General features: G+C 69.9%; 103 protein-coding genes and 1 pseudogene (2 of these 104 cut by a window edge). 34 read left to right on the forward strand and 70 right to left on the reverse strand.

What is annotated here, in order from left to right:
- On the forward strand, positions 1-448 hold the 3' portion of the coding sequence (locus tag DMC61_RS06425; RefSeq protein ID WP_125687596.1) for a GNAT family N-acetyltransferase. Its footprint begins 80 nt before the window's first position; 448 of the gene's 528 nt are visible here — the last part of the coding sequence; its start codon lies beyond the left edge, outside the window; its stop codon occupies positions 446-448.
- Between the two features lie 427 nt (positions 449-875).
- On the forward strand, positions 876-1,745 hold the full coding sequence (locus DMC61_RS06430; RefSeq protein WP_199749917.1) for an integrase core domain-containing protein: 870 nt from the start codon (positions 876-878) through the stop codon (positions 1,743-1,745).
- Positions 1,746-1,844: 99 nt separating this feature from the next.
- Here DMC61_RS06430 and DMC61_RS06435 read toward each other — a convergent pair whose 3' ends face one another.
- The 4 genes from DMC61_RS06435 to DMC61_RS06450 all read right to left on the reverse strand — a co-directional run bounded on the left by DMC61_RS06435 (position 1,845) and on the right by DMC61_RS06450 (position 7,612).
- Positions 1,845-2,414, reverse strand: a complete 570-nt coding sequence (locus DMC61_RS06435; protein WP_016333156.1) for an FKBP-type peptidyl-prolyl cis-trans isomerase — start codon at positions 2,412-2,414, stop codon at positions 1,845-1,847.
- Positions 2,415-2,424: 10 nt separating this feature from the next.
- Positions 2,425-4,680: a UvrD-helicase domain-containing protein gene (locus DMC61_RS06440; protein ID WP_125688109.1), complete on the reverse strand. Its 2,256-nt coding sequence runs from the start codon at positions 4,678-4,680 to the stop codon at positions 2,425-2,427.
- A gap of 70 nt (positions 4,681-4,750) precedes the next feature.
- Positions 4,751-5,932, reverse strand: a complete 1,182-nt coding sequence (locus DMC61_RS06445; protein WP_233594720.1) for an MFS transporter — start codon at positions 5,930-5,932, stop codon at positions 4,751-4,753.
- Between the two features lie 699 nt (positions 5,933-6,631).
- Positions 6,632-7,612, reverse strand: coding sequence for a heme o synthase (locus DMC61_RS06450; RefSeq protein WP_016333153.1), 981 nt, complete (start codon positions 7,610-7,612; stop codon positions 6,632-6,634).
- A 298-nt stretch (positions 7,613-7,910) separates the two neighbouring features.
- On the opposite strand from DMC61_RS06450, the gene tkt reads away from it, so the two are divergent.
- From tkt to DMC61_RS06485, 7 genes are all read left to right on the forward strand, one after another.
- Entirely contained in the window at positions 7,911-10,013 is a 2,103-nt protein-coding gene (gene tkt / locus DMC61_RS06455) for a transketolase (RefSeq protein ID WP_125687598.1), read from the forward strand.
- Between the two features lie 10 nt (positions 10,014-10,023).
- Entirely contained in the window at positions 10,024-11,136 is a 1,113-nt protein-coding gene (gene tal, locus DMC61_RS06460) for a transaldolase (protein ID WP_063270996.1), read from the forward strand.
- Between the two features lie 8 nt (positions 11,137-11,144).
- Positions 11,145-12,764 carry a glucose-6-phosphate isomerase gene (locus DMC61_RS06465; protein WP_125687600.1) on the forward strand — a complete coding sequence of 540 codons (1,620 nt, stop codon included), beginning with the start codon at positions 11,145-11,147 and terminating at the stop codon, positions 12,762-12,764.
- Positions 12,761-14,290 carry a glucose-6-phosphate dehydrogenase gene (gene zwf, locus DMC61_RS06470; protein ID WP_063270998.1) on the forward strand — a complete coding sequence of 510 codons (1,530 nt, stop codon included), beginning with the start codon at positions 12,761-12,763 and terminating at the stop codon, positions 14,288-14,290. Before DMC61_RS06465 ends, zwf begins: the two co-directional genes overlap by 4 nt.
- Positions 14,287-15,288: a glucose-6-phosphate dehydrogenase assembly protein OpcA gene (gene opcA / locus DMC61_RS06475; protein ID WP_016333148.1), complete on the forward strand. Its 1,002-nt coding sequence runs from the start codon at positions 14,287-14,289 to the stop codon at positions 15,286-15,288. Before zwf ends, opcA begins: the two co-directional genes overlap by 4 nt.
- Positions 15,285-16,040, forward strand: a complete 756-nt coding sequence (pgl, locus tag DMC61_RS06480) for a 6-phosphogluconolactonase (RefSeq protein ID WP_125687602.1) — start codon at positions 15,285-15,287, stop codon at positions 16,038-16,040. Before opcA ends, pgl begins: the two co-directional genes overlap by 4 nt.
- A 512-nt stretch (positions 16,041-16,552) precedes the next feature.
- Positions 16,553-17,755, forward strand: coding sequence for a sensor histidine kinase (locus DMC61_RS06485; protein ID WP_016333146.1), 1,203 nt, complete (start codon positions 16,553-16,555; stop codon positions 17,753-17,755).
- A 7-nt stretch (positions 17,756-17,762) separates the two neighbouring features.
- Here DMC61_RS06485 and DMC61_RS06490 read toward each other — a convergent pair whose 3' ends face one another.
- The 7 genes from DMC61_RS06490 to DMC61_RS06520 form a co-directional block, all read right to left on the reverse strand.
- A complete protein-coding gene (locus DMC61_RS06490) occupies positions 17,763-18,104 on the reverse strand; it encodes an RNA polymerase-binding protein RbpA (protein WP_034311760.1) in 342 nt (113 codons plus the stop codon).
- A gap of 65 nt (positions 18,105-18,169) precedes the next feature.
- Positions 18,170-18,400 carry a preprotein translocase subunit SecG gene (gene secG / locus DMC61_RS06495; RefSeq protein WP_016333144.1) on the reverse strand — a complete coding sequence of 77 codons (231 nt, stop codon included), beginning with the start codon at positions 18,398-18,400 and terminating at the stop codon, positions 18,170-18,172.
- Between the two features lie 140 nt (positions 18,401-18,540).
- Entirely contained in the window at positions 18,541-19,326 is a 786-nt protein-coding gene (gene tpiA, locus DMC61_RS06500; RefSeq protein WP_125687604.1) for a triose-phosphate isomerase, read from the reverse strand.
- Positions 19,326-20,567 (reverse strand): phosphoglycerate kinase, encoded by a 1,242-nt coding sequence (gene pgk / locus DMC61_RS06505; protein WP_305021958.1) that lies wholly within the window; start codon positions 20,565-20,567, stop codon positions 19,326-19,328. The genes tpiA and pgk overlap by 1 nt, the downstream gene beginning before the upstream one ends.
- Before the next feature lie 9 nt (positions 20,568-20,576).
- Positions 20,577-21,581, reverse strand: coding sequence for a type I glyceraldehyde-3-phosphate dehydrogenase (gene gap, locus DMC61_RS06510; RefSeq protein WP_016333141.1), 1,005 nt, complete (start codon positions 21,579-21,581; stop codon positions 20,577-20,579).
- 184 nt (positions 21,582-21,765) lie between these two features.
- Positions 21,766-22,947, reverse strand: a complete 1,182-nt coding sequence (locus DMC61_RS06515; protein ID WP_125687608.1) for a winged helix DNA-binding domain-containing protein — start codon at positions 22,945-22,947, stop codon at positions 21,766-21,768.
- 259 nt (positions 22,948-23,206) lie between these two features.
- Positions 23,207-23,629: a nitroreductase family deazaflavin-dependent oxidoreductase gene (locus tag DMC61_RS06520; protein ID WP_125687610.1), complete on the reverse strand. Its 423-nt coding sequence runs from the start codon at positions 23,627-23,629 to the stop codon at positions 23,207-23,209.
- An 87-nt stretch (positions 23,630-23,716) separates the two neighbouring features.
- Here DMC61_RS06520 and DMC61_RS06525 point away from each other — a divergent pair, with 87 nt between their 5' ends.
- The gene (locus DMC61_RS06525) at positions 23,717-24,655 is read left to right on the forward strand and encodes an AraC family transcriptional regulator (protein WP_125687612.1); all 939 of its coding nucleotides are present in this window, start codon (positions 23,717-23,719) and stop codon (positions 24,653-24,655) included.
- Positions 24,656-24,795: 140 nt separating this feature from the next.
- On the opposite strand, the gene DMC61_RS06530 is transcribed toward DMC61_RS06525, so the two are convergent.
- The 3 genes from DMC61_RS06530 to DMC61_RS06540 are packed head-to-tail and all read right to left on the reverse strand — an operon-like array spanning position 24,796 to position 31,515.
- Entirely contained in the window at positions 24,796-29,262 is a 4,467-nt protein-coding gene (locus DMC61_RS06530) for a hypothetical protein (RefSeq protein ID WP_125687614.1), read from the reverse strand.
- Positions 29,263-29,272: 10 nt separating this feature from the next.
- The gene (locus tag DMC61_RS06535; protein ID WP_046199931.1) at positions 29,273-30,013 is read right to left on the reverse strand and encodes a hypothetical protein; all 741 of its coding nucleotides are present in this window, start codon (positions 30,011-30,013) and stop codon (positions 29,273-29,275) included.
- Between the two features lie 47 nt (positions 30,014-30,060).
- Positions 30,061-31,515: a hypothetical protein gene (locus DMC61_RS06540; RefSeq protein ID WP_125688113.1), complete on the reverse strand. Its 1,455-nt coding sequence runs from the start codon at positions 31,513-31,515 to the stop codon at positions 30,061-30,063.
- Positions 31,516-31,624: 109 nt separating this feature from the next.
- On the opposite strand from DMC61_RS06540, the gene DMC61_RS06545 reads away from it, so the two are divergent.
- Positions 31,625-32,062 (forward strand): PPOX class F420-dependent oxidoreductase, encoded by a 438-nt coding sequence (locus tag DMC61_RS06545; protein ID WP_125687616.1) that lies wholly within the window; start codon positions 31,625-31,627, stop codon positions 32,060-32,062.
- A 310-nt stretch (positions 32,063-32,372) separates the two neighbouring features.
- A complete protein-coding gene (locus DMC61_RS06550) occupies positions 32,373-34,877 on the forward strand; it encodes a PQQ-dependent sugar dehydrogenase (protein WP_125688115.1) in 2,505 nt (834 codons plus the stop codon).
- Between the two features lie 108 nt (positions 34,878-34,985).
- Here the strand turns inward: DMC61_RS06550 and DMC61_RS06555 are convergent, their stop codons facing one another.
- On the reverse strand, positions 34,986-35,597 hold the full coding sequence (locus DMC61_RS06555) for a TetR/AcrR family transcriptional regulator (RefSeq protein WP_228688349.1): 612 nt from the start codon (positions 35,595-35,597) through the stop codon (positions 34,986-34,988).
- 85 nt (positions 35,598-35,682) lie between these two features.
- Here DMC61_RS06555 and DMC61_RS06560 point away from each other — a divergent pair, with 85 nt between their 5' ends.
- Positions 35,683-36,561, forward strand: coding sequence for a sterol desaturase family protein (locus DMC61_RS06560; RefSeq protein ID WP_125687618.1), 879 nt, complete (start codon positions 35,683-35,685; stop codon positions 36,559-36,561).
- Here the strand turns inward: DMC61_RS06560 and DMC61_RS06565 are convergent.
- Positions 36,535-37,539 carry a glucosyl-3-phosphoglycerate synthase gene (locus DMC61_RS06565; protein WP_125687620.1) on the reverse strand — a complete coding sequence of 335 codons (1,005 nt, stop codon included), beginning with the start codon at positions 37,537-37,539 and terminating at the stop codon, positions 36,535-36,537. The two genes, DMC61_RS06560 and DMC61_RS06565, sit on opposite strands and share 27 nt — an antisense overlap.
- Positions 37,540-37,624: 85 nt before the next feature.
- Positions 37,625-38,548 carry a hypothetical protein gene (locus DMC61_RS06570; RefSeq protein WP_125687622.1) on the reverse strand — a complete coding sequence of 308 codons (924 nt, stop codon included), beginning with the start codon at positions 38,546-38,548 and terminating at the stop codon, positions 37,625-37,627.
- 80 nt (positions 38,549-38,628) lie between these two features.
- On the opposite strand from DMC61_RS06570, the gene DMC61_RS06575 reads away from it, so the two are divergent.
- Positions 38,629-41,091: an FHA domain-containing protein gene (locus tag DMC61_RS06575; RefSeq protein ID WP_125687625.1), complete on the forward strand. Its 2,463-nt coding sequence runs from the start codon at positions 38,629-38,631 to the stop codon at positions 41,089-41,091.
- A gap of 111 nt (positions 41,092-41,202) precedes the next feature.
- On the opposite strand, the gene whiA is transcribed toward DMC61_RS06575, so the two are convergent.
- The 4 genes from whiA to uvrC are packed head-to-tail and all read right to left on the reverse strand — an operon-like array spanning position 41,203 to position 46,031.
- A complete protein-coding gene (gene whiA / locus DMC61_RS06580; protein WP_005152315.1) occupies positions 41,203-42,192 on the reverse strand; it encodes a DNA-binding protein WhiA in 990 nt (329 codons plus the stop codon).
- Positions 42,183-43,184 (reverse strand): uridine diphosphate-N-acetylglucosamine-binding protein YvcK, encoded by a 1,002-nt coding sequence (gene yvcK, locus DMC61_RS06585; protein ID WP_125687628.1) that lies wholly within the window; start codon positions 43,182-43,184, stop codon positions 42,183-42,185. Before yvcK ends, whiA begins: the two co-directional genes overlap by 10 nt.
- Positions 43,171-44,028, reverse strand: coding sequence for an RNase adapter RapZ (gene rapZ, locus DMC61_RS06590; protein ID WP_034311885.1), 858 nt, complete (start codon positions 44,026-44,028; stop codon positions 43,171-43,173). The genes yvcK and rapZ overlap by 14 nt, the downstream gene beginning before the upstream one ends.
- Before the next feature lie 50 nt (positions 44,029-44,078).
- Positions 44,079-46,031, reverse strand: a complete 1,953-nt coding sequence (gene uvrC, locus DMC61_RS06595) for an excinuclease ABC subunit UvrC (RefSeq protein WP_125687630.1) — start codon at positions 46,029-46,031, stop codon at positions 44,079-44,081.
- Positions 46,032-46,280: 249 nt separating this feature from the next.
- Between uvrC and DMC61_RS06600 the strand changes: the two genes are divergently transcribed.
- Together DMC61_RS06600 and DMC61_RS06605 are read left to right on the forward strand one after the other, a co-directional pair.
- Positions 46,281-47,018 (forward strand): trypsin-like serine protease, encoded by a 738-nt coding sequence (locus DMC61_RS06600; RefSeq protein ID WP_125687632.1) that lies wholly within the window; start codon positions 46,281-46,283, stop codon positions 47,016-47,018.
- Between the two features lie 94 nt (positions 47,019-47,112).
- Positions 47,113-47,892, forward strand: coding sequence for an exodeoxyribonuclease III (locus DMC61_RS06605; protein ID WP_125687634.1), 780 nt, complete (start codon positions 47,113-47,115; stop codon positions 47,890-47,892).
- A gap of 334 nt (positions 47,893-48,226) precedes the next feature.
- On the opposite strand, the gene DMC61_RS06610 is transcribed toward DMC61_RS06605, so the two are convergent.
- The 5 genes from DMC61_RS06610 to rpe all read right to left on the reverse strand — a co-directional run bounded on the left by DMC61_RS06610 (position 48,227) and on the right by rpe (position 51,926).
- Complete coding sequence (locus tag DMC61_RS06610; RefSeq protein ID WP_125687636.1) at positions 48,227-48,670, reverse strand: PH domain-containing protein; 444 nt, start codon at positions 48,668-48,670, stop codon at positions 48,227-48,229.
- Between the two features lie 17 nt (positions 48,671-48,687).
- Positions 48,688-49,194, reverse strand: coding sequence for a 6,7-dimethyl-8-ribityllumazine synthase (gene ribH / locus DMC61_RS06615; RefSeq protein ID WP_016333121.1), 507 nt, complete (start codon positions 49,192-49,194; stop codon positions 48,688-48,690).
- Positions 49,191-50,465, reverse strand: coding sequence for a bifunctional 3,4-dihydroxy-2-butanone-4-phosphate synthase/GTP cyclohydrolase II (locus DMC61_RS06620; protein ID WP_016333120.1), 1,275 nt, complete (start codon positions 50,463-50,465; stop codon positions 49,191-49,193). The genes ribH and DMC61_RS06620 overlap by 4 nt, the downstream gene beginning before the upstream one ends.
- A gap of 56 nt (positions 50,466-50,521) precedes the next feature.
- On the reverse strand, positions 50,522-51,145 hold the full coding sequence (locus DMC61_RS06625) for a riboflavin synthase (protein WP_016333119.1): 624 nt from the start codon (positions 51,143-51,145) through the stop codon (positions 50,522-50,524).
- A gap of 112 nt (positions 51,146-51,257) precedes the next feature.
- Positions 51,258-51,926, reverse strand: coding sequence for a ribulose-phosphate 3-epimerase (gene rpe / locus DMC61_RS06630; protein WP_125688117.1), 669 nt, complete (start codon positions 51,924-51,926; stop codon positions 51,258-51,260).
- 145 nt (positions 51,927-52,071) lie between these two features.
- Here rpe and DMC61_RS06635 point away from each other — a divergent pair, with 145 nt between their 5' ends.
- The 3 genes from DMC61_RS06635 (at position 52,072) to DMC61_RS06645 (ending at position 55,170) form a co-directional block, all read left to right on the forward strand.
- Positions 52,072-53,307: a sensor histidine kinase gene (locus DMC61_RS06635; RefSeq protein ID WP_125687638.1), complete on the forward strand. Its 1,236-nt coding sequence runs from the start codon at positions 52,072-52,074 to the stop codon at positions 53,305-53,307.
- On the forward strand, positions 53,304-53,963 hold the full coding sequence (locus DMC61_RS06640) for a response regulator transcription factor (protein ID WP_016333116.1): 660 nt from the start codon (positions 53,304-53,306) through the stop codon (positions 53,961-53,963). The genes DMC61_RS06635 and DMC61_RS06640 overlap by 4 nt, the downstream gene beginning before the upstream one ends.
- A gap of 82 nt (positions 53,964-54,045) precedes the next feature.
- Positions 54,046-55,170 (forward strand): serine hydrolase, encoded by a 1,125-nt coding sequence (locus DMC61_RS06645; RefSeq protein WP_125687640.1) that lies wholly within the window; start codon positions 54,046-54,048, stop codon positions 55,168-55,170.
- On the opposite strand, the gene DMC61_RS06650 is transcribed toward DMC61_RS06645, so the two are convergent.
- The 4 genes from DMC61_RS06650 to ggt form a co-directional block, all read right to left on the reverse strand.
- Positions 55,167-55,673 (reverse strand): flavoprotein, encoded by a 507-nt coding sequence (locus DMC61_RS06650; protein WP_125687642.1) that lies wholly within the window; start codon positions 55,671-55,673, stop codon positions 55,167-55,169. The two genes, DMC61_RS06645 and DMC61_RS06650, sit on opposite strands and share 4 nt — an antisense overlap.
- A complete protein-coding gene (locus DMC61_RS06655) occupies positions 55,670-57,106 on the reverse strand; it encodes an RsmB/NOP family class I SAM-dependent RNA methyltransferase (protein WP_125687644.1) in 1,437 nt (478 codons plus the stop codon). The genes DMC61_RS06650 and DMC61_RS06655 overlap by 4 nt, the downstream gene beginning before the upstream one ends.
- Positions 57,103-58,029 carry a methionyl-tRNA formyltransferase gene (gene fmt, locus DMC61_RS06660; RefSeq protein WP_125687646.1) on the reverse strand — a complete coding sequence of 309 codons (927 nt, stop codon included), beginning with the start codon at positions 58,027-58,029 and terminating at the stop codon, positions 57,103-57,105. Before fmt ends, DMC61_RS06655 begins: the two co-directional genes overlap by 4 nt.
- A gap of 207 nt (positions 58,030-58,236) precedes the next feature.
- Positions 58,237-60,048: a gamma-glutamyltransferase gene (ggt, locus tag DMC61_RS06665; protein ID WP_125687648.1), complete on the reverse strand. Its 1,812-nt coding sequence runs from the start codon at positions 60,046-60,048 to the stop codon at positions 58,237-58,239.
- A gap of 97 nt (positions 60,049-60,145) precedes the next feature.
- Here ggt and DMC61_RS06670 point away from each other — a divergent pair, with 97 nt between their 5' ends.
- A complete protein-coding gene (locus DMC61_RS06670; protein ID WP_370456389.1) occupies positions 60,146-61,525 on the forward strand; it encodes a hypothetical protein in 1,380 nt (459 codons plus the stop codon).
- 74 nt (positions 61,526-61,599) lie between these two features.
- On the opposite strand, the gene DMC61_RS06675 is transcribed toward DMC61_RS06670, so the two are convergent.
- From DMC61_RS06675 to pyrR, 13 genes are all read right to left on the reverse strand, one after another.
- Complete coding sequence (locus DMC61_RS06675) at positions 61,600-63,690, reverse strand: primosomal protein N' (RefSeq protein WP_125687650.1); 2,091 nt, start codon at positions 63,688-63,690, stop codon at positions 61,600-61,602.
- 409 nt (positions 63,691-64,099) lie between these two features.
- A complete protein-coding gene (metK, locus tag DMC61_RS06680; protein ID WP_199749933.1) occupies positions 64,100-65,302 on the reverse strand; it encodes a methionine adenosyltransferase in 1,203 nt (400 codons plus the stop codon).
- Positions 65,303-65,398: 96 nt separating this feature from the next.
- Complete coding sequence (coaBC, locus tag DMC61_RS06685) at positions 65,399-66,619, reverse strand: bifunctional phosphopantothenoylcysteine decarboxylase/phosphopantothenate--cysteine ligase CoaBC (RefSeq protein WP_199749919.1); 1,221 nt, start codon at positions 66,617-66,619, stop codon at positions 65,399-65,401.
- The gene (gene rpoZ / locus DMC61_RS06690) at positions 66,612-66,881 is read right to left on the reverse strand and encodes a DNA-directed RNA polymerase subunit omega (protein ID WP_005152353.1); all 270 of its coding nucleotides are present in this window, start codon (positions 66,879-66,881) and stop codon (positions 66,612-66,614) included. Before rpoZ ends, coaBC begins: the two co-directional genes overlap by 8 nt.
- 23 nt (positions 66,882-66,904) lie before the next feature.
- Positions 66,905-67,534 (reverse strand): guanylate kinase, encoded by a 630-nt coding sequence (gmk, locus tag DMC61_RS06695; RefSeq protein ID WP_125687652.1) that lies wholly within the window; start codon positions 67,532-67,534, stop codon positions 66,905-66,907.
- Positions 67,531-67,848 carry an integration host factor, actinobacterial type gene (gene mihF, locus DMC61_RS06700; RefSeq protein ID WP_003096398.1) on the reverse strand — a complete coding sequence of 106 codons (318 nt, stop codon included), beginning with the start codon at positions 67,846-67,848 and terminating at the stop codon, positions 67,531-67,533. The genes gmk and mihF overlap by 4 nt, the downstream gene beginning before the upstream one ends.
- A 107-nt stretch (positions 67,849-67,955) precedes the next feature.
- A complete protein-coding gene (gene pyrF, locus DMC61_RS06705; protein WP_125687654.1) occupies positions 67,956-68,795 on the reverse strand; it encodes an orotidine-5'-phosphate decarboxylase in 840 nt (279 codons plus the stop codon).
- Complete coding sequence (carB, locus tag DMC61_RS06710) at positions 68,792-72,106, reverse strand: carbamoyl-phosphate synthase large subunit (RefSeq protein WP_016333104.1); 3,315 nt, start codon at positions 72,104-72,106, stop codon at positions 68,792-68,794. The genes pyrF and carB overlap by 4 nt, the downstream gene beginning before the upstream one ends.
- Positions 72,106-73,239: a glutamine-hydrolyzing carbamoyl-phosphate synthase small subunit gene (gene carA, locus DMC61_RS06715; RefSeq protein ID WP_125687656.1), complete on the reverse strand. Its 1,134-nt coding sequence runs from the start codon at positions 73,237-73,239 to the stop codon at positions 72,106-72,108. The genes carB and carA overlap by 1 nt, the downstream gene beginning before the upstream one ends.
- Positions 73,239-73,748 (reverse strand): transporter, encoded by a 510-nt coding sequence (locus DMC61_RS06720; protein ID WP_125687658.1) that lies wholly within the window; start codon positions 73,746-73,748, stop codon positions 73,239-73,241. Before DMC61_RS06720 ends, carA begins: the two co-directional genes overlap by 1 nt.
- Complete coding sequence (locus DMC61_RS06725; RefSeq protein ID WP_125687660.1) at positions 73,745-75,037, reverse strand: dihydroorotase; 1,293 nt, start codon at positions 75,035-75,037, stop codon at positions 73,745-73,747. The genes DMC61_RS06720 and DMC61_RS06725 overlap by 4 nt, the downstream gene beginning before the upstream one ends.
- Entirely contained in the window at positions 75,034-75,966 is a 933-nt protein-coding gene (locus DMC61_RS06730; RefSeq protein WP_034311667.1) for an aspartate carbamoyltransferase catalytic subunit, read from the reverse strand. Before DMC61_RS06730 ends, DMC61_RS06725 begins: the two co-directional genes overlap by 4 nt.
- On the reverse strand, positions 75,963-76,559 hold the full coding sequence (pyrR, locus tag DMC61_RS06735) for a bifunctional pyr operon transcriptional regulator/uracil phosphoribosyltransferase PyrR (protein ID WP_016333099.1): 597 nt from the start codon (positions 76,557-76,559) through the stop codon (positions 75,963-75,965). The genes DMC61_RS06730 and pyrR overlap by 4 nt, the downstream gene beginning before the upstream one ends.
- 260 nt (positions 76,560-76,819) lie before the next feature.
- Between pyrR and DMC61_RS06740 the strand changes: the two genes are divergently transcribed.
- Positions 76,820-77,308 (forward strand): transcriptional regulator, encoded by a 489-nt coding sequence (locus tag DMC61_RS06740; RefSeq protein ID WP_003096372.1) that lies wholly within the window; start codon positions 76,820-76,822, stop codon positions 77,306-77,308.
- A 109-nt stretch (positions 77,309-77,417) separates the two neighbouring features.
- On the opposite strand, the gene nusB is transcribed toward DMC61_RS06740, so the two are convergent.
- The 3 genes from nusB to DMC61_RS06755 are packed head-to-tail and all read right to left on the reverse strand — an operon-like array spanning position 77,418 to position 79,575.
- Positions 77,418-77,882: a transcription antitermination factor NusB gene (nusB, locus tag DMC61_RS06745; protein WP_016333098.1), complete on the reverse strand. Its 465-nt coding sequence runs from the start codon at positions 77,880-77,882 to the stop codon at positions 77,418-77,420.
- The gene (gene efp, locus DMC61_RS06750; RefSeq protein ID WP_016333097.1) at positions 77,882-78,445 is read right to left on the reverse strand and encodes an elongation factor P; all 564 of its coding nucleotides are present in this window, start codon (positions 78,443-78,445) and stop codon (positions 77,882-77,884) included. The genes nusB and efp overlap by 1 nt, the downstream gene beginning before the upstream one ends.
- Before the next feature lie 38 nt (positions 78,446-78,483).
- Positions 78,484-79,575: a Xaa-Pro peptidase family protein gene (locus DMC61_RS06755; RefSeq protein WP_016333096.1), complete on the reverse strand. Its 1,092-nt coding sequence runs from the start codon at positions 79,573-79,575 to the stop codon at positions 78,484-78,486.
- Positions 79,576-80,004: 429 nt separating this feature from the next.
- On the opposite strand from DMC61_RS06755, the gene DMC61_RS06760 reads away from it, so the two are divergent.
- On the forward strand, positions 80,005-80,424 hold the full coding sequence (locus DMC61_RS06760) for a B-4DMT family transporter (RefSeq protein ID WP_037343941.1): 420 nt from the start codon (positions 80,005-80,007) through the stop codon (positions 80,422-80,424).
- On the opposite strand, the gene DMC61_RS06765 is transcribed toward DMC61_RS06760, so the two are convergent.
- The 11 genes from DMC61_RS06765 to DMC61_RS06815 all read right to left on the reverse strand — a co-directional run bounded on the left by DMC61_RS06765 (position 80,379) and on the right by DMC61_RS06815 (position 88,918).
- A complete protein-coding gene (locus DMC61_RS06765) occupies positions 80,379-81,863 on the reverse strand; it encodes a beta-xylosidase (RefSeq protein ID WP_125688127.1) in 1,485 nt (494 codons plus the stop codon). The two genes, DMC61_RS06760 and DMC61_RS06765, sit on opposite strands and share 46 nt — an antisense overlap.
- A gap of 60 nt (positions 81,864-81,923) precedes the next feature.
- Positions 81,924-82,850, reverse strand: a complete 927-nt coding sequence (locus tag DMC61_RS06770; RefSeq protein WP_125687662.1) for a GNAT family N-acetyltransferase — start codon at positions 82,848-82,850, stop codon at positions 81,924-81,926.
- Positions 82,847-83,278, reverse strand: a complete 432-nt coding sequence (aroQ, locus tag DMC61_RS06775; protein ID WP_125687664.1) for a type II 3-dehydroquinate dehydratase — start codon at positions 83,276-83,278, stop codon at positions 82,847-82,849. Before aroQ ends, DMC61_RS06770 begins: the two co-directional genes overlap by 4 nt.
- Positions 83,275-84,384, reverse strand: coding sequence for a 3-dehydroquinate synthase (aroB, locus tag DMC61_RS06780; RefSeq protein ID WP_125687666.1), 1,110 nt, complete (start codon positions 84,382-84,384; stop codon positions 83,275-83,277). Before aroB ends, aroQ begins: the two co-directional genes overlap by 4 nt.
- An 8-nt stretch (positions 84,385-84,392) precedes the next feature.
- Positions 84,393-84,797, reverse strand: coding sequence for a hypothetical protein (locus tag DMC61_RS06785; protein ID WP_125687668.1), 405 nt, complete (start codon positions 84,795-84,797; stop codon positions 84,393-84,395).
- Positions 84,794-85,318, reverse strand: coding sequence for a shikimate kinase (locus DMC61_RS06790; protein ID WP_083715671.1), 525 nt, complete (start codon positions 85,316-85,318; stop codon positions 84,794-84,796). Before DMC61_RS06790 ends, DMC61_RS06785 begins: the two co-directional genes overlap by 4 nt.
- Positions 85,315-86,502, reverse strand: coding sequence for a chorismate synthase (gene aroC, locus DMC61_RS06795; protein ID WP_016333088.1), 1,188 nt, complete (start codon positions 86,500-86,502; stop codon positions 85,315-85,317). The genes DMC61_RS06790 and aroC overlap by 4 nt, the downstream gene beginning before the upstream one ends.
- A 47-nt stretch (positions 86,503-86,549) precedes the next feature.
- The gene (locus DMC61_RS06800) at positions 86,550-87,161 is read right to left on the reverse strand and encodes an A24 family peptidase (RefSeq protein ID WP_125687670.1); all 612 of its coding nucleotides are present in this window, start codon (positions 87,159-87,161) and stop codon (positions 86,550-86,552) included.
- 253 nt (positions 87,162-87,414) lie between these two features.
- Entirely contained in the window at positions 87,415-88,044 is a 630-nt protein-coding gene (locus tag DMC61_RS06805) for an anti-sigma factor (protein WP_125687672.1), read from the reverse strand.
- Entirely contained in the window at positions 88,041-88,553 is a 513-nt protein-coding gene (locus DMC61_RS06810) for a sigma-70 family RNA polymerase sigma factor (RefSeq protein WP_125687674.1), read from the reverse strand. Before DMC61_RS06810 ends, DMC61_RS06805 begins: the two co-directional genes overlap by 4 nt.
- Entirely contained in the window at positions 88,550-88,918 is a 369-nt protein-coding gene (locus tag DMC61_RS06815) for a hypothetical protein (protein WP_125687676.1), read from the reverse strand. Before DMC61_RS06815 ends, DMC61_RS06810 begins: the two co-directional genes overlap by 4 nt.
- 132 nt (positions 88,919-89,050) lie before the next feature.
- Between DMC61_RS06815 and DMC61_RS06820 the strand changes: the two genes are divergently transcribed.
- Positions 89,051-89,491, forward strand: coding sequence for a ubiquinol-cytochrome c reductase iron-sulfur subunit (locus tag DMC61_RS06820; RefSeq protein WP_043848728.1), 441 nt, complete (start codon positions 89,051-89,053; stop codon positions 89,489-89,491).
- A gap of 63 nt (positions 89,492-89,554) precedes the next feature.
- On the opposite strand, the gene DMC61_RS06825 is transcribed toward DMC61_RS06820, so the two are convergent.
- Together DMC61_RS06825 and DMC61_RS06830 are read right to left on the reverse strand one after the other, a co-directional pair.
- Positions 89,555-90,010, reverse strand: coding sequence for a PTS glucose transporter subunit IIA (locus DMC61_RS06825; protein WP_016333082.1), 456 nt, complete (start codon positions 90,008-90,010; stop codon positions 89,555-89,557).
- A pseudogene (locus DMC61_RS06830) lies at positions 90,007-90,252 on the reverse strand (glucose PTS transporter subunit EIIB); the annotation flags it as partial. The pseudogene DMC61_RS06830 and the gene DMC61_RS06825, both read right to left, overlap by 4 nt.
- Before the next feature lie 225 nt (positions 90,253-90,477).
- Between DMC61_RS06830 and DMC61_RS06835 the strand changes: the two are divergent.
- From DMC61_RS06835 to DMC61_RS06850, 4 genes are read left to right on the forward strand one after another with little or no spacing between them, the layout of a single operon-like run.
- The gene (locus DMC61_RS06835; protein WP_038515621.1) at positions 90,478-91,266 is read left to right on the forward strand and encodes a GntR family transcriptional regulator; all 789 of its coding nucleotides are present in this window, start codon (positions 90,478-90,480) and stop codon (positions 91,264-91,266) included.
- The gene (locus tag DMC61_RS06840; RefSeq protein ID WP_016333079.1) at positions 91,263-92,519 is read left to right on the forward strand and encodes a PTS transporter subunit EIIC; all 1,257 of its coding nucleotides are present in this window, start codon (positions 91,263-91,265) and stop codon (positions 92,517-92,519) included. Before DMC61_RS06835 ends, DMC61_RS06840 begins: the two co-directional genes overlap by 4 nt.
- A gap of 40 nt (positions 92,520-92,559) precedes the next feature.
- On the forward strand, positions 92,560-92,826 hold the full coding sequence (locus DMC61_RS06845; protein ID WP_007031200.1) for an HPr family phosphocarrier protein: 267 nt from the start codon (positions 92,560-92,562) through the stop codon (positions 92,824-92,826).
- A 60-nt stretch (positions 92,827-92,886) separates the two neighbouring features.
- Positions 92,887-93,711: a serine hydrolase gene (locus tag DMC61_RS06850; protein WP_125687678.1), complete on the forward strand. Its 825-nt coding sequence runs from the start codon at positions 92,887-92,889 to the stop codon at positions 93,709-93,711.
- Here DMC61_RS06850 and DMC61_RS06855 read toward each other — a convergent pair.
- Positions 93,701-94,642 carry a D-2-hydroxyacid dehydrogenase family protein gene (locus tag DMC61_RS06855; RefSeq protein WP_125687680.1) on the reverse strand — a complete coding sequence of 314 codons (942 nt, stop codon included), beginning with the start codon at positions 94,640-94,642 and terminating at the stop codon, positions 93,701-93,703. The two genes, DMC61_RS06850 and DMC61_RS06855, sit on opposite strands and share 11 nt — an antisense overlap.
- Before the next feature lie 92 nt (positions 94,643-94,734).
- Here DMC61_RS06855 and DMC61_RS06860 point away from each other — a divergent pair, with 92 nt between their 5' ends.
- Positions 94,735-95,364, forward strand: coding sequence for a maleylpyruvate isomerase family mycothiol-dependent enzyme (locus DMC61_RS06860; protein ID WP_125687682.1), 630 nt, complete (start codon positions 94,735-94,737; stop codon positions 95,362-95,364).
- Between the two features lie 3 nt (positions 95,365-95,367).
- Here DMC61_RS06860 and DMC61_RS06865 read toward each other — a convergent pair whose 3' ends face one another.
- A complete protein-coding gene (locus DMC61_RS06865) occupies positions 95,368-96,567 on the reverse strand; it encodes an endonuclease/exonuclease/phosphatase family protein (protein ID WP_125687684.1) in 1,200 nt (399 codons plus the stop codon).
- A gap of 139 nt (positions 96,568-96,706) precedes the next feature.
- Here DMC61_RS06865 and DMC61_RS06870 point away from each other — a divergent pair, with 139 nt between their 5' ends.
- Both DMC61_RS06870 and DMC61_RS06875 read left to right on the forward strand, forming a co-directional pair.
- Positions 96,707-97,129 (forward strand): hypothetical protein, encoded by a 423-nt coding sequence (locus DMC61_RS06870; RefSeq protein WP_125687686.1) that lies wholly within the window; start codon positions 96,707-96,709, stop codon positions 97,127-97,129.
- A gap of 17 nt (positions 97,130-97,146) precedes the next feature.
- Positions 97,147-97,815, forward strand: coding sequence for a TetR/AcrR family transcriptional regulator (locus DMC61_RS06875; RefSeq protein ID WP_043848726.1), 669 nt, complete (start codon positions 97,147-97,149; stop codon positions 97,813-97,815).
- Positions 97,816-97,881: 66 nt separating this feature from the next.
- On the opposite strand, the gene DMC61_RS06880 is transcribed toward DMC61_RS06875, so the two are convergent.
- The 9 genes from DMC61_RS06880 to DMC61_RS06920 all read right to left on the reverse strand — a co-directional run bounded on the left by DMC61_RS06880 (position 97,882) and on the right by DMC61_RS06920 (position 108,569).
- On the reverse strand, positions 97,882-99,135 hold the full coding sequence (locus tag DMC61_RS06880) for a GrpB family protein (RefSeq protein WP_125687688.1): 1,254 nt from the start codon (positions 99,133-99,135) through the stop codon (positions 97,882-97,884).
- 195 nt (positions 99,136-99,330) lie between these two features.
- Positions 99,331-100,188, reverse strand: coding sequence for a shikimate dehydrogenase (locus tag DMC61_RS06885; RefSeq protein WP_199749921.1), 858 nt, complete (start codon positions 100,186-100,188; stop codon positions 99,331-99,333).
- A complete protein-coding gene (mltG, locus tag DMC61_RS06890) occupies positions 100,175-101,620 on the reverse strand; it encodes an endolytic transglycosylase MltG (RefSeq protein ID WP_125687690.1) in 1,446 nt (481 codons plus the stop codon). Before mltG ends, DMC61_RS06885 begins: the two co-directional genes overlap by 14 nt.
- A 347-nt stretch (positions 101,621-101,967) precedes the next feature.
- Positions 101,968-102,396: a Holliday junction resolvase RuvX gene (gene ruvX, locus DMC61_RS06895; protein ID WP_370456390.1), complete on the reverse strand. Its 429-nt coding sequence runs from the start codon at positions 102,394-102,396 to the stop codon at positions 101,968-101,970.
- Between the two features lie 67 nt (positions 102,397-102,463).
- Positions 102,464-105,127 carry an alanine--tRNA ligase gene (gene alaS, locus DMC61_RS06900; protein ID WP_125687694.1) on the reverse strand — a complete coding sequence of 888 codons (2,664 nt, stop codon included), beginning with the start codon at positions 105,125-105,127 and terminating at the stop codon, positions 102,464-102,466.
- A 91-nt stretch (positions 105,128-105,218) separates the two neighbouring features.
- Entirely contained in the window at positions 105,219-105,527 is a 309-nt protein-coding gene (locus tag DMC61_RS06905; RefSeq protein WP_016333063.1) for a hypothetical protein, read from the reverse strand.
- Positions 105,524-105,922: a DUF948 domain-containing protein gene (locus DMC61_RS06910; protein WP_007031187.1), complete on the reverse strand. Its 399-nt coding sequence runs from the start codon at positions 105,920-105,922 to the stop codon at positions 105,524-105,526. The genes DMC61_RS06905 and DMC61_RS06910 overlap by 4 nt, the downstream gene beginning before the upstream one ends.
- An 84-nt stretch (positions 105,923-106,006) precedes the next feature.
- Positions 106,007-108,106, reverse strand: a complete 2,100-nt coding sequence (locus DMC61_RS06915) for a bifunctional polysaccharide deacetylase/glycosyltransferase family 2 protein (protein ID WP_233594721.1) — start codon at positions 108,104-108,106, stop codon at positions 106,007-106,009.
- A 34-nt stretch (positions 108,107-108,140) separates the two neighbouring features.
- Positions 108,141-108,569, reverse strand: a complete 429-nt coding sequence (locus tag DMC61_RS06920; protein WP_125687698.1) for a hypothetical protein — start codon at positions 108,567-108,569, stop codon at positions 108,141-108,143.
- A 214-nt stretch (positions 108,570-108,783) separates the two neighbouring features.
- Here DMC61_RS06920 and DMC61_RS06925 point away from each other — a divergent pair, with 214 nt between their 5' ends.
- The 4 genes from DMC61_RS06925 to DMC61_RS06940 form a co-directional block, all read left to right on the forward strand.
- On the forward strand, positions 108,784-110,862 hold the full coding sequence (locus DMC61_RS06925) for a phosphocholine-specific phospholipase C (protein WP_125687700.1): 2,079 nt from the start codon (positions 108,784-108,786) through the stop codon (positions 110,860-110,862).
- A gap of 95 nt (positions 110,863-110,957) precedes the next feature.
- The gene (locus DMC61_RS06930) at positions 110,958-111,620 is read left to right on the forward strand and encodes a VOC family protein (RefSeq protein WP_125687702.1); all 663 of its coding nucleotides are present in this window, start codon (positions 110,958-110,960) and stop codon (positions 111,618-111,620) included.
- Between the two features lie 16 nt (positions 111,621-111,636).
- Entirely contained in the window at positions 111,637-112,710 is a 1,074-nt protein-coding gene (locus tag DMC61_RS06935; RefSeq protein ID WP_233594733.1) for a hypothetical protein, read from the forward strand.
- Between the two features lie 125 nt (positions 112,711-112,835).
- Positions 112,836-115,007, forward strand: partial view of a glycosyl hydrolase family 18 protein gene (locus tag DMC61_RS06940; RefSeq protein WP_125687704.1) — the 5' portion only. It continues 207 nt past the right edge of the window; 2,172 of the gene's 2,379 nt are visible here — the first part of the coding sequence; its start codon is at positions 112,836-112,838; the stop codon falls past the right edge of the window.

Raw genomic sequence — 115,007 nt, forward strand, 5'->3', positions numbered from 1 at the left:
GTTCATGCCCGGGTTGTTCGACAACCCCGCGGTCGCGCGGTTCACGCCGCTGCCCTCCCCGTTCGACGAGGTGGCGGCGAAGGCGCACTACGAGAAGTACGTCGCTCGCCGTACCGAGGGCACGGGGCTGCGGCTGGCCATCACGGCCGACGGCGGCGAGCCGCTCGGCGAGGTGGTGCTGTTCCTGAAGGACGATGGGGCCGAGCTCGGGTACGCCGTCGGGCCCGCCCACCGCGGGCAGGACCTGGCGGCGCGGTCGCTGCGCGTGCTCACCGCGCACGCGCTGGACCTCGGGCTCGGACCACTTCAGTTGAAGATCGACTCCGAGAACGCCGCCAGCGCGGCCGTCGCCCGCCGCGTCGGTTACACCCTGACCGACCTGCCTCCGGAGACGAAGGTCGAGAAGGGTTTGGAGATCAGCCTGCTCACCTGGGAGTACGCCGGCTGACTCGTGAGTGGTAAGGACGGTTCTAACCGTTCTTCAGTCTCATGAGAGTTGTCGCACTGTGTGTCTCACTTGATGTGTCGCTTGATCGCGCTTTGACTTTGTGTCGTGGCGAGGAAGCAGGCGATGATGAGGCTCATGGACGCGATGCTGATCGTGGATCCGGAGATCGAGAATGTGGCCGAGTGGTGCCGGTTGAATGGTGTGAATCCACGCACGTTTTACCGGCACCGCGCCCGGATCCTGGCCGAGGGCGAGTGGCGGCCCCGGTCACGGCGGCCGCACTCGAGCCCGGCTGCGACGCCCGGGCCGGTGGTCGAGCTGATCCTGCGGTTGCGGGAGGAGCTGGCTCCGGACAACGGCGCGGACAACATTCGGGCGGAGCTGGAAACACTGGTGAACAGCCCCGGCTGGCCGGGCGGGGACGCGGGTGCCGGCTCGGGCCACGATCAACCGGATCCTGGACCGCAACGGCCTGCTGGAGAAGAACCCGAAGAAGCGTCCACGTTCGTCGTGGCGCCGGTTCGCTTACGCCCGGCCGCGGGACTGCTATCAGATCGACGGCACCGAGCACACCCTCGCCGACGGCAGCGTGGTGGTGGCCATCGACGTGCTCGACGACTGTTCCCGGGTCTGGGTCGCCAGCCATGTCGCGCCCGCGGAGACCCCTGCCGCCGCCCTGGCCGCGATCACCGCCGCCATCACCGGCTGGGGCCCGCCCGGGCTGATCCTGGCCGACAACGGCACCGCCTGGGCCCATCCGCATCGTTCCCGCGACAAGACCCTGACCAGCATTTTCTCCCGAACCGTGTCCGCCGCCCACGGCAGCCGGGTAATCCATTCCAGCCCGTATCACCCACAGACCTGCGGCAAGGTCGAACGCCTGCACGGCACCGCCGCCCGGCTGCTCAACCACCGCTGGCCCGACCCGGCCGCCACCATCGCCGAGCTGCAAACCCGCCTGGACCAGGTCCGCGAGCACTACAACACCCGCCGCCGGCACTCCGCCCTCAACACCACCCCGGCCCTGGCCTGGACCCACGCGGCCAGCCACGGCGGACCAGGCGATCTGCCCCGCCAGGACGACGCCACCGTCCACAAGATCAAGGTCATGCCCAACGGCACCGTCGCCCTCGCCGACTACCGCATCAGCGTCGGCCGCGAACACGCCGGCACCACCGTCACCCTGCTCCGCCACGGCGAGCGGGTCACCGCCTACACCACCAACGGCGACCCGCTCGGACACATAACCCTGGACGAAACCAAGAAATACCAAGGAAAAATCGCCCAGGCAGCCTGACCAACACACCTACACCATGACACAACTACCGAGACACACCCTTGACACATCTCCCGAGACATGACAACGGTTCTAACCGTCCTTACCACTCACGAGGACTCAGCCCTTGTCGGTCGGGACGCTCACCGCGTCGGTCACGAACACCAGCGTCTCGTTCGGCTCGATACCGTTCCCGCCCTGGCCGTAGCCGAGGTCCGGCGGGATGATCAGCAGCCGCCGCGCGCCCTGCTTGATCCCTTCGAGACCCTGGTCCCAGCCCTTGATGACCATGCCGGCGCCGAGCGTCAGCTCGAACGGCTCGCCGCGGTCGAACGAGCTGTCCAGCTTCTGCTTGTTGGACCAGGTGACCAGCGAATAGTTCATCTTCAGGTTCGCGCCCGCCTTGGCGCCCTCGCCGGTGCCGGGCTCGAGGTCCTTGGTGATGAGCTTCTTCGGCGGATCGCAGTCGTCCGGGATGGTGATGGTCGGCGCCTCGCCGAACTTCCCGGTGGTCTTCACGTCCTCGGCCGTGCATTCCTTGCCCTTCGGGGCGGCCGGAGCCGACGACGCCTGCGACGCGGGGGCCGCGCCGGAGGTCTGGGCCGAACCTGCGGTGTTCTGTTTCTCGCCACAGGCCGCCAGGGCGAGGACGCCCGCGCCGATGACCACGATCTTGCCGAATGTGCGCATGCGGCCGACCTTAGCCAAGACCCTCCAGCGCCGGAACAAGGTCACCGGTCTGCACTACGCCCATCCGACGGGTCGCCCTGGTCAGGGCCACATAAAGATCGTTGAGCCCGCGCGGCGACTCGGCGACGACCTCGTCCGGGGCGACCAGCAGGACCGAATCGAACTCCAGCCCCTTCGCCCGCTCGACCGGCATCACCGACACCCGGTCCCCCGATTCGCCGAGCGTTTCCGAAAGCGATGGGACCAAGGACGTCGGGCACAGCACCGCGACCGTCCCACCGTCCACAGCGGACAGTTCGGCGTCGACGAGACCGGGCAGTTCCGCGGTGAGCTCCGCCGGGTCCACCGCGCGCAGCCAAGGCTCGAAACCCGTCTCCCGCACCGAAACCGGCGCCTCCAGCTCCGGGTTGACGTCGGCGAGCACCCGGGACGCGACGGCCATGATCTCCGCCGGGGTCCGGTAGTTCACGGTCAGTTCTTCGAGCCGCCAGCGGTCGGCGACGTACGGCGAAAGCGCCTCTCCCCACGACTTCGCCCCACCGGCCGCGCCGGTCTGGGCGACGTCGCCGACCAGCGTCATCGACCGGTTCGGCGACCGGCGCATCAGCAGCCGCCAGTCCATCGCGGTCAGTTCCTGCGCCTCGTCGACGATCACGTGCCCGAAGGTCCACGTCCGGTCCTGGGCGGCCCGCTGCGCCGCGGTCATCTCGCTGCGGCGCTGCTGGCGTTCGGCGAACAGTTCGGCGTCGAGGACGTCGCCCACCCGCAGCAGTTCCTCGTCGACGATCTCTTCGTCCTGTTCGAGGATGTCGAGCACGCCTTCCGCGTAGGCGCGGTCCTCCCGCTCGCGGCGGGCGGCCTCGGCGCGGGCTTCGGTGTCGTCCTCGCCGAGCAGCTCGGCGAGCTCGTCGAGCAACGGGACGTCCGACGGGCCCCACTTCGCGTCCGTCGGGCTGTAGAGATGCTCACGATCGGTGTCCGACAAGGCTTTCCCGGCCGCGCTACGCAACCGTTCGCGGTCGGCGAACAGCTCGTCGAGCACGATCTCCGGGGTGAGTTTCGGCCACAGCCCGTTGATCGCGGCGGCCACGTTCCGGTCCGCGGCGACCTCGGCCCGGATGTCCTGGACGTCGCGCGCGTCGAGCAGGTCCTCCCCCAGTTTGCGGGCGGCCTGCCTGGTCAGCGCGTCGAGGAGGTCCGAGACGAAGATCCGCCGGGCGAGGTTGTGCGGACGGCGCGACCGCCGGGCCCGCGTCCGCGCCTCGGTGCAGGTCTTGCGGTCGAGCATGAGGATCTCGCGCTCGAACTCGATCTCCAGCACCGGTTCCGGTACCCGCTGACGGTCGCGAACCGCGTTGGCGAGCACGTCGGCCATCACCGGACGGCCCTTGATCTCGGCGGCCTCGCGGGTGACCGGCCCGGCGGCGTCCAGGCCGGGGTACAGCTGCCCGATCGTGGCCAGCAGCACCCCGGTCTCGCCCAGCGACGGCAGGACCTGCCCGATGTAGCGCAGGAACGTGCTGTTCGGCCCGACCACCAGCACGCCACGCGTGGTCAGCTGCTGGCGATGGGTGTAGAGCAGGTACGCCGCGCGGTGCAGCGCGACGGCGGTCTTGCCGGTGCCCGGCCCGCCCTGGACCACCAGGACGCCGTTCGGCGACGCGCGGATGATGCGGTCCTGCTCGGCCTGGATGGTGGCGACGATGTCGCTCATCTCGCCGGTGCGGCGGCGCTCCAGCGCGGCCAGCAACGCCGCCTCGCCCGCGAGCCCGAGGTCCTGGCCCTGGTCGGCGGCGGAGAGGTCGAGGATCTCGTCGTCGACGCCGACGACCTTCCGGCTCAGCGACCGGATGTGACGGCGCCGCCGGACACCTTCGGGTGAAGCCGCGGTGGCGAGATAGAAGGGCCGCGCGACCGGCGCGCGCCAGTCGACCAGCAGCGGACGGTAGTCGTCGTCCTCGTCGAACAGCCCGAGCCGCCCGATGTAGGTGGTCTCCTCCGCGTGGTCCGGCAGGAAGTCGAGGCGGCCGAAGCACAAGCCCTGCTCGACGGAGCTCAGCTGGGACAGCCTGTCGGTATAGAGCGTCGTGGCGACGTCGCGTTCGGTGCGCGCCTGCGGGGTGCCGCCGCTCTGGCGCAGCGTCTCGTCGAGCCTGCGCTGCGCGTCGACGCGTTCGGTGTCGAGCTTGCGGTAGAGGGTGGTGACGTACTGCTGCTCGAGCGCGACGTCCTGCTCGAGCGCGTCGAGTTCCCGGTCCGGGGACACGGACAAAAGCAGCCTGCTTTCGAGAGGTGGGACAGGGGCCGAACGAAGTACAACGGCGCCCGCCATCATCTCATTCCCGCGCTTTCACCCGGACCAGGAGGAAGGCCGACAGGGACAGGACGGTCGCCACACCCGCCCACACGACGTTTTCGTGGAGCAGGACGGCAAAAGTGGCCGCGAGCCCCGCGATGGACTGCGCGACGAACCCGCACAACGCGACGGCGTAGGCGCCGTGTCCGGGAACCTCGCTCACCGCGACGGCCATGCTGCTCGGGAAGAGCGCGGCCTGACCGAAGGTGGTCCCGCAGTACAGCGCGACGAACGTCACGAAGGCGGCCGTGAGCGGGATCGCGGGCACGAGCCACAAGACGACCGTCAGCAGGCCGGCGCCCGTCATGATCAGCGCGCCCGCGCGCATCAGCCACGGCGAACCCTTGCGTCCGGCCAGCCGGTTGACCAGCAGCGCGCCGGCGAAGTACGCGAGCCCGAACAGGAGGCCGAGGCCGCCGTACTGGTCCGCGCTCAGCCCGAAGTGCTGCTGGAAGACGAACGGCGCGACCTCCTGGAGGAGCACGATCGTCGCGAAGCCGAGCCCCGCGGCGATCGTCGGCCGCAGGAACGCCGGGACGGCGAGGATCCGGAGGTAGATCCGGACCATGCCGGTCTTCTCCGCGCGGCTCTCGCGGAGCGGAATCGTCAGCGTGCCCAGGACGCACAGCACGCCTGCCACCGTCAGCACCACGAACCCGCCCTGCCAGCCGCCGACCAGCCCGCCGGCGAACTGGCCGCCGCCGAGTGCGGTGACGAACGCGATGGACAGCACCGAGAGGCGTTTGGCGAGCGCGTCGCCGTCGCCGAGGTCCCGCACGACGATGCGGGCGATGATCGCCGCGCCCCCGGCGCCGATCCCTTGCAGGGCACGGAGAACGAGCAGCCACGCAGGCGACGTGTTGACGATCAGGACCGCGCTGGATGCGACGAACAGGCCGAGAGCCGCCAGCATCGCCGCCCGTCGCCCGAGCCGGTCGGCCGCCCGGCCCCACAGCACCACCGGAGCCGCCGCGCCGACGACGAACAGCGACACAGAGAGCGCCGCGAAACTGCGCGAGACCGCGAAGTCGCGCTCGATCAGCGGGAGGGAAGGGAGGTAGATCGTCGTCGCCATCTGCGCGGTGAAGACGATGAGGCAGGCGACTGCCATGGTCGCGCGCCGGGCTCGGACGGAGACCGGACGCTCGGTTGTGCTCGTCACTCCGCCGGACGGTACCGACGGGTAACCCGGGCAGGCAACGCGCGCCAGCAGGTGGGAAACCAGGCTGCAGTGGGTCTTCTGGTCGCGTTGGTCGTGAGTGGTGAGGACGTTGGGGCGCCGCACTCACGTGATCGAAGGCGGAACACCCCGAGTGCCGCCTCCAATCACGCGAGTTATGCCTGTGCTCACCCCGCGCCTGGGGTGTCCAGTCCGTGAAGGCCTCCTTGAGGGACCCAGAGTCCCTCAAGGAGGCCTTCACGGACTTCGGACCAGTAGGTACAGAGGACACGGTTGGCTCTGACCCGAATCGCCACTCACGAGACGCGCCCCACTACGCCACTGTCACACTCGCTCGCCCAAGTACATGAAGGCCCCCTTCCTGTACCTAGGCGCAAGGAAGGGGACCTTCATGTACTTGCGGAAGGTTTGAAGGCCGAATTTCCTTGGCTGAGCCGAGGGAAGGGCCCCTTCAGCGCATCCGCTGTGACTGCTGGGGCTGGTGGTGTCGCAGAGCCGCGGGTGGCGACCGTGCAGTCCGTGAAGGCCCCCTTCCCTACCTTCAGGGTAGGCAAGGAGGCCTTCACGGACCTGCGGCCAACGGCCACCTGGACCGAACGCGCACCGCACCCAGCCCGACACGCGTGAAGGCCCCCTTCCCTCGGCTCAGCCGAGGCAAGGGGGCCTTCACGCGCTACAAGATCAGAAAGGCAGCCCGATGGCGGGAAGCCCGATCGCCGAGTCCACCGCCAGCGCGACGAACACGATCATCAGGTACGTGTTCGACCGGTGGAACAGCGACATCGGCTTGGTCTCCTCGCCGCGCCGCACCGCCGCGTTCAGGCTGTGCGCGTAGAAGAGGAACCAGCCACCGGCCAGGATCGCGAACGTCGTGTAGATCCAGCTCGTCACCGGGACCAGCAGCAGCGTCCACGCGACCATCACCCACGAGTAGATGACGATCTGCCGCGCCACGTGCTGCGGGGTGGCGACCACCGGCAGCATCGGCACGCCGGCGCGCTCGTAGTCCTCGCGGTACTTCATGCCCAGCGCCCAGGTGTGCGGCGGGGTCCAGAAGAAGATGACGCCGAACATCACGAACGCGGGCCACTCGACGGTGCCGGTGACGGCGGCCCAGCCGATGACGACCGGCATGCAGCCCGCCGCGCCGCCCCAGACCACGTTCTGTGACGTACGCCGCTTCAACACCAGCGTGTAGACGAAGATGTAGAAGAGGATCGTCACGATCGCGAGGATCGCCGACAGCAGGTTCACCGTGAAATAGAGCACGACGAACGACAGGACGCCGAGCACGAGACCGAAGATCAGCGCGCCTCGCCGGGGAACGGATTCCTTCACCAGCGGCCGGCGCTTCGTGCGGTTCATCACCTTGTCGATGTCCGCGTCGATGACGCAGTTCAAGGCGTTGGCGCTGCCGGCGGCCATGGTGCCGCCCACGAGCGTCGCGAGGACCAGCCACGGGGACGGGATTTCCCGGCCCGCCAGGAACATCGCGGGAATCGTGGTGACGAGGAGGAGCTCGATCACCCTGGGCTTCGCGAGGGCGGCGTACGCGCCGACGACCTGGCGGATTGTTCGCCGGCCACCGTGCGGTCGTTCACCGGTCGGATGTACGGCGCTGGTGCTGTCACTGCGTCCGTGCGCAGCGTTCACCAACGACATTTCACTCCCTGCGTCAGTTTTCGGGGCGGGGCCCACCAGGCTTCCGGGTGATGTGGCGGCCCCGGATCCCGTGTTCTGAACCCTTCCCCGATGGTAGACGTGCTGTTTCCAGAGGGTGATCGCGGGTCCTCGACCGGCCGAACCATTAGGCTGGCCGCGGTAGCTCGCGGCGTGCCCCTGCGAACGGCCCGGAGCAGGAATATCGTCCCTTCCGGATCGATTGAGATTAGTAGCGGTACACGTGGGCTATCCACGAGGGAAGAGAAGCCACAACCTGATGACGGGGAGTTCGAGTTCAGTGTCCGAAACCGCCTCTACCAGCGAGAAGAACCCACTCCTCCGGCGCAACGTGCCCGCCGACTGGACCGAGAACGACACGCGGGCCGTCGACACCGTGCGGGTGCTCGCCGCGGACGCGGTCGAGAACTGCGGCAGCGGTCACCCCGGCACCGCGATGAGCCTGGCGCCGCTCGCGTACACGCTCTTCCAGCGGACGCTGCGTCATGACCCGGCGGACCCCGAGTGGCCCGCCCGTGACCGCTTCGTCCTCTCCGCCGGTCACTCGAGCCTCACCCTCTACATCCAGCTGTACCTCGCCGGGTTCGGCCTGGAGCTGGAAGACCTGAAGCAGCTGCGCAAGTGGGACTCGAAGACCCCGGGTCACCCGGAGTACCGCCACACCAAGGGCGTCGAGACCACCACCGGCCCGCTTGGACAGGGCCTGGCCAACGCGGTCGGCATGGCGATGGCGGCCCGCCGCGAGCGCGGCCTGCTGGACCCGGACGCCCCGCAGGGCGAGAGCATCTTCGACCACTACATCTACGTCGTCGCCTCCGACGGTGACATCGAAGAGGGCGTCACCGCCGAGGCCTCGTCGATCGCCGGCCGCCAGGAGCTGGGCAACCTGATCGTCTTCTGGGACGACAACGAGATCTCGATCGAGGACGACACCAAGATCGCCCTCTCCGAAGACGTCGTGAAGCGCTACGAGGCCTACGGGTGGCACACCCAGGTCGTCGAGGGTGGCGAGGACGTCGTCGCGATCGAAGAGGCCATCAAGGCCGCGAAGGCCGAGACCGAGCGCCCGTCGTTCATCGCGCTGAAGACCGTCATCGGGTACCCGGCGCCGAAGAAGATGGGCACCGGCAAGGCCCACGGCGCCGCGCTCGGCGCCGAAGAGGTCGCCGCGGTCAAGGAGATCCTCGGCTTCGACCCGGAGCGGAGCTTCCAGGTCGACGACGAGGTCATCGCACACACCCGCCAGGCCGTCGACCGCGGCAAGACCGCCCGCGCCGAATGGCAGGAGAAGTTCGAGGCGTGGGGCGCCGCGAACCCGGAGCGCAAGAAGATCGCGGACCGGATGGCCACCCGCTCGCTGCCCGAGGGCTTCGCGGACAACCTGCCGACGTGGGAGCCGGACGCCAAGGGCATCGCGACCCGCAAGGCCTCCGGTGAGGTGCTCAACGCGCTCGCCGAGCCGCTTCCCGAGCTGTGGGGCGGTTCCGCGGACCTCGCGGAGAGCAACAACACCACCATGAAGGGGGCCGACTCGTTCGGCCCGGAGAAGGCTTCCACCGACATGTGGAAGACCAGCCCGTACGGCCGGACGCTGCACTTCGGCATCCGCGAGCACGCGATGGGCTCGATCCTCAACGGCATCGCGCTGCACGGCGGCACCCGCCCCTACGGCGCGACGTTCCTGATCTTCTCCGACTACATGCGCCCGCCCGTGCGGCTGGCCGCGCTGATGAAGGCGCCGGTCACCTACGTGTGGACGCACGACTCGATCGGCCTGGGCGAGGACGGCCCCACCCACCAGCCGATCGAGCAGCTCTCCTCGCTGCGCGCGATCCCCGGCCTCAACGTCGTCCGCCCGGCGGACGCCAACGAGACCGCGTACGCGTGGAAGGCCGTCCTGGAGGACGTCCACCACCCGTCGGGTCTCGCGCTCACCCGGCAGAACGTGCCGGTCCTGGAGGGCACCAGCGCCGAAGGCGTCAAGCGGGGCGGTTACGTCCTCGCCGAGGCGTCCAACGGCAGCCCCGAGGTCGTGCTGATCGCGACCGGCTCCGAGGTCCAGCTGGCCGTCGAGGCCCGCAAGACCCTCGAAGCCGACGGCATCCCGGCGAGCGTCGTCTCGATGCCGTGTGTCGAGTGGTTCGACGCGCAGGAGCAGTCCTACAAGGACTCGGTCATCCCGCCGTCGGTCAAGGCACGTGTCTCCGTGGAGGCCGGTGTCGCCCAGTCGTGGCACCGCTTCACCGGTGACGCCGGGGTGAACGTTTCGATCGAGCACTTCGGTGCGTCGGCCGACGCCGCCACACTGTTCCGTGAGTTCGGTTTCACCGCGGAGGCAGTCGTCGAGGCCGCCCGTCGCTCGATCGCCAACACCAAGAACTGAAGGGGAAAGCATGAGCAACGACAAGCTCGCTCAGCTGTCCGAGGCAGGCGTCTCGATCTGGCTCGACGACCTGTCCCGTGAGCGCCTGAACACCGGCAACCTCGCCGAACTGATCCGCGACAAGCACGTCGTCGGCGTGACCACGAACCCGACGATCTTCGCCAACGCGATGTCGAAGGGCGAGGCGTACGACGAGCAGACCCGCGAGCTCGCCGCCCGCGGCGCCGACGTCGAGGCCACCATCCGGGAGCTGACCACCACCGACGTGCGCAACGCCGCGGACCTGTTCCGCGACGTCTACACCGCCACGAACGGGGTCGACGGCCGGGTGTCCATCGAGGTGGACCCGCGGCTCGCCAAGGACTCCGACAAGACGGTGGCCGAGGCGCAGGACCTGTGGAAGACCGTGGACCGGCCGAACGTGCTGATCAAGATCCCGGCCACCGAAGAGGGTCTCCCCGCGATCACCAAGACCCTCGCCGAAGGCATCAGCGTCAACGTCACGCTGATCTTCTCGGTCGAGCGGTACCGGGCGGTCATCGAGGCGTACTTCGCCGGTCTGGAGCAGGCGAAGGCCAACGGCCACGACCTCAAGGGCATCCACTCGGTCGCGTCGTTCTTCGTGTCCCGTGTGGACACCGAGATCGACAAGCGCCTCGACGCCATCGGCACCGACTCCGCCACCGCGCTGCGCGGTGAGGCAGCGATCGCCAACGCGCGGCTCGCGTACGCGGCGTTCGAGGAGCTGTTCGCTTCGGACCGCTGGAAGGCGCTCGCCGAGGCGGGCGCGAACCCGCAGCGTCCGCTGTGGGCCTCCACCGGCGTGAAGGACCCGCAGTACTCCGACACCCGCTACGTGGACCAGCTCGTCGTCAAGGACACGGTCAACACGATGCCGGAGAAGACCCTCGACGCCGCGGGCGACCACGCCGAGATCACCGGTGACACGGTGACCGGCAAGGGCCCCGACGCGCAGGTCGTCTTCGACAAGCTGCGTGTGGTCGGCATCGACATCGACGACGTGTTCCTGACGCTGGAGAACGAGGGCGTCGAGAAGTTCGAGAAGTCGTGGACCGAGCTTCTCGAGACCGTCACCGGACAGCTGGAAAAGGCGAAGGACTGATCTGGACCATGGCAGGGGAAACGACCGGCGTCGAAATCGTCGACGCCGCCCTGGCCGGCGAAGCCGCTCCGTTCGCGGAGCGGCTCGTCGCCGACCAGGTCGCATCGAAACTGGCGTCCCAGGACGCCACACTGTGGGGTCCCGAAGCCGAGTCCGAAGCGTCGATCCGTCTCTCGTGGACGACGCTGCACAAGTCCTCGCGGCCGTTGATCGGCGAGATCGAGGCACTGCGGACCGACCTGCGTTCCGAGGGCGTCGACCGCGTCGTCCTCGCGGGCATGGGCGGTTCGTCGCTGGCCCCCGAGGTCATCACCGCGACCGACGGCGTCCCGCTGACGGTCCTCGACACCACCGACCCGGGTCAGGTCGCCGACGCGCTCGCCGGTGACCTGGAGCGCACGGTGATCGTCGTGTCGTCGAAATCCGGCGGCACCGTCGAGACCGACAGCCACCGCCGGATCTTCGCGAAGGCCTTCGCCGACGCGGGCATCGACGCGGCCCGGCGGATCGTGGTCGTCACCGACCCCGGCTCGCCGTTCGCCGAACTGTCCGAAAAGGAGGGTTACCGCAAGGTCTTCCTCGCCGACCCGAACGTCGGCGGCCGCTACTCGGCGCTGACCGCGTTCGGGCTCGTCCCGGCCGGGCTCGCCGGCGCGGACGTCGCCCGCCTGCTCGACCAGGCCGCTTCGGTGGCCGACGAGCTGGCCGCCGACTCCGTCGGCAACCCCGCGGTCAAGCTCGCGGCGGCGTGGGGCGCGGCGCACGAAAAGGGCGCCGAGAAGGTCGTCATCGCCGACACGGGATCGGGTATCAAGGGCTTCGCCGACTGGGCGGAGCAGCTGATCGCCGAGTCCACCGGCAAGCAGGGCACCGGTCTCCTGCCGGTCGCCGTCGAAGGCCCGGACTCCCCCGGTTTCGCCGACGCCAAGGGCGACGCCACCCCGGTGGCCGTCGGCGCGGCGGAAGGCGCGGCCAAGATCTCGGTGACCGGCTCGCTCGGCGCGCAATTCCTGCTGTGGGAGTTCGCCACCGCGCTCGTCGGACGGCTGCTCGGGATCAACCCGTTCGACCAGCCCGACGTCGAGGCCGCCAAGAAGGCCGCGCGGTCGCTGCTCGACAACCCGGACAAGCTCAAGGGCGGCGAAGAGCCGTCCACTGTGGACGGCGCGGTCGAGGTGTTCGGCTCGGAAGGCGTCGTCACGGACGGGAAGCTCGCGGACATCCTGCGGGCTTTCTTCGATTCCGCGCCGGAAACCGGCTACATCGCGGTGCAGGCGTACCTCGACCGGCTCGACGACGCGTCGACGGCGGTCCTGCGCGGCGAGATCGCCAAGCGGACCGGACGGCAGACCACCTTCGGGTGGGGGCCGCGGTTCCTGCACTCGACCGGGCAGTACCACAAGGGCGGGCACCAGAACGGTGTCTTCCTGCAGATCACCGGCGCCGTCGAGGACGATCTCGACGTTCCGGACCGGCCGTACACCCTCGGCGTCCTGCAGCACGCGCAGGCGCTGGGTGACGGCCAGGTGCTCGCCGAGCACGGCCGTCCGGTGCTGCGCCTGCACCTCACCGACCGGGCCGCCGGCCTGGCCGGACTGGTCCGCGCGGTACAGGAGGCCGGCGAGTGACACGAGCCTGGAACAACCCGCTGCGCGACCCGCGCGACAAGCGGCTGCCGCGGATCGCCGGGCCGTCCAGCCTGGTGATCTTCGGCGTCACCGGTGACCTCGCCCGCAAGAAGCTGATGCCGGCGATCTACGACCTCGCCCACCGCGGCCTGCTGCCCGCCGGGTTCTCGCTCGTCGGGTTCGCCCGCCGGGACTGGGAGCACCAGGACTTCGGCGAGCTCGTGCACGACTCGGTCAAGGAGCACGCGCGGACGCCGTTCAAGGAGTCGGTGTGGAACCGGCTCGCCGAAGGCATCCGGTTCGTACAGGGCACCTTCGACGACGACGACGCCTTCGACAGGCTCGCGCAGACGGTCAAGGACCTCGACGCCGAGCGCGGCACCGGGGGCAACACCGCGTTCTACCTGTCGATCCCGCCGAGCGCGTTCCCGGTGGTGACCAAGCAGCTCGCCCGCTCCGGCCTCGCCGAGGCGAGCGAGGACACCTGGCGCCGCGTCGTCATCGAGAAGCCGTTCGGCCGCGATCTCAAGAGCGCCAAGGAGCTCAACGAGATCGTGAACGACGTCTTCCCCGAGGAGTCGGTGTTCCGCATCGACCACTACCTCGGCAAGGAGACGGTGCAGAACCTGCTGGCGCTGCGCTTCGCGAACCAGCTGTTCGAGCCGATCTGGAACGCCAACTACGTCGACCACGTGCAGATCACCATGGCCGAGGACATCGGTCTCGGCGGCCGCGCGGGGTACTACGACGGCATCGGCGCCGCACGCGACGTCATCCAGAACCACCTGTTGCAGCTCCTCGCGCTGACCGCGATGGAGGAGCCGGTCTCGTTCGCTCCGCGCGCTCTCCGCGCGGAGAAGGTCAAGGTGCTCTCGGCGACCAAGCCGCTGGCACCGTTCGACGAGACCACCGCGCGCGGGCAGTACGCGGGCGGCTGGCAGGGCGGCATGAAGGTGCCGGGCCTGCTGCAGGAAGGCGGTTTCGCGAAGGACTCGACCACCGAGACCTACGCCGCGGTGACGCTGGAGGTGCAGAACCGCCGCTGGGCGGGCGTGCCGTTCTACCTGCGCACCGGCAAGCGGCTGGGCCGCCGGGTCACCGAGATCGCCGTGGTGTTCAAGCGGGCGCCGCATCTGCCGTTCGACTCCACCTCGACCGAGGAACTGGGCCAGAACGCGCTGGTGATCCGGGTGCAGCCCGACGAGGGCATCACGCTGCGGTTCGGGTCGAAGGTGCCGGGGACCACGATGGAGGTCCGCGACGTCACGATGGACTTCGGGTACGGGCACGCCTTCACCGAGTCGTCCCCGGAGGCCTACGAGCGGCTCATCCTGGACGTGCTGCTCGGCGAACCGTCGCTGTTCCCGGTGAACGAAGAGGTCGAGCTGTCCTGGGAGATCCTGGACCCGATCCTCGACCACTGGGCCAAGAAGGGTGCGCCCGAGGCGTATCCGCCCGGTTCGTGGGGACCGCCGTCCGCGGACGAAATGCTGGAACGTACCGGCCGGAACTGGAGGCGTCCGTGATCATCGACCTGCCGTCGACCACGACGTCGCAGCTGAACAAGAAACTCGTCGAGATCCGCGAACAGGGCGGGCAGGTCGCGCTCGGCCGGGTGCTGACGCTGGTCATAGTGGCCGACGACGACGACAAACTCGAAGAGGCGATCGAGGCCGCCAACGAGGCCAGCCGGGAGCACCCCTCGCGGGTGATCGTGGTGGCCAAGGGCGCGCGGACCGCGGCACCGCGGATCGACGGCCAGATCCGGGTCGGCGGCGACGCCGGCGCGAGCGAGGTCATCGTCCTGCGGCTCTACGGCCCGCTCGCCTCGCAGGGGCAGAGCGCGGTCGTGCCGTTGCTGCTGCCGGACGCGCCGATCGTCACCTGGTGGCCCGGCACCGGTCCGAAGGCTCCGGCCAAGGACCCGCTCGGTGAGCTGGCGCAGCGCCGGATCACCGACTCGGCGGCGGAAAAGGCGCCCATAAGGGCACTCACCACGCGGGCGAAGTCCTATGTGGAGGGTGACACCGACCTGGCGTGGACCCGGTTGACCCGGTGGCGCGCGCAGCTGGTGTCCGCTTTGGACCTCCCGCCGTACGAGAAGGTCACCGGCGCGACGGTGACCGGCGAGGCGGACTCGCCGTCGACCGAACTGCTCGCCGGCTGGCTGGCCGAGTACCTCAAGGTGCCGGTGAAGCGGGTCAAGAGCAGCGGTGCCGCGGGCATCATCTCGGTGACGCTGGACCGGCGTTCCGGTCCGGTGGAACTGCACCGGCCGGACGGGCGGGTCGGCATGCTGACCCAGCCGGGCCAGCCGACGCGCCGGATCGCCCTGCAGCGACGGGACAACAAGGACTGCCTGATCGAGGAGCTGCGGCGGCTCGACCCGGACGAGGTCTACGAGGCGTCGCTGAACGGGCTCGGCAAGATCTCGTCGGGTACCGCGAAGCCTGCTCCGGCGAAGAAGGCGGCTCCGGCGGCGAAAAAGGCTCCGGCCGCCAAGACCGCGAAGAGCGCCTCATGAGCAAGACCGAGGTCGTCGTCTACGAGAACCCGGACCTCCTGGCCGCCGCCGCGGCGGCCAGGTTGGTCACCCGGCTCGTGGACGTCCAGGCCGCCAAGGGCTCCGCTTCGGTGGTGCTCACCGGCGGCGGCACCGGGATCGCGATCCTGCGGGAGCTTCGTGACTCCAGTGCCCGCGACGCCATCGACTGGTCGCGGCTGGACGTCTACTGGGGAGACGAGCGCTTCGTCCCGCCGGATTCGGACGAGCGCAACGAGAAGCAGGCCCGTGAGGCGCTGCTCGACCACGTCCCGCTCGACCCGGATCGGGTGCACGCCATGGCACCTTCGGACGGCGAGTTCGGCGACGACGTCGACGCGGCGGCCGCCGCGTACGCGGAGATCCTGACCCCTGAGGTCCCGGCGTTCGACATCATGCTGCTGGGCCTCGGCGGGGAGGGGCACACCGCCTCGATCTTCCCGGACAGCCCGGCGGTGCACGAGAAGGAACGCTCGGTCGTCGCGGTGCGGGACTGCCCCAAGCCGCCGCCGACCCGGATCTCGCTGACCCTGCCCGCGATCCGTCGCGCGCAGGACATCTGGCTGGTCACCGGCGGCGACGCCAAGGCCGACGCCGTCGCGCAGGCGCTGGCCGGTGCGGGCGAGGTCGAGATCCCGGTCGCCGGGGCACGCGGCTCGCGCCGCACGCTCTGGCTGCTGGACCGAGGCTCCGCCTCGAAACTCACGAAGGTCTACCAGCCCCCTACGGGCTGACGCCTTTTCGCGCGTGAAGGCCCCCTTCCCTCGGCTGAGCCGAGGGAAGGGGGCCTTCACGCGCTTCCGGCGACGTGCCCGTAACTCGCGTGATCACGGGATGCGGCGGTGACACCCCCATGGCGGAAGTCCGTGAAGGCCTCCTTCCCTACGCTGAAGGTAGTGAAGGAGGCGTTCACGGCATCACGTCTTCTGTAACCGTCTGGGGGCGGAAAGTGACAAAGATCAACTCTTGCCGGCTTCGGCATCAGAAACGGTCCGTTCGCGCGTCCGAACGATCAACGGACCACCGAGCCCGGGTGGTCCGGTCCGCGCCTTGACCGACCGAACGTTCATGCACTTGTCCGCAGAACGGACAGTGACCGACCAGTCGCTAGCCCGACTGGGGGAAACTTACCGCCCTTGTACATCCACCCGTTAGCATCCGCACATTTGTTCGTTCCTGCGCGTCCCGATCGGGCGAAGAACACGTCTCACCATTCAAGTCCACAAGACGAGTGAGGTCGCCAGCGATGAGCACAGAGGGTCTCTCGATGCCAGGTATCTCGGTGGGCGGCTCCGGAGCGGAGGCCGCCGACCGGATGCGCCGTGCCGCCGGGGTCATGTCGTTCGCCAAGATCAAACGTCCGGCGCTGGTCGCGCTGGGCATCGACACGCTCGCGATCTTCCTGGCCGCGCTCGACGTCTGGCTGGTGATCCCCGAGAAGGCCCAGCCGTACTCGATCTACCTGTCCGGCGCCGCGTGCCTCGGCCTCGCCTTCCGGCGCAAGCTGCCGTTCCTCGCGGTGATCGTCACCGTCCCCGGCTTCCTGGCGGGCTGGTCGCAGCTGGCCGCGATGATCGCGCTCGGCTTCCTCGCCACCCGCAAACAGATGCACTGGCAGACCTGGACCGGGTTCGCGCTCGTCTTCACCTGCCGGTTCGTGCAGTGGCCGCTGGCCGACTTCGTCGAGCTCAGCTGGCGCGAACACGTCCTGGACGGCATCTACGGCGTCATCGTCGCCGGCATGCCGGTGGCCATCGGCCTGCTCATCGGAGCGCGGACCGAGATCTCGCAGAAGCTGTCCGAACTCGCCGCCAGCCGCGACCGCGAGCGCCGGTTCCACGCCGACGCCGTCCGCGCGGAGGAACGCGCCCGCCTCGCGCGGGAGATGCACGACGTCGTCTCGCACCAGATCACGCTGATCGCGATGCAGGCAGGCGCGCTGCAGGCACAGACCACCGACGCCCGGTCGCTCGAAACCGCGCAGGTCATCCGGAAGCTGAGCACCAAGACCCTCGAAGAACTGCGCTCACTCGTGAGCGTGCTCCGCTCGGGCTCCGAAGACGACGGGCCGCGGCCGGGGATCAACGAACTCGACCGGCTGATCCGCGGCTCGGACGTCCCGGTGCACCTCACCGTGGAGCGGATCCCCGACCTGCTGCCCAGCCAGGTTTCGGCGGCGGCCTACCGGACCGTGCAGGAATGCCTGACCAACGTGCACAAGCACGCACCCGGCGCCACCGCGACCATCCGGATCCAGGGCGAGCACGGTTCGCTCAAGGTCGAAATACGCAACGAGCGCGCTCGGACCCCCGGTGCGGCCCTGCCCTCGGGAGGACACGGGCTGACCGGGCTGGCCGAACGCGCTCGACTGCTGGGTGGGAGCTTCGAGACCGCCGACACCGAGGACGGCGGGTTCCGGGTGCGTGCCCGGTACCCGCTCGACCGGTGAGCGGAGGCTAGATCTCCCGGCGCTGGCGCAACCGCTCCAGCGCCTCGGCGAGGATGGCCTCGCCGTCGGCGTCGGAACGCCGTTCCTTCACGTACGCGAGGTGAGTCTTGTAAGGCTCGGTCCGCGGCGCGGCAGGAGGGTTCTTCTCGTCCTGCCCACCGGGGAGCCCGCAACGCGGGCAGTCCCACTCGTCGGGAATCTCGGCGTCCATCGAGAACGAGGGCTGTGCCTCGTGCCCGTTGGCACACCAGTAGGAAATCCGGCGCCGCGGCGCCGACTCACCCCGCTCCGATTCGCCCGAAGGCCCGGCACCCACACGGGTGCCCCGAATCGCGTTACCGCCAACCATGAATCCTCACACCTATAGGGATCGGCGGCGCGCCCCCCATAGGCACGCCGAAACACCTGGATCGATCAGACCTTGAGCAGGAGCCCGAGGCCGATGATGCTGATCAGCCACACCGCGCCCAGCAGCAGCGTGATCCGGTCGAGGTTCTTCTCGGCCACGCTCGAGCCCGAGAGGCTCGACTGCATACCGCCACCGAACAGCGAAGACAGACCGCCACCACGGCCGCGGTGCAGCAACACGGCGACCACCAGCAGCACGCTGGAGGCGATCAACAGGATTTGCAGGAACAGCTTCATGTCATCCTCTGCGCTCTTGGAGAATGCAGGAAAACGGTGTGCCACCAGCGGCTCTTGACCGCCAGAACACACCGTACTCCTGGACTCGTCCACTGCTGTGTGACGGACCGGATACCCAGGTTACCCGGTAGGTGCCCCGATCAGGGCAGGGGCCCGCCCGCGGCGAGTGCGCAGAGTTTGGTGAACTCGTCACCATCCAGGCTGGCACCACCGACGAGCGCACCATCGATGTTCTCGCAGGCGACGAGGTCACTGATGTTGTTGGCCTTGGCCGAGCCGCCGTAGAGCACGCGGACCGAGGACGCGACCTCGGCACGGTACTTCTCGGCGAGGGTGGCACGGATGGCTCCGCACACCTCCTCGGCGTCCTGCGGGGTCGCGACCTTGCCGGTCCCGATCGCCCAGACCGGCTCGTAGGCGACGACGACGTCCTTGACCTGCTCGGCTTTGAGCCCCTTGAGGCCCTCGACCAGCTGGGTCGTGGTGTGGGTGATGTGCTCCCCTGCCTCGCGGACCTCGAGCTTCTCCCCCACGCACAGGATCGGCGTGATGCCGTGCTTGAGCGCGGCCTTGACCTTCTTGTTCACCAGTTCGTCGGACTCGCCGTGGTACTCACGCCGCTCCGAGTGCCCGACGGTGACGAAGCTGCAGCCCAGCTTCGCCAGCATCGGGCCCGACACGTCACCGGTGTAGGCACCGGAGTCGTGCGGCGACAGGTCCTGTGCGCCGTAGGTGAGCGACAGCTTGTCGCCGTCGGTCAGCGTCTGGACGCTGCGGATGTCGGTGAACGGCGGCAGGACCGCGACGTCGACCTTCGCGTAGTACTTCTCCGGCAGGGCGAAGGCGATCTTCTGAACCAGCGCGATGGCTTCGAGGTGGTTCTGGTTCATCTTCCAGTTGCCGGCGATGAGCGGTTTGCGCGCCACTAGTCGTTCTCTCCCAGCACAGCGACTCCGGGCAGTTCCTTGCCCTCCAGGTACTCCAGCGACGCGCCGCCGCCGGTCGAGATGTGCGAGAAGCCGTCCTCCGGCAGGCCGAGCTGCCGCACGGCCGCGGCGGAGTCGCCACCGCCGACCACGGTGAAGGCGTCGCTCTTGACCAGCGCCTCGGCCACGGCACGGGTGCCGCCGGCGAAGGACTCGAACTCGAACACGCCCATCGGGCCGTTCCAGAACACGGTCGCCGCGTCGGCCAGCTTGCCCGCGAACAGCTCACGCGACTTCGGGCCGATGTCGAGCCCCATGCGGCCGGCCGGGATGGCCGTCGCGTCGACGACGTCGAACTCCGCGTCGGCCGCGAAGCCCGTCGCGGCGAGGACGTCCACCGGCAGGATCAGCTCGACGCCGCGCTTCTCCGCCTCGGCGAGGAAGCCGCGGACCTGCTCCAGCTGGTCCTCCTGCAGCAGCGAGTTCCCGACCTCGTGGCCCTGGGCCTTGAGGAAGGTGTACGCCATGCCGCCGCCGATGAGGAGCCTGTCGACCTTGGTCAGCAGGTTGGCGATGACGCCCAGCTTGTCCGACACCTTCGCGCCGCCGAGGACGACGACGTACGGCCGCGCGAGGTCCTCGGTGAGTTTCTTGAGGACGTCGACCTCGGCCAGCACGAGGCCGCCCGCGTACGCCGGAAGCGCCCGCGCGATCTCGTAGACCGAGGCCTGCTTGCGGTGCACGACACCGAAACCGTCGGAGACGAACGCGCCGCCCGGGACGAGCGCGGCGAGCTCGGCGGCCAGCTCCTGACGCTCGGCCTCGACCTTGCTGGTCTCGCGCGCGTCGAAGCGCACGTTCTCCAGCAGGGCCACCTGGCCGTCGGTCAGGCCGGCGACGGTGGCCTTGGCGGACTCGCCGACGAGGTCACCCGCCAGCGGGACGTCGACGCCGAGCAGCTCGGTGAGCTTCGCGGCGACGGGCGCGAGCGAGAACTTCGGGTCCGGCTCGCCCTTGGGACGGCCGAGGTGCGCCGTGACGACCACCTTCGCGCCCGCCTCGGCGAGCCGCTTGAGGGTCGGCAGGGCCGCGCGGACGCGGCCGTCGTCGGTGATGGTCTCCGCGGCGGTCGCTTGCGGGCCGCCGCCATCAGAGCTGCCGAGCGGGACGTTCAGGTCCGCCCGTACGAGTACGTACCGGCCTGAGACGTCCTCGCCCAGCAGGTCTTCGAGGTTCTTCAGCGCCATGGCTCAGGAGAGCTTGGTGCCGACGAGCTTGACGAGGTCGGCGAGGCGGTTGGAGTAGCCCCACTCGTTGTCGTACCAGCCGACGACCTTGACCTGGTTGCCGATGACCTTGGTCAGCGGCGCGTCGTAGATGCAGGAGGCCGGGTCGGTGACGATGTCGGCCGAGACGATCGGGTCGTCGCTGTAGCGCAGGATGCCGGCCAGGGGGCCCTCGGCGGCGGCCTTGTACGCGGCGTTGATCTCCTCGATGGTCGCGCTCTTGGCGAGCGTGACGGTGAGGTCGGTGGCCGAACCGGTCGGGACCGGGACGCGGACCGCGTAGCCGTCGAGCTTGCCGTTGAGCTCCGGCAGGACCAGGCCGATGGCCTTGGCGGCGCCGGTCGAGGTCGGGACCATGGACAGCGCGGCGGCGCGGGCGCGGCGCAGGTCCTTGTGCGGGGCGTCCTGCAGGTTCTGGTCCTGCGTGTACGCGTGGATCGTGGTCATCAGGCCCTGCTCGATGCCGAAGGCGTCGTTGAGGACCTTGGCCAGCGGGCCGAGGCAGTTGGTGGTGCAGGACGCGTTCGAGATGATGGTCTGCGAACCGTCGTACTTGTCGTCGTTGACGCCCAGCACCACGGTCAGGTCCTCGCCCTTGGCGGGCGCGGAGATGATGACCTTCTTGGCGCCACCGGCGATGTGCGCCTTGGCGGCGTCGCCGTTGGTGAAGAACCCGGTCGACTCGACGACGACGTCCACGCCGAGGTCGCCCCAGGGCAGGTTGGCCGGGTCGCGCTCGGCGAGGGCCTTGATCGTCTTGCCGTCGACGACGATGCCCTCGTCGCTGACGCTGACCTCGCCCGGGAAACGGCCGAGGATGGAGTCGTACTTCAGCAGGTGGGCCATGGTGGCGACGTCGCCGAGGTCGTTGAACGCGACCACCTCGATGTCGTGACCGGCGGCCTGCACGGCCCGGAAGAAGTTGCGGCCGATGCGGCCGAAGCCGTTGACACCTACGCGAACCGTCACTGCTGCCACTCCCTTGAGACTCGTCCGGGATAGCCCCGGTAAGATGTCCTTTACTCGGGCGCAACCCTAGCGTGCGTGCTCGGGCCACCCTCTTTGCCCTGACGAGACTTCCACCACTCGGTGGGTCAGGTCAAGAATCGATTAAGTGCGTCGCTACCAGGACGTCTTGGGAAAACTCTCAGCTTCACTGTGCTAGCCGTCGCTCCAGCGGCGTGCGCATGCGTGGCGTGACTCGCACCTTCCCGAACCACTCGGCCAGGTGGTTCGCCTCCGCCTCGACGGCCCGTTCGACGTCCGCGCCCACGTCCTCCAGGAGGTGATGGACGACCTCGCCGTCCGGCCGCTGCGCCCAGCCGCCGACGATGCGGCCGTCGGCCCAGACGGTGGGCCCGATGTTGCCGGTGCCGTCGAACAGCGGCGCCTTGTGCGGGCCGAGGTACCAGTCGTGCTCGATCCATCCCATCGCCGTGGGGTCGAGGGACGGGAGCAGGGCGACCCAGGGTTCGGGCTCGGCCACCGGCTCCAGATCGTCGGCGAGCACCACGCCGGGGACACCGTCGAGATCGACCTCGACCGGCTGAATCTCCGCGAGTGCCTTCTTCGTCTGGCCGATCGTCCAGCCCGTCCACCAACGGAGATCCGCGATCGGGGCGGGCCCGTAGGCGTAGAGCCACCTTCGGGCGAGCTCGACCCTGGCTGCGTCGGCGTCCCAGCCGGCGAGGCCCTGCGGCAGCCAGCCCGCCATCGGCGCCCAGTAGTACTGGCTGCTGATCCAGCTGCCGCGCGGGCGGCCGCGCACGATGCGGCCGTCGACCGCGAGCTGGAACAGGACGCGGCTGGTGACGTTGGCGATCGCCTCGTACGGCTTTCCCTTCGCCATCAGGAGTTGCTGCTTCAGGCGCGGCTCGTCATGGGAGAGCTCCTGCGCCGTGGCGGAACCGCGGGCCTTCAGCGCGCGCTCCGTCGCGTCCTCGACCTCGGCGAGCCAGCGTTCCGGCTCCGGCACGTTCTCCGGATGGCCCTGCGTGCCGAGGTGCTGTTCGAGCAGGCGGCGCTGCTTCTTGGCGATGTCGGCGGAACACGCGGCCTGGACGAGCGCCGCGTTCTCGTGCCCGAGGACGAAGACCGTGCGGCGCATGCCGAGCATCCGGATCAGCGTGCGCTCCTCGTAGAGCGCGCTCTCCAGTTCGGCGACGCCGTCGCCCTTCACGCGCGCCCACGCCGAGAGGTGCACCGACGCCGGATCCGTGGCGTGCAGCGCGACGACCGCGTCCGCGGCGGCGAGCACCGACTCGGCGGGCGTGGTGAGGCGATGACGCGTCGCGAGGCGGGCGCGGAGCTGCGCGGTGCCGATCTTGGGGGTCACGGATCGGTTCTATCACCGGGGCCCGACAAAAGCGCCGGATCGGCGTGGGGCTCGTGAGTGGTGAGGACGGTTGGAGCGGACCGGTACAGGAATCTCTCCGTGACACGGTCGAGTGGGGAGGATTTGGGACGTTGAGCGTCCCAAATCCTCCCCACTCGTATCACCTGACCGGTCCGAGTTGACTGCTCGGCATCCAGGTGCCGACGATGACCTCGGAGCTTGATAGGTCGTTAGAACCGTCCGCACCACTCACGAGGGGCTAAACGCGCTCCAGCTCGAACACCGGGATGACCCGGCTGGTCTTGCTCTGGTACTCGGCGAACTGCGGCATGAGGGCCGACTGCCTGGCGTAGACCTCGTCGCGCTCGGCGCCGGTGAGCACGCGTGCGCGGACGGAAAAGGTCTCGGTGCCGAGCTCGACCTTGGTGTCCGGGTTGGCGACCAGGTTGTGGAACCACGCCGGGTTGTCGTCGGCGCCGCCCTTGCTCGCGAAGATGTAGATCCGGTCGTCCTCGAGGAGCGGGACGAGCGGCGCGATCCGCTCGGTGCCGGACTTCGCGCCGGTGTGGTGGACGAGCACGAGCGGGTAGCCCTCGAACATGCCGCCCGCCTTGCCGCCCTTCTCGCGGAACTCGGCGATCACGCTTCGGTTGATCTTGTCGAAGTCGAACGTCTCTGTCATGACCTCGATCGTATGACGCACAGAGTGACCGTATCGATGCTCGAAAACACCAGGAACATAGCCGTCTGTCGCATTACCATCGCCCTCATGGACCTCTTGGCCGAAGTGCTCGCCGTGGGCGGTGTCCGGGGAACAGCCGGAGCACGCATCGAGGCGTCCGGGCCGTGGGGCATCCTCTGGCACGGCATCACCCGCGCCGCCTTCTACGCCGTCACCTGCGGGACGGCCTGGCTGGAACTGGCCGGTCACCCGCCACGGCAGCTCATGCCCGGCGACGTGGTGCTGTTGCCGAACGGGCCGGAGCACACCCTGCGCAGCGCTCCGGACGTCGCGATCATTCCCAACGTGTGCAGTGCGGCGGAGAAGGCGCGGGACTGCGGCGGCGTGCTGCGCCTCGGCTCTGGGGAGGTCGAGACGCACGTCCTCGGGGCGTCCTACGACTACGACCCGGCGGTGTCCACCCAGGTGCTCGCCACCCTGCCGGAGGTGGTGCACATCCGCGCGAACCGCGGCCGCGACGGGCTGGACGACACCGTCCGGCTGCTGTCGCGGGAACTGGCGAGCCCGCAGATCGCCACCGACTTCGTCCTCAACCGGCTCGTCGACATCCTTCTGGTCCAGCTGCTCCGCGCTTGGCGGACCGAGAAACCGGCCGAGACGCGGGGAACCTGGCTCGGTGTCCTCGGCGACCCGCTGATCAGCGTGGCACTGGCCAAGATCCACGAGGATCCGGCGAAACCGTGGACGACCGACGTGCTCGCGGCGGAACTGGCGACCTCGCGCAGCACCTTGACCCGCCGTTTCCGCGAAACCACCGGCCGGACGCCCGGCGACTACCTGACCCTGTGGCGGATGGACCTGGCCGCGGTCCGGCTGCGCGACACCGACGACACGGTGGACACCATCGCCCGGTCGGTCGGCTACACGTCGGTGTACGCGTTCAGCCGGGCGTTCCGGCGTGCGCGCGACCAGGCGCCCGGGCAGTACCGGACCTCGACGCGGGAACGCCTCACGCCGGCCGGGTGACCGGAACGAAGGGCTCGGCGGTCATGCGTGGTGCCCCAGTGGTCTGATGGCTCCCTTCACCGCGTCTGATGCGACGAAAGGAGCCTTCAGCCCAGCCGGTCGGTCAGGTTCCCGGCCGAAGATCCTGGCCACATCGCACGTCAGGCCGTCTCTTCCTCCTGCTCGGGCTCCTCCGACGGCCGCGTGAACAGCCGCGTCGCCGACAGCCGCGCGACACCGTCCGGCTCGCCGAGTTCGTCGGTCGCGTTCCGGATCGTCGCGTCGACGGACAGGTACTTGCGCCCCGCCCGCAGGTCCGCGTCGTTGCGCAGCCGCACGATCAGCGGGAACTCGCTCAGCGCGCCGGCGTCGAACAGGCCGGTGGTGTAGATCAGCTGGACGCCCAGCGCCTCCGCGACCGCGCGCTGCAGTTCCAGCAGGTAGCCCGCCGACGCGCGGCCGATCGGGTTGTCGAGGAACAGCACGCCCGAATGCCGGTTGCGGGCCTTGCCGCGGTTGTTCGCCCGCAGTGCCGCCAGGGTGCAGTACAGGATGATCGCCGCGGTCAGCTGCTGCCCGCCGGAGAACACGTCCCGGATCTCGGAGACGCGCTGCCGTTCGGTCCGCAGCACCGAATCCGGCTTCAGCATGTCGACCCGGAAACCCTTGGGAGCGGCGGCCTGCACGCCGCGCAGCACGAGCGAAAGCCCGTCCCGTTTGACGTCCCGGCCGTCGGAGGTCTTCCCCACCGCGGCCTCGTCGACGACCTCGCCCAGTTTCTCGGCGAGCACGTTCTCTTCGAGTTCGGTGAAGCGGATCCGCAGGAACTCCTGGCCCGACCAGTCGCCGAGACCGTCCGGCAGCCGTGAGACCCGTTGCGCCGCACGGAGTGTACGCAGCGCGCCGTCGACCATGCCCTGCAGGCGGGTGATGATGCCGCCGCGGTGCCGGTCGATCTGCGCGAGGTCGTCGGTGAGCGTGCGCAGCCGGGGCCGCAACGCCTCCGCCCATTCCGCGGCGTGGGCGGGCAACTGGTCGCGGCGGACCGAGATCACCTGCTGCCGCACCGGTGTGCTGAGCTTTTCGAATCGCTTGTCCGTGGCGTATTGCGCCAGCTGGTCGGCCGCGGCCCGCACCCGGCGATCTCCCGCGTCGGCCGCGTCCTGCGCCTCGGTGAGCGCCGTGTTGAGCCGGGAGTGCTTGGCGCGCGCGGATTCGACGTCGCCCTCGAAGGGCGCTTCTTCGTCCTCTTTGGACAGCAGATGCGCCATCGATTCGGCCAGGAGACCGAAGCCGGACGCGGACGTCTTCGCGGACTCCAGCGTCGCTTCGGCCGCGGCGCGGCGCTCCTGCAGTTCCTCCCATTTCCGCGCGGCGGCGGACACTTCGAGACCGGCTTCGTCGATCAGCTCCAGGCCGTGCTCGATGTCCTTCGGCCGCGCGTCGAGGGCGAGCGCGGACGGCTGTTCCGGAAGCTGGCCCAGTTCCGCCTTGCGGGTCGCGACCAGGCCGACGATCTCGGTGCGCTCCTCCTCCAGTACCGCGACGGCCCGGTTCGCCCGCGCCTGCGCCGCGGCCCGCGCCGAAGCGTCGGAGCCGTCCGGCGTCTCCAGCAGCGCCGAAGCCCGCTCGCGGACGGCGTCGTCCAACGCCTCCAAGGCCGCCCGCGCGGACGCCTCGACGCTTTCGGCCTGGTCGAGTTCGGCACGGAGATCGCTGCCGACCTCCACCTTCGCGTACGCCTCGGAAGCCGACGCGAAGGTACGCCGCAAGGCGTCCACCGGTTCGGCGGGCACGGAGTCGTCCTCGGTGACGTCGCTCGATCCCGGCACCTCGGCCAGTTCCGCCTTCGCGGTCGTCGCCGTGCGCCGGTGCCCGTCGGCGGTGCGTTGTTCCTCACCCGCCTGTTCGCGCAGCCGGGAAGCCTTCACCGCGGCTTCGGACGCCGTGGCCTCGGCCCGCTCGGCGATCTCGGTCGCGCGTTCGACGTCGTCCGTCCACTCGGGGATCTTCGCGGCGCGTGTGGCGAGGGCTTCCAGCCCGCGAACGCGCTCCCCCGCCTCGGCCGAGGCGGTGCGCAGTTCGGGGATCCGTTCCCGCAGCCCGGCGGCTTTCTCCCCGAGCCGCTGGAACTCCTTTTCGGCCTGCTCCAGCGCCGTACGCGCGGTCTCGTGCGCGGTGCGCGCGTTCTGGAGCTGCTCGGCGAGCGTCGCGATGCTGCCGGGCGGGTAGTCCTCGCGCCAGGTCTTGAGCTTCCACGACAACGCGCTGTCGTCGGCCAGCGACGTCGCGAGCGCCTCCAGCCGTCGCTGGCGTTCCGCGTGCCGGAGCGCGATGGCCTCGCGCTCGGCGTCGGCGGCCTCCTCGTCGTACATCGCCGGGTTGGGCGGCACGAGGAATTCGATCCCGGCCTCGCCCGGCAGACGGTCGGTCGTGGTGGCCTCGGTGGTGGCGACCGGGATGATCGTGCTGGGCAGCAGACGCCGCTCCGCCAGGACCTTCTCGGCGAGCCGGACCTGCTCCGGCTCGTTCAGCAGGATCCCCGAGACCAGCTGGGGAGCGCGCGCCAGCACGGCCGCCCGCCGCTTCTTGTCCAAAGTGGACAGGTAGCGCCAGCCGGACCACGCGTTCATCCCGGCGGCTTCCAGCGCGTCGAGCGTCGCCTGGACCTCTTCCGGAGCGGGCAGGAGACCTCCCGAACCGAGCGCGTTCAGCGCGCGCTCGTCGACGGATTCCTCCATCCGCAACGCGGTCTGTTCCTTCTCCGCGGCCGAACCGGCCTCGCGAAGGCGCTCCAGCAACACCGGAAGGTCGGTCTCCAGCGTGACGTCGTCCGCGCCGAGGAGTTCGCTCAGCCGGGGTTCGACGCCGAGCGCGTCGGTGCGCCGGTTGGCGCGGTCGAGTTCGTCGGCCGCGCGTTCCAGCCGGTCCTTTGTGGACCCGGCGAGCCGGTGCGCGTCGTTGACCGTGGCCTGCGCGGCCCGCAGATCCTCGGCGACGCGTTCGAGTTCCTGTTCACGGCGGACGAGTTCGGCGGCGGTCGTCTCGGCCTCGGCCCTGGCGGCGCGCGCCGCTTCGGCGACGTCCGCCCCGGCCTTGAGCGCGCCGGACCGGACGGTTTCCGCGATCTCCTCCCGGATCTCGGCGATCCGCGCCCCCAGCCCGCGAGCCTCCGCCCGGCGCGACGCCGCGAGGTTCGCCGACTCGTCGCGTTCCGCCTGCGCCTTCTCCGCCTCGGCACGCAGGGCGCCGACATGGGCTTCGGCCTTCGCCGCCTGCTCGGTGGCGTTCTTGGCCAGCCCCAGCAGTCCCCTGGCGAGCGCGCCCGCGGCGGCGTTGCGTGCCTGCAGCGCGGGCTGCGCCTTCTGCTCGCGAGTCCCCACCAGTTCCCGGAAATCGCGTGCCTTGCGGGCGGCGTTGAGGTGGTTGAGCACGGTCGTGCATTCACGCCACGCCTCGGCGGCGGTCTTGGCCTCGGCCAGTTCGCCGTCGATCCGCTTCTTGCTCTCCTGCGCCTCGTCGAGCCGCAGTTTCCCGACCAGGCGGCGGAGTTCGGTGACCCCGGCGGTGAGACGGCGGTGGTCGCCCTCGGCCAGTTTCTCCGCGGACTTCACCTCGTCGACGTGCTGTTCAAGCCCGCTCAGCCGCTCGTTCTCCAGCTTGTCGCGGGCGGCGACCTGACCGGCCAGCGTCCGCATCTCGGCGCGGGCCGCGTCGGCGAGCTTCCGTGACGCGGCGGCGACGCCTTCCTCCTCCGCCAGCGGCGTGAGCAGATCGAGCGCGCCCGCGACGAAATCCCGCTCCGACAACAGATCCCCGCGCTGGGCGAGGTTGTGCGCATAGGTCGCGACGACCTCGGCGAGGTCCTTCGGCTCCTCCTCCGAAAGCACCGCGCGCAACAGGAACTCGACGAACGCCTCGTCGGTGCTGAAGGCGAAGGCGTCGGCCGCCTCACCCTCGCCGGCGTTCATCGCGCGCTGGTACCGGAAAAGCTCGGTGTCGAGACCGAGACCGTCGAGCCGCGACGTCCATTCGTGGTGCCGCCGGGTCCAGAACAGCTCCAGTTCCGGCTCGCCGCCGTGCACCTTGTCGAGCTGGTCGTGGAAGCCGGACATCGTCAGCAGCCTGCCGTCCGACGTCAGCGGCAGCGAGTCCAGATCGAGCGAGGGCGTCGGCCGGAAGCAGTACCAGGAGTCGACGAGGTTCTCCGAGTCGGCCGACACCACGTGCCCGCGCCATTCCGACACCTTGCCGGTGATCACCCGGTGGCCGGTCTCGACCTGCAGCCACTCCAGCACGACGTGCGAAACGTCCTTGGCGGCGACGAACTTCTCCAGCACCTTGGTGTTCGTCGTGCCGACGACCTGGCGGCGGCCGGGCAGCATGACCGAGAAGATCAGCTTGATCAGGACGGATTTACCGCCGCCGTTCTCCAGGAACAGCACGCTCGCCGGCGACGGGCGCCGCGGCGGCCCCTCCCCCGCCAGGTGGATCCCGGCGCTGAACAACGCGTCCTGTTTGGGCGCGGTGATGGCGGCGCCGACGCCGCTGAAGTCCAGCACGACGTCCTGGTACCGCGCGCCCGCCGGGCCCACCGAGTGCAGGCGAACCCGCGAAAGCTCGTACATCTCTTCCCCTCTAGAGCGTGTCCGACGCGGCCGCGCGCAACGTCCCGCCACCGTTGGCGACCGACACCACGTTCAGCTCGAGCAGATCGTCGAAGGCCGCGTCGGCGGCGAGTTCCCGCACCTGCACCTGGTAGCGCGGTGTCGTCCGGTAGGTCCCGCCCTGCTCCCCGCTGACCTGGACGAGAAAGCCTTGATCGGCGAGGAAACGCAGGGCCCGCGCGACCATGCCGCGCGTGGTGTCCGACGCCAGCCTGCCGTCCTTGGTCGCGGCGGCCGCCGGACGCCGGGCGTAGGCCCGCCAGGCCTGTTCGAGTTCGGGCGCGTCGGCCAGCGGGTCGTTGTTCGCTTCGGCCTCCGCCGCGCGCTCGTCGAGGATCCGGCAGGCCTCGCGCACCATCGCGTCCACCTGCTCGACACTGACTCGGCCGATGTAGGTGTCGTTGGCGAGGTCGTCCGGCCGCGGGTAGCCGAGCGCGGCGGTGGCCAGGTGGACGAGCCCGTGCAGGACCTTCTCGGTCTCCCGGCGTTCGCGGATCTTGCTCTGCCGCGCGTAGCTGTCCATCTTGATCTCGAAGACGGATTCGTCGGTCGCCGCCAGCACGGCACCGGCCTGGAGGTTGACCTCCAGCACCATCAGCCCGAGCCCGGCCGCGACCGCGTGCGTGAGCTGCTTGAACGCCCTGTCCTCGCCGTAGCGCCGGACGAGGTCGCCGTACACGACGTCCCGCGACGGGAGCTGCTTCGGGCGCATGCCGAACGAGACGAGCCGGGCCGCGGATTCGACGTCCCCTGTGGTCGTCACGCGACCTCCTCCTCTTCTTCTTCGTGGCGATCGACCCTGGCGGACGAGAGCAGGAGATCCGCTCCGCCGAACTCGGGGTCTTCGAGCAGCGTGCCGTCGTCGACGGCCAGCAGCACCTGGCGCTCCCCCTGCCGGAGCGCCGCGCCGACCTCGGGACTGTAGGCGTGCACCGCCCGCAGTGCGACCAGGGCGGGCAGCCCGGGATCGATCCGGCGGGCCTCTTCGAGCAGCCCGGACAGCCGTCGCGGCACCTCCGGCAGGTCGAGCAGGTCGTCGGCGAGGCGCCACTGCTCGTCGCCGAACTTGTCGGTGACGTCGGCGGGCATCAGCTCGGGTTCGGGGATCTCGCCGACGAGCTGGTCGCGCTCGGGCGCGGGGCGCAGCAGCAGCGACACCAGCGAGGACAGCGACGGCACGGTCGGCGGGGAGATCCCGGCGCCGGCGTGGAAGAACGACTCGGCGGGCGCGACGGCCTCGGCGATCGGCAGGCCCAGCGTCGGCATCAGGAGCTGGCCGAACAGGTCGATCGTGGCGCGCTGCGGCGGCCCGGAGAACTGCTGGCGGTCCTGTTCGGCGCGGAACACCGCGCCGGCGTCGGCGAGCCGGGACTGGAGCCGCGTGTGGCGGCGGATGCAGTCGCCGACGATGTCGACGAGTTCGGCGGCGCGGCGTTTGCGGTCGAGGTCTTCGGTCTCGTCCCGCGACGCGGTGATGTTCTTGAGGATCGCGTTCTCGGCGCGGAACCGGGATTCGATATGGGACAGCGCCTGGTCCAGCAGATCCGGGACCTCGCGCTCCCAGTCGACCGCGCGCACGTCGCGGCGGGTGGCGTCGAGTTTGGCGCGCAACGTCTCGCCGTACTGGACGGTGCGGTAGCGGGCCTGTTCGGCGGCCAGCTTGGCGTCGGCGAGGCGGCCGCGGTTGATCAGGTTCTCCAGTTTGACCTCGGCGGCGATCTGCGCGGATTCGACGTCGGTGTCCAGCGCGCCGACGAGCACGTTGATCGCCTCGTCGGTGGCGCGCAGGTAGACCTCGCCGTCGGGCGCGGCCAGCTCGACGAGCAGCTTGAAGTCGAACTGGCGGCGCTGGTAGCCGCCGCCCGGGCCGATGGAGCCGTAGACACGGCGGAACCCGCGATCGGTGGTGCCGACGTTGATGAGGTTGTCGAGCACCCAGCGGGCGACCTTGGCGTGCTCGTCCGGTGTCCGGCCGGGTGCCTGGAGCGCGACGAACGGCGACAGCCGCGCGATCACCTGATCGTGGTCGGCGCCGGTGTCGAAGTCCATCGACACGGTGACCTGGTCGATCGTGTGCAGGGCGATCTCGGCCATCTGGTAGATCGTGGCGTCCGCCCAGTCCAGCTTCGACTTGCGCGCGTCGAGGTCGTGCAAGGGCGCTGTGCAGGCCAGCGCCTTGAGGCGGCGGGTCAGCCCCTCGTCGGCCAGCCCCATCCCGGTCAGCTCGTCGTCTCGCACAGCAGGCCAGGCTAGTCGCCGCCACCGACACCCCGCACGGGTGACCTGGGTGCCCGGCCCCCGGGGCGGCGGTAGCGTCTGGTTCATGCGTGAAATGAACAGGGACGAATGGTGGGAGTTCGCGAGCGCGGGGACGCGGACGGGCATGCTGGGCCTGGTCCGGGCGAACGGGGCGGCGATCGTGACGCCGGTGTGGTTCCTGCTGAACGAGGGCCCGGACGGTGACGAACTGATCTTCACCACCGGCACGGACACCCTGAAGGGGAAGGCGCTGCGGCGCGACCCGCGGCTTTCGCTTGCCGTCGACGACCAGAAGCCGCCTTACTCGTACGTGCAGTTCACCGCCGAAGCCGTGTTGCACAGCGACCTCGACGAAATGCTCGAATGGGCGACCAGGCTCGGTGGCCGGTACATGGGCGAGGACAAGGCCGAGGCCTACGGCAAGCGCAACGCCGTGCCCGAGGAGTCCTTGGTACGCGCGCGGATCACGAAGGTGATCGCCCGGGCCGACATCGCCGGCTGACGCTTCCCCACTCCCGCATTTAGTCCTCTGGATGCGGTACTTGCGTGTGCAAGGACCGCATCCAGAGGACTAAATGCATTCGGGGGTGTGACCCTCCGTGTTGATGTTGGTCAACTATTGACACGAAGCACCCACTGGTGTGTGATCTGAACCATAGATAGGAAAGTTTCCTAACTAAAACTCCACTTCCCCGCCGGGCCCCGCCCGGTCCGCCGTTGTACCTCCCGACCCCCGAACTTCACGCATGGAGGCTCCAGTGGCACCCCGACCACCGTGGCGCGCGCTGCTGACGTGTGCGGCCGCGACGGCGATGACCATCGCCGTCCTGCCGGCCCCACCCGCCGGCGCGGCACCGACCGATCACGAATCCGAAGACGCGACGATCTCCCAAGGCGCCGTCGAGAAGAACCACGCGGGCTACTCCGGCACCGGGTTCGTGAACTTCGACAACGTCGTTGGCAGCTATGTCGAGTACACGGTGAACGCCGCACAGGCCGGAACCCAGACCCTGACCTTCCGCTACGCCAACGGAACCACGATCGACCGGCCGGTTTCCCTCAGCGTCAACGGCACCGCGGCCGGGACGCTGTCGTTCCCCGGCACCGGCGCGTGGACCACCTGGAAGACCGTCACCAAGGACGTCGCGCTGGCCGCCGGGGCCAACAAGATCCGCACCACCGCGACGACCGCGAACGGCGGGCCCAACGCGGACAAGCTCACCGCGAGCGGAGTGACCGACGCCGAGGCACCGACCCCGCCGAAGAACCTGGCGGCCAAGGACATCAAGGCCCGCAGCGCCACCTTCACCTGGGAGGCCGCGACCGACAACGTCGGCGTGGTCCGCTACGACGTGATGCGCGGCGGCAACGTCCTCAAGACCGTCGACGGGAACACGCTCACCACTACCGTCGACAACCTGCAGCCGAACACGGCCTACGACATCTCCGTCGGCGCCTTCGACGCCGCTGGAAACCCTTCGCAGCAAAGCAATGTCGTCCAGTTCACGACGCCGCCCAGCGGGGACACCACCCCGCCGACCGTGCCCGGGAACCTGCGCTCGACGTCGGTGACCGCGAACAGCGTCTCGTTGGCGTGGAACGCTTCCACCGACGACAGCGGCACCATCGCCGGTTACGACGTGTACCAGGGCACCACGAAGGTCGCGACGACGCCGTCGCTCGAAGCCACGGTCACCGGGCTGACGGCGAACACGTCGTACACGTTCACGGTGAAGGCGCGTGACCTCGACGGCAACGCTTCGGCCGCGAGCAACGCGCTGACCACGAAGACGAGTGGCGCCGCGGGCGGCGGGATTCCCGAGTACGACAAGGACATCACGAAGGTGGACCTCGCCTGGTCTGTCGACTTCCTGCCGGACGGCACGGCGCTGGCGACCGAACGGGACCGGTTCGAGATCCTGCGGATCACGCCGTCGGGTGAGAAGACCACGGTCGGCAAGGTCCCCGGCGCGGTCGGCACCAACGGCGAGGGCGGTCTGCTCGGCATCGCGATCTCGCCGAACTACGCCACCGATCACGCGGTCTACCTGTACCACACGGCATCCGGGGACAACCGGATCGTGAAGATGACCTACGAGAACGGAACGCTGTCCTCGACGTCGACTCCGGTGCTCACCGGGATCGCCAAGAACCGTTACCACAACGGGGGAAGGGTGCGGTTCGGCCCGGACGGCAAGCTCTACGCCACCGTCGGCGACGGGCAGAACAAGGCGACGGCGCAGGACAAGAGTTCGCTCAACGGGAAGATCCTGCGGCTCAACCCCGACGGCTCCGCGCCGAGTGACAACCCGTTCTTCTCCACCGGCGGCAACGCCCGGTACGTCTGGAGCTACGGGCACCGCAACCCGCAGGGCCTCGCGTGGGACTCCCGCGGCCAGCTGTGGTCGTCGGAATTCGGCGACGGCACCCAGGACGAGCTCAACCTGATCCAGAAGGGCGGCAACTTCGGCTGGTCCCAGTGCGAAGGGACCACCGGCAGCTGCGCCGGCACGATCGCGCCGAAGAAGACCTGGCCGACCAGCTCCGGCGGGCCGAGCGGGATCGAGATCGTCAACGACTGGATCTACGTCGCGGCGGTCACCAGCGAGCAGCTCTTCGCCACGCAGATCAACGCCGCGGGCAACGGTGTCGGCTCGGTGCAGTCGCTGTTCTCCGGCCGCTGGGGCAGGCTCCGCTCGGTCACCAAGACGCCCGACGGCGGGCTGTGGGTCACCTCGACCAACGCGGACAAGAACGGCGGCACGCCGAGCGGGATCGACAACGTGGTGGTGCGGCTGAAGTTCCCCGGCACCTCGCAGCCGGGAGCGTTCAAGCTGACCAGTTCCGCGTTCGCCGACAACGCGACCATCCCGGACAAGTTCACCTGCGCCGGTGACGGCACCGCGGGACAGGACACCTCGCCGCCGCTGGCGTGGAGCGCCGGGACCACCGGTGCCAAGGGATACGCGATCGTCTTCGCCGACGTGGCCAACAACGGCAACAAACTGCACTGGGCGATCTGGGACATCCCGGCTTCGGCGGCGTCACTGCCGGAAGGCCTGGGCTCGGGCTTCACCGTCCCGAACCAGAACGGCGCCAAGCAGAAGGCCATGGGCAGCGGGGCGAACTCGCAGAAGTACTTCGGCCCCTGCCCCGGCGGCTCCAGCCATCCCTACACCTTCACGCTGTACGCGCTGAAGTCGGCGACGGTGCCGGGGCTGTCCTCGTCCTCGACGATGGCGCAGATCGAAACGGCCATCAAGAACGCTTCGACGGCCAACGTCAAGCTGCGCGGCAAATCCAGCGCCGCGTCCTGAGCACGGTCGGGGTGTCCGGAGCGGCGCCGGGCACCCCGACCGTATCCAGTGTGAGCTGGAGGAACACCACCCCGTCCGGGCTTCCCGGCGGGTGGTGTTTTTTTGTGCTCACCAGCCGAACAGGTTCCGCATGATCCGCGAGCAGCGTTCGGTCATCGCCGCGGCGTCCTGATCCGGCTGGTCGATCCACCAGCTGATCAGGGAGTCGACCACGCCGGTCCACACCTGGGCGATCGCCTCGATGTCGCGATCGTCGTCCAGCCCGCGTGCGTGCATCAGCTGCGCGGCGCCGACCAGCGCGAACCCGTCGAGCCGGTAGCGGTAGTCGACCGCGACACCGGCGATCTCACCGGTCGAGGGCACCGTCGGGTCGCGCAGCAGCTTCCAGGCGTAGCGGTCGTTGTCGAAGGTCTCGAAGATGGCCGAGAGCACCGCGAGCGGCATCCGTTCCGGCGGCTCGCCCTCCTCCGCCATCGTCTCGGCGACCCCTTCGGTCAGCCTGTCCCCCGCCCGGTGCAGGCAGGCGAGATACAGCCCGTCCTTCGAGCCGAAGTACTGGTACAGCAAGGGTTTCGTGACACCGACCCGGCGGGCGATCTCCACCATCGACGCCCCGGCGTACCCGTTCTTGCCGAACTCCTCCGTCCCGGCGCGCACGATCTGGGTCTCCCGCTCTTCGCGGGGCACCCCCTTCGTGCCGACGGCCCTTGCTTCTGTCACGGCGGTTATCTTACCCTGAGGTAAATGACCCTAGGGTAAGTTACCTGATGGTCAGATAACCGGGGGCGAGACAGGGAGAGGTGCGGTGGCGGATTTTCTTGCCCATCTGAGTGACCCGGTGCTGCTGGCGACGCCGGTGTTCCTGCTGTTCGTCGCGATCGAGATCCTCGCACTGCACGTGCTGGGGCACGACGACAACGTCATCGGCTACAGCGTCAAGGACACCCGCACCAGCATGTCCATGGGCGCGGTGGCGGTGGTGATCAACGGCGTCTTCCGCATCGCCATGCTGTTCGTCTTCGCCGCGCTCTACGAACTCGCGCCGGTGAAGTTCAGCCCGCACGACTGGTGGACCTGGGTCCTGATGCTGCTGGGCCAGGAGCTCGTCTTCTACGCCTACCACCGGGCCAGCCACCGCGTCCGGCTCATGTGGGCCGGCCACCAGGTGCACCATTCGAGCGAGCACTACAACTTCTCGACGGCGTTGCGGCAGAAGTGGACCCCGTACTTCCAGCTGCCGTTCTGGTCGATTCTCGCCCTGGCGGGCATCCCGCCGTGGATGATCCTCACCGGCCTGTCGATCGACCTCGTCTACCAGTTCTTCGTGCACACCGAGAAGATCCGGAAGCTGCCGCGCTGGTTCGAGTACGTGTTCAACACGCCTTCACACCATCGTGTGCACCACGGCAGCGACCAGGAGTACCTGGACGCGAACTACGGCGGCATCCTGATCATCTGGGATCGGATGTTCGGCAGTTTCGTGCCGGAGGGCAAACGCCCGACCTACGGGCTGACCAAGAACGTCGAGTCCTACAACCTGCTCAAGGTCGGCTTCCACGAGTACGGCTCGATCCTGCGCGACGTCCGCGCAGCCGGCTCGTGGCGGGACAAACTCGGGTACGTGTTCGGCCCGCCGGGCTGGCAGCCCAAGGAGGCGCTAAGCGCTCCTGCGCAAGGCGGGTGAGTTCTCCGGGCGGATCTCCGGCGGGAGGCTCTCCAGCGGCGGCCGCTGGGTGAGGGTCACGTCGGTGAGCACGAGTTCCCGCTCGACCGCCTCCCCCGCACCGCGCCGGAACTGCGCGAGCGACGTCGACGGCGGCGCCACGGAGATCACCCGGCCACCGCGCTCCAGCCGGTCCATCAGGGTCAGCATGATCTGCGCGGCCATCCGGCCGAGTGCCTGGGTGCCCTGATGCCGGTGGGTCCGGTGGCCGAGGTCGACCTGCGCGAGCGCGTCGAGCCCGTGCAGTTCGAGCAGGTCGATCAGGTGGCCGACCTCGACGCCGTAATGCGTGACGAACGGGATGCCTTCGAGCACTTCGCGCCGTCCCGCGTACTCACCGGCGAGCGGCTGGACGAAACCGGCCAGCTCCGGCCAGTACATGTTGAGCAGCGGGCGGGCGACGAGTTCGGTGACCCGGCCACCGCCGTCGGGTTCGACGCCCGCAGCCCCGGCGAGCGGGCGGTGGTAGAACCCTTTGACGTAGGCGATCCCCGGGTCGGTCAGCAACGGTCCGAGCAGTCCGGTCACGTAGTCCGCGGTGAAGTCGCGGAGATCGCCGTCGACGAAGACGACGAGGTCCCCGCTGGTTTCGGCGACGCCCTTCCAGAGCGCTTCTCCTTTGCCCGTCAGGCTTTCCAGCTCCGGGAACACCGAATCCTGCGCGACGACGTCCGCCCCGGCGGCCGCGGCGACCTCGGCGGTCGCGTCCGTGGAATGGCTGTCCACCACCAGGATCTCGTCGACCAGGGGAAAGCGTTCGACGAGTTCGCGCCGGATGGTGCCGACGATCGCGCCCACCGTCTCCGCCTCGTCGCGGGCCGGGATCACCACCGAAACCCGCGTCCCGCGTTTGGCGGCGACCAGCTCCGCCGCCCACCAGTCACCCGCCCGGCTGCTGCGCCGCGCGAGCCACGTGCCGACCTCCGCCGATACCCGCATGGCTTCCCCTTCCCTCGAAGATCACCTCACCGGTGAGCTTCGACGGAAGCTGTTTCCATCCGTCGTCGCCGCGGAAACCGCCGCGTTACGCCTGCCCGCCGGAGGTTAACGCGCGGGAGACGACCTCACCGGTGCGTCGCTTGGCGAGGTAGAACGCGGCCTCGTGCGGTTTCGCCCCGTTGTCGACCGTGTAGCCGCTGTCCAGGACCCCGTCGGCGCCGGGGAACAGCCCGGTGAGGTCGGGCCGGGCTGCGACGAGGTCGTCCCGGTCGGCCAGGTTCACCCAGCTCGCGACGCCGGGCGGCACGGACGGCGGCTGCGGGAGGGTCCGTTCGTAGACGACCGTGCGCAGGCCCAGCGGCGAGCCGAGGGTGAGCAGCAGCGGCAGCGGCCGGCCGTGCCGATGGGCGGCCTCGTAGGCGACGACGGAACCGAGGGAGTGCCCGATGATCGCCTCGGTCTCCGGCCCGAGGTGCTCGGCGACGCGGGCCTGTACGCCCTCCCGGATCGTCTCGTCGGTGAGGTACAGCGTCACCTGCTTGAGCGCCTTGACCACCACTCGTTCGGCGAACGCCACCCCGAGCCGCGCGAACGGCTTCAGCCGCACCAGCGCGTTCAACACCGGACGGGCGGCCGCGCGCACACCTTGGGTCTCCCCCGCCGGACCGCCGAGCAGATCGAGTTCGGCCCTCGCCCGGTTCCGGTCCGCCTCGCGGGACGCCGAAGAGGCCGCGTTCCGGAGCCATTCCGCCGCCAGCGCTTCGGCGAGTGCCCACTCGTCCGGGGTGAGTTCGTCCGCGCCGCCCTGCTGGCCTTCCTTCCGGAAAAGATCGCCGTAGAAGGCCATCCGCGCGTCGCCGGGCCGGGCGTCGCGCCACAGGGTGTCGGCCAGCGCGGCGTCACCGGCGAGCCGGACCCCGCCCGCCAGGCTCGGCAGCCATTCCGCTTCGAGCGTGTCCGCGGACTTCTGTTCCTGGGCGATGCCGTGCACCAGAACGATCCGAGCCATGGCGCACAGTATCGCGGCCGCCCTTGCCGGTGGCCTTCCGATGAGACAAAGTGATCGCCGTGGGAGAGCGGAGGTCGTTGGTGGTCGCATCGCAATGCGACTCGCTGAACCTTCTCTCGTTCCTCCCCGACGCGGGCCATCAGGTCTCGACGGCCCTGCTCGACCCCGAGATCGGTGGCTGCGTCCCCGCCCTCGAAGACGGTCGCGGCCTGCTCGTCGACCCGACGATGGTCGAGCTGGACGACGCGCTGGTGGAAGCCTTCGAGCGCGCGTCGGAAGACGAGGCGACACTCTTCCTCTCGCTCGTCGGGCACGGCGAATACGCCGACGACGACTTCTACTTCCTCACCAAGGACACCGGTCTGCCGGTGGACAGCCGCCGCTCCTTCCTGTTCGCCCAGCGGATCAAGGAACTCCTCGGCCGGTACTCGATGCTCGACGGGCTGGTGATCCTGCTCGACACCTGTCACGCCGGCATCGGGGCTCGACAGGCGGGTCAGCGCTGGCTGCGGATCGTCGGTGAGGCGGGCAAGCGGTTCGACCTGCTCACCGCCTCGGACGACCGGGTCGCCGCGAACGGGTGTTTCAGCCGGTCTCTGGTCTCGGTCCTGCGGACGGGGCACGCGGAGTTCGGCGAACGCGTCCGGTGCGCGGATCTCAAACGGGTGATCACCGGCCTGTGCCCGGCGCAGACCGCCGTCCACCTGGGTTTCGACGGCACCCGCGAGGTGGCCGAGGCCGATCAGGGGCTGTGGCTGGCGCTGAACTCCTCCCCCGCCTGGCGGCGTTCGCCGCTCGCCGGGAACCCGGCCGCGCCCACGATCGAACGGCTGACCGCGCGCTACCAACCGGATCCGCAACTCGGCGAGACCGTCGGGCATCTGCTCACCGGTGCCCGGCTGGTCACGATCACCGGCGAGGAGGGGTCGGGGAAGTCGACCATGCTCGCCGCGCTCGCCCGGCCTTCGGTGGCCGGATCCTATGTGCCGCCCGACTTCCTGCACGCCGTGCTCTTCGCGAGCCGGGGCGACACGGCCGAGCGGCTCGCGAGCGAACTCGCCCGTCAGCTGCGGCGCAGCGTGCCCGGTTTCGCCGACGCCGAGCAGACGTACCGGACCGGGCTCGACGACGTCGGCCGGAGCGGTGCGAGCGCTTTCGATCTGGCGCTGCTCGGCCCGCTGCGGACCCTCGCTCCACAGTGGACCGGAGCGCCCGTGCGGATCGCGATCGACGGGCTCGACGACCTCGATCCCGACGTCCGGGAACGGCTGTGCGGTCTTCTCCGCAGCCTGTCGACGGCACCGGAACTGGCGTTGGTCAAGACCGTCGCGACCACGCGGGATCCCGCGTGCCTACCGCCCGCGGTCCAGGTCCGCCTGGTGATGGCGGGCAGTTTCGAGCCGCCCGAAGGCTGGGGACCGCCGGTCGCCGACCCGGCTCCCGTAATCCAGGAACCGGAGGACAGCGGAGACTGGGGCAGCCAGCCCGGCTACGACACGGGTTCGCCCACCTCGCCGAGGATCACCCCCGCCACGCTGATCATCGACGTTCCCGGGCAGCAGCCCGCGTACCACGAACTGTCCTTCGGGCTCACGACGCTCGGCCGCAGCAGGAACGCCGCGGTCCGGCTCGGCGACTCGCGGGTGTCGCGGCTCCACTGCAAGATCCGCTGGGACGGTACGAACGCGTGGCTGACGGACCTCGACTCCGCCAACGGCACCTTCGTCAACGGGCAGCGCGTGCCGAGCGTCCGGTTGGCGCACGGGGACATGCTGCGGCTCGGCGATTCGAAGGTCACCTTCATCAGCGTGGCGCAGGAGGAGACCGACATCGAGCAGGGCACCGGTGCGGTGACCTCGCCGCGGCCCGGACACGCGGTCCTGCTGGAGTTGCTCGGTCTCGCCGCCTCCCGCGGGCCCATCCCGATCTCGATCCTCACCGCGGCGAGCGCGGCGGCGGGCGGCCCGGACCGGCGGGTGCGCGTCCGCGACTTCCTGGCCGGGCTCGGTGACTCGGTCAGCCGGACACGGGCGGGCCTCGCCGACGAAACCGTCCTGTGGACCGGAGAGCCACCCGTTCTCTTCCCCGACGCGGCGGCCCGGCTGCACGCCCGGCTGGCGGTGGCGGCCTCGGAGGTGCCACTCGTGACCGGAGACGACGAGCCGACGCTGGAACAGAGCTACGCGGCGGCCACCGAAGCCGAACACTTCTGGCTCGCCGGGCTCCGTGAAGACGCCCTCGCCGCGTTGGAGCGACGGGCGTCCCACATCCCCGTCGAGAACCGGGAACGCTGGGCGGCTTGGGCGAACCGCGCGGCCCGGGAACTCGGTGACACCGACCGGATCACGTTGCGCTGCAAGGCACGGCACGCGACCTGGACCGGCAAGGCGGGTGACGCGGCCGGAGCACTCGCCCGGTTCGAAGAGCTGTTGCCGATCGCCACGGCCGCCCTCTCCGGCGGCGACGAAGACGTCTTGAGCATCCGCAACGACATCGGGCACCTGCTCGCCGAGCCGAGCGGCATCGCGGAGCCGGCCCCCTGACCGCAGGACGCTCCACTGTGGACTGCCGACGAACCGAGCGCCGCGTTTAGTCCTCTGAATGCGATCGATGCGCGTGCAACTACCGCATTCGGAGGACTAAACGCGGGCGGGTCAGGCCTCGTCTTCTTCCAGCATGTCCGGGGTGACGGCGGATTCGGTGTCCGGGATGCCTTGTTCCTTCGCCTTCTTGTCGGCCATCGCCAGCAGGCGGCGGATCCGGCCGGCGACGGCGTCCTTGGTCATCTGCGGATCGGACAGCTGGCCCAGCTCTTCGAGCGAGGCCTGCCGGTTCGACAGCCGCAGCTTGCCCGCGGCGAGCAGGTGCTCCGGGGCGGATTCGCCGAGGATGTCCAGCGCCCGCTCGACCCTGGCCGCCGCCGCGACGGCCGCGCGGGCCGAACGCCGCAGGTTGGCGTCGTCGAAGTTCGCGAGCCGGTTCGCGGTGGCGCGCACCTCGCGGCGCATCCGCCGCTCTTCCCAGGCGAGCACGCTCGTGTGCGCGCCGAGCCGGGTCAGCAGGGCACCGATCGCGTCACCGTCACGCACCACGACCCGGTCCGCCCCGCGGACCTCGCGCGACTTGGCCTGGATGCCCATCCGCCGGGCGGCGCCGACGAGCGCCAGCGCGGCCTCCGGGCCGGGGCAGGTGACCTCGAGCGACGACGAACGCCCGGGTTCGGTGAGCGAACCGTGCGCCAGGAACGCGCCTCGCCAGGCGGCTTCCGCGTCGGCGACGCCACCGGACACGACGGCGGCGGGCAGCCCGCGCACCGGGCGGCCGCGCTGGTCGATCAGGCCGGTCTGCCGGGCGAGTCCCTCTCCGTCCTTGACCACCCGGACGACGTACCGCGTGCCCTTGCGCAATCCGCTGGAGGAAATGACGTGCACGTCGGACTGGTGTCCGTACAGTTCGTGGATCTCCTTGCGCAGCCGCCTCGCCACCGAACCGGTGTCGAGTTCGGCCTCCACCACGACGCGGCCGGCCACGATGTGCAGCCCGCCCGCGAATCGCAGCATCGACGCGACCTCCGCGCGGCGCGGGCCGATCTTGGTGATCTCCAGCCGGCTCAGCTCGTCCTTCACGGCGGCGGTCATCGCCATCGCTGCCCCTCCATACCTTCAGCTCCTCCCCCGGTGAGACCGAGAGCGTCTCGCATACAGCCCGCGAGCGCATCAGGATCATGCCGCCCCGTCACGACCGGGTCAGCCACCGCCCCCAGCAACGCCCGCGCGCCCAGTCTCCCGGCCGCGTCCCGCAACCGGGCTGGTGAGGGCACCGAGTCCCGGTCCGCGATGACCGCGTCCACCCGTAATTCCGGGGCGTGCTCGAAGAGTACGTCCAAATGCTTCTCCGGCGAGAACCCCGCCGTCTCCCCCGGTTGGGGGATCAGATTGAGGATCACGACCTTCGTGGCGTCCGTTCGGAGCAACGCGTCGTGCAGATCCGGCACCAGCAGATGGGGCAGCACACTCGTGAACCACGAACCCGGGCCGAGGAACACCACGTCCGCGTCGAGCACGGCCTCGATCGCCTCGGCACAGCCGCGCGGCGGCCGATCGGCCTGCCCGGTCGGGTGCAGGCTGATCCGGTGCACCTGCCCCGGGGTCGTCGCCACCGCCACCTGACCGCGGATCCGCCGCAGTGCTTCGGGATTCTCGGCGTCCAGCCCCGAAACCTCGCCCTGGATCTCCAGCGGTTCGGGTGACATCGGCAGGACTCGCCCGGAGATGCCCATGAGCCTGCTCGCCTCGTCGAGCGCGGCGACCGGATCCCCGAGCACCTCGAACAACCCGGCCAGCAACAGGTTCCCGACCGCGTGCCCGGCGAGCGCGCCGTCGACGACCGCGCGGTGCTGGAACACCTCCGCCCACAACGTCCCGCCGTCCTCGGCGGCGAACGCGGCGAAGGCCTGCCGCAGGTCGCCCGGCGGCAGCAGCCCCAACTCCCGGCGCAGCCTGCCGGACGAGCCCCCGTCGTCCGCGACGGTGACCACGGCGGTGACCTGCGAGGTCACCCGGCGCAACGCGGTGAGGGTGGCGTGCAGGCCGTGCCCGCCCCCCAGTGCGACCGCGCGCGGTTCACTCGCGGCCAAGGTCGCGGTGCACCACCTTCACGGCCATACCGTCCTCATTGGACAGACGCTGGGCGAGCTCCTCGGAGATCGCGACGCTGCGGTGCTTTCCGCCGGTGCAGCCCACGGCCAGCGTCAGATACCGTTTGCCCTCGCGCTTGTAGCCCGCGCCGATCAGGCGCAGCAGCTGGTGGTAGCGATCGAGGAACTCGTCCGCGCCTTCCTGGCTGAGCACGTAGTTGCGGACCTCGCCCTCGAGACCGGTGTGGTCGCGCAGTTCCGGGATCCAGAACGGGTTCGGCAGGAAGCGGACGTCCATCACCAGGTCGGCGTCCATCGGCAGGCCGTACTTGTAGCCGAACGACAGCACGGTGACCCTGGTCTGCGTGCTCGCCTCGGAGCCGAAGGCGTCCTCGATCTTGGCGCGCAGGTCGTGCACCGAAAGCGACGACGTGTCGAGCACGAGGTCGGCCTCTTCCCGCAGGGGCTCCAGCAGCGTGCGCTCGGCGGTGATGCCGTCGGCGAGCCTGCCGTCGCCCTGCATCGGGTGGCCGCGGCGGACGGCCTCGAACCGGCGCACCAGCACCGCGTCGGTGGCCTCCAGGAACAGGACGCGCGGCTTGTAGCCGCGGGCGTCGAGGTCCTTGATGACCGAAGCCAGGTCGTCGGTGAACGCGCGCGAACGCACGTCCATCACCACGGCGACCTTGGTGATCGCGCCCCGCGCCTGCGCGCCGAGCTCGACCATGGTCGCGATCAGCTCGGGCGGCAGGTTGTCCACCACGAACCAGCCCAGATCCTCCAGGCATTTCGCGGCGGTGCTGCGGCCGGCGCCGGACAGACCGGAAACGACCGCGACCTCCATCCCCGAACCGCGGCCTTCTTCTTGCGCACTCACAATGGTCCCTTCACCGATCACGTACCGGACTCCCCCGCCGCCGCGGCTGTCTCCCCTGCGAGCGCCGCGACGACCGCTTCGGCGGTGCGCCTGCCGAAGCCGGGCACCGCCTCGATCTCTTCTATCCGCGCTTCGCGGAGTTTCTTCACCGAGCCGAAATGCTTGATCAGCGCGGTACGACGAGCCTGCCCCAGCCCCGGCACACCGTCCAATGCGGACACCTGCATCCGCTTGGACCGCTTCTCGCGGTGGTACCGGATGGCGAAGCGGTGCGCCTCGTCGCGCAGCCGCTGCAGCAGATACAGCGCGTCGGAGGTGCGCGGCAGGATCACCGGATCGGGATCGCCCGGGAGCCACACCTCCTCCAGCCGCTTCGCCAGGCCGACCACGGCGATGTCGGTGATGCCCAGCTCGGAGAGCACGTCCGCGGCGGCGGTGGCCTGCGGGCCCGCACCGTCGACGACGAGCAGATTCGGCGCGTAGGCGAACTTGCGCGGTTTGCCGGTCTCCGGGTCGATGCCCGGGCGGTCCGGATCGGCCCCTTCGGCGTTTTCCTTGAGATACCGGTAAAACCGGCGGCGGACGACCTCCGCGATCGACGCGACGTCGCCTTCCTCCGCGGCCTCACGCAAGGCGAAGCGCCGGTACTCGGACTTGCGCGGGATGCCGTCCTCGAACACCACGAGCGAGGCGACCACGTCACTGCCCTGGATATGGCTGATGTCGACGCATTCGATGCGCAGCGGCGCGGTTTCCAGCGCCAGGTAGTCCTGCAGTTCCGCCAGCGCGGCCGAGCGCGCGGTGAGGTCGCCCGCGCGGCGCAGTTTGTGCTGGGTGAACGCCTCTCCGGCGTTGCGGGTCACGGTCTCGGCGAGCGCGCGTTTGTCGCCGCGCTGCGGCACCCGGAGGCTCACCCTCGACCCGCGCAGTCCGGAAAGCCATTCGCCGAGGGCTTCCGCGTCGGCGGGCAACTCGGGGACGAGCACCTCGCGCGGCACCGGGGAGCCGCCGTCGGGATCGTCCGCGCGTTCGGCCTGTTCGCCGTAGAACTGCGTGATGAAGTGGTCGACGAGATCCTTGACGTCCATCTCTTCGGCCTTGTCGATCACCCAGCCGCGCTGCCCGCGGACCCGGCCGCCACGCACGTGGAAGACCTGGACGGCGGCTTCGAGCTCGTCGTGGGCGAAGGCGACGACATCCGCGTCGGTGCCGTCGCCGAGCACGACCGCCTGCTTCTCCATCGCGCGCCGCAGCGCTCCGAGGTCGTCACGCAGCCGCGCGGCGCGCTCGAACTCCAGCTCTTCGGACGCGGCCGCCATTTCCTGTTCCAGACGGCGGATCAGCGCGTCGGTGCGGCCGGCAAGAAAATCACAGAAGTCGCTGACAATCTCGCGGTGCTCGTCGGCGGAGACCTTGCCGACGCACGGCGCGGAGCACTTGCCGATGTAGCCGAGCAGGCACGGCCTGCCGATCTGGCCGTGCCGTTTGAAGACGCCGGCCGAGCAGGTGCGCGCCGGGAAGACCCGGAGCAGCAGGTCGAGCGTTTCGCGGATGGCCCAGGCGTGTGCGTACGGCCCGAAGTACCGCACGCCCTTCTTGCGCGCGCCGCGATAGACGTGCAGGCGCGGGTACTCCTCGTTCATCGTGACGGCGAGGACCGGGTAGCTCTTGTCGTCGCGGTAGCGGACGTTGAACCGCGGGTCGAACTCCTTGATCCAGTTGTATTCGAGCTGGAGCGCCTCGACTTCGGTGCCCACGACGGTCCACTCGACGCTCGCCGCCGTGGTCACCATCTGGCGCGTGCGCGGGTGCAGGCCCGTGATGTCGGCGAAGTACGAGTTCAGCCGGCTGCGGAGGCTTTTCGCCTTGCCGACATAGATGACCCTCTTCGTGGCGTCACGGAATTTGTACACGCCAGGGGCGTCCGGGATGCTCCCCGGCGAGGGACGGTAGGTGGTCGGGTCAGCCACATCGCCAAGCCTATGGGGCACCACCGACAGTCTTACGAGGCCCCGTCCTTAGCCGCGGTCCGGTCAACCCTTCGAGTGGCCATTCCCACCATCCGGTCGGTATTTCACTACGTATACCGACCTAAGTCGGGTCTTCGGCCGTACCCGACGTTCGTTGGTTCCTACCGGGTGAATCGGTTGATTACTTTCCGTCCCAGTTCCACTTCATTCGGTTCTTCGTCAGATGACGCTCGAAAGGACTCCTGCACCGTGAGCCGTCTTCGTACGCTGGGCGCCGCCACCCTCGCCGCCGCAGCCCTCACCATGACCGCGGGCGCCGTCGCCTCCGCGGGCACCCCCACCGGTGTCCAGCCCAACATCGTGGGCGGCGGCACCGCCCCGACCGTGAGCTGGGGCGCCCAGATCTACGTCAACACCCCGGGCCGTCAGTGGGACGGGTTCAACTGCTCCGGCAGCGTCATCGCCCAGCGCTGGGTGCTGACCGCCAAGCACTGCCTCGACTCCGACGGCAGCGGCATGCGAGTCCGCGTCGGCAGCAACCAGCTCCAGGGCGGCCGTGAGATCGCCGTCGACCGCAAGGTGTCCTCGCCCAACGGCGCCGACATCTCGCTGCTGCACCTGGCCTCCGACGCCGGCGTCACGCCGATCACCCTGGCGAGCTCGAACCCGTCGGTCGGCAGCACCAACCAGCTCTACGGCTGGGGCCGCGAGACCCCGACCGGCCCGCCCGCCTCGGCGCTGAAGGTCGCCAACGTGCGCGTCACCGGCAGTTCGACCGACGCCTACGGTGGCCCGGCCATCCAGAGCGTCGGCATCGACGGTTCGGCGTGGAAGGGCGACTCGGGCGGCCCCCAGGTCTCCAACGGCGTCCAGGTCGGTGTCGCTTCGACCGTGCAGAACCAGAGCGGCTCGAACATCCGCGGCACCAACAACTACGGCAGCGTCGCTTCGGCCCGCTCCTGGATCCGCTCGACCACCGGGGTCTGACCTCCACCCCGGCCGGCCCCTGTCGCGACGTGACCCGTCGCGGCAGGGGCCCTTTCACGTCAGGGTGTCGGTGGGGTGTGGGACGCTCGCGGGCATGCGGATCGCGACCTGGAACGTGAACTCGATCGGGCCCCGGCTGCCGAGGGTGCTGGAGTGGCTCGGTTCGGCCCAGCCGGACGTGCTGTGCCTGCAGGAACTCAAGAGCGGCACCGACGCCTTCCCCGTCGAAGCGGTGCGGGAGCTGGGCTACGAGACGGCCGCCTACGGCATCGGCCGCTGGAACGGCGTCGCGATCCTGTCGCGGGTCGGGCTGGAAGACGTGACACGCGGGCTGACCGGCGAGCCCACCTTCGAGGACAAGACCGACGCGCGGGCCATCGGCGCCACCTGCGGCGGGCTGCGGCTGTGGTCGGTGTACGTGCCGAACGGGCGCGACCTGGAGAACCCGCACTACGGCTACAAACTCGCCTGGCTCTCGGCGCTGGAGGCGACCGTGCGGGAGGAGCAGTCGCGCGGACTGCCGTTCGCGGTGCTCGGCGACTTCAACATCGCGCCGACCGACGCGGACGTCTGGGACATCGGCGTGTTCGCCGGATCGACACACGTGACCGAGCCGGAGCGGAAGGCGCTCGCCGCGCTGCGGGACCTCGGCCTGTCCGACGTGTTCCCGCGGCCGCTGAAGTACGACCACCCGTTCACGTACTGGGACTACCGGGCGGGGAACTTCCCGAACAACAAGGGAATGCGGATCGACCTCGTGTACGCCGACGCCGTCGTGGCGGGCGCGGTGACGGATTCCTATGTGGACCGTGAGGCGCGGAAGGGGAAGGGGCCCTCGGACCACGCGCCGATCGTGGTGGATCTTTCGCTCTGAACGGTCTGTGGGGTGGTCCCGGATGTCATGAAAGGGTCGTTCAGGACGTTTTTCGTCCTGAACGACCCTTTCATGACACTTGAGTGAGACCGCGAGGGCGACCCCGCCTCGAACGCAACGGCCCCGAACGCTATGAACGGTCCGTTCCTTGCAAATTTTGCAAGGAACGGACCGTTCATAGCGTTTGAAGGAGCCGAAGCGAGCGGCGTTAGCCTCTCCAGGCCCCAGTCGCCAAACGCCCTATCAGGCACGACGGCGGCGGGTGAAGGCCCTCCCAATACATGAAGGATCGCATTCAGAGGACGAAACGCGGTCGGTCGACGAGAGAGCGGCGTCAGCCCTCCCAGGCCGCCTTGTGCAGCCGCCGCAACGCCCGCACCGCCGCCACCGCGCGTTCCCGGTCCACGGCCTGCACGGCCATGACCGAGTAGTACTCGTCCTCCGGCAGCTCCAGCCGCGCCCACGAGGCCCCGTCCGGGAAGCTCACCGAGAGCACCTCGTTCCACGCGAACTTCTTGGTCATCAGCACGTTCCGGACCTCGATGCCGTCGGCGTCGGCCTTCACGCGCGCGGTCGCGAACAGCATCGTGCCCGCGGCGAGCAGGACCCCGATGCCGATCATCGCCGCCTGGTCGGACGGCTGGAAGATCACGCCGGTGTCCGAGCCGCGCAGCAGCACCGCGACGATCACGAACGTCGCCAGCAGGATCACCGCCAGCACGGAGCACATCACCAGGGCGCGGCGGGGCCGCACCACCACGACCTCGGAGTCGGTCATCACATCCGCCTCGACGCTCACACGAATCCCCGCTCGGTCCACGGCTGGCGCAGGTTCCGCAGCGCGTGCGCGGCGTCCAGCGCGGCGACCGTCGCTTCGTAGCCCTTGTCCTCGACCGAGCCGGGCAGGCCCGACCGGTCGAGGGCCTGCTGCTCGGTGTCGCAGGTGAGGACGCCGTTGCCGACCGGGGTGCTCTCGTCGAGCGCGACCCTGGTCAGGCCCGCGGTGACCGCGTCGCAGACGTACTCGAAATGCGGCGTCCCGCCCCGGATCACCACGCCCAGCGCGACGACCGCGTCGTGCGTGCGGGCCAGTGCCTGCGCGGCGACGGGCAGCTCGACGGCGCCCGCGACGCGCACGACCGTCGGTTCCTCCTCCAGGTCGGCCACCTTGGCCGCCTCGAGGGCGCGTTCCAGCAGGGCGCCGGTGATCTTCGTGTGCCAGCGCGTGGCCACGATCCCGAGCCGGATGTTCTTACAGTCGGACAGGTCGAGTTCGACGTCCGGACGGCCTTCGCCGCTCACCGCGTGCCACCTCCGTTGCCCTGGTCGACCTCGGCGCCGACCTGGTCGAAATGCTCCAGCTGGGACAGGTCGTGCCCCATCCGGTCCCGTTTGGTCTTGAGGTAGCGCAGGTTCTCCGGGTTCGGCGAGATCGGCAGCGACACCCGCCCGCTGACCCGCAGGCCGTAGCCCTCCAGCCCGACGCGTTTGGCCGGGTTGTTCGTCAGCAGCCGCATCGAGCGGACGCCGAGGTCGCACAGGATCTGCGCGCCGGTGCCGTAGTCCCGCGCGTCGGCGGGGACGCCGAGCTGCAGGTTCGCGTCGACGGTGTCCGCGCCGGCGTCCTGCAGCTGGTAGGCCTGCAGTTTGTGCAGCAGCCCGATGCCGCGGCCCTCGTGGCCGCGGATGTAGAGCACGACGCCGCGGCCTTCCTTGGCCACCGCTTCCAGCGCGGCCTCCAGCTGCGGGCCGCAGTCGCAGCGCAGCGAGCCGAAGACGTCACCGGTCAGGCACTCGGAGTGCACGCGGACCAGGATGTCCTCGCCGTCGCCGATCTCGCCGTAGACGAACGCGATGTGCTCGATGCCGTCGAGCAGGCTGTCGTACCCGACCGCGCGGAACGTACCCGCCGAAAGCGGGATCCGCGCCTCGGCGACCCGCTCGACCTGCTTCTCGGTGCGCCGCCGGTACGCGATCAGGTCGGCGATGGTGATCATCTTGAGGTCGTGGTCCGCGGCGAAGACCTCGAGTTCGTCGCGGCGGGCCATGTCGCCCTCGTCCTTCTGCGACACGATCTCGCAGAGCACGCCGGACGGCGAAAGGCCGGCCAGCCGGGCCAGGTCGACGGAGGCTTCGGTGTGCCCCGGGCGCCGCAGGACGCCGCCCTGCTTGGCGCGCAGCGGGACGACGTGGCCGGGCCGCCGGAAGTCCGACGCCTTGGACGCCGGGTCGGCGAGCAGCCGGACGGTGTGCGACCGGTCGGCCGCGGAGATGCCGGTGGTGATGCCCTCGGCGGCGTCCACCGTGACGCTGTACGCGGTGCCGCGCTGGTCCTGGTTCGTGTGGTACATCGGCGGCAGGTCGAGCCGGTCCGCCTCGTCCTCGGTCAGCGCCACGCAGACGTAACCCGAGGTGTAGCGCACCATGAAGGCCATCAGTTCCGGCGTGGCCTTCTCCGCCGCGAAGATCAGGTCGCCCTCGTTCTCGCGGTCCTCGTCGTCCACCACGACGACCGGGCGGCCCGCCTTGATGTCGGCGATCGCCGCCTCGATGGCATCGGCGTTCACGGCCACCACCCCGCCCGCACAGGGGGTCAGATCGGCCGACCCCGGAATCGCACTCGTCTCGCTCACGCCCGCTCCTCCGTACCGCCATTGTCCCCCTGCGCGCGCAGGTGCGGCATGGCCAGCTTCTCGACGTACTTGGCGACCACGTCCACCTCGAGGTTCACCAGGTCACCCGGGGTGTTCCGGCCGAGCGTGGTGAGTTCGAGGGTGGTCGGGATCAGGGCGACGGAGAACTCCTCGTCGGTCACCGAAGCGACCGTGAGGGAGACACCGTCGACCGCGATCGACCCCTTCTCGACGACGTACCGGGACAGCTTCTTCGGCAGCGCGAACGTGGTGAGACCCTGCTCGTCGCGTTTGAGGAAGACGCCGGTGCCGTCGACATGGCCCTGCATGATGTGCCCGCCGAGCCTGCCGCCCGCCGGCGTCGCGCGTTCGAGGTTGACGACATCGCCGACCTGCACCTTCGCGAGGCTGGAGCGCTGCAGGGTCTCGTGCACGACATCGACGGTAAACTCACCGCCCGCCACCGCGACCACGGTGAGGCACACGCCACTCACCGCGATGGAGTCGCCGTGCCCGGCGTCGCTGGTCACCAGCGGCCCCCGAACGGTCAGTCTCGCGGCGTTCGGGACCTGCTCGACCGCGGTGACCTCGCCGAGTTCCTCGACAATGCCGGTGAACACTCCTGCTGCCCTCCTCCTGGCTCGCACCGCCGCTGGGAACGGTGCTCCCCTCATCCAACACCCATCGGGGCCGATTCCTTCTCCTGACCCGACGGCGGATCACGAGGCGGGATCAGCCGCGGACGCGCGCCGCCTGCTCGCGAAGCGCCGCGACGGCCTTACCAGGGTCTTCGGCGCCGTAGACGGCGGAACCGGCCACGAAGCAGTCCACCCCGGCCTCGGCGGCCTGCTCGATGGTGTCGGCGTTGATCCCGCCGTCGATCTCGACGACGAGCTTGAGGTGGCCGGTGTCGACCAGGCGACGCGCGGTGCGGACCTTGTCGAGGACGCCCTCGATGAACGACTGGCCGCCGAAACCGGGCTCGACCGACATCACCAGGAGGGTGTCGTACTGCTTGAGGGTCTCGAGGTGGTCCTCGATCGGCGTGTTCGGCTTGATCGACAGACCGGCCTTCGCCCCGGCGGCGCGCAGGTTCTTCGCCAGCGCGATCGGGTCGTGCGCGGCCTCGACGTGCACGGTGACGTTGTAGGCGCCCGCTTCGGCGTACCCGATGGCCCACTTGTCGGGGTTCTCGATCATCAGGTGGCAGTCGATGGGGACGTCGGTGGCCTTGAGCAGCGACTGCACGACCGGCAGGCCCAGGGTCAGGTTCGGCACGAAGTGCGCGTCCATCACGTCGACGTGGACCCAGTCCGCGCGGGTCTCCCCCTCCCCCGCGACAGCGCGGATCTCGTCGCCGAGCCGGGCGAAGTCCGCGGACAGGATGCTGGGTGCGATCAAAGGTCGGTGAGCCACGCGCCCGAGTGTAGGAGGGCGCCGCTAACGCCCGCTAACCGGCTGTGACCGCCGACCCGGTCTGGAGTATGACGCGAAATGGCACCGGAGTGGGAGGTGCGCGCACGCGCCGCCGAATAGCGTTCCCTTCATGGTCAACCCACTCAAGCCCCTCGTGCGGATCGGCAGCTACCGCAGCGTCCCGTTCGGCCTCCTCGGCATGGCGATGACGGCGATCCCGTTCCCCATCGCGCTCATCCCCGCCGTCCTCCTCCCGGGTGACGTGTGGGCGAAGCTGATCTACGGCGTGCTCGCCATGGCCGTGCTCGTCGTGCTGGCCGGTTTGCCGGGACCGATGCGCCGGGTCGGCATCTGGTTCTCCAATCAGATGCTGGGCACCCGGATCGCGCAGCCCCCGCCGCATACGAAGGTCGCGTGGGCGGAGCGCGGGCGTTCGGCCGCCTGGCTGCTCGCGCACACCGCGCTCGGCTGGGTGCTGTTCGGCCTCGGCTGTTTCCTGACGCTCGGCTTCGTGTTCGCCATCGTGTGGGCGGGAGGCGGCGGCAGTCCCATCGAGTTCTTCGGGGAACGGGTGACGATCGAACCGGGCACCGGTGGACTGTGGACACTGCCGATCGCCCTGGTCACGCTCGTCGTCATCGCCTACGTGCTCGCCGGTTTCAGCAAGCTGTTCCAGTACACCGCGGTCGCCCTGCTGGGCCCGTCCGCCGCCGAGCGCGTCGCCGCCGCGGAAGTCCGGGCGAACCACTTCGAGCAGCGCAACCGGCTGGCCCGCGAACTGCACGACTCCATCGGGCACACGCTGACGACGTCGACCATCCAGGCCGCCGCGGCCGCCGAACTGGTCGATTCCGAACCGCAGCTGGTGCGCCGGGCGCTGGGCACCATCGAGGAGTCATCGAGGGCCGCGCTCGAAGATCTCGACCACGTCCTCGGCCTGCTGCGGGACGACCGGTCCTCCCGCGAGCCCGAACGGCGGCTCATCGAGGCCGGGACACTGGCCGAACGGGCCCGCGCGGGCGGCGCGCTGATCGACTACGAGCTGACCGGCCCGGCAGCCGAACTGCCCGCGACCCTTTCGCGGGAGGCGTACCGGATCGTCCAAGAAGGACTGACGAACGCGTTGCGGCACGCCCACCCGGGCCCGGTGACCGTGCGGGTCGCGGTACTCGCCGACGCGCTGCGGATCGAGATCGTGAACCCGCTCATGGAGCACGCGGCCGCCTCCGGCCGCGGCGGCAACGGGCTGCCGGGGCTCACCGAACGGGTCGAGGCCCTGCGAGGGGAGCTCGTCGCGGGCCCCGCCATCGACGGGGAACCGTTGTGGCGGCTGGTGACCACGATCCCGCTACGGTCGCACTCATGACCTTGCGTGTCCTGATCGTCGACGACGAACCCTTGCTCCGAGCCGGATTGCGCTCGCTGCTGGACAATCAGCCCGATCTGACCGTGGTCGGCGAGGCGGGCGACGGCGGCGAGGTGGTCGACCTGGTTCGGCGGACGCACCCCGAGGTTGTCCTGATGGACGTGCGCATGCCCGGGGTGGACGGGATCGAGGCGACCCGGCGGCTACTGGCCGAGATCCCCGACCCGCCCAAGGTCCTCGTGATCACGACGTTCGACAACGACGACTACGTCTACGACGCGCTGCTGGCCGGGGCGAGCGGCTTCCTGCTGAAGCGGGCGCGCAAGGAGGAGTTCGCGCACGCCATCCGGACGATCGCCGCCGGGGAGACGCTGCTGTTCCCCGACGCGATCCGCCGGATGGTCACCGCGCGCCCGGCGCCGTCCGGCCTCGCTCCCCGCCCGTCGTCGCTGACGAAACGGGAGACCGAGGTACTGCGGCTCATCGCCACCGGGAAGTCCAATGTGGACATCGCGGCCGAGCTCGTCATCAGCCTCGAAACCGTCAAGACCCATGTGGGCAACATCTTCGGGAAACTGGGCGCGGCCAACCGGAGCCAGGCGGTGGTGTTCGCCTACGAAACGGGCATCGTCGCGCCAGGGCACAGCCTGCGCTGAGCGGCGTGGTGGGGCAAACCTCAGTATGAGCTTGGGGTGCACCCCATGGTCACCGCGCCCGAGCGTCCCTAGCGTGGAATCCATGCGAAAATCCTTGCCAGGCAAGAAGATCATCGCCGTCGGTTCCCTGGTCGCGCTGCTCGCCGCGACGACCGCCACCCCGGCGCTGGCCGTGACCCATCCGCGGGACGAAGTCGACAAGGCGCTGAAAACGCTGGTACAGGACGGCGTGCCCGGCGCGCAGGCGACCGTGTCGACCCCGTCCGGGCGGACGTGGTCAGAACGCGAAGGCGTCGGGAACGTCGAGACCGGGACACCGTTCCCGCACGCTTCGAAGTTCCGGGCGGCCAGCATCACCAAGACCTTCGTCGCGGTCGTGGTCCTGCAGCTGGTCGCCGAGGGGAAGGTGCTGCTGGACACGCCGATCGAGGTCTACCTGCCCGGTCTCGTCCGCGGGAACGGCAACGACGGCACCAAGATCACCGTGCGGCAGCTGCTGCAGCACACCAGCGGGATCTACAACTACCTCCGCGACCTCGATCTCGAAGAGTGGCGCCATCGCGGCGCCGAACCCGAAGAACTGGTGGCGATCGGGCTCGCGCATCCGCCGTTGTTCGCCCCCGGCACGGACTGGTCGTACTCCAACACGAACTACACCATCGCCGGGATGCTCATCGAGAAGCTCACCGGCCGTTCCGTCGCCGACGAGCTCCGGAGCAGGATCACCGGGCCGTTGGGCCTGCGCGGCACCTTCCTGCCGTCACGCGGGGAAGAAGGCCTGCCGCACCCGCACGCCAGGGGTTACGCGCCCGGGCCCGGAGGTCACACCGACTACACCGAATTCGATCCGTCCGCCGCGGGTGCCTCCGGCGGGCTCATCTCGACCGGCGCCGATCTGACCCGCTTCTACGGCGCGCTCGTCGACGGCAGGCTCCTGCCGCGCGCGCAACTGGCGGAGATGCAGCGGACCGTTCCGGCACCCGTCGGGATCCCCGGCGCGGAGTACGGCCTCGGCATCGCGTCCGTCCCGCTGTCGTGCGGGGGCCGGTTCTGGGGGCACGGAGGGAACATCGTCGGCTACGCGAACCTGTCGGGCGCCGTCCCGCATGGCAGGCGGGTCAACGTCGTGGTGAACCAGGATCCCTCGCCGTCGAAGGTGGGGGACGACCTCGCCAAGGCGCTCGACACGGGGTTCTGCGCCCGCTAGGGAGCCGGGAGCAGGTCCAGCACGGAGGTCCACGAGGCTTCCGGGGTGAGCCTCGTGGTGGTGACCCCGGCGGAGGCGAGCGTGTCGAGATGGCGCCGCCACGCCGGATGGTGGATCCGCGTGTCCTGGATCTGGTAGCCCAGCACGATCGTGATGCCCGGCGTGCCGAGGACGTCGCCGAGCAGGGTCAGCGCCTGGTTGTCGGCGATGCCCAGCGCCAGTTTCGCCACGGAGTTGGCGGACGCGGGCGCGAAGAGGAACACCTCGGGATCCGGATGCGGGCGGGGTTCGCCCGGCAGCCGGGAGGTGCTGCGGACCGGCAGTCCGGTGTGCTTCTCCAGGTCACCGAGCCCGCCGGTCGTCTCCAGCCAGCGGGCCGCGGTGGGGGTCAGCGTGATCGCGAGCTCCCAGCCGCGGTCCGCGGCCGGTTTCGCGAGCTGCGCGGCGAACCGGGTGTCCAGTCCGCCGCACGAGCTCGCGACCAGGCCGAGGACCCTGCTCACCCGGCGGTGTCCGGCTTCCGCAGGACGGCGCAGAACATCGCGTCCGTGCCGTGGCGATGCGGCCAGAGCTGGACGTACGGGCCGTTGCCGAGCTGCGGGACGCCGGGGAAGAACTCCCGCGCGTCGACGATCTGGGCACCGGCGCGGCGCGCGGTCTCCCCCACGACGCCTTCGGTCTCGGCCAGATGCGGCGAGCAGACGACGTAGGTGACGATGCCGCCGGGCCGGACCAGGTCCAGCGCCGCGGTGATCAGCTGGCCCTGCAGTTTCGTCAGGTCCGAGATGTCGCTGGGCTGGCGGCGCCAGCGTGCCTCGGGACGGCGCCGCAGCGAGCCGAGACCGCTGCACGGCGCGTCGACCAGGACGCGGTCGTAGCCCGGTTCGAGACCGGTCTCGCGGCCGTCGGCGACATGCACGGTCACCGGCAGGTCCTGGACGGCCTTCTCGATCAGCTTCGCCCGGTGCGGGGCCTTCTCGACGGCGTCGACGGTCGCGCCGGCGGCCACCGCGAGCGCGCCGAGCAGCGCCGCCTTGCCTCCCGGGCCGGCGCACAGGTCCAGCCACCGCACGTCGGTGCCGGAGACCGGGACCCTCGTGACGGCGTAGGCGCACAGCTGGCTGCCCTCGTCCTGGACCGCGGCCAGCTTTTCCTTGATCGGTTCGAGGTCGCCGGGGTCGCCGGAGCCCGCGGGCAGCCGGACGCCGTAGGGCGAGTACGGCGCGACGTCGCCACCGGTGATGGCGGCCAGCTCCTCGGCGCTGATCTCGCCGGGCCGGGCGACCAGGTGGACGTCGGGGCGGTCGTCGTCGGCCTCCAGGGCCGCCTTCAGCTCCGCTCCCTTGTCCCCCAAGGCTTCCGCGAACGACCGCGCGACCCAGCGCGGATGCGCCGTCCGCAGGGCGTAGGCGCCGATCGGGTCGGCGGCCTCGTCGGGGGCCAGTTCGTTCAGCCAGGTCTCTTCGTCCTTTTCGGACACAGAGCGCAGCACGGCGTTGACGAAACCCGCGATCCAGGAACCGACTTCGGCGCGGACGAGGTCCACAGTGGACCCGACGGCGGCGTGCTGGGGGATGCGGGTGCGCAGCAGCTGGTACGCGCCGAGCCGCAGCCCGTCCAGCACGATGGCGTCGACCTTTTCCAGTGGGCGGTCGAGACAGGCCGCGATGACGGCGTCCAGCATGCCGACCGCGCGGCAGGTGCCGTAGGTCAGCTCGGTGGCCAGCGCGGCGTCGCGGCCGGAGATCCGGCGGTTGCGCAGCAGTTGCGGCAGCACCAGGTTCGCGTACGCGTCGTCTTCGCGGACCGCGCGCAGGACGTCGAAGGCGACCTGACGAGCCGGGTCGATCTGCGGCGGGCGGCTGGGCCCTTCCTTGCGCGGGGCCGGACGGCCTCGCTGCGGCCTCGACGGCCGGCGTTCCCTACGCTCGTTCACTGCAGGCGCTCTCCTTGTTCGATCCTCGTACCGCGCGCCCAGTCGGTGGCCGCCATCCGCTTCTTCCCCTGCGCCTGCACCTCGCCCAGCCGCACCGGCTTCGACGCCGTGCCGACCAGGACCCGCTTGCGCTCCACGACCAGTTCGCCGGGCGGGGGTCCCGGCTCGTCGACGATCGTCACCGGGCCGAGTTTCAGCCGCTCGCCCCGGAATTCCGCCCACGCGCCCGGCTCCGGCGTGACCGCGCGGATCTGCCGGTCGACCGCCGCGGCCGGGTCGGCGAACGACACGCGCGCGTCCTCGACGGTCACCTTGGGCGCGTAGCTCACGCCGTCGCCGGTCTGCTCGACCGCGCGCAGCGAACCGTCGGCGATTCCGTCCATCGTGGACACGAGCAGCTTCGCCCCGGACTCCGCCAGCCTGCCGAGCAGTTCGCCCGCCGTGTCGGTGGCGGCGATCTGCTCGGTGACCACGCCGTAGACCGGGCCCGCGTCGAGTTCCTTGACGATGCGGAACGTCGAGGCGCCGGTGATCTCGTCCCCGGCGCGGATCGCGGCCTGGACCGGCGCGGCGCCGCGCCACGCGGGCAGCAGCGAGAAGTGCAGGTTGACCCAGCCGTGCGCCGGGATGTCCAGCGCGGCCTGGGGCAGCAACGCCCCGTACGCGACCACTGGGCACGCGTCGGGCGCGATCTCCGCGAGCCGGGCGAGGAACGCGGGGTCGCTCGCCTTCGGCGGGGTCAGCACCTCGATCCCGTGCTCGTCGGCCAGCGCGCCGATCGGCGACCGGACGACCCGGCGGCCGCGGCCCGCCTGCGCGTCCGGACGGGTCACGACGGCGACGACCTCGTGCTGCTCGGACGCCAGCAGCGCGCGCAGCGACGGGACCGCGGGTTCGGGGGTGCCGGCGAAGACGAGGCGCATCAACGCACCTCCGCCGGGGGGACGGGTACCTCTGACTGGGCGAACATCGCCGCTCAGTCTAGAAGGAGCTCACCGCCGGGGCGCGCTCGCTCTCCCTGTGCGCTGCGGTGGCTGCAATGAACGGTCCTTTCCTTGCAAATTTCGCAAGGAAAGGACCGTTCCTAGCACGCGAGAGAGCTGTTAGAGGCCTTCGCGAGCGAAGCGTCCTTAACGCGGCGGCCAGGGCAGCACGACGGCCGCCGAGCCGCCGCCCCGGCGCGTGGGTTCGGCCGCCGCGAGCCACCGGCCGTCCTTCAGCCGTTCGACGCCGGTCGCCGCCCCGATCTCCGCGGGTGCCGTCGAGAAGCCCTGCCCCTTGGCCTTCAGCGCCGCGAGCACCTCGGTCTGGTCCAGGAACGCCTGCTCCACCTGCGCGGCCGCGGAGTTCCGCTGCGAGGCGCGCGGTTCGGCGATCGCGTCGACCAGCTTCAGCCCGCGGTCGATGCGGCCGGTGAGGATCTGCAGCACCGTGGTGATGATCGACGCGCCACCGGGCGAGCCGACGGCGAGGAACGGCTTGCCGTGATCGAGCACGATGGTCGGCGCCATCGACGAACGCGGCCGCTTCGCCGGGCCCGGCAGGTTCGGGTCGGGCACGCCCGGCGTCACCGGGGTGAAGGAGAAGTCGGTCAGTTCGTTGTTGAGCAGGAAGCCGCGGCCCGGCACGACGATGCCGCTCCCGCCCTCCTGCTCGATGGTCAGCGTGTAGGCGACGACGTTGCCCCACCGGTCGGCGACGGTGAGGTGCGTGGTGTTCTCGCCCTCGTACGGGGTCGGCGCGGGGTTCGTCCCGGCCACGCACGGCGTGGGCTTGCGCGGATCGGCCGGCGCGACCGGGCTGGTCCCGGCCTTCGCGGGGTCGATCAGGCACGCGCGGCTGTCGGCGAACTTCTGGCTGATCAGTTCCTTCGCCGGGACGTCGACGAAGGCCGGGTCGCCGATCCACCGGTTACGGTCGGCGAAGGCGTACCGGGTCGACTCCAGGAAGTAGTGCAGATAGTCGGCCTTCTCCAGCTTCGAGAGCTTCGTGTTCTCGAGGATGTTCAGCGCCTCGCCGACGGTCAGCCCGCCGGACGACGGCGCGGGCATGCCGTAGACGTCGAGACCGCGGTATTGGGTCTTCGTCGGCTTCCGCTCGACCACGCGGTACTTCGCGAGGTCGGCGGCGGTCATGTCACCGGGACGCACCTTCAGCGTCGACGCGGGGTCGACCGGCGGCTTCCGCACCGTGTCGACGACGTCCGCGCCGATCGGGCCGCGGTAGAGCACGTCGGTGCCCTTCGCGGCCAGCTGCGCGTACGTGCCCGCGAGGTCCGGGTTCTTGAACGTCGAGCCGACCGCGGGCGGCGCGCCGCCGGGCAGGTACAGCGACCGGGTGGACGGGAACGCCGAGAAACGGGCGGCGTTGTTCGCGATCTGGGTGTTGAAGGTCTGGTCGACGGTGAAACCCTTGCGGGCGAGTTCTTCGGCGGGCTTGACCGCCTTCGCCAGCGACTTGGTCCCCCATTTGCGCAGGGCCTCCTGCCAGGTGGCGGGTGTGCCGGGGACGCCGACGCCCAGTCCGCTGGTGACGGCCTCGGTGAACGGGATCGCCTTGCCGTTCTCGACGAAGAGGTTCTCGTTCGCGGTCGACGGGGCGGTTTCGCGGCCGTCGAGGGTGTGCACCTTGCCGGAGCGCGCGTCGTAGTAGACGAAGAAGCCGCCCCCGCCGAATCCGGCGGAGAACGGGTCGGTGACGCCGAGCGCGGCGGCCGTCGCGACGGCGGCGTCGACGGCGTTGCCGCCCTCGCGCAGGATCTTCGTGCCGATCGCGGTCGCGTCCGCGTCGATGCTCGACACCGCGCCGAGATAGCCGACGGCGGTGGGCGATTTGGGTGTCGGTGGCGCTGCCGCCGCCATCCCCGCCGAGGCGGTGCCGACCAGGACGGCGATCGCGGTGACTGCGGTGATGCGTACCGGAGTGCTTCTGTGCGCGGCCATGGCGCGAGTCTGCCCCGCCTGTCCACCCCGGACAAGACCCGCCGAGACCTGCGTTCGTCGGTGGTGCGGCCCTGGCGGGATGAGCAGAATGCGGGCCATGAAGACTCCCGGCAGGCGGTGGGGCGCCTTCCTCCCGCTGCTCATCGCTCTTCCCGTCCTCGCTGTCCCCGGTATCGCGCAGGCAGAAGGCGCGAGCGCCTGCTTCGACGACTCGGCCGCGATCACCGTCGAGGAGAAGCGGCTCACCGCGACCATGCCTTCGGGTGGTCCCGCGGTCGGCCCGGAACTCGTCCGGCTCGCCGGATTCGACAAGCTCGTCTCCGACTTCACGACACGTCTCTGCGCCACGAAGACCGCTTTGCGGGCCGAGAAGCTCGCCGAGACCGCAGGTGAGGGCCTCTGGCGCACCGCGGTCGACCGCGCACAGGGCCGCCGTCCCGACCTCGGCACGATCGACAAGGCCGACGACCGGCCGCTCTACTGGGCCCGTCTCCAGATGAGCAAGGCGTTGCGGCAGTGGACGCCGCGGTTCCCGCTGTCCGCGCCCACCCGGGCGGAGCTGCTGAAGACGTTCGATTTCGGCGCGCGGGGACTCGACGACTCCCGCTTCCCCGCCGGCCCGAAGCTGCGCAGGGTGCTGGTGAGCGGTTTCGACCCGTTCACCCTCAACGGCGCGGGCGTCCGCATCGCGAACCCGTCGGGTGCTGCGGCGCTGCATCTCGACGGCAAGACGATCCAGACGCCGACCGGCCCCGCGCTGGTGCAGGCCGTGTCGTTCCCGGTGGTGTGGAGCTACTTCGACGCCGGCATCGTCGAGGCCGCCTACGGTCAGGCGTTCACGGACCGGTTCCGCCGTCCGGAGCTGATCATGACGATCAGTCAGGGCCGCCCCGGCCGCTTCGACATCGAGCGGTGGGCGGGTGCCTGGCGCGGTGGTTTCCCGGACAACCTCGACGAGCCCGTTCGCGGCCCGGTCCCGCCCGCCGACGGCTGGCCGCAGCCGGACGTCCAGTTCATCGAAACCACGCTGCCGCACGAAAAGATGCTCGCCGCGCCCGCCGGGGCGTATCAGGTGCTGTACAACGAGGCGTTCTGCGTCTGGCCGGACAGCACGAAACCGGGCACGGGAACCGCGGTGTGCCGGACGGACGCGCCGAAGCCGGGCGAGGTCGCCGCTTCGGGCGGGGGCGGAAATTATCTGTCGAACGAGTCCATGTATCGCAGCAATCGGCTCCGGACGGGCCTCGGCCTGACCGGGATCGCGGGCGGGCACCTGCACACGCCCGTCCTCGGCACGCCTGCCGACCCTTCAGCACTGACCGACGCCGATTTCGAGGCCCGGCGGGCGGCGATCTCCTCACAGATCGTCACCCTGCTCACCGCCGCCCTGGGCGGCTCCGCCACGAAGCCCGCTTCGCCCGCTCCGGGCGCTTCGGCCCGCGCCGACGTCCTCGCGACCCCCGGCACGACCCTCTGACCCCACGCATTTAGTCCTCTGAATGCGGTCGTTCGCTGTCGAACTACCGCATTCAGAGGACGAAACGCGGGGCGCTAGATGAGTTCCAGCGGGTCCAGCTGGATCCGGATGGGCTCGGACGCCTTACGCGCGTCCCGGCGGGCGGCCGCGGCGTGGACGGCCGCGGCGAGCGCCTTCCCGTCCGGACGCGCGACGCGCACCAGCGCCCGCTCCCGTTCGGCGTTGCCGTCCTCGTCGACCTCGCCGAGCGGCACCGGGCCCAGCACCTCGCCGGTCTCCGGGAGGGCGAGGTCGTCGAGCAGTCCGGCGACCGCGTCCGGCGTGCCTTCGATACTCGCCATCCGCATCGCGGGCGGGAACCCGAGTTCGCGCCGCTCGGCGAGTTCGAGGCTCGCGTGCCAGCCCGGGTCCCAGCGCACCAGCGCCTGCACCACCGAAAGGCCCGCTTCCGCGCCCACGAACACGCGGCCGCCTTCGGTCCCCGGCCGCACCAGGGCCGCCGCCGCCATCCAGCGGCGCAGGGTCTCCTCCCCCGCGCGCAGGTCCTGCCGCCCCAGCAGCGCCCAGCCGTCCAGCAGCAGCGCCGCGCCGTAGCCGCCTTCCGCGACCGGCTCCGCTCCCGGCGTGCACACGACCAGCGCCGGCTTTCCCGGCACTGAAGCCAAAACCTCCGTCGCGCCCGACGTCCGCACGGGGAACCCGGAGAACGCGCGGCCCAGTTCCTCCGCGGTGCGCTTCGACCCGACGACGACCGCCCGCAGCCGCACCGAACCGCAAGCCGCGCAATGGAAGTTCGTCTCGGGGACGCCGCACCACCGGCAGGCGGGCGGCCTCGGCGCGCCGTCGATCAGCCCGCCCGGCAGGGAAAGCGGGCCGGCGCAACGACGACAGTGCGCCGACGTCCGGCAGTTGCCGCACGCGAGCCCCGGGACGTACCCGCGGCGCGGGACCTGCACCAGCACGGGGAATCCGCCTGCCAGCGACTGCCGCGCCGCCTCGAAGGCGACCGACGGGAGCCGCGCGGCCTTGGCCGCTTCGTCCCGGGCGACGTCGAAGTCCTCGCCGACCGGAGTGACCCGCGGCGCCGCCGCCCGCAGTTCCGGACGGGCGGCCACGAGCGGCTGCGCCCAGCCCGATTCCACCAGGAACTGCGCCTCGGCGGTCCGCGCGAAACCGGCGACGAGCATGGAGCCCTTCGCGGCGTGCGCGCGATCCATCAGCACGTCGCGGACGTGCGGATACGGCGCGTGCTGGTCGAGGTGGACGTCGTCGCCGTCGTCCCACACCACGAACAGGCCGGGATCGGCGACCGGCGCGAACATCGCCGCGCGTGTGCCGACGACGACGCGCACCGCGCCGCGCAGCACCGCGAGCCAGCGGCGATACCGCTCGGCGGGGCCGAGCCCCGCGATCAGCGCGACCACGGATTCGGGGCCCAGCAAGGAAACGCACGCGTCGTGCAGCCGGGTCAGGTCACGATGGTCGGGCACGACCATGACCACCCCCCGGCCCGCCGAAGCCGCGACGGCGGCCGCTTCGGCGAGACGGCGAGGCCAGTCCTCTCCCGGCAGCGCCTGCCAGACCGCGTTGGCCGGCCGCCGTTCCGCGACGGCCTCCAGGAACGCCGGACCGCTCTGGTACTTCTCCCAGGCGGTGGTGTCGGGCGGTTCCGGCGTCGGCGCGGGCTCGGCGGGCGGTTCGCCCTCGGCCTTCGCGTGCCGGGAGGGGATCGCGAGCCGTAGGACGTCGCTGAGCGTGCCGCCGTAGCGGTCCGCGACGGACCGGCAGAGCGTGAGCAGCGCCGGGGGCAGCACGGGCTCGCTGGAGGTCACCCGGTCGATGTACGCGAGCTTGCCGGTGAACTCCGTGGTGTCGGCGCGCTCGACGAGGTACCCGTCGACGAGCTGGCCCGCGAACCGGACCCGCACCCGGCAGCCGGGGACGGCGGTTTCGTGCAGTTTCTCGGGGATCCGGTAGTCGAAGGTGCGGTCGAGATGGGTGAGCGGGATGTCCACGACGATCCGCGCGACCGGGTTCTCGGGCGCGGGGTTCTGCGCCCCACGACGGCTGGCCGTTTTCGCGCGCGCCGGTTTGGCCTTCCGCGCCGGCTCGGCCTTCGGCTCCGGAAGGTCCCACAGAGGGGTCGGTTCGGGACTGCTGCTCACCCGGTGATCTCTACCAGACGCTGTCGCCGGTGCCCGTCACCGCGTGCAATGAACTGTCCGTTACTTGCGAAATTTGCAAGTAACGGACCGTTCATTGCACGCGCTGCTGGAGCCATCTCGCTGTGGAGTGCAAGGCCCATCCTGAGTACATGAAGGCCCCCTTCCTTGCGCCTAGGTACAGGAAGGGGTCCTTCATGTACCTCCGGCAAGCGGAGACGCGCCAGCACCACACAGACCGGGGTCTCATGCCGGCGGCCTCGCGTGGTTGAAGGGACGACACGTGTGATCCGGCGGACGACACGCGTGACTGGATGGACGACACACGCGCAACCAGGCTCCGACCCGAAGATGCCGTGAAGGCCTCCTTCCCTACCCTCAAGGTAGGGAAGGAGGCCTTCACGGAACGGGATCAGGCGCCCGCGGCCGACTTCAGGTCCGCGGCCCGCGCCGTGCTCTCCCACGGGAGCGCCAGCTCGGGACGGCCGAAGTGGCCGTACGCGGCCGTCGGCGCGTAGATCGGGCGAAGCAGGTCGAGGTCGCGGATGATCGCGGCCGGACGCAGGTCGAAGACCTCCGTGATGGCGGCCTGGATCTTCGTCGGGTCGACCGTCTCGGTGCCGAAGGTCTCGACGAAGAGGCCCACCGGGGCCGCCTTGCCGATCGCGTACGCGACCTGGACCTCGGCGCGGGCCGCGAGCCCGGCGGCGACGACGTTCTTCGCCACCCAGCGCATCGCGTACGCGGCCGAGCGGTCCACCTTGGAGGGGTCCTTGCCCGAGAACGCGCCGCCACCGTGGCGGGCCATGCCGCCGTAGGTGTCGACGATGATCTTGCGGCCGGTCAGGCCCGCGTCGCCCATCGGGCCGCCGATGACGAAGCGGCCGGTCGGGTTGACCAGCAGCCGGACGTCGGAGGTGTCGAGCCCGAGGTCGGCGATCTCGGGGGAGACCACGTGCTCGCGGACGTCGACGCCGAGCATCTGCTCCAGGTCGATGCCGTCCGCGTGCTGGGTGGACACGACCACCGTGTCGAGCCGCACCGGCTGGTCGCCGGCGTACTCGATGGTGACCTGGGTCTTGCCGTCCGGGCGCAGGTACGGCAGCACGCCGTCCTTGCGGACCCGGGTCAGCCGCTGCGAAAGCCGGTGCGCCAGCGCGATCGGCAGCGGCATCAGCTCGGGGGTGTCCGAGCAGGCGTAGCCGAACATCAGGCCCTGGTCGCCCGCGCCCTGGCGGTTGATCTCGTCCTCGTCGGACTCCACGCGGGACTCGTACGCGGTGTCGACACCCTGGGCGATATCCGGCGACTGGGAGCCGATCGCGACGTTGACGCCGCACGAGTTGCCGTCGAAGCCCTTGGCCGACGAGTCGTAGCCGATCTTCAGGATCACGTCGCGGACGATGGTCGGGATGTCCGCGTACGCCTCGGTGGTCACCTCGCCGGCGACGTGCACCTGGCCGGTGGTGATGAGGGTTTCGACCGCCACGCGGCTGCGCGGGTCCTTGGCCAGCAGGCCGTCGAGGATCGAGTCGCTGATGGCATCGCAAATTTTGTCGGGATGACCCTCAGTCACCGATTCCGATGTGAACAGTCTGCTCGTGGACGCGGTCACGGTGCCCGTCACTCCCTCACCTAGACGTCTGATGCCTAGAAAGTTAGGCACCCCTCAGCTCGAACTCAAGCCTACTGACTATCGCTTTGGGGGCTCTCAACGCTTCATCAAGGTCACAACAGCATCCCACAATGTGGACGCGAGTTCTGCCTTGGCGCCAAGCGGAATCGGGATCTCGGTGCCGTCGGCCCCGAGCAGCCAGCCCGAGTTGTCCTCGGTCCCGAACGCCTTCCCTTCACCGACGGCGTTCACCACCAGCAGATCCGCGCCCTTGCGCTTGAGTTTGACCCGGGCGTGGTCGAGGACGCCACCCTTATCGTCCCCTGTTTCGGCGGCGAAACCGACGACCACTTGCCCCTGGGCGCGATTCCGCACCAGTTCGGCGAGGATGTCCGCGTTGCGGGCGAGCTCGACGACGGGATCCGGCGCGTCGTCGGACTTCTTGATCTTGTGGTCGGCCCGGTTCGATGGCCGGAAGTCGGCGACGGCGGCGGCCATCACGAGGACGTCGGCGGAGGCGGCCTCGGCGTGCATGGCCTGGCGCATCTCCTCGGCGGTCGACACGTGGACGACCTTCGCGCCCGCGGGCTCCGGCAGCGCGACGGTGTGCGCGGTGACCAGCGTGACCTCGGCGCCGCGCTGGGCGGCGACGCGGGCCAGCGCGTAACCCTGCTTGCCCGACGAGCGGTTGCCCAGGTACCGGACCGGATCCAGCGGCTCGCGGGTACCACCGGCCGAAATGGCCACGCGCACGCCTTCGAGGTCGCGCGGGAGGGCCTTCGGCACGGCGAGCAGGAGCCGGGCGAGGTCGACGATCTCGGCCGGGTCGGCGAGCCGTCCCTTGCCGGTGTCCTTGCCGGTCAGCCTGCCGGCGGCGGGTTCGGCGACGACCAGGCCGCGCGAACGCAGCAGCGCCACGTTGTCGCGGGTGGCCGGGTGCTCCCACATCTCGGTGTGCATCGCCGGGAAGAAGGCGACCGGGCACCGGGCGGTGAGCAGGGTGTTCGTCAGCAGGTCGTCCGCGATGCCGTGCGCGGCCTTGGCGAGCAGGTTCGCCGTCGCGGGCACGACGATCACCAGGTCGGCTTCCTTGCCGACGCGGACGTGCTGGACCTCGGGCACTTCGGTGAACACGCCGGTGTGCACCGGGTTCCCGGACAGTGCCTCGAAGGTGGCCGCGCCGACGAAGTTCAGCGCGGCTTCGGTGGGGACCACGCGGACGTCGTGACCGGATTCGGTCAGTCCGCGCAGGACCTCACAGGCCTTGTAGGCGGCGATCCCGCCACCCACGCCCAGAACGATCCGGGGTTTATTCACCCTCGGTGTGCTCGAGCAGACCGCCGTGGATCTCGCGCAGGGCGATGGACAGCGGCTTCTCGCGCGGGCCCGGCTCGACCAGCGGGCCGACGTACTCCAGGAGACCCTCGCCCAGCTGGGCGTAGTAGTCGTTGATCTGGCGAGCGCGCTTGGCCGAGTAGATCACCAGCGCGTACTTCGAGCTGACCTTCTCGAGGAGGTCGTCGATGGGCGGGTTGGTGATGCCTTCGAGCTCTTCGTGCAGCGTGGCCTGAGTCGTCACTCGTGGTGCTCCGAATCTTCGGTTTACTTGTCGCCGGTTATCAAGTTTAGCAACTGCTCGGCGGCCTCCCGCACGTCGGCGTTGACGACGCGCTCGTCGAACTCCCCGGCGGCGGCGAGTTCGCGTTCGGCCTCGGCCAGCCTGGCCTTCACGGCGGCTTCGTTCTCGGTGCCGCGGCCGGTCAGCCTGCCGACCAGTTCGTCCCACGACGGCGGCATCAGCATCACCAGCCGGGCCTCCGGCATCGCCTTGCGGACCTGCCGCGCGCCCTGGAGTTCGATCTCCAGGATCGCGTTGCGGCCCTCGGCCAGCACCCGCTCCACGGGCCCGCGCGGGGTGCCGTAGCAGTTGCCCGCGAACTCGGCGTGTTCGAGCAGTGCGCCCTCGGCGACCATGCGGTCGAACTCGGCCCGGTCGATGAAGTGGTAGTGCTCGCCGTCCACCTCACCCGGCCTCGGCTTCCTGGTGGTCACCGAGACGCTGAAATAGATCTCCGGATCCAGCTTGCGCAGCTCCTTGGCCACGCTCGACTTCCCGACCCCCGAAGGCCCTGAGACGACCGTGAGCCGGTGCCGGGATTCGACTCCCGCCACCGGCTCACCGCCGCGGTCAGCGCCCGGGTTCACCGGGTGGTCCTGACCGATGCCGCTCACTCGCCGCTGAATTCGGCCAGCAGCGCCTTGCGCTGCCGGTCGCCGAGGCCGCGAAGACGACGGCTGGGTGCGATCTCCAGTCGTTCCATGGTCTGCTGGGCACGGACCTTGCCGACGCCCGGAAGAGCCTCGAGCAGAGCCGAGACCTTCATCTTGCCGAGGACTTCGTTCTCCTCGGCCTGCTTCAACACGTCGACCAGAGTGGTACCGCCCCGCTTCAGCCGCTCCTTCAGCTCAGCACGGATGCGGCGGGCGGCGGCGGCCTTCTCCAGCGCCGCAGCGCGCTGTTCCTCTGTCAGCTGGGGAAGTGCCACGTTTTCCTCCGGTAGTTCTCAAATCTGGGTGGGTGTGGCGACGGTACCCACCCGTTACCTCGGCCCACAATGCGGGGGTGGCTGGTCATGACGGATTCCCGGGCCTGCTATTGGCCTTTTTCCAGGGGTCCGAGGGAATCCCGGGTCCGCCGAACGGCCGCACGCAACGCCTCCGGGTCCGGTCCGTGCTTGAGGACGTCACGGGAGGACGCCGGGAGGACCCCCGGGAGTCCTGGGCCGAAAAGGCCCCGGAGATCGGCCACGGTGGCTCCCTGGGCCCCGAAACCGGGTGCCAGGATCGGACCGTTCAGCTTGCTCAGGTCGAGCTCTCCCGGCGCGATGGTGGCGCCGACGACGACACCGATGTCACCCAGGGGGCCGACGCCCGCGTTGTACGCGGCCGCCGTGTCGACGATGTCCTGCGCGACGGTCTTTCCGTTGGGCAGCAAGGCGTTCTGCAGTCCCTGCGCCTCCGGGTTCGAAGTACGCGCGAGGACGATCAGCCCCTTGCCCTGCGCCTGCGCGACGTCGATCGCGGGCGCCAGCGAACCGAACCCGAGGTACGGCGACACCGTGATGGCGTCGGCCTCGAGTTCCGCGCCGGCGGGCAGGAACGCCGCCGTGTACGCCGCCATCGTCGAACCGATGTCGCCGCGTTTGACGTCCAGCAGGACGAGCGCGCCCGCTTCCCGGCACACCTTCATCGTCTTGGCCAGAACAGCGACCCCAGGAGGCCCGTAGGCCTCGAAAAAGGCCGACTGGGGCTTGATCACCGCGACCTCGGGCGCGAGCGCCTCAGCGGCCGTGAGGGCGAACTTCTCCAGCCCGCCCGCGTCCGCCGGGAGACCCCACGCTTCGAGCAACCCGGGATGGGGGTCGATGCCGGCGCAGAGCGGTCCCTTCTCCGCGACCGCCCGCGCCAGCCTCGCCCCGAACCGCTCGCTCATGCCTTGGCCTTCAGCGCCGCCTGCAGGCTCTGCAGCGACCGCACGCCGATGTCGCCCTTGATGACGGCCTCGATCCCGTGCACGGCCGCCGCCGCGCCCTGCACCGTGGTGATGCAGGGGATGTCGCGCGACACCGCGGCGGTGCGGATCTCGTAGCCGTCGATCCGCGGACCGCTGTTGCCGTAAGGGGTGTTGATCACCATCTGCACTTCGCCGCTGAGGATGACATCCACGACGTTCTGTTCGCCTTCGGCGGAACCTTCGTAGTGCTTGCGCACGACGGTGCAGGCGATCCCGTTGCGCCGCAACACTTCCGCGGTACCCGAGGTGGCGAGGATCTCGAACCCGAGATCCGCCAGGCGCTTCACCGGGAACACCAGCGAACGCTTGTCGCGGTTGGCGACGGAGACGAACACCTTGCCCGACGTCGGCAGCGAACCGTAGGCACCGGCCTGCGACTTGGCGAACGCCTTGCCGAAGGAGACGTCCACGCCCATGACCTCGCCGGTGGACTTCATCTCCGGGCCGAGCAGCGAGTCGACACCGTGGCCCTCGGGGGTGCGGAAGCGGTGGAACGGCAGGACCGCCTCCTTGACCGCGACCGGCGAATCGGCGGGCATGTGGCCGCCGTCACCCTCGGCCGGGAGGACACCGGATTCGCGCAGATCCTTGATCGACGAGCCGGTCATGATCAGCGCGGCGGCCTTCGCCAGCGGCACCGCGGTCGCCTTGGACACGAACGGCACCGTCCGCGACGCGCGCGGGTTGGCCTCCAGGACGTACAGGACGTCGTCCTTGAGCGCGTACTGGACGTTCAGGAGCCCGCGGACGCCGACGCCGCGCGCGATGGCCTCGGTCGAGCGGCGCACCGTCTCGATGTCGGTCCGGCCCAGCGTGATCGGCGGCAGCGCGCACGAGGAGTCGCCGGAGTGGATCCCGGCCTCCTCGATGTGCTCCATGACGCCGCCGAGGAAGAGCTCGTCGCCGTCGAACAGCGCGTCGACGTCGATCTCGATGGCGTCGTCGAGGAACCGGTCCACCAGCACCGGGTGCTCGGGGGTGACCTCGGTGGCGCGGTGGATGTAGCCGGCGAGGGATTCCTCGTCGTAGACGATCTCCATGCCGCGTCCGCCGAGCACGTAGGACGGCCGCACGAGGACCGGGTAGCCGATCTGGTCGGCGATCCGCTTCGCGCCCTCGAACGAGGTCGCCGTGCCGTACTTCGGCGCGGGCAGCCCGGCGTCGGTGAGGACCTCGCCGAACGCGCCGCGGTCCTCGGCGAGGTGGATCGCGTCCGGGGAGGTGCCGATCACCGGCACACCGGCGTCGGCGAGGCGCTTCGCGAGCGAGAGCGGCGTCTGGCCGCCCAGCTGCACGATGACGCCGGCGACGGTGCCCGACTCCTGCTCGGCGTTGACCACCTCGAGGACGTCCTCGAACGACAGCGGCTCGAAGTAGAGCCGGTCCGAGGTGTCGTAGTCGGTGGAGACGGTCTCGGGGTTGCAGTTGACCATGACGGCCTCGAAACCGGCCTCGCGCAAGGCGATCGCGGCGTGCACGCACGAGTAGTCGAACTCGATGCCCTGCCCGATGCGGTTCGGCCCGGAGCCGAGGATCAGCACCTTCGGCTTCTCGGTCTGCGGGGTGATCTCCGACTGCGCCGCGGGGTCGGTCTCGTAGGCCGAGTAGTGGTACGGCGTCTTGGCCGCGAACTCGGCCGCGCAGGTGTCGACGGTCTTGTACACCGGCCGCACACCGAGACGGCGGCGCAGCGCGCGGACGCCGTCCTCGCCTGCCAGTTCCGGCCGCAGCGAGGCGATCTGGCGGTCGGAGAGACCGATCCGCTTGGCGCGGCGCAGCAGCGGCTCGTCGAGCACCTGGGCGTCACGCACCTCGGCGCCGACCTCGCCGATGAGGGCGATCTGGTCGATGAACCACGGGTCGATCCCGGAGGCCTCGTGCACCTGCTCGACGGTGGCGCCGAACCGCAGCGCCCGCTCGACCTCGTAGATCCGCCCGTCGTGCGGGGTGCGCAGCGCCTCCAGGGCGGACTCCAGCGACGCGCCTTCGGGGTCGGGGCGGGTCCAGAAGCCGGTGGCCTTGGTGTCGATGGACCGCAGCGCCTTGCCGAGCGCCTCGGGGAAGCTGCGGCCGAACGACATCGCCTCGCCGACGCTCTTCATCGTCGTGGTGAGCGTCGGGTCCGCACCCGGGAACTTCTCGAAGGCGAACCGCGGCACCTTCACCACGACGTAGTCCAGCGTCGGCTCGAAGGCCGCCGGGGTCTCGCCCGTGATGTCGTTGCGGATCTCGTCGAGGGTGTAGCCGATGGCGAGCTTCGCGGCGATCTTGGCGATCGGGAACCCGGTCGCCTTCGAGGCCAGCGCGCTGGAGCGGGAGACCCGGGGGTTCATCTCGATGACGACCATGCGGCCGTCCTCGGGGTTGATCGCGAACTGGATGTTGCAGCCGCCGGTGTCGACGCCGACCTCGCGCAGCACCGCGATGCCGACGTCGCGCATGTGCTGGTACTCGCGGTCGGTCAGGGTCATCGCCGGCGCGACGGTGACCGAGTCGCCGGTGTGCACGCCCATCGCGTCGAAGTTCTCGATCGAGCAGACGACCACCACGTTGTCGTGCCGGTCGCGCATGAGCTCGAGTTCGAACTCCTTCCAGCCGAGGACGCTCTCCTCGATGAGCACCTCGGTGACCGGAGACTCGGTGAGGCCGGTGGAGGCGAGGCGCTCCAGCTCCTCGTCGGTGTGCGCCATGCCCGAGCCGAGCCCGCCCATGGTGAACGACGGCCGGATGACCACCGGGAGGCCGACCTCGGCGACGGTCGCGCGGACCTCGTCCATGTCGTGGCAGACCCGCGAACGCGGCACCTCGCCGCCGATCGTGCGGACGATGTCCTTGAACTTCTGCCGGTCCTCGCCGCGCTGGATGGCCTCGACGTCGGCACCGATCAGCTCGACGCCGTACTTCTCCAGCACACCGCGCTCGTGCAGGGCGACGGCGCAGTTCAGCGCCGTCTGCCCGCCGAGGGTCGCGAGGATCGCGTCGGGGCGCTCCTCGGCGATGACCTTCTCGACGAACTCCGGGGTGACCGGCTCGATGTAGGTGGAGTCGGCGAACTCGGGGTCGGTCATGATGGTCGCCGGGTTCGAGTTGACCAGCGAGACGCGCAGCCCCTCCTGGCGCAGCACGCGGCAGGCCTGGGTGCCGGAATAGTCGAACTCGGCCGCCTGGCCGATCACGATCGGCCCGGAGCCGATGACCAGCACGTGCTGGATGTCTGTCCTCTTCGGCATTACTTGGCCTTCTCCATCAAGCTCACGAACTCATCGAACAGGGGGGCCGCGTCGTGCGGGCCGGCGGCGGCCTCGGGGTGGTACTGCACCGAGAACGCGGGGACGTCGAACGCGCGGACACCTTCGACGGTGTCGTCGTTCGGGCAGTAGTGCGAGATCTGCGCGGCGCCGAACGGCGTCTCGAACCGCTGGCCCGGCTCGCCTTCGAGGGCGAAACCGTGGTTCTGCGCGGTGATCGCGACCCGTTTGGTGGCCACGTCGATCACCGGGATGTTGATGCCGCGGTGGCCGTAGCGCATCTTGTAGGTGCCCAGCCCCAGCGCGCGGCCGAGGATCTGGTTTCCGAAGCAGATGCCGAACAGCGGGATCTCCCGCTGCAGCACCGATTTCGTCAGCTCCGTCGCGTGCGCGGTGGTCGCCGGGTCGCCGGGACCGTTGGACAGGAACACCCCGTCCGCCTCGACCGCGAGCAGATCGTCCACAGTGGACGAAGAGGGCAGCACGTGCACCTCGATGCCGCGCGCGGCCATCAGGCGCGGGGTGTTGGACTTGATGCCCAGGTCCAGCGCGGCCACGCGGAACTTCCGCTCGCCCTGCGCCTCGACGACGTACGCCTGCTTCGTGCTGACCTCACCGGCGAGGTCGGCGCCCTTCATCTGCGGGCTCGCCTGCACCTGCGCGAGCATCTCCTCGTCGGAGCCCAGCGCGTCGCCCGAGAAGACGCCGGACCGCATGGCGCCCTGCTCGCGCAGGTGCCGGGTCAGCGTGCGGGTGTCCACCTCGGAGATCCCGACGACGCCCTGGCGCTCCAGTTCCTCGTCCAGCGTGCGCTTCGAACGCCAGTTGGACGGGGTGCGCGCGGGGTCGCGGACGACGTAGCCCGAGACCCAGATGCGCGAGGACTCGTCGTCCTCGTCGTTCCAGCCGGTGTTGCCGATCTGCGGCGCGGTCTGGACCACGATCTGCCGGTGGTAGGAGGGGTCGGTCAGCGTCTCCTGGTAGCCGGTCATGCCGGTGCAGAACACCGCCTCACCCAGGCTGCGGCCGCGGGCGCCGTACGCGGAACCGCGGAACACCCTGCCGTCTTCGAGGACCAGTGCGGCGGGGGTCCTGGTGTTGTTCGCGGTGCTCATCAGGCACCTCCCTTGATGTCGTTGCGGGTGTCTTGCAAAGCTTCGATCCACTGTGGATAGTCGTCGACGTCGTCGCCGCGGAATCCGGTGTCCAGCTCGACGTCGCCGGCCAGCCAGGTGATGACGAGCAGCGCGTCGATGCCCATCACCTTCCCGGCCATCCCCTTGTCCTTGCGGACGCCGGTGACCGAGGCGCGCGGGATCCAGAAGTCCGGGGCGCCGCCGCGTTCGATGGCGATGCCGTCTCCGTGCAGGCGCCACACCGCGCCGGTGCGCAGGCCCGCGCCGCGGGTGACGACGCGGTCCTGCCAGTGCCCGGCGGTCGTCGTGCTGACGTAGAGGCCGGTCGATTCGAGCGACGCCTCGCCGGGTTCCGTGGGGATCTCGGCGAACGGCGGGACCTGGACGCTCTGCGCCCGGGACTTCCGCCGCCAGCCGCGCCACATCAGGAACACGCAGAAGAGGAAGAAGGCGAAGACCGCCAAGGTCAGCAGGATCCGGTCACTCATTGCGCGATCTTCCCTTCCCGCGCGGTGATCCGCCCGCGCAGCAACGTCGCCGTCACCACGCCGGGGAGCCGCATTCCTTCGTACGGGGTGTTGGCCGCGATACTCGCGAACTCGGCCCCTCGCACGGTCCATTCGGTGTCCGGGTCCACCAGCGTCAGGTTGGCGGGTTCGCCGACCTCGATCGGACGGCCGTGGTCGGTCAGGTTGCCGATCTCGGCCGGCCGCTCGCTCATCACCCGCGCCACGCCCCGCCAGTCCAGCAGGCCGGTGCGGACCATGGTCTCGACCACGATCGACAGCGCGGTCTGCAGGCCGAGCATGCCCGGGCGGGCGTGACTCCACTCGCAGTCCTTGTCCTGGACCGCGTGCGGCGCGTGGTCGGTGGCGACGCAGTCGATGACGCCCTCGGCCAGCGCGGCGCGCAGCTTTTCGGCGTCGGATTCCGTGCGCAGCGGCGGGTTGACCTTGTTGACCGGGTCGTAGGTCGCGAGCCGCTCGTCGGTCAGCAGCAGGTGGTGCGGGGTGACCTCGGCCGAGACCTTGGTGCCGCGGTCCTTGGCCCACTTCAGGATGTCCGCGGTGCCCGAGGTCGAAACGTGGCAGACGTGCAGCCGCGCGTTCGCGTGCTCGGCGAGCAAGCAGTCGCGGGCGACGATCGACTCCTCCGCCGAGGCGGGCCAGCCGGTGTAGCCCAGGCGGGCGGCCTGCTCGCCTTCGTGCGCCTGCGCGCCGACGGTCAGCCGCGGCTCCTCGGCGTGCTGCGCGATGACCACGCCCAGCGCCGTCGAGTACTCCAGCGCGCGGCGCATGAGCAGCGGGTCCGCGACGCAAAGGCCGTCGTCGGAGAAGACCTTCACCCGGGCTTCGGACTTCGCCATGGTGCCCAGTTCGGCGAGCTTCTCGCCCTTGAGGCCCACGGTGACCGCGCCGACCGGGTGCACGTCGACCAGCCCGGCCTCCTGGCCGCGGCGCCAGACGTGGTCGACGATCACCGCGTTGTCGGCCACCGGATCGGTGTTGGCCATGGCGAACACCGCGGTGTAGCCACCGAGCGCGGCCGCGGCCGAACCGGTGGCGATCGTCTCGGTGTCCTCGCGGCCGGGTTCGCGCAGGTGGGTGTGCAGGTCGACGAAACCGGGGAGCAGCACCTGGCTGCCCGCTTCGATCACTTCAGCGTCTTCGGGCGCGTCGAGGGAACCGATGTCGGTGATGACCCCGTCCTCGACGAGCACGTCGACCGGATCGCCCTCGCCGTAGGGTCGGGCGCCCTTGATCAGGACGGTGGTCACGCGGCGGCTCCTTCGCTGGCGAGCAGGTGGTAGAGGACCGCCATGCGCACGTGGACGCCGTTGCGGACCTGTTCGGTGATGGCCGAGGCCGGGGAGTCGGCGACCGCCGAGGCGATCTCCATCCCGCGCAGCATCGGGCCGGGGTGCAGGACGACGGCGTGCTCGGGCAGGAGCTTCATCCGTCGTTCGTTGAGGCCGTAGGCGATCGAGTACTCGCGCGCGCTCGGGAAGAAACCCCCGTGCATGCGCTCCGCCTGGACTCGCAGCATCATGACCGCGTCGAGCGCGGGCAGTTCGGCGTCGAGTTCGTGCGACACCGTGACCGGCAGGCTCTCCACGCCGGCGGGCAGCAGCGTCGGCGGCGCGACGAGCACCACCTCCGCGCCCAGCGAGGACAGCAGGTGGATGTTCGACCGCGCGACCCGGCTGTGCAGGACGTCGCCGACGATCCCGATGCGGCGGCCTTCGAACGAGCCGAGGCGCTCCCGCAGTGTGGCCGCGTCGAGCAGCGCCTGCGTCGGGTGCTCGTGGGTGCCGTCCCCGGCGTTGACGACCGCCGTCCCCGCTTCGGCGAGCCAGCCCGAAAGCCGTTGCGCCGCACCGGAAGCGGGGTGCCTGATGATCACGCAGTCGGCACCGGCCGCGGCCAGCGTCAGCGCGGTGTCCCGCAGCGATTCGCCCTTGTTGACCGAGGAACTGGACGCGGAGACGTTGATCACGTCGGCGCTCATCCACTTCCCCGCGATCTCGAACGAGACGCGGGTGCGGGTGGAGTTCTCGTAGAACAGCGTGATGACGGTGCGGCCGCGCAACGTCGGCAGTTTGCGGACCTCGCGGCCCAGCAAGGTGTGCTTGAGCTCTTCGGCGGTGTCCAGCACGGCTGTCGCGAGCGCCGGGTCGAGCCCGTCGGTGGCGAGCAGGTGCTTCACGATCGATCTCCTTCTGGTTGCGCGCGAAGCAGAACCGTGTCCCGTCCGTCCACTTCGGACAGCAGGACCTCGATCCCCTCGGCGCGCGAGGTGGGCACGTTCTTGCCCACGTAGTCGGCGCGGATCGGCAGTTCGCGGTGACCGCGGTCGACCAGCACGGCGAGCTGGACCGCGCGCGGGCGGCCGTGGTCGCGCAGGGCGTCGAGGGCGGCGCGGATGGTGCGGCCGGAGAACAGCACGTCGTCGACCAGGATCACCACCGCGTCGTCGATACCGGTCGGCGGCAGCTGCGAATGTTCGAGCGCGCGGGGCGGGCGGCGGCGGAGATCATCACGGTAGAGCGTGATGTCCAGCGCGCCGGTCGGCGGACGGATACCGGAGAACTCGGCGATCTTGTCCGCGAGCCGCAGGGCGAGCGGCGTTCCCCTGGTGGGGATGCCCAGCAACACGGGCGGAGTCGAGCCACCGGCACCGAGAGCGGTCTTCTCGATGACCTGGTGGGCCATTCGGGCGATCGTGCGCGCGACATCGCCGGACGAGAGCAGCTCGCGCTCTCCCGCCGGTTCCGCCGCGCCACGCGGGCGTGACGACAAGGCGGACCTCCTTCCCCGCCTCTCTGGACGGGTCCTTAAAGGACGTCGACTTCCTGCGTAGCGAGGAAATCCCCCCGACACTAGCAGGAGCGATGGCTCATTCTTACGAGTGGCGCGCCCCAGGTGACGAAGGCCTCTCGAAAGCACCCGCTTGACCTGGTGACAACTATGCGTAACCATTACTCTGAGTATTCGACTCTAGGAGTCCCCTGGACCGGTCACCCCGACCGGTTGGGGGTGAGGAAACGGAGAACCACCAGATGGGCGATTACGCCAAGGCGCTCGGGGCCAAGCTCCGCGGGATCCGCCAGCAGCAGGGCCTGTCCCTGCACGGGGTCGAGCAGAAGTCCGGAGGCCGCTGGAAGGCCGTCGTCGTCGGTTCGTACGAGCGCGGGGACCGCGCCGTCACCGTGCAGAAGCTCGCCGAGCTCGCCGATTTCTACGGCGTCCCGGTGGTCGAGCTCCTGCCGGAGGGCCGGGTGCCGTCGGGCGCCGAGCCCGCCACGAAGATCGTCATCAACCTGGAGCGTCTCCAGCAGCTCCCGGCGGAGAAGGTCGGGCCGCTCGCCCGCTACGCCGCCACCATCCAGAGCCAGCGCGGCGACTACAACGGCAAGGTGCTCTCCATTCGCACCGAAGACCTGCGTTCGCTGGCGATCATCTACGACATGACCCCCGGCGAGCTCACCGAGCAGCTGATCGACTGGGGTGTGCTGCCGCCCGAGGCTCGACCGTCCAAAGAGGACTAGAGATGGCGACGTTTTCGGTCCGGGGGGACCGGAAACGCCAACCGGCACCACCGAGCACGAGAACGGGCCGTGCCCTCGGCAGAGGACACGGCCCGTTGTCGTACGTCTTCTAGAGGACCGCGCGCAGCCTGTCGGCGATCGTGCCGATCCGGCCGAGCACGCCGTTGACGAAACGCGGCGAGTCGTCGGTCGACAGCTCCTTCGCCAGCCCGACGGCCTCGTCGATGGCGACCGGGTCCGGCACGTCCTCGGCCCACAGCAGCTCGTAGACGCCGACCCGCAGCACGGCCAGGTCCACCGGCGGCATCCGGTCCAGCGTCCAGCCCTGAGCGTGCTCCGCGAGCAGCTCGTCGATCTGGGTCTTGCGGCCGGTGACGCCCTCGACCAGCGAGATCGTGTAGTCCGCGATCGGGTCGACCTCGACCGAACCGACCCGGTCCGCCAGCAGCGTCACCGCGTCGGCACCGCGCTGGGCGGCCTCGTACATCATCTCGACCGCGCGCTTGCGGGCCTGACGACGGCTGATCGGCCCGCCGCGGTTCGGCGACTTGCCCGATTTGGCTGAGTCGGCCATCAGCTGGAAACGCGGCCCAGGTAGCGGCCGTCGCGGGTGTCGACCTTGATCTTCTCGCCGGTGGTGAGGAACAGCGGCACCTGGATCTCGGCGCCGGTCTCCAGGGTGGCCGGCTTGGTGCCACCAGTGGAGCGGTCACCCTGCAGGCCGGGGTCGGTGTGCTGGACGATCAGCTCGACCGAGGTCGGCAGCTCGATGTACAGCGGGACACCCTCGTGCACCGCGACCTGGACCTCGGTGTTCTCGAGAAGGTAGTTCGCGTTGTCGCCGACGGTCTCGTTCAGCACGGTGATCTGGTCGTAGGTCTCCGCGTCCATGAACACGAAGTCCTGACCCTCCTTGTACAGGTAGGTCATGTTGCGGCGGTCGACGGTGGCCGTGTCGACCTTCGTCCCCGCGTTGAAGGTCTTGTCGACGACCTTGCCGGTCAGCACGTGCTTGAGCGTGGTGCGAACGAACGCGCCGCCCTTGCCCGGCTTGACGTGCTGGAACGCGGTGACGGTCCAGAGCTGGCCGTCGAGGTTGAGGACGAGCCCGTTCTTCAGGTCGTTGGTGGTGGCCACGAGTGTGCAGTCTCCTGTGTCGATCTTCCGGGCCGTCGTCAGACGACCACGAGTTCCTTGGTGCTCAGCGTGAGGAGTTCGGGCGTACCTTCCCGCACGACCAGCGTGTCCTCGATGCGCACGCCTCCGCGTCCGGGCAGATACACACCAGGCTCGACGGTGACGGCCATACCGGCGGACAGTGTACCGACGCCGGTGGTGGCCAGGCTGGGCGCCTCGTGCACCTGCAGTCCGACGCCGTGGCCGAGGCCGTGGCCGAACTCCTCGCCGCGCCCCGCGTCGACGATCACGCCACGGGCCGCTTTGTCCACTTCGGACACTTCGGCGCCGGGGAGGACGGCGTCGCAGCCCGCCGCCTGCGCGCGCTGGACCAGCTCGTAGATCTCCTCCTGCCACGCCGCGGGCTTGCCGATGACGAACGTGCGGGTCATGTCGGAGTGGTAGCCGTCGACCGTGGCACCGAAGTCGATCTTGACGAATCCGCCGGTCTCGAGCGGCGCCGAGGTCGGCCGGTGGTGCGGGATCGCGGAGTTGGCGCCCGCCGCGACGATGGTGTCGAACGAAGGCCCGGTCGACCCGTGGCCGAGCATGCGGTTCTCCAGGTCGCGGGCGACGTCGAGCTCGGTGCGGCCCGGCCGGAGCCCGCCGGCGGACACCAGGTCCTCCAGCGCCCGGTCGGCCGCCGCGCACGCCTGGCGCAGCGCCTCGATCTCCTGCTCGTCCTTGACCAGCCGCAGCTGCTCGACGAGCCCCGGCGTCCGGACCAGCTCGACGCGGTCGAAGCGGACCTTGAGGTCCTCGTGCTGCTCGACGCTCACGTGCTGGCTCTCGAAGCCGGTCTTGCCGAGCTTCTTCTCGGCGGCCAGATCGGCCAGCTTCGCCGCGCTCGCGCGGTCCAGCACCCGTTCGAGGTCGGGCACCTCCGTGGCCGACTGGACCTGGTAGCGGCCGTCGGTGCAGAAGATCGTCTTGTCGTCGCCGCTCCCGTGGACGAGGAGAGCGGCGTTGGACCCGGTGAAGCCGGTCAGGTACCTGATGTTGAGCAGGTCCGTGACCAGCAGCGCGTCCACCCCGGAGTCGGCCAGCAGGGAACGCAGCGCCGCGCGGCGGCGAGAGAAGTATTCACGCACGTCATGGAGTTTAGGGGGTGGGCGCCTACCGGCACGCGTTTCGCCTGCTGCTTGCGTTCACTGTGGCGCGCGTTCGTCCGTGAAGGCCTCCTTGAGGGACTCTGGGTCCCTCAAGGAGGCCTTCACGGACAGGGAAAGCACCCTTTCGCCCCAACAACCCCACTAGTCACAGCGTCGTCGCGTGAAGGCCCCCTTCACGCGGCTGAGCCGAGGGAAGGGGCCCTTCACGCGCATTCATCGTGGCTACTGGTGTACCTGGGGCGAATGTGGCGGTCACCGATTCCGTGAAGGCCTCCTTCACTACCTTCAGGGTAGGCAAGGAGGCCTTCACGGACTGGACGGCCGCGCACCATCGGCAGGTGAGCCCACCGGTCGCTACTGGCGAGTTAAACTCCCCCAATGGCACCGTGGCTGACTCGTGGACTCGTGATGGCGCTGCTGCACGGCGCGGCCGTCACCGTGCTGGCCAAGTACGAGGTCTTCAACCCCACCGACAAGACCCTCGTCACCTCCCTCGCCCTCGCCGTCCTGGTCGGCGCGGCGGCGGGCTGGGGCGCCGTGGACGCCTGGCAGGGCAAACCCGAACGCGGCAAGAACTGGTTCATCGCGGCGCTGATCGCCGGCCCGGTCTCGGGCGTGCTGTACGTGATCGGCCGCGCGGTGTTCGTCGACCAGACCGGCGCTTCGGAACTCGGCGGCGCACTAACCGGCGGCGCCGCCTTCTCGGCCCTGCTGGTGCTCATCCCGGCCGGGATCGGCCTGTTCGTCGGCGGCCGCATCACCAAGACCGGCGACGACGAGGATCAGCCGGCGAGCGAGAAACCGGCCGGGAAGCCGTCCCAGGCCTGATCGCTGATCTCTTCGACGGTCGAGTCGTTCAGGGCCGCCGTCCCCGCGTCCGGCACCGCGTAGAGCTTGCCGTCGAGCACCACACCGAACCCTCGACCGGGCGCGTGCACCGTCTTCGCCCCGGCGCTCAACCGCGCGGCCTGCGAGAACTTGTCGACGACCTTGAGCCGCTGGTCCAGCACCTCGCCCGCGAGCGCCGCCGCCACCGAGCGCCGGTCGACCCGCACCAGCTTGCCGTCGGCCACCAGGTCGATGGTCCGCTGCGGCGAGGGCATCGCGACGCCTTCGAACGAGGTCCGGATCCGGGCGTCGCCGTCGCACGCGCGCGAACCGCGGACGTCCAGGCCGAAATGCTTGAGGTCGGTCGGCGCCCCCGCGCCGCCGACGACCGTGGCGCGGACGACGTCGAAGGGCACCCGGTCGCAGACGTCGCCCGACGAGAGCGGCGCGTGCCCGTCGGGCCGCCGGACCAGGCCGGGGCCCTCCTTCCAGGCGCCGGGGATGAGCGACGGCCGGTACGGCTGCGCGGAGAAGTCCCTGGTCCAGAAGGTGAGCGTGGTGCCGGCGTCGGTCTCGTGCGCGATCACGAAGGCATCGAGCGCACCGACCCACATGAGGTCGGTGCTGAACCCGTCGACCAGCGAGCGGGTGCGCGGCGAGATCGTCGTGGGCTTGGCGACGAAGCCCTGCTCCCCCAGCGTCTCCACGCCCCGGGTGAACGCCGCGTCCCTAGCGCGGAGCAGGAACTGCCCCGCACCGTTCCACCCGGCGGCCTTGGCCGTGGTGTCGGTGAAGAGCACGTAGAACCAGCCATCGAGGTACACCGCCGAGGGCTGGCCCGCGCCGTAGACGTTGGCGCGGTGGACGTCGTGCGCCGGCCCGATGATCGGCTGCCCGCCGGCCGCGCGGGTCCAGTTGAGCCCGTCGGGACTGGTCGCGAGGCCGATCGAGTTGCCGAGGGCGTGATCGCCCGCCGCGCCGGTGTAATACATGTAGTAGGTCGAGCCGACCTTGATCACCGACGGGTCGCAGGTGTGCATCCCGTCGAAACCACCGGGGGCGCCGGAGAAGACCGCCGCCGGGCCACCGCCGGACGGACCGGTGAAGGGACCGTCGAGCGAGGGCGACTGCGCGTAGAGGACGTCGTCACCGGGCGGCTGGGCGCTGCCGTACTGGCTGCACCACCACATCTTGAGCTTGCCGCCGTCCCGCATCACGGTCGGGCTGTAGTTGTAGACCGCGTCCTGATCGCCCGCGGCGATCACGCCGCCACTGGCCCGGGGATCGCTCGTCGCGAGTTCGACGTCCATCGGCCGCGGCTTTTCCTGGGGCGCCTGCTGGGCTCCGCCGATCCCGCCGCCCTTGCCGTCGGCCTGGGACTGCACGTTCCCGTCGCTGCACGCCACGAGGACCGCGCCCGCCGCGACGACGGCCACCACGGCACGGGCGGGTCGCCGACCCCCACGAAAAAGGCGCATGATGGCCGAGTGTAGCGAGGCTTAACCCGGCTGGGTGACGTCAGTACCCGGGAGGGCGACCAATTCCACTTCGAAGCCGTCGGCGTTTTCGAGGTAGGCGGCGTAGTGATGGTCACCGCCCGCATTCGGATAGCGGTCCGCGAACAGGGGCGACCAGCCGTGTTCGACGGCCTTCGAAGCCAATTCGTCCACCCGATCGCGTGACTCGACATGCAGGGCGAGATGGTTCAGGCCCGGCGCGGTGCGGTCGTGCTCTTCGCCGCTGAGCGCGGGCGAACGCTCGACGACGAGATAGGTCGCGCCGTGCTTCCAGCTGACACCGGCGGGCCAGCGCTGGAACTCACGCCAGCCGAGTTCGCCCAGCAGCCAGCCCCAGCTCTCCTCCGCGCGGCCGAGATCGGGCACCCACAGCTCGATGTGGTGCGCACGGCCGTGATCCGATGGCAACGCGACGAAGACGCGATGCGGCCCGCTGCCGTAGTGGTCGCCACCGCCGACGTCGAGGAAACCCAAGCGCCGCACCAGGTTCTGACTGGCCACATTGGACTCGCCGACCAGCGCCCACACCGACGACAGGCCGAGCCCGACGAGTCCGTGCTCCAGCAGGGCCTTGGCGGCCTCGGTCGCCAGCCCCTGCCCGCCGTGCGCCCGCGCCAGGTAGTACCCGAGCTCCGGAACGCCGCCGGGAAGCTCTTGCGACGGCCGCAGATGCGCGAGCCCGATCACCTCGCCGTCGCGTTCGATCACCCAGTGCCCCATGCCCGCCGGGCCGTCGTAGGACAGCCTGCGGCCGACCATTTCGCGAATACGGTCCGGCTCGGTGAGCGGCACCGCGAAATGCGAGCTCATCGCCGGGTCGGCGAAGAGCCCGATGATCGCGTCGGCGTCGGCTTCGGTCAGCGCTCGCAGCCGCAGCCTCTCCGTCTTGAGCTCGGGAGGGTTGTTCATGCCGCGTTCGCGGCCATCCACCGCAGTGCCAGCGGGTATCCGTCGACCCCGAGCCCGGCGATCACCGCGGTGGCGATGTCGGACAGGACGCTGTGGTGCCGGAATTGCTCGCGCTTGTGCACGTTGGAGATGTGCAGCTCGATCAGCGGCGCCTTGAGCTGGGTGGCGGCGTCGCGGACGGCGATCGAGTAGTGCGTCCAGGCGGCGGCGTTGAGCACCACCGGCCAGCCGGCGTCGGCGGCTTCGTGCAGCCAGCCGACCATCTCGCCCTCGTGGTCGGTCTGCCGGACCTCGACGTCGATCCCCAGCTCCTTGCCGGTCTCGACGCAGGTGGAAGCCAGATCCGCGTGCGTGGCAGAACCGTAGATCCCGGGTTCGCGCAGGCCGAGCCTGCCGAGGTTGGGACCGTTGAGGACGAGCACCTTCACAGCAGCACGCTCCCGCCGGGCTTGGGGGCTTCACCGGCCACCACCGAGTACGCGGCGGCGAGCAGCGACGGGTCCGGGCCTTCCAGCCTGCCGGGTTTCGCGAGCCCGTCGAGGACGACGAAACGCAGCACGCCCGACCGGGTCTTCTTGTCGCCCTTCATCGTCTCCAGCAATTGCGGGAGCGCGTCCGGGTCGTAGGTGGTCGGCAGGCCCAGCAGCTTGAGCACCTTCGCGTGCCGCTCGGCGGTGGCGTCGTCGAGACGGCCGGCCAGCCGCGCGAGTTCGGCGGCGAACACCAGGCCGACGCTGACCGCCGCGCCGTGGCGCCACCGGTACCGCTCTCGGCGTTCGATGGCGTGGGCGAGCGTGTGGCCGTAGTTAAGGATCTCGCGCAGATCCGACTCGCGCAGATCCGCGGCCACGACGTCGGCCTTGACCTGGATCGAGCGGCGGACCAACTCGCCGAGGACCTCGCCGGTGGTGTCCAGCGCCGCGGCGGGATCCTGCTCGACGAGTTCGACGATCCGCGGGTCGGCGATGAAGCCCGCCTTGACCACCTCGGCCATTCCGGCGACGAGTTCGTTGGGGGGCAACGTTTCCAGCGTCGCGAGGTCGACGAGGACCGCGCTCGGCTCGTGGAAGACGCCGACCAGGTTCTTGCCCGCCTCGGTGTTGATGCCGGTCTTCCCGCCGAGGGACGCGTCGACCATGCCCAGCAGCGTGGTGGGCACGTTGACCAGCCGGACGCCGCGCATCCAGGTGGCGGCGACGAATCCGGCGAGGTCGGTCACGGCGCCGCCGCCGTGCTCGACGACCACGCCCTGGCGGTCGAGGCCGATGCGGCCGAGGACCTCCCAGCAGAAGCTGGCGACGGTGAGCGCCTTGCCGTCCTCGGCGTCGGGGATCTCGACCCGGTGCGCGTCGATCCCGGCCTCGGCCAGTTCGTCGCGGATGGCCTCGGCGGTGGTCGTCAGCGTCGGCGGGTGGATCAGCGCGACCTTGGAGGCGTCGGCGAGCTGCTCGGTGAGCTCGCCCAGCAGGCCGCGGCCGATGACGACGTCGTACGGCTTGGCGGTGTTGACGGTGATGCGGACCGGCTCGGTCATCGTTCCCCTCACTTCGGCGGAAGCCGCTTGGCCCTCGCGACCTCGCAGGTGATCTTGCCCTTGACCGGGGTGTCCCCCGGGATCTCTTCGGTCACCTTCTGGCCGGGCGTCATCCGGTTCTTCGCGAACAGCGCTTCACCGGCGGCCTTGCCCTCGGCGTCCTTGATCGCGATGGTGACGGCGTACCGCGCGTCCTCGCCCGTGCTGTTGGTGACCTCGATGGTGATCTTCGGGGTGTAGCTGTCGCTGTCGCATTTGGTGACCTTGACGTCGGCCGCGACATCGGCCTCGGGCGCGGCGCTGGTGGCCGCGCTCGTCTGGATCACGTCCGCGCCGGGAGGTTGCCTTTCCTCACCGCACGCGGTCAGGGTCAAGGCCACGACGGCGAGGACTCCGGCGGTGGTGCGCTTCATGCTCGTTCCTTGCTGATCTCGGTCAGCCCGATGACGGCGGCCTCGACGACCTCGTCGGCGGTCAGCTGGTCGGTCTCGATCTCGAACGTGGCCACCTCGCGGTACACCGGCAGGCGCGCGTCGAGGAGCGCCTTGTAGGTGGCGCGGGGGTTCACTCCGGCCAGTAGCGGGCGCGCTGTCGAGAGCCCGGCGCGCTGGACGCCCGCGGCCATCCCCACGTTGAGGAAGATCACGGTGTGCCCGGCCAGCCGTTCCCGGGTGCCCGGCGTGATCGGCGCTCCCCCGCCCAGGGAAAGGACGCCTTCGTGCTCGGCCAGCGCCTTCGCGACCATCTCCTCCTCCAGCGCGCGGAAGGCGGGCTCGCCCTCCTCGGCGAAGATGTCGGTGATGGGCTTGCCCGCGCTCGCGACGATGTCGTCGTCGCTGTCGCGGAAGGCGAGACCGAGCCGGGCGGCGAGCGCCGGGCCGACCGTGCTCTTGCCCGAGCCCGGCGGCCCGATGATCACCGCGCGAGGAGTCACCAGCGCTCCTCGAGCGCCTTCAGGTAGGCCTCGACGTTGCGCTTGCCCTCGACCAGCGAGTCGCCGCCGAACTTCTCCAGCGCGGCGTCCGCGAGCACGAGCGCGACCACCGACTCCAGCACGACCCCGGCGCGGGGTACCGCGCAGACGTCGGAACGCTGGTGGATGGCCACCGCCGGTTCCCCGGTGGTGACGTCCACAGTGGACAGTGCTTTGGGGACGGTCGAGATCGGCTTCATGGCGACGCGCACGCGCAGCGGCTCGCCGTTGGTGATACCGCCTTCGAGCCCGCCCGCGCGGTTGGACCGGCGGGTCACCCCGACCGGGCCGGTGCCGCGGTCGATCTCGTCGTGGGCCTGGCTGCCCCACCGCTTGGCCGTGGTGAAGCCGTCGCCGACCTCCACGCCCTTCATCGCCTGGACGCCCATGAGCGCGCCGGCGAGGCGGGCGTCGAGCCTGCGGTCCCAGTGGACGTGCGAGCCGAGGCCCGGCGGCAGACCATAGGCGATCACCTCGATCACGCCGCCGACGGTGTCACCCGCCTTCCGCACGGCGTCGACCTCGGCGACCATCGCGTCGGTCCCCTCCTGGCCGAAGGCGCGGACCGGGCTCTCGTCGATGGCCGGAAGGTCCGACGGCACCGGCAGCGGCCCCTCGGGCGCCGAGGCGCCGCCGATGGACACCACGTGGCTGAGGATCTCGACCCCGAGCAGCTGCTTGAGGTACGCGCGGGCCACCGTGCCGAGCGCTGTGCGGGACGCCGTCTCACGGGCGCTCGCGCGCTCCAGCACCGGACGGGCCTCGGGGAAGCCGTACTTCTGCATACCGGGCAGGTCGGCGTGGCCGGGCCGGGGACGCGTCAGCGGCTCGTTGCGCGCGAGGCCTTCCAGCTCCTCGGCGGGCACGGGATCGGCCGACATGACCTTCTCCCACTTGGGCCACTCGGCGTTCTCGATCTGGACCGCGACGGGGCCACCCTGGGTGAGCCCGTGCCGGACACCGCCGGTGAACTCGATGTGGTCGGTCTCGAAGCCCATCCGGGGGCTGCGGCCGAAGCCGAGCCTCCTGCGCGCGAGCTGCTCGCCCACTTCGGCGGTGGTGACCTCGACCCCGGCGGGCATCCCTTCCAGGATGGCGGCGAGGGCGGGTCCGTGCGATTCCCCTGCGGTTATCCAGCGCAACACCTGACAGATCCTGTCACAACCTCCCAACCTTCCTAGGAAGGGTCGGGCTATCCAGGACCCGGTCCGGCGAAGACGGCGAGCGCCCACGCCGCGACCAGGAGACCGGGGCCGTGCGGCACCGTGGGATGCCGGGGTCCGCCCACCGCGAGCGCCACGCTCAGTAACGCGGCTGCGACGGCGCCGAGCACGATGGACGGCCAGCCCGTCGCCGCGAGGACCGCGCCGAGGCTGCCGGCGAGCTTCACGTCCCCGGCGCCGAGCGAGCGCGGCGACACCGCGTGGACGAGCGCGTGCGCCCCGCCGAAGACCAGCGCGCCCAGCACCGCCCGCCACGCGATGGCGGCTCCTCCGCCGTGCGCGGCGATCCCCAGCGCGACGGCGAGCGCCGGGTACGCGGGCAGGGTGAGGATGTCGGGCAGACGGCGGTACTTGAGGTCGGCGAGCGCGAGCGGGACCGCGAAGACGGTCAGCACGGCCGGGACCGCGAGCCACCACGACGGCCAGGCTCCCGACTGGTACCTGAGGCAGACCGCGACGAGCGCCACCGCGGTGAGGGCGGCGGCCCATGCCGTGATCGGCGCTCCGGCCCGGCGCAGGCAGGGGCGCGTGACGAGCGCCGACCCGGCGCCCGCCACCGCGAAGGCGATCGGCGTGAACACGAGATCAAGAGTGCGTCCGGTGCTGCGCGGACGGCAAGATTTTCTTTTCGTGACAGGGACTTTCACGCACTTTCGGCAGGTGGGGCAGGGGTGCGGAAGTCGTGAACGGACCGTTCACGCACGGGCGCGCGGCGCGGGGGCGGCCGGGTTGGTCGTGAGTGGCGTTTCGGGTTAGAACCCGAAACGCCACTCACGACCAACTGGACCCAATCCACCCCGCCCCCGGCACCGAAGACCTGTCATGACACCGGGATCAGGGGTTCATCCGCAGCAGCGGGAGACCCGACGGCGTACGGATCTCGAGCGCCTTGATGTCCCCGGTGCGCATCGCGGTGCCGACCACGATGTGCGCGGTGTCCTTGGGCATCGCACGCCAGGAGGCGAGCTCGCTGGTGCCGCCGGAGGCGCGGACGGCGACCAGGATGTAGTCCCCCGTGCGGTTGCCGCCGTAGCTGCACGTCATGTCGACCTTCGTGCCGGTGTCCGTGGCGGACATGGCGATTTCGGCGGTCACCGGGTAGTCGCCGAGCGGGATCATCGGGTCGCCTGCCGCCGCCGTCGGCCCGGTCAGGACGACCACGAGCGCGACGCCCGCGGCCACGGCCATCCCGGCCGCGGTGGTGGTGATCGCCCGTTGGATCCGCCTTCCCCGGCGGACCCGTTTGAGCACGGTCGGCAGCAGATCCGGCGAGGGCACCGGTTCGTCCTCCAGCAGGGCGGGAGCACCCGCCTGGGCGAGCAGCCCGGGGATCCCGGCCAGGTCGCGCACGGAGGCCGCGCAGCGGTCACAGACGCGAAGGTGTTTCTCGTAGGCGGACCGGTCTTCCGGGGACAACGCACCGAGCACGTAGGCCGCGTCGTAGGTGGCGAAGGGGTCGGTCATTGAGTCACCCCTCTTTCCTCCAATATCAGCCGCAACGCGCGCAACGCGTAGTGCGTCCGCGACTTGATCGTCCCTTCGGCCACACCCAGCCGCTTCGCGGCGTCGGCGACGGAGTAGCCCTGGAAATAGCACAGGACCAGGACGTCCCGGTGCCTCGGCGAGAGCTCGCCGAGCGCTTCGGCGACCAGCCAGCCCTGGACCGCCCGTTCCGTGCCGTCCGTGACCGCCGTTTCGGGCGGTCGACCGGTCACCACCTCCGGATGCGCCTCGGAGGCCCGCCAGTCGTCGATGGCGATCCGTCTCGCCACGGTGAACAGCCAGCCGCGCGCCGAGCCCTCGGTCTGGTCGAGCACCTTGGCGTTGCGCCAGGCCCGCAGCAGCGTCTCCTGGACGACGTCCTCCGCGCGGACCCGGTCGCCGCTGGTGAGGTGCAGTGCGTAGGACCAGAGCGCCGCCGCGTGCTCGTCGTGCAGAGCCCGCATCAGCCGGTCCTCCGCGAATTCCTTCACCGATCCGTGCCTTCGCGGTTGAAGAGCAGCGGAAGGGCGAAGACCACGCAAGCCACTTCGGTGATCAGGCCCCACAGCTCGGCCTGGGTCGTGAAGCGCTCAGAGACGCCGAAGAACCCCGTGGTCAGCGAGAGCACGTACGCGCCCAGCGTGGCCAGGCCGAAGCCGATCGCCGCGAGCGCGGGAAGCCAGTGGTGCCAGACCAGGACGGCGATCGCGATGACCACTCCCGCCACGACGTTCACCAGGAAGAGCGGGCCGACCACGTCCGTTTCCGAGGCCCAGTCCTGCCATACGACGTAATGCACCCATGCCGAGCCGAGGAGGCCCGCCGCCACCACCGCCCGTGACAACCACCGGATCATGTCCGTATCTCTTTCCCGCGTGTTCGGTTCCCCTATGCCTTTGAACACGGAAAAGAGGGCCTCGCGGTTCAATCCGGCACCCGATGGCCGCCGAAATTGAACCGGATGGGTGCCCGGACCGTGTGTAGGGGCATGACTGCCGAACTCCACTCCCGCCGCAAGGTCCTGACCACCGGCGCCGCGGTCGCCGGTGCCGCCGCCGGGGCCGTGGCCCTCACCGCCTGCGGAAGCGACAGCGCGCCGTCCGGTTCGACCGCCGCACCGCCCGCCGCGGCGCCGGGCGAGACCCTGACCGCGCTCTCCGACATCCAGGTCGGCCAGGCGAAGGCCGCCAAGACCGCCGACGGCAAGGACGTCATCGTCACCAGGACCGCCGAAGGCACGGCCGCCGCGTTCAGCGCGATCTGCACCCATCAGGGGTGCGCGGTCGTCCCCGAGGGCGCGGAGCTGAAATGTCCCTGCCACAACTCGATCTTCGACGCCGCGACCGGCGCGGTCAAAAAGGGGCCGGCGGATCAGCCGCTGCCCTCGATCGCGGTCAAGGTCACCAACGGCCAGGTCGTCACCGCCTAGAAACACGAGAAAGGTCCCTTTAGGACGCGAATATCGTCCTAAAGGGACCTTTCCGGCGAGATTTCAGCTGTCCCAGGTGAAAATCGGGTCGCCCGCCTCGACGTCGCCGCCGGTGAGCAGTCCGGAAAGGACCTCCGCCTTCGCGTCGAGCGCCACCACGGGCACGATCGGCGAGTAGCCGGCGGCCTTGACCGCGTCGGGGTCCCAGCCGACGACCGGCTGCCCGGCGCGGACGGCCTCACCCTTGACGACGTGGAGGGTGAACCCCTCGCCTTTCTGCTTCACCGTGTCGATCCCCAGGTGGACCAGCACGCCGCGGCCGTCCTCGGTGGCCACCACGAAAGCGTGCGGGTGCAGCGTGACGACCGTCCCGTCCACCGGGGCGACCGCGTCCTGGCGCCCGCCCGAGGGCAGGACCGCGATGCCGGGGCCGACCATCGCCTGCGCGAAGACCGGATCGGGCACTTCGGTCATAGCGGTCGTCTTGCCGCTCACCGGGCTGAGGATCTCGAGACTCACAGCAGATCCTCGATCTCGCTGGCGATGTTGTCGGCCTCGGGGCCCACGATGACCTGGACACCGGCCCCCATGCGGACCACGCCCATCGCACCGGCGGCCTTCAGTGCCGCTTCGTCGAGCAGGCTCATGTCTTCGAGCTCACAGCGGAGCCGGGTGATACACCCCTCGACCTCGATGACGTTCTCGGCACCGCCGAGGCCCGCGAGGATCTTTTCCGCCCTGTCATCCGCCATCGCGGTCTCCCTGTTCCCTGTCGGTTTCCCACATGCGAACCAGCTCTACTACGCCGTTCGCCGACTCGCACCCGATCCCTGGCCACGAACGCGTAACGGTGGTTGACACCCGCTCGTGCGACGGAGCATCCTGCCCCATCGGATCATTGGTCTAGACCGGAACGTACCAATCTTCCGGACCAGATGCGAGTACGGGTTACCCGAACAGACCGGCCCGAAAGGACGGTGAACGTCATGAGCGCTTCGGCGCAGCTGCCGCCGTCCGACCGTGTGATCAACGGACCGACGCCCAAGCACGCCCAGCTGCGGGAGATTCTGCGCCGCACGGTGGAGCGTGAGCTACCCCCCGGTTCGCCGATCCCCTCGGAACGTGACCTCGCCGAGACCTACCAGGTGTCGAGGCTCACGGTCCGCTCGGCGATCGGGAAGCTGGTCGAAGAAGGACTCTTGTCGCGGGTGCGCGGCAAGGGGACGTTCACCGCCGCGAGGCGGATGGAACTGCAGCTCTACCTGATGTCCTTCACCGAGGACATGCGCCGTCGCGGGATGACGCCGACCACGGAGGTCGTCAAGACCGCCACCGAGGTCCCGCCCGCCCCCTCGGCACACGCCCTCGGCCTGGCCGCCGGGACCCCGGCGCACCATCTGGTCCGGCTCCGCCGGGCCGACGGGGTGCCGCTGGCGGTCGAACGCGGCTGGTATCACGCGGGCCGGATGCCCGGCCTGCTCGACCTCGATCTCACCCGATCGTTGTACGTCCAACTCGCCCAGTCGTACGACCTGCGCCCGGATCACGCGTGGCAGACGGTCTGGGCCGAATCCGCGGACCGCGAAACGGCACGCCTGCTCGGCATGCGCGCCGGCAGTCCGCTTCTCGTCTTCCGCCGGGTCTCCAGCGTCAACGGGGAACCGATCGAAGACATGACTTCCTGGTACCGGGGCGATCACTACCAGGTCACCATGCAGCTGGACCGGAACACCCCGGATTCCGGTCAACATCCTCACTACGGAGGTACCCGATGAGCTCCACCACCGCGGAGGGGGCGAAGGGCAAAGGCAAGGGACTGGCCGGGCTTCAACGCTTCGGCCGTAGCCTCATGCTCCCCATCGCCGCCCTGCCCGCCGCCGCGCTCCTCAACAGGTTCGGTCAACCCGACCTGCTCGGCGAGAAAGGGCTCGGCTGGAACAAAGTGGCCGAGGTTCTCGGCGCGGCCGGCAACTCGCTGTTCAGCTGGCTGCCGCTCCTGTTCGCGGTGGGTATCGCCGTCGGCTTCGCCCGGAAGAGCGACGGCGCGACCGGGCTGGCCGCAGTGGTCGGCTTCTTCGTGTTCACCAGCGTCCTCCAGGTCTTCGCGCCGTTCTCCGAGCTGCCGGGCTGGAACCCCGAGAAGCCCGCGGGCCTGATGCTCAACCCGATGAAGTGGCCCTACAGTGTGCTGGCCGGTGTGATCGTCGGCCTGGTCACCGCGCTGCTGTGGCAGAAGTTCTACCGCATCAAGCTGCCGCCGTACCTGGCCTTCTTCGGTGGCCGCCGGTTCGTGCCGATCATCACCGCCGTGACCCTGATGGTCCTCGCGGTGCCGCTGGGCCTGGTCTTCCACTGGGTCAACGACGGCATCCAGGCCGCGGGCGAAGCGGTCACCGGCGCCCCGGTGGTCGGTGGCGGCATCTACGGTGTGCTCAACCGCCTGCTGATCCCGGTCGGTCTGCACCAGCTGCTGAACGTGCCGGTGTGGTTCATCTTCGACGGTGGCGACCTCACCATGTTCTTCGAGGGCGACCCGACCCGCGGCACCTTCATGACCGGCTTCTTCCCGATCTTCATGTTCGCCATCCCCGCCGCGGCGCTGGCGATCTGGCAGAGCGCCAAGCCCAGCCAGAAGAAGATCGTCGGCGGTGTGATGATCGCCGGTGCGCTGACCTCGTTCCTGACCGGTATCACCGAACCGATCGAGTTCTCGTTCATGTTCGTCGCGTGGCCGCTGTACCTGATCCACGCGGTGCTGACCGGTACGTCGCTGGCACTGGTGAACGCGCTCGACATCCACCTCGGCTTCGGTTTCTCGGCCGGTGCGATCGACTTCGCGCTCAACAGCGGTCTCCCGGCGGCGAGCGGCAACGTCTGGCTGCTCATCCCGATCGGTCTCGCCTACGCGGTCGTCTACTACGTGATCTTCCGGTTCGTGATCAAGAAGTGGAACCTGCGGACCCCCGGCCGCGAGGACGACGCCATCGAGGCGGATCTCGAAGCCACCGCGGCGAAGCCCGTCAAGTAGTTTCAGCTCAGCAGAACCAAAGGCACGAAAGGGAAAGAACATGCCGGAGAAACGCGTCACCGTGGCCAGCAAGGTGGGCCTGCACGCCAGGCCCGCGGCGACGGTCGCCAAGGCGGCCGCGGCGCAGCCCGTCGCGGTGCACATCGCCAAGGCGGGCGGTGACCCGGTCGCGGCCGGCAGCGTGCTGAACCTGATGACGCTCGCCGCCGGTTACGGCGACGAGGTCATCATCAGTGCCGAGGGTGAGGGGGCCGAGGCGGCCGTCGACGCCATCGCCGAGCTGGTGGCGACCGACCTCGACGCCTGATCCCGATCCCTGCGAAGCCCGGGCCGCCCCGACCGGCCCGGGCTTCGTAGGGTGTTGGGCATGGAAAGCGTGCGCAGGATCGAACAGTGGCCGGTGGACAACGCCGCCACGGCCGTGGTGACCGCCGCCGGTGACGTGCTGGGCACGCACGGCGACCCGACGAAGGTGTACCGGCTGGCGTCGGTGACCAAACCGCTCACGGCCTACGCCGCGCTGATCGCCATCGAAGAGGGCGTCGTCGAACTCGACACCCCCGCCGGGCCGGAGGGGTCCACGATCCGGCATCTGCTCGCGCACACCTCGGGCCTGGCCTTCAACGAGCACAAGGCGATGGCCGCGCCCGGCAACCGGCGCCTGTACTCCAATGCCGGCTTCGAACAGCTCGCCGACGCGCTCACCGAGCATTCCGGCATCCCCTTCGCCGACTATCAGGCGGAAGCGCTTTTCCAGCCGCTGGGCATGAAATCGACCAAGCTGACCGGCTCCCCCGCTTCGGGCGCGGAGTCCACTGTGGACGATCTGGTCGCGTTCGCCGCCGAACTGCAGGCCCCGAAGCTCATCGCCGCCGAAACGGTGCGCGAGGCGACTTCCGTGGTCTTCCCCGGGCTTTCCGGTGTCCTGCCCGGCTTCGGCCACCAGAAACCGAACGACTGGGGCCTCGGCTTCGAGATCCGCGACCACAAGAGTCCACATTGGACCGGTGCGTCGAGCTCGCCGCGGACCTTCGGCCACTTCGGGCAGTCGGGCACCTTCCTCTGGGTCGATCCCGACGCCGGCGCGGCCTGCGTCGCGCTCACCGACCGCGCCTTCGGCCCGTGGGCGGCCGAGGTCTGGCCGCCGTACACCGACGCCGTGCTGGCCGAGCTGGGTGACCTCACTCCATGACGCGGATCGGTGAGCCCGCCTGGAAGGCCGCGATGTCCTCGACCGCGTCGCGGTAGAAGATCTCGTAGGCCTCACGGGTGACGTAACCGATGTGCGGGGTGAGCACGACGTTGTCCAGCGTCCGCAGCGGATGCTCCGACGGCAACGGCTCCACGTCGTAGACGTCCAGCGCGGCGACCGCGATCTCCTTGCGGCGCAAGGCGTCCACCAGCGCGGCTTCGTCGACGATCGGCCCGCGCGAGGTATTGACCAGCATCGCCGTCGGCTTCATCGCGGCGAGTTCGGGCGCGCCGACCAGCCCGCGGCTGCGGTCGCCGAGCACCAGGTGGATCGACAGGACGTCCGCGCGGGCGAACAGTTCGTCCTTCGACACCGCGGTCACCCCGTGCGGGCCGGCCTTCTCCTGGGTCAGGTTCGGGCTCCACGCGATGGTCTCCATCCCGAACGCCTGGCCGATCTTGGCCGCGCCCGCGCCGAGCCTGCCGAGCCCGAGCAGGCCGAGCGTCTTGCCGGACAGGATCGTGCCGACGGTGGTCTGCCAGCCACCTTCGCGCATGTTCCGCGACTCCACCGGCACGTTCCGGGCGGCGGCGAGGATCAGCGCCCAGGTGTGCTCGGCCGCGGGGGCCGCGATGTACCCGGTGGACGAGACGACCACGCCGTTGCGCCGGGCGGCGGCCACGTCGATCGCGGCGTTGCGGCGGCCGGTACTCACCAGCAGCTTGAGCGCGGGAAGCCGGTCGAGGACCTCGGAGGGGAAGCGGGTGCGTTCGCGCATCGCCACCACGACCTCGAAGTCACGCAGGCGGCCCACCACGTCGGCGGGATCCGCGAACGGCTTCGTGAACACCTCGATCTCGGCGCCGAGGGAATCCCAGTCCCCGAAACCGAGCGCCACTTCCTGGTAGTCGTCGAGAATCGCGATCTTCATGCCCTCAGGCTAGTTCAGCTCTTTCGAAGAACCCGAACGGCGAGGCCTGTGGTTCCATGGCGGCGAAGTGTGTCTCCGAGCGGAGGAGCGGGATGGACGACGGCGGGATCCTGGCGTGGACCGAGACGGAAAGGCTGAGCTTCGCGGATCTGCTGGAGAGCCTGGACGAGCAGGACTGGTCGGCCAAGACGCTGTGTACGGAGTGGACGGTCCGCGCGATGGCCGGCCATCTCGCGCAGACCACCAGGAACCGGCTCAAGGACACCCTCGTCGGGATCGTGAAGGCCAAGGGCGACTGGGACCGGATGAACACCGACCAGGCCATCGCCTACGGCGCGCGGTTCTCCCCCGCCGAACTCGTCGCCCAGATCCGCGAGGACGCCGGATCGGCCCGCCGTTCGCCCGGCGCCAAACCGATCGACCCGCTCGCCGACGTGCTCATCCACGGCCAGGACGTCGCCCGCCCGCTCGGTATCGCCCGGCCGATGCCGGAGGAGCCCGCCATCGCGGCGCTGGAACACCTGCTCGTCAGCCCGTTCTGGGGCGCGAAGAAACGCTGCAAGGGTCTCCGGCTGATCGCCACCGACGCCGGGTGGACCGGCGGAACGGGCCCCGAGGAGGTCCGGGGCCCGCTCGTCGACCTGCTGCTGTCCGTGAGCGGCCGGAGCACCGGGCTGGCCACCTTGACCGGCCCGGGCGCGGCGCTGCTCGGCTCCCGCTGAGTCCTACCAGCGAGGAACGAACACGTCGACACGCACCAGGTGGTGGTCCGAAGCGTCGTTGAGCCGGGCCAGCGGTGACTCGGGCAGCGGCCAGAAGACCTCGGCACGCCAGGGGATCAGGCCCTTCGACGGCAGGACGTAGTCGATCCGCAGGTTCCCCGGCGCCTTGTCGTTGAAGTCGCCGGTGTCGTGGTACGGGTCGCCCTTCTGGCCGATGTTGGCGCCCGCCTGGTCCTGAGCGGCCCGCACACCGCCTTCGCTGCCCGGCCGGGTCTCGATGACGCGAGGCGCGTTCAGCAGGCGTGAGATGGCGCCCGGGACGCTGTCGCCGTCGAGCGGGTCGGAGTTGTAGTCGCCGGCGACGACGAACTTCTCGTGCGCGCCCAGCCCGCCGCGGCGGCCGCGGTCGTCGTGGATGTAGCGGCCCTTGCCCGGGGTCACGTAGTCCGCCCAGAAGCGGATCTCGTCGTTGTTGCGGGTGCCGTTGCGGTCTTCGGGACCGTCGAAGGTGGGCGGCGTCGGGTGCGCGGCCAGGAAGTGCACGGTCGAGCGGCCGATCCGGATCGGAACGTCCCAATGGGACTTCGACGACAGGCGCAGCACGTCGAGCGCCTGCGGCGAGTACCAGTCGTTCGGCGCTGCGGTGGCCGGGTCGTCGGGCAGCAGCGCGCCCGGCATGTCCTTCCAGAGGAATTTCTGGAACGTCCGCACGCCGTCGGTGTCGATGGGGTACCTGGACAGCACGAGCATGCCGTACTGGCCCTCGAAGAGGCCGAAGCCGTGCGCGTCGTTGCCGCCGCCGACCTTGCCGTCGCGGTCGAGGTCGAAGCCGGTCGCGACGCCGGTGTTCGAGGGCGCGGTGAAGGCGTACGGGTAGTCGATCGGGGCGGCGCCGTTCTGGCCGCGCTTCAGGTAGTTCTCGCGGAACAGGTCCGCGGCGCGGTTGCCGGGCACGTAGTCGAACTCGTTGATCAGCAGCACGTCGGGCCGGTTGCGCTGGATCACCTCGGCGACCTCGTTCGCCTGCGCGTTGCCCGGCTGCGACAGATCGGTCACGAGCTGACCGGCGGCTCCGCGGTTGAGCGAAGCGTTGTACGTCGCGAAGCGGACGTTCTTCCCGACGGCGGCTTCCGCCGGTGTGGCGGCCAGCAGCGTGCCGGCCAGCAAGGCGCCCGAAGTGAGCACGGCGGCGATGCGTTTCACGGTCTTACCTCCCAGAGTCGAGGCGACCTTACGCATCCCTCGTGGCCGGTGGGGTGAGGTTCAGGTGAACAGCGTCTCTTGAACGCGTTCAAAATCTCGGCTACGGTTCTTCTTGAACACGTTCAAAAAGGAGGTCCCCATGCAACCCGTAGTCGTGGCCTACGCCCTCTACCTGGTCATCGCCGTCCCGTTGACCGTGCTGGTCGCCCGCACGCTGAGCAAGCACGGCAAGACGTTCCTGGAAGACGTCTTCCCGGACAACCCAGCGCTGGCGCAATCGGTGAACCAGCTGCTCGTCGTCGGGTTCTACCTGGTCAGCCTGGGTTTCGTGACCCTGTTCCTGACCAGCGACGACACCGTCCTCGACGCACGCGACGTCTTCGAGATGCTGTCGGTGAAGGTCGGCACCGTGGCGCTCGTGCTCGGCGTGATGCACGTCGGGAACGTGCTGGTGTTCAACGGGATCCGGCGCAAGCACCTCAACCACGCCGCCGAACGGCCCGCGCCGGTGCCGCCGCCCTACCCCGGCTACCCGGCGCCCGCTCCGCACCCGGCGCCCTGACCGGATAACGTGCAGTGGTGGCGAAGAGTGAGGAAACCAGGTCACTGATCGTGGCGACCGCGTTGCGGCTGTTCGCCGAGAACGGCTACGACCGCACGACCATGCGGGCCATCGCCGCGGAAGCGGGCGTGTCGGTCGGGAACGCCTACTACTACTTCGCCTCGAAAGACCAGCTGATCCAGGGTTTCTACGACGAGATCGCGAAGGCGCACCTGACGTCCGCGCGTCAAGCGATCGAAGGTGAGCGGGACTTCAGCGCGCGGCTCAAGACCGTCCTGCTCACCTGGCTCGACGTCGCCGAGCCGTATCACCGCTTCGGCACCCAGTTCTTCGTCAACGCCGCCGACCCGGACTCTCCGCTGAGCCCGTTCAGCGAGGAGTCTTCGCCGGCACGCGACGCCTCCGTCGGCCTGATGCGCGACGTCATCGCCGACTCCGACGTCAAACTCGACCCGGACCTGCGCGACGACCTGCCCGATCTGCTGTGGCTGTATCAGATGGGGGTCGTGCTGTTCTGGGTCCACGACCGGTCCGCCGGGCAGAAACGCAGCCGGATCCTGGTGGAGCGGACGGTGCCGCTGATCGCGCGGCTGGTGGGGCTTTCGCGGTTGCGGGTGCTGCGGCCGGTCAGCCGGGAGATCGTCTCGCTGATCCGGGACCTCTCGAAGCGGGACGACATCGCCTGAAACGCGTTTAGTCCTCTGAATGCGGCAAGGGAAAGCCCGCATCCAGAGGACTAAATGCGGCGTGGGTCAGGGCTCCCGGACGGTCCGGAAGTACAGGAACCGAGGTTCGGTCCGCAGCTTCGCGTACCACTTCGGGTCCGATTCGGCGACCGCCTCGTCCGGCATCGGCTCGACCAGCCTGTCGACGGCGAACCCGGCGTCCCGCACCGCGCCGAACGTCCAGCTCAACGGCCGCCTATAGAACCGCACCTGCTGTCCGGCCGGGAACTCGTCCTCCAGCAGTTCGAGCTGGAAGTAGTTCCGCTTGCCGAACCACCGCCAGTCCTCGCCCGGATGATGCACCGAGAACACCAGCAGTCCGCCGGGTTTGAGCACCCGCCGGAACTCCGCCAGCGCCGGGCCCCACTCCTTCAGATAGTGCAGCACCAGCGACGCCGTGATGACGTCGATCGAAGCGTCCTCCACAAAGGACATCGGCCGCGAGACGTCCGCCGTCTCGAAGCGGGCGACGTGCCCGAACTTCTCCCTGGCGACGGCGACCATCCCCGAGCTCGCGTCGACGCCGAGGACGTCCGCGCCCTTCCCGGCGAGCAGGGCGCTGAGGTGGCCCGCCGCGCTTCCGACGTCCAGCACCCGTTTGCCCGCCACGTCCCCGGCCAGCTCCACGATGGCGGGACGGTCGTAGTGGGCATTGGTGGTGCTGGTTTCGGCGTGCGCCGCGTAGAGCCGCGCGAAGCCGTCGTACTGGGCCGCGCGCGCCCGCTCGATGATCTCGTCGATCACCTCGTTCTTGGCGTCGGCGTAGTGCTGGATGTACTTCCAGGTGCGCGACGCCAGTTCGCGTTTCTTGGCTTCGTAGAGCTTCAGCTCGTCCTCGTGCGCGATGAGACGGTCGCGGAAGAGCCGGTAGCGCTCGGTCTGGCCGTTGTCCGGCGAGTAGACGTGCAGGTTGACGTTCGTGTCCGGGCCTTTGAAGCAGCGGTGCTTCTCCCAGTCCGGCTCGCGGATGACGAGCTTGTAGCCCTCGGCCTCCAGCTGCGGCACGTAGGCGTCTTCGTCGTCCGAATCCGCGACGATCAGCATGATGTCGATGATCGGTTTCGCGCACAGTCCCGGCACCGACGTGGAGCCGACGTGCTCCAGGACCAGCGCGCGTTCCCCCAGGATCCCCCTGATGCGCTTGGCTTCCCGGTCGAACAGCTCGGGCCACTCCGGGTCGTATTCGGCCAGGGTGACGGTGGAATTCAGTACCGGAGCCTCATCGACCCACGAGTTGTTGATGTCTTCTTCGGTGTAGTGGTCTCGATCGGGTTTAGGCATCGACCCCTTGTTCCTTCCTCAAGGCAGTCGACCAGATTATCGAACCCAGGCGATCTTGTCAGGTGCTTTCACCGAAGAAGGTTCCGCTCACCGGTCCGTGCAGGAGGGATCGGCGTTTGTTTGTGCGTGGGCTGAAGGTAGTGAAGGAGGCCTTCACCACCCACCGAGCCGTGCGACCTGGTTCCCGAAGCCCGCTCAGCCGATCGGCAGAGAAAGGATCCCGCCGGTCGCCTCACGCAGCGCGTCCCGCATCTCCGCCCGCGGCGCCGGCTGCCCGGTGAAGTACTCGGACTGCCCGAAAGCCTGATGCAGCAACATGTCCAGCCCGGTCGCGAGCCGCCCGCCCCGCTCGGCGACGGCTTCGGCCAGCGCGGTCGGCCAAGGGTGGTAGATGACGTCGAGGACGCATCCGATCCGGGACAGCTCCGCCAGATGCGGCCGGACGGCGTCCGGGGGCACGGTGTTCACCAGCACCGCCGAATCCGCCGCGAGCTTCCCGAAGTCGGCCTCGGCCCAGCGCAGGACCTCGACGTCGAGACCGGCCCGCTGAGCCGCCTCGACCGTTTCCGCCGCCCGTGCCGGATCCCGCACGACGAGCCGGACCGTCCGCACGCCGAGCGAGGCCAGCCCGACGACGGCCGCGGCGGCCGTCCCGCCCGCGCCGAGGACGACGGCGGCGTCGTCGGCACCGGGCGAGTACTCCCCCGCGATCCGCAACGCCTCGGTGACCCCGTCGACGTCGGTGCAGTCCGCCAGCCAGCCGGTTTCCCGGCGCACGAGCGTGTTCGCCGCACCGACCGCCGCCGCACGCGGCGTGACCTCGCCGGCGTACTCCAGCGCGGCCCGTTTCCCGGGCATCGTCACCGACAGCCCGGCCCACTCCGGGCCGAGGCCGTCGACGAACGCCGGCAATCCGGGGCCGTCCATCTCGACCCGCTCGTAGGTCCACCCGTCCAGGCCCAGCGCGCGGAAGGCGGCGCCGTGCAGCACGGGCGAGAGCGAGTGTTCGACCGGTTTCCCGAGGATCGCGGCCTTGCGGCTAGTAGACACCACGTTTCTGCGCGTCCAACCTGTTCTTGTTGTGCTCGTCGTTCGTCACCGCGAAGCACGAGAGCCCGTTCTTCTCGCACTTGACGAAGAAGATCCACTCGCCCGCGGCCGGCTTCAGCGCGGCCTGGATCGCCTCGGCGCTCGGGACGGCGATCGGCGTCGGTGGCAGGCCGACGGATTTGTACGTGTTGTACGCGCCCGCTTTTTCCCGTTCCTCGGGTTTGGTGAGCAGGGTCGGCCGGTCGAGGACGTAGTTGACCGTCGAGTCCATCTCGAGCCGCATCTTCTCGTCGATCCGGTTGTAGATGACCCGCGAGATCTTCCCGAAGTCGGCCTTCACCGCCTCGCGTTCGACGATCGACGCGATGATCAGCGTCTCGTACGGCGACTTGCCCTCGCCCTTCGACTGCTCGCTCAGCCCGGCGTTGAGGATCCGGTCCGCCGACGCCTTCACGACGTAGGTGAGCAGTTCTTCGGCCGTCCAGCCGGGTTTGATGTTGTAGATACCCGGGGCGATCAGCCCTTCGAGCCGCCGGTCCTTGTGCTCGGCCTTCGTGGCCGACTCGACGGCCCACGCCGGGACGCCCAGCTTCGCCAGATCCGCCGTCTCGATCGTCTTGCGCAGTTCCTCGACCGGCACGCAGGTGCTCGTTCCGTTCAGGTCCGCGCAGGAAGCCTTGGACAGCAACGAATACACCCCGGGCGTCACCTTGCCGTCGGGCTGGGTGATGTCGTGGAACTGGGTGTACGGCCGGATCTCGACCTGGCCGACCTTCGACGCGGGGGCGATCATCTTCTCGACCGCGCTGGCGCCGGACATCTTCGTCTTCATGACGTAGTAGCCCTGCTGGAGCCGCGAGACGGCGGTGTTGTCCTCGCCCGCCTTCACGAACGCCTTGCCGCTGGCGACCACCCCGGCCGCCTGCAGCCGGTTGCCGATCGCCGACGTCGAGTCGCCCTTCTCCACCTGGACGAGGACGTCGCTCTCGCCGGCGCCCTCGTAGTCGTCGTAGCCGAAGATCTCGGTGAAGCCGTAGTAGGCGCCGCCGACGAGCAGGGCGAGCACCGTCAGCGCGGCGATCCAGCCCAGCGCGCGCTTCTTCTTGCGCTTCTTGGGCGGCGGTCCCTGACGTTCCGGGCGCTCGTCCTTGATGCGCTCCGGCTCGGCACGGTCCTCGTCGTCGTAGTCCTCGTAATCCTCGTAGTCGTCGTACTCGTCATAGTCGTCGTACGCGTCGTCGCCGAAGATCTCGTTGTACTCCTCTTCGCTGCCCTGAGGCGGCGACGAGGGAGCCGCGCCCGGACGCCGGGCCAGCGGCGCCTCCTGGATCGCGGGGAGGACGTCGGTCGGCCGCTCGTCCGGGAGCGGGCCGTCGTCCTCCTGGCGCCTGCGGCGGCCGGGACGGGGCGCCTCGTCCTGGGCATAGGCGGGCATGCCAAGACCCCGGTCACCCGGCTGGGGGGACCGCCGCTGCGGCGCGGGAGGTGGCGGCGGGACCGCCTGTTCCGGAGCCCGCCTGGCCGGGGCCGGACGCGGTGCCCGGGGCGGCGGCTCGTCGGCGGCGCGCCGGGCACGCGGTGGTGGCTCTTCCGGCGACCGGCGGGCACGCGGCGGCTCTTCCGCCGGACGCCGTACGGGCGGTTCTTCCCGGATGTGCCGTCGTCCCGTCGGCTGGGGTTCGGGCCGTCGACGCGGCGGGGCCGGTGGCTGAATGGCCTCCTCAGGCTCCCGCAAGCGTCGTCTACCGCCCTGACGGCGTTCGGGCCGGCCGTGGGGCTCGGTCATGTATCGCCCTTCCGTGCGCGATGTGCCGCTACCGCGTCGATCCACGCCTGCAGGATCTCGACCGCGGCCGCCTGATCGACGACGGCACGTTGCTTACGTCCCTTCACCCCACGCTGCGACAGCATCCTGGATGCCGTCACCGTGGTCAACCGCTCGTCGGCCAGTCGCACCGGTACCGGGGCGATCCTGGCGGCGAGCTTTCCGGCGTAGTCGAGCGCCGCTTCGGCCGCGGGGCCGTGACGGTCCTTGAGCGTCCTCGGCAAGCCGACGACGACTTCGACCACGTCGTGTTCCGTGACGATTTCGACGAGCTGGTCGACGTCCTTGTCGCCCGCCGCGTCGCGAGTGAGGGTAACGAGCGGGCTCGCGAGGATGGGGTCGGGATCGCTGAGCGCGATCCCGACCCGGACGGATCCGACATCCACCCCGAGCCGCCTGCCGCGCCCCGGATCGGACTCCCCTGGCCGATCCGGGCGCCGCTGAGGGGCGTCGTCAGCCAACTTGGGCGACCGCCGCGCGCAGGGAGGCGATGGCCTGGTCGGCCCCGGCCGGGTTGGTGCCCCCGCCCTGGGCCATGTCCGGCTTGCCGCCGCCACGGCCGCCGATCGCCTCGGCGAACGACGGGACGAGCTTGCCCGCCGCGACGCCCTTCTCCTGCGCCGCCTTCGTGGTGGCGACGACGAAGGCGACCTTCTCGCCCTGCGGGGCGAACAGCGCGACGATGCCGGGCCGGTCGCCGAGCCTGCCGCGGATGTCCGAAGCCAGCGCGCGCAGACCGTTCGAGTCGACGCCTTCGCCCAGCTTCTCCGCGACGACCGCGATCCCGCCGATGTCCTCGGCCTTGCCCGCGAGCGAGCCCGCCGAGCCGAGCACCTGCTGCGTGCGCAGCTGCTCGATCTCCTTCTCGGCGTTCTTGAGCCGGGTGAGCACGTCGTCGATCCGCGACGGCAGCTGCTCCGAGGGCACCTTGAAGGTGTTCGCGAGCTGCGAGACGAGCAGCTGCTCCTTGCGGACGTACTTGAGCGCGTCCGTGCCGACGAGCGCCTCGACGCGGTGCACGCCGGAACCGATGGACGAGTCGCCCACGAGCTTCACCAGGCCGAGCTGGCCGATGCGGTCGACGTGGGTGCCACCGCAGAGTTCGCGGGAGTACTCGCCCATGTCGACGACGCGGACGTCGTTGCCGTACTTCTCGCCGAACAGCGCGACCGCGCCCAGTTCGAGGGCCTTGTCCTTCGTGGTGACGAAGGTGTTCACCTCGACGTTGGTCTGGAGATAGTCGTTGACCTCCTCCTCGACCTCGGTGAGCACGTCGGCCGACACCCCGCCGGAGGTGGTGAAGTCGAAGCGCATCCGGCCCGGCGAGTTCAGCGAACCGGCCTGCGCCGCGCGCTTGCCGTACGCGCCGCGCACGGCGGCGTGCACCAGGTGCGTCGCGGAGTGCGATCGCTCGATCGACAGGCGGCGGTGCTGGTCGACCGAACCGGTCAGCGCACCGCCGATGCCGATCTCGCCGTCGAGCACCTCGACGCGGTGCACGAACAGGCCCGGCACGATCTTCTGCACGTCGTGGACCTTGAGCTCGACGCCGTCGCCGAGCAGCACGCCGGTGTCGGCGACCTGGCCACCGCTCTCGGCGTAGAACGGCGTGCGGTCCAGGACCAGCTCCGCCTTCTTGCCCGCGCCGACGCGGGAGACCGGCACGCCGTCTTCCAGCAGCGCGACGACCTTCGCCTCGGCCTGCAGGTCGGTGTAGCCGAGGAACTCGGTCTCGCCGTGCTGCTCCAGCACCTTGCGGTACTCGGACAGGTCGCCGTGACCGGTCTTGCGCGACGCCGCGTCGGCCTTCGCGCGCTGCCGCTGCTCGTTCATGAGCGTGCGGAAGCCCTCTTCGTCGACGGTCAGGCCCTGCTCGGACGCCATCTCCAGGGTCAGGTCGATCGGGAAGCCGTAGGTGTCGTGCAGCTGGAACGCCTTGTCCCCGGCCAGCAGCGAACCGCCGGACCGCTTGGTCTCCTCGGCCGCGAGGTCGAAGATGCGCGAACCGCTGGTGAGCGTGGAGAGGAAGGCCTCCTCCTCGACGCGCACGACGTCCTCGATGCGGTCGAACCCGGAGACCAGCTCGGGGTACGTCGGGCCCATCGTGTCGCGGACGACCGCGGCGAAGGCGGGCAGCACCGGCTCGTGAACGCCGAGCAGGCGCGCGGAGCGGATGATGCGGCGCAGCAGGCGGCGCAGCACGTAGCCGCGGCCGTCGTTGCCCGGGGTGACGCCGTCGCCGATGAGCAGCACACCGGTGCGGGCGTGGTCGGCGATGACGCGGAAGCGGACGTCGTCGGTGTGGTCGGAGCCGTAACGGCGGCCGGAGAACTCCTCGGCGCGGCCGATCACCGGGCGGACGAGGTCGGTCTCGTAGACGTTCTCGACGCCCTGCAGGATCGTCGCCACGCGCTCGACGCCCATGCCGGTGTCGATGTTCTTCTTCGGCAGCTCGCCGATCGGCTTGTGGCCGTGCTTCGGGCTCTTGTCGCCCCGCACGTCCTGCATGAAGACGAGGTTCCAGATCTCGATGTAGCGGTCCTCGTCGGCGACCGGGCCGCCCTCGCGGCCGTAGTCCGGGCCGCGGTCGTAGTAGATCTCCGAGCAGGGGCCACCGGGACCGGGCACGCCCATGTCCCAGTAGTTGTCCTTGCCGTCACGGGACTGGATGCGCTCGCCGGGCAGGCCGGTGAGCTTCTTCCACAGGCCGGCGGCCTCGGCGTCGTCCTCGTAGACGGTCGCCCAGATCCGGTTCGGGTCGAGGCCGTAGCCGCCCTCGCTCTGGGGCTTGGTGATCAGCTCCCAGGCCGCCTCGATGGCGCCTTCCTTGAAGTAGTCGCCGAAGGAGAAGTTCCCGGCCATCTGGAAGAAGGTGTTGTGCCGCGTGGTCTTGCCGACCTCGTCGATGTCCGGCGTGCGGACGCACTTCTGCACGCTGGTCGCGCGCGGGTACGGCGGCGGGGCCTCGCCGAGGAAGTACGGCTTGAACTGGACCATGCCGGCGTTGACGAACAGCAGGTTCGGGTCGTCGAGGATCAGCGGCGCGCTGGGGACGCGCGTATGTCCCTTGTTCTCGAAATGGCTCAGAAAACGCTTTGTGATTTCGTGTGTTTCCACGGGATCGTCCTTGTATACGGGCTCGCGCGAAGGCGCTGGGAATGCGGACAGGCGGGAACGGCGAAGGGCTGGGCTTCCGGACGCGGCCGGATCAGCCCTCCGCCCGGCGAGCTCGCCGGACCGGGCGCCGCGACGACGCCGCGTGCCTGCCCTCGGTCACGGGGGCCGTGCTCAAGCCGGTCCGTTCGGACACCATGTCGTGCAACTCCTGTTCCCGCTCGCTCATCCCGGCGCGGACCTCCGCGCCGAACGAACCGACGGCGCCCGCGAGTTCCCGCACGGCGTCGCCCAGGTTCGAGGCTAACCCCGCGGGCGTGGCCTGGCGAGCGGTTTCCGTCGCTTTGCGTGACAGGGCGACACCGGCGACGACGCCGACGCCGAGCCAGAACAGGCGCTTCATTTGCGGCCTCGCTTCTTCGCCGGTCGGGAGGCTTTCGCTTCCGCCTTCTTCCGGCGGGCCTTGATGGCCTTGCTGAGGCCGTAGGACAGCGCGGCCGTCTTCACCAGCGGACCGCCGAGCGTCGCGGTGAACACCGAGGACAGCGCGGACACGTTGCCGGACACGGCCTGCGCGTTGGCCGTGATGCCGTCGACCCGCTCCAGCTGCGTGTTGACGTGCGTGATCGTCTCGTTCGCGCCGATCAGCAGCGGGTCGGTGTTCTCGTGCGCCTTGCGGATGGCGATCGTGGCCTCGTCCAGGGTCCGGCCGAGCTTGAACAGCACGATCGCCAGCAGCACGACGAGTACGACGAATGCTCCTGCGGCGATCAGCGCGGCGATCTGCCCTGCCGACACGGGCCCTCCTCAAGGGTCTGCGGTCTTGGTGCACGTGAGGTTACCGCGCAGGCGGCCTTCCGGCGGTGCCACCCCGCCGGACGGTCACTCAGCGTCCACAAGTGACCTCGGTGGAGCGCTCTGGCCGAGGCGGTCGAGTTTGTGCCAGGGCAGCCGGGCACCCGCCAGCGCCGTCATCACCGACTGGATGACCACGAGGTACATCAGCTGGCGGTAGACGAACTGTTGCAGGGGAAGGAAAAGCAGCGGGCGCAGCGATTCCCGGTCGAGCCGGAAGGCGATCACGCCCGGGACGAGCTGCAGCAGCAGGAACACCGACCAGTACAGCAAGGCCGTCTTCCAGTCCCCGGTCAGCACGCCGAAGAGGGCGGCGACGTCGACGAACGGCCCGAGCACGGGCAGTGCCACCTGGAACAGCAGCAGATACGGGATGCCGCGGCGGCCGAGCCTGCCCGCCGCGCCCTTGGCGACGACCGCGCCCCGATGCTTCCAGATCGCCTGGAGCGTGCCGTAGCACCAGCGGTAGCGCTGTTTCCACAGCTGTCCCAGCGTCGCGGGCGCCTCCGTCCAGGCGCGGGCCTCCTGTTCGTAGACCACCCGCCAGCCGTCGCGCTCCAGCGCCATCGTGAGGTCGGTGTCCTCGGCGAGGGTGTCCTCGGGGACGCCGCCGAGCGCGAGCACCGCCGACCGGCGGAAGGCGCCGACCGCGCCGGGCACCGTCGGCATGCACTCGCCGACGTCGTACATCCGCCGGTCGAGGTTGAAACCGATGACGTATTCGATGTGCTGCCAGCGGCCGAGCAGTCCGCCGCGGTTGGCGACCTTGGCGTTGCCCGAGACCGCGCCGACGGACGGGTCCGCGAACGGCTGGATCACCGCGCCGACGGTGCCGGGTTCGAGCACGGTGTCGCCGTCGACCATGACGACCAGTTCGGTGCGGGCGGCGGCGAGGCCGGTGTTGAGCGCGGCCGGTTTGCCCGCGTTCCGTTGCCGGATCAGCGTGACCCGGCGCAGGGCGAGCCGCTCGACGACGTCGGCGGTGCCGTCGGTCGACCCGTCGTCGACGACGATCACCCAGGTCGGATGGTGGTCGGAGGCGAGGATCGAGCGGATGGTCGCCTCGATCCCGGCCGCCTCGTTGTAGGCGGGGACGATCACGGTCACCGGGTCCCGCACCGGCGGGCGCGACGGCGCGGTCCTGCCCCGCCGGACGTGGATCGCCGTGGTGACCAGGACCAGGACGGTGCGCAGGAGGGCGAGCACACTCGCCGCGACCAGCAACCAGCCCAAGGCCGTCGAGAGGGCTTCGCCCATCTGGACGGCGGCGATCAGGAGCCAGCCGCCGAAGCGGGTGAGCCCGTCCACTCCGGCCGTGGTGCCGCTGAGCCCGGCGGCCCCGCTGACGGTGTCGAACCGCCAGCCCTTGGCCTTGAGCTCGGGGATCACGCGGTCGAGCGCGGCGAGGGTCTCCGAACGGTCGCCGCCCGCGTCGTGCAGGAGGACGACGGCGCCGTCGTCCGTCCGCGGGGTGATCGCGGCGGAGATGGCGTCGGCGCCGGGCCGCTGCCAGTCCCGTGAGTCGAGTTCGGACAGCACGATCAGCCTGCCCTCGCCGCCGAGGCGGCTCGCCGCCCGCCAGCCCGCGTCGTCCACCGCGTCGGCGGTCGAGGAATAAGGCGGCCGGACCAGTGAGGTCCCCGTCCCGGCGGCACCGGCGATGGCGAGGTCGGTGGCGCGGAGTTCGATCTGTGCCCGGACGTCCCCTGCCGCGCCGAGGTCGGTGTGGGTGGCGGTGTGGTTCCCGAGTTCGTGACCACGGTGGACGATGTCCGCCGTCAGCCCGGGATGACGCGTCACCTGCCCGCCCGTCACGAAGAACGTGGCGTGGATCCCGTGCCGGGCGAGGACGTCGAGGATCCGTGGCGTCCACTCCGGATCGGGACCGTCGTCGAAGGTGAGCGCCACCGTCTTCGGCCGGAGCCGGGAAGTGACGGGCTCGGCTCCGCGCGGGTCGATGATCGGGCCGCCGTCGCGTACCGCGGCCGGGACCGCCGCCACGCTCTCCGTCGTGTGCGTCCCGTCGGCGGCGAACCGGCCGCCGACCAGGGCGGTCAATCCCAGCAGGACGGTGACGGCGAACAGCAGGGTCGCCAGGAGCGCCCAATGTGCCTTGGGCGGGGGCAACCGCCGATGGTGGGACAAGTGGGTTTCCTCGGGGTCAGTGCCCGTTTCCGGGTGGCGCGGTCCTCGTCTGTCCCGGCGGGGCGTCGGGCGCGCGGCTGTTGCGGCGGTCGGTGCCCGGCGAGGAGGTGCTCGTGAGCCCCGGTGGCGTCGTCCTGGACGAGGCGGGGTTCACCGGCGCGGTCCGGCCGGCGCTCGTGTCCACCGGCGCACGCCCGGTGGCGGGCGCATCGGCCGGGTCCGCCCGCGAAGATGTAGGCCTGGGGCCGGACGAAGTCGTCCCGGGCGGCGGCTCGGTGGTCGCCGAGGGCGCGGGCGGAGGCGCGGGGATCAGCGCGGAAGGCAGGGTCGGCGCCCCGAAAAGCGCCGCCGTGAGAAGGATCCCATAGCCGACGACGACCGCGCAGGCACCGATCGCGATCCGCCGGACGACGGTGCGGCGACGGCCGCTGGGGTCGACGAACACCGGTCTAGCGGGGTCTCCCCCACTCTCGTTTTCGTTGTGATGATCAGGAAACACGGCCATCCAGGGGTTCGTACGGGCGGCATACTCTAAACACAGCGACGGCCCGGGACCAAGCCCGGAACGGCGGATCGACGCGGTGTCACCACCCGGCTACGACTCCGAGTCGACCTGTTCGGTTCTTGTGACGTTCATGTTCCTGGGACAAGGTTCCGGCATGCCTGAACTGTCACGCCGTACGTTGCTGGGCGCCACCGGCGCCGCGGCCGCCGCCACGCTTCTCCCGCCGTCCGTGCACGCCGCCATGGCCGAACCCATCCGGCGGGGCGGGCTCGACGCCATCGAGCACGTGATCGTGCTCATGCAGGAGAACCGGTCGTTCGACCACTACTACGGCAGCCTGCGCGGGGTCCGTGGCTTCTCCGACCCGCGACCGCTCGAACTGCCGTCGGGGAGATCGGTGTTCGAGCAGCCGAATCCCGCCGGCGGCACGGTGCTGCCGTTCTCGGTGCGCAAGGCGGCCGAACTCGCCGGCCGGAACGCGGACGACATCCAGTACCTCGGCGACCTCGACCACAGCTGGAACGGCAGCGGCAAGGCGTGGGCGCGCGGCTGGAACAACGGCTGGATCGCGGCGAAGACGCCCGCCACCATGACCTACTACGAGCGCCGCGACATCGCGCTGCAGTACGAACTGGCGGACACGTTCACCATCTGCGACGCCTACCACTGCTCGGTCTTCGGCTCCACCAACCCGAACCGGAACTTCCTGTGGACCGGGACGACGGGATTCGAACCGGGCAGCACGACGAACCGCGCGGTGACGAACGCGGCGTACTCCTACGACCACAAGGGCTACGACTGGACGACGTACCCGGAGCGCCTCGAAGCCGCCGGGGTGCCGTGGCAGATCTACCAGGAGTGGGACAACTTCACCGACAACGCGGTCGAGTACTTCGTGCCGTTCAAGAAGGTCGGCACGAAGATCCTCGCCTCGGTCGAGGAGAAGTTCCGCACCACCGAGGAGTTCTACGACGCGCTGCCCAAGAAGACCGCCGAGGAGCGCGCGAAGTTGCTGGCGCAGTTCGACGCCGGGGTCGCCAAGCTGACGCCCGCCGAGCGGAATCTGTTCACCAAGGCGATGTACCGCAGCGAGCCGGAGACGCTGGTGACCCGGCTCAAGGCGGACATCCAGGCGCGGCGCCTGCCCGCGGTGAGCTGGCTGGTGCCGTCCGCGAAGGACTCCGAGCATCCCGGCGCGTCCACCCCGGTCGGCAGCGCGAACCTGATCTACCGCGTGCTCGACGCGCTGGCGTCCGACCGCGAAACGTGGTCGAAGACGGTACTGCTGATCAATTTCGACGAGAACGACGGGTATTTCGACCACGTCCCGCCGCCGATGCCGCCCGGGAACGCGGCGAACGACGCGGACCACTTCAACGGCCAGCCGCTCGGCTTCGGCCCGCGCGTGCCGATGACGGTCGTCTCGCCGTGGTCGATCGGCGGCCACGTCGATTCCACCGTGTACGACCACACCTCGGTGCTGCGGTTCCTCGAACGCTGGACCGGGATCGCCGAGCCGAACATCAGCAAGTGGCGGCGGACCGTCGCGGGCGACCTCACCGGCGCCTTCGACTTCTCGCGCGCCGGCCGTCAGCCGCGGGTGAACCGGCCCGGCCCGGTGCCCGCGCCGATCAGCCGCTGGCGGCCGTCGGCCCCGGCGGAGCAGAGCCTGCCCGCGGCCGAACCCGGCAACCGGCCGTCCCGTCCACTGCCGTACCAGGTTTCGGTGTCCGGCGCGGTCGACAAATCGGGAAATCTGGCGCTTTCGCTGACCAACAGCGGCTCGTCCTCGGCGCATTTCGCGCTGTACCCGTACAAGGGCGAGTTCGCCGAGCCTGCGCACCGCGACGTGCGCGGCGTGGCACCGGAACTCGTGAAGCTGCCCGGTGACGAGTACCGCGTCGTCGTCCAGGGCCCGAATCGGTCGTGGTGGGAACTGCGCGGGAGCCGGTCCGGGGCCGCCGCCGGCGTCGATGTCCGGACACGGTTCCTGACGTGGCGCTCGGGCGTCGAGTTCAAGCTGTCCAACTCGGGCGCTTCGGCGCTGACGCTGCGGTTGTCGTCTTCGCGCTTCACGCGGGTCGTGCGTGTGGGGGCGGGGCGTTCGGTCACGGTGGACTGGCCGGTTTCCGGCGGCTGGTACGACGTTCGCGTGACGGCGGACGGGGATCCGTCGTTCCTGCGGACGCTGACCGCGCGGGTGGAGAACGGACGCCCCGGCGTCTCCTGCTGAACCCTCGTGAGTGGTAAGGACGGTTCTAACCGTCCTTACCACTCACGAGCCCTTAATCGGTTGCGTACCGATCGTCGTCGCTCTTAGCGTCGCTTATGGCCGCCACCCTGCACGCGCTCCGCATCGCCGCGCACGATCCGGGCGCTCTCGAACGGTTCTGGTCCGGACTGCTCGGCCGGGCGATCGAGGAGACCGGTTTCCGGCTGAGTTTCGTGCGAAGCGACGAACCGAAGACCCGCCAGAACCAGATGCATTTCGACCTGACGAGCGAGTCACTGGAACACCAGCGCCGGACGGTCGCGAAGGCACTCGAACTCGGCGGACGGCACATCGACGTCGGCCAGCTTCCCGAAGAGAAGCACGTCGTGCTCGCCGACCCCGAGGGCAACGAGTTCTGCGTCATCGAGCCGGGCAACGACTTCCTCGCCGAATGCGGTTTCGTCGGCGCCGTCGCGAGCGACGGTTCGCAGGAGGTCGGCTACTTCTGGAGCAAGGCGCTCGGCTGGCCGCTGGTGTGGGACCAAGACCAGGAGACCGCCATCCGCTCGCCGCACGGCGGCCCGAAGATCACCTGGGGCGGTCCGCCGTTCACGCCGAAGACGGGACCGAACCGGCTGCGTTTCGTTTTGACCGGCCCGCTTTCCGAAGTCGAGCGGCTGGTTTCGCTCGGTGCCGCCCGGCTCGGTGCCGGGCGCGACGGACAGGTGGAGATGGCGGATCCCGACGGGAACGAGTTTTCTGTCGTGGTGGCCCGCTAACCTCCGCCGCGTGGACATGAGAGCAGTGACCCGAAGCCTCATCGCCGGCGACTACATCAGCCCCTGGGATCTGCAAGACGCCGGGCCGGAAGACTTTCCCGAACTGCACGAGATCCGGCGCACCGGTGATCAGGCGCAGCGCAACGCGGCACGCGCCCTGCTGTTCGCCTTGGGCGGCCCCGAGGCGCTCGGCGAGTACGACCTCGCCCTCGTCCGCCGACTGATCCAGGGCAAGCTCGCCGACGATGTTCCCGTCGCGATGCAGGCCTGCGAGTTCTGGTACGCCATCCCGACCGCGGACCAGGCGGCGGTGCTCGACGCGTTCGGCCTGTCCGATCCGGAACCGGTGACCATGTCGCTGGGCACGGAAATCTGGCACCAACGCCATTTCGGTCCTGGGCATCAGCGATGCGCGCGGGTCTACGTGAGTCCCGCGCTCGACGGGTGGACGCTCGTCTTCGGCGGTCCGTCGGAGGACGCGCACCCCGCGGACGTCACCGACGAAAGCTCCTGGAGCAGCGAGCCGCGTGAGCACTATCAAGCCATGCTCGCGAACGAGAAAGTCTGGCGCCGCGTGGTTCGCGACAGGTGCGCGGAGCTGAGCCGTAAGTTCGGCGAAGCCCATCACTACTACCGCAGCCACGGCGACTCCATGACCTCGTGGTGCGTCGCTGGGAACGGCTCATTGGTCCGGTTCTACGACAACGCCGCGCCGGAGGAGTCGGTCGGCGCCCTCCCTGCCGAGAACGACTACCTGCTCCCCCATGAAGACGCGCCGTTGCCCGAAGGCTGGGCCGACGACATCCAGCACACCGAGGATCCCCTGGACTGGCAACGAGAATTCGTCCGCCGTTACCGGCGTTTGAAGACGGAGATCGGATTCCCGGACCACTGCGACGCGGACACGATCGCCGAAGCGGTGTCGGTCCACCCCGGCAAGATCGGGCCGCACACCCGCGTCGAAGGACACGGGGTCATAGCCCTCACGGGATGTGGCCGGCGTTATGGCCATCCGAGAACCCTTTTGCGGGGCCTGACTTACACCCCGCCGCCGGACCGGCTCACACTCCTCGACGAGGACCGGACCTGACGGACCACAGGTACGCTCCGCCGTACGGCACAGGATGGAAATTGGTCTACACCTATTGACGCGCGCCAGGTCGGCGGCTCAAGCTGCTGTGACCGAGGGCCATCTTCCACTGTCGGAGGTTCGGCGTGCCAAGGAGAACCAGGAAACTACTCCCCCTGCTGGCGTCGCTCATCACGCTGGCCGGACTCATGATCGTCGTCATCAGCCCGTCCACGTCGAGCGCGGCAGGCCACGAGGACTGCCGTCCCGACGGGCTGTACCGGACACCCGGCGTCGACACCCCCTACTGCACCGTCTACGACACGAACGGCCGGGAATCACTGGGGCAAGGGCATTCCCGCCGCGTGATCGGCTACTTCACCAGCTGGCGCACCGGAAAGAACGGCGCGCCCGCGTATCTGGCGAGCAACATCCCGTGGACCAAGGTCACCCACCTCAACTACGCGTTCGCGCATGTCGACGCGCAGAACAAGGTGTCGGTCGGTGCCGCGGGCCCAAACAACGAGTCCATCGGCATGGAATGGCCCGGCGTGCCCGGCGCCGAGATGGATCCTTCGTTGCCCTACAAGGGACATTTCAATCTACTGAACAAGTACAAGAAGCAGCACCCGAACGTGAAGTCGCTGATTTCGATCGGCGGCTGGGCCGAGACCGGCGGCTTCCTGAACCCGGACGGCACGCGCAACGCGTCGGGCGGGTTCTACAAGATGACGCAGAGCCAGGCCAGCATCGACACCTTCGCGGATTCCGTCGTGAAGTTCCTGCGCGACTACGGATTCAACGGCGCGGACATCGACTACGAGTACGCGACGTCGGCGAACTACGCCGGAAACCCGGACGACTACTGGATCGCGCAGGCCAACCGGGGCACCCTCTGGGCGGGCTACGAGAACCTGATGCGCACGTTGCGCCACAAGATCGACCAGGCTGGCGCCGCCGACGGCAAACACTACCTGCTGACCGCGGCCGTCCCCGCGTCCGGCTGGCTGCTGCGCGGCCAGGAGGTCTACGGCGTCACGCAGTATCTCGACTACGCCAACATGATGAGCTACGACCTGCACGGCGCGTGGAACCAGTTCGCCGGACCGAACGCCGCGCTCTACGACAACGGCAAGGACGCGGAACTCGCGCACTGGCAGGTGTACACGACCCCGCAGTACGACGGGCAGGGCTATCTCAACACCGACTGGGCGTATCACTACTTCCGCGGCGCCATGCAGGCGGGCCGGATCAACATCGGCGTCGGGTTCTACACCCGCGGCTGGCAAGGCGTTTCCGGCGGGACGAACGGTTTGTGGGGCACCGCTCCACTTCCGGACCAGAAACAGTGTCCACCGGGGACCGGATCCCACGTCGGCTCGACGGTGCCGTGCGGCAACGGCGCGATCGGCATCGACAACCTCTGGCACGACCTCGGCCTGGCGGGCGGCGAGGTCCCCGCGGGCGCGAACCCGATGTGGCACGCGAAGAACCTCGAGAACGAGATCACCCCGGACTACCTGGAGGCGTACGGGCTGACCCCGAAGACCGACCCGACGGACCGGATCTCCGGCTCCTACAACAGGTTCTACGACAACACGATGGTGACGCCGTGGCTGTGGAACAACGACAAGAAGGTGTTCCTGTCCACTGAGGACGAAGAGTCGCTCGCCACGAAGGCCAAGTACGTGGCCGACAAGGGCATCGGCGGCATCATGATCTGGGAGCTGGCGGGCGACTACGCCTTCGACAGCGCCAAGGGTCAGTACTTCATGGGCGACACGCTGATCACGAAGATCAACGACGGCCTGCGCGGCGCCGCACCGTACGGCAATCTCAAGTCGCCGCGTCCCGCGCCTTCGTCGGTGCTGAACGCGCACGTCAACCTGACCGGATTCGCACTGGGCGACGCGAACTACCCGATCACCCCGCGGATGCGCATCACCAACAATTCGACCACCACCATCCCCGGTGGGACGAAGATCGAGTTCGACTACGGCACGAGCGCGCCCGGCAGCATGTCCGACCAGTCCGGCTTCGGCCTGACGGTCACCAGCAAGGGCCACAGCGGGCCCAACGTCGGCGGGATGAAGGGAGACTTCCAGCACGTCGCGGTGACCGTGCCCAGCTGGCAGAACATCGCCCCGGGCGCCACGGTCGAGATCCGGCTGAACTACTACATGCCGATCGCGTCGCCGTCGAATTTCACCTTCACCTTCGGCGGGACGACCTACGCGATCGCGTCGGACAACCCGCGTGGCGGCGGCACCCCGCCGACGACCACGACCACACCGACGACGGGAACCACGACCACGACC

The sequence above is a fragment of the Amycolatopsis sp. WAC 04169 genome, assembly GCF_003947535.1.
In the GTDB taxonomy this organism is placed as follows: domain Bacteria; phylum Actinomycetota; class Actinomycetes; order Mycobacteriales; family Pseudonocardiaceae; genus Amycolatopsis; species Amycolatopsis keratiniphila.

Excerpts from the sequence above, each read along its gene's own strand:
- DMC61_RS06435 (WP_016333156.1), bottom strand. The coding sequence starts at position 2,414 with ATGCGCACATTCGGCAAGATCGTGGTCATCGGCGCGGGCGTCCTCGCC.
- DMC61_RS06450 (WP_016333153.1), bottom strand. The coding sequence starts at position 7,612 with ATGTCGTTGGTGAACGCTGCGCACGGACGCAGTGACAGCACCAGCGCC.
- tal (WP_063270996.1), top strand. The coding sequence starts at position 10,024 with ATGAGCAACGACAAGCTCGCTCAGCTGTCCGAGGCAGGCGTCTCGATC.
- DMC61_RS06465 (WP_125687600.1), top strand. The coding sequence starts at position 11,145 with ATGGCAGGGGAAACGACCGGCGTCGAAATCGTCGACGCCGCCCTGGCC.
- pgl (WP_125687602.1), top strand. The coding sequence starts at position 15,285 with ATGAGCAAGACCGAGGTCGTCGTCTACGAGAACCCGGACCTCCTGGCC.
- DMC61_RS06485 (WP_016333146.1), top strand. The coding sequence starts at position 16,553 with ATGAGCACAGAGGGTCTCTCGATGCCAGGTATCTCGGTGGGCGGCTCC.
- DMC61_RS06490 (WP_034311760.1), bottom strand. The coding sequence starts at position 18,104 with ATGGTTGGCGGTAACGCGATTCGGGGCACCCGTGTGGGTGCCGGGCCT.
- secG (WP_016333144.1), bottom strand. The coding sequence starts at position 18,400 with ATGAAGCTGTTCCTGCAAATCCTGTTGATCGCCTCCAGCGTGCTGCTG.
- DMC61_RS06520 (WP_125687610.1), bottom strand. The coding sequence starts at position 23,629 with ATGACAGAGACGTTCGACTTCGACAAGATCAACCGAAGCGTGATCGCC.
- DMC61_RS06525 (WP_125687612.1), top strand. The coding sequence starts at position 23,717 with ATGGACCTCTTGGCCGAAGTGCTCGCCGTGGGCGGTGTCCGGGGAACA.
- DMC61_RS06530 (WP_125687614.1), bottom strand. The coding sequence starts at position 29,262 with ATGTACGAGCTTTCGCGGGTTCGCCTGCACTCGGTGGGCCCGGCGGGC.
- DMC61_RS06535 (WP_046199931.1), bottom strand. The coding sequence starts at position 30,013 with ATGCGCCCGAAGCAGCTCCCGTCGCGGGACGTCGTGTACGGCGACCTC.
- DMC61_RS06540 (WP_125688113.1), bottom strand. The coding sequence starts at position 31,515 with ATGGGGCTGGCCGACGAGGGGCTGACCCGCCGCCTCAAGGCGCTGGCC.
- DMC61_RS06545 (WP_125687616.1), top strand. The coding sequence starts at position 31,625 with ATGCGTGAAATGAACAGGGACGAATGGTGGGAGTTCGCGAGCGCGGGG.
- DMC61_RS06550 (WP_125688115.1), top strand. The coding sequence starts at position 32,373 with ATGACCATCGCCGTCCTGCCGGCCCCACCCGCCGGCGCGGCACCGACC.
- DMC61_RS06565 (WP_125687620.1), bottom strand. The coding sequence starts at position 37,539 with ATGCGGGTATCGGCGGAGGTCGGCACGTGGCTCGCGCGGCGCAGCAGC.
- DMC61_RS06570 (WP_125687622.1), bottom strand. The coding sequence starts at position 38,548 with ATGGCTCGGATCGTTCTGGTGCACGGCATCGCCCAGGAACAGAAGTCC.
- whiA (WP_005152315.1), bottom strand. The coding sequence starts at position 42,192 with ATGGCGATGACCGCCGCCGTGAAGGACGAGCTGAGCCGGCTGGAGATC.
- rapZ (WP_034311885.1), bottom strand. The coding sequence starts at position 44,028 with ATGGAGGTCGCGGTCGTTTCCGGTCTGTCCGGCGCCGGCCGCAGCACC.
- DMC61_RS06605 (WP_125687634.1), top strand. The coding sequence starts at position 47,113 with ATGCGGATCGCGACCTGGAACGTGAACTCGATCGGGCCCCGGCTGCCG.
- DMC61_RS06610 (WP_125687636.1), bottom strand. The coding sequence starts at position 48,670 with ATGACCGACTCCGAGGTCGTGGTGGTGCGGCCCCGCCGCGCCCTGGTG.
- DMC61_RS06635 (WP_125687638.1), top strand. The coding sequence starts at position 52,072 with ATGGTCAACCCACTCAAGCCCCTCGTGCGGATCGGCAGCTACCGCAGC.
- DMC61_RS06640 (WP_016333116.1), top strand. The coding sequence starts at position 53,304 with ATGACCTTGCGTGTCCTGATCGTCGACGACGAACCCTTGCTCCGAGCC.
- DMC61_RS06645 (WP_125687640.1), top strand. The coding sequence starts at position 54,046 with ATGCGAAAATCCTTGCCAGGCAAGAAGATCATCGCCGTCGGTTCCCTG.
- fmt (WP_125687646.1), bottom strand. The coding sequence starts at position 58,029 with ATGCGCCTCGTCTTCGCCGGCACCCCCGAACCCGCGGTCCCGTCGCTG.
- ggt (WP_125687648.1), bottom strand. The coding sequence starts at position 60,048 with ATGGCCGCGCACAGAAGCACTCCGGTACGCATCACCGCAGTCACCGCG.
- DMC61_RS06670 (WP_370456389.1), top strand. The coding sequence starts at position 60,146 with ATGAAGACTCCCGGCAGGCGGTGGGGCGCCTTCCTCCCGCTGCTCATC.
- pyrF (WP_125687654.1), bottom strand. The coding sequence starts at position 68,795 with ATGAGCGAGCGGTTCGGGGCGAGGCTGGCGCGGGCGGTCGCGGAGAAG.
- carB (WP_016333104.1), bottom strand. The coding sequence starts at position 72,106 with ATGCCGAAGAGGACAGACATCCAGCACGTGCTGGTCATCGGCTCCGGG.
- carA (WP_125687656.1), bottom strand. The coding sequence starts at position 73,239 with ATGAGCACCGCGAACAACACCAGGACCCCCGCCGCACTGGTCCTCGAA.
- DMC61_RS06720 (WP_125687658.1), bottom strand. The coding sequence starts at position 73,748 with ATGAGTGACCGGATCCTGCTGACCTTGGCGGTCTTCGCCTTCTTCCTC.
- DMC61_RS06740 (WP_003096372.1), top strand. The coding sequence starts at position 76,820 with ATGGGCGATTACGCCAAGGCGCTCGGGGCCAAGCTCCGCGGGATCCGC.
- nusB (WP_016333098.1), bottom strand. The coding sequence starts at position 77,882 with ATGGCCGACTCAGCCAAATCGGGCAAGTCGCCGAACCGCGGCGGGCCG.
- DMC61_RS06760 (WP_037343941.1), top strand. The coding sequence starts at position 80,005 with ATGGCGCTGCTGCACGGCGCGGCCGTCACCGTGCTGGCCAAGTACGAG.
- DMC61_RS06770 (WP_125687662.1), bottom strand. The coding sequence starts at position 82,850 with ATGAACAACCCTCCCGAGCTCAAGACGGAGAGGCTGCGGCTGCGAGCG.
- aroB (WP_125687666.1), bottom strand. The coding sequence starts at position 84,384 with ATGACCGAGCCGGTCCGCATCACCGTCAACACCGCCAAGCCGTACGAC.
- DMC61_RS06785 (WP_125687668.1), bottom strand. The coding sequence starts at position 84,797 with ATGAAGCGCACCACCGCCGGAGTCCTCGCCGTCGTGGCCTTGACCCTG.
- DMC61_RS06805 (WP_125687672.1), bottom strand. The coding sequence starts at position 88,044 with ATGACCGACCCCTTCGCCACCTACGACGCGGCCTACGTGCTCGGTGCG.
- DMC61_RS06815 (WP_125687676.1), bottom strand. The coding sequence starts at position 88,918 with ATGATCCGGTGGTTGTCACGGGCGGTGGTGGCGGCGGGCCTCCTCGGC.
- DMC61_RS06820 (WP_043848728.1), top strand. The coding sequence starts at position 89,051 with ATGACTGCCGAACTCCACTCCCGCCGCAAGGTCCTGACCACCGGCGCC.
- DMC61_RS06835 (WP_038515621.1), top strand. The coding sequence starts at position 90,478 with ATGAGCGCTTCGGCGCAGCTGCCGCCGTCCGACCGTGTGATCAACGGA.
- DMC61_RS06840 (WP_016333079.1), top strand. The coding sequence starts at position 91,263 with ATGAGCTCCACCACCGCGGAGGGGGCGAAGGGCAAAGGCAAGGGACTG.
- DMC61_RS06845 (WP_007031200.1), top strand. The coding sequence starts at position 92,560 with ATGCCGGAGAAACGCGTCACCGTGGCCAGCAAGGTGGGCCTGCACGCC.
- DMC61_RS06850 (WP_125687678.1), top strand. The coding sequence starts at position 92,887 with ATGGAAAGCGTGCGCAGGATCGAACAGTGGCCGGTGGACAACGCCGCC.
- DMC61_RS06855 (WP_125687680.1), bottom strand. The coding sequence starts at position 94,642 with ATGAAGATCGCGATTCTCGACGACTACCAGGAAGTGGCGCTCGGTTTC.
- DMC61_RS06860 (WP_125687682.1), top strand. The coding sequence starts at position 94,735 with ATGGACGACGGCGGGATCCTGGCGTGGACCGAGACGGAAAGGCTGAGC.
- DMC61_RS06870 (WP_125687686.1), top strand. The coding sequence starts at position 96,707 with ATGCAACCCGTAGTCGTGGCCTACGCCCTCTACCTGGTCATCGCCGTC.
- DMC61_RS06880 (WP_125687688.1), bottom strand. The coding sequence starts at position 99,135 with ATGCCTAAACCCGATCGAGACCACTACACCGAAGAAGACATCAACAAC.
- mltG (WP_125687690.1), bottom strand. The coding sequence starts at position 101,620 with ATGCCCGCCTATGCCCAGGACGAGGCGCCCCGTCCCGGCCGCCGCAGG.
- DMC61_RS06905 (WP_016333063.1), bottom strand. The coding sequence starts at position 105,527 with ATGAAGCGCCTGTTCTGGCTCGGCGTCGGCGTCGTCGCCGGTGTCGCC.
- DMC61_RS06925 (WP_125687700.1), top strand. The coding sequence starts at position 108,784 with ATGCCTGAACTGTCACGCCGTACGTTGCTGGGCGCCACCGGCGCCGCG.
- DMC61_RS06930 (WP_125687702.1), top strand. The coding sequence starts at position 110,958 with ATGGCCGCCACCCTGCACGCGCTCCGCATCGCCGCGCACGATCCGGGC.
- DMC61_RS06935 (WP_233594733.1), top strand. The coding sequence starts at position 111,637 with ATGAGAGCAGTGACCCGAAGCCTCATCGCCGGCGACTACATCAGCCCC.